This window comes from Bradyrhizobium sp. USDA3516, from assembly GCF_057651995.1.
This window is the reverse complement of sequence record NZ_JBYGYN010000004.1, coordinates 333185-441559: the sequence shown is the minus strand read 5'-3', so window position 1 is coordinate 441559 and position 108375 is coordinate 333185. Positions and strand designations below refer to the sequence as shown.

At 63.3% G+C, this 108375-nt stretch carries 121 protein-coding genes, 5 tRNA genes and 4 pseudogenes (2 of these 130 only partly in view); 40 read left to right on the top strand and 90 right to left on the bottom strand.

Features of this window, described 5'->3' with window-relative positions; genetic code table 11:
* The 5 genes from AC24YW_RS16495 to AC24YW_RS16475 form a co-directional block, all read left to right on the top strand.
* A protein-coding gene (locus tag AC24YW_RS16495; protein ID WP_487483729.1) for a lysylphosphatidylglycerol synthase transmembrane domain-containing protein crosses the window boundary here: on the top strand, positions 1 to 910 show its 3' portion. The gene continues 71 nt to the left of window position 1, outside the view; the window shows 910 of its 981 coding nt (coding positions 72-981); its start codon lies off the left edge, out of view; the stop codon is at positions 908 to 910.
* Between the two features lie 2 nt (positions 911 to 912).
* Complete coding sequence (locus AC24YW_RS16490) at positions 913 to 3189, top strand: hypothetical protein (RefSeq protein ID WP_487483728.1); 2277 nt, start codon at positions 913 to 915, stop codon at positions 3187 to 3189.
* A 180-nt stretch (positions 3190 to 3369) separates the two neighbouring features.
* Positions 3370 to 4575, top strand: a complete 1206-nt coding sequence (locus AC24YW_RS16485) for a class I SAM-dependent methyltransferase (protein WP_487483727.1) — start codon at positions 3370 to 3372, stop codon at positions 4573 to 4575.
* Between the two features lie 9 nt (positions 4576 to 4584).
* Entirely contained in the window at positions 4585 to 5790 is a 1206-nt protein-coding gene (locus AC24YW_RS16480) for a class I SAM-dependent methyltransferase (RefSeq protein WP_487483726.1), read from the top strand.
* Between the two features lie 3 nt (positions 5791 to 5793).
* Positions 5794 to 6834: a Gfo/Idh/MocA family protein gene (locus AC24YW_RS16475; RefSeq protein ID WP_487483725.1), complete on the top strand. Its 1041-nt coding sequence runs from the start codon at positions 5794 to 5796 to the stop codon at positions 6832 to 6834.
* Here AC24YW_RS16475 and AC24YW_RS16470 read toward each other — a convergent pair.
* Positions 6818 to 8479, bottom strand: a complete 1662-nt coding sequence (locus tag AC24YW_RS16470; protein WP_487483724.1) for a hypothetical protein — start codon at positions 8477 to 8479, stop codon at positions 6818 to 6820. The genes AC24YW_RS16475 and AC24YW_RS16470 overlap by 17 nt on opposite strands.
* 164 nt (positions 8480 to 8643) lie before the next feature.
* On the opposite strand from AC24YW_RS16470, the gene AC24YW_RS16465 reads away from it, so the two are divergent.
* From AC24YW_RS16465 to AC24YW_RS16455, 3 genes are all read left to right on the top strand, one after another.
* Positions 8644 to 9150 carry a hypothetical protein gene (locus tag AC24YW_RS16465; RefSeq protein WP_487483723.1) on the top strand — a complete coding sequence of 169 codons (507 nt, stop codon included), beginning with the start codon at positions 8644 to 8646 and terminating at the stop codon, positions 9148 to 9150.
* 8 nt (positions 9151 to 9158) lie between these two features.
* Positions 9159 to 9665, top strand: coding sequence for a hypothetical protein (locus AC24YW_RS16460; RefSeq protein ID WP_487483722.1), 507 nt, complete (start codon positions 9159 to 9161; stop codon positions 9663 to 9665).
* 140 nt (positions 9666 to 9805) lie between these two features.
* Positions 9806 to 10567 (top strand): glycosyltransferase family 2 protein, encoded by a 762-nt coding sequence (locus tag AC24YW_RS16455; protein ID WP_487483721.1) that lies wholly within the window; start codon positions 9806 to 9808, stop codon positions 10565 to 10567.
* A gap of 106 nt (positions 10568 to 10673) precedes the next feature.
* Here the strand turns inward: AC24YW_RS16455 and AC24YW_RS16450 are convergent.
* A tRNA-Trp gene (locus AC24YW_RS16450) sits at positions 10674 to 10749 on the bottom strand.
* A 148-nt stretch (positions 10750 to 10897) separates the two neighbouring features.
* Here AC24YW_RS16450 and AC24YW_RS16445 point away from each other — a divergent pair.
* Entirely contained in the window at positions 10898 to 12130 is a 1233-nt protein-coding gene (locus AC24YW_RS16445; RefSeq protein WP_487483720.1) for a serine hydrolase domain-containing protein, read from the top strand.
* Between the two features lie 7 nt (positions 12131 to 12137).
* Here the strand turns inward: AC24YW_RS16445 and AC24YW_RS16440 are convergent, their stop codons facing one another.
* From AC24YW_RS16440 to AC24YW_RS16430, 3 genes are all read right to left on the bottom strand, one after another.
* Positions 12138 to 14099 (bottom strand): AI-2E family transporter, encoded by a 1962-nt coding sequence (locus AC24YW_RS16440; protein ID WP_487483719.1) that lies wholly within the window; start codon positions 14097 to 14099, stop codon positions 12138 to 12140.
* A gap of 112 nt (positions 14100 to 14211) precedes the next feature.
* Positions 14212 to 14979 (bottom strand): SDR family NAD(P)-dependent oxidoreductase, encoded by a 768-nt coding sequence (locus tag AC24YW_RS16435; protein WP_370140336.1) that lies wholly within the window; start codon positions 14977 to 14979, stop codon positions 14212 to 14214.
* A gap of 34 nt (positions 14980 to 15013) precedes the next feature.
* The gene (locus AC24YW_RS16430; RefSeq protein ID WP_487483718.1) at positions 15014 to 15712 is read right to left on the bottom strand and encodes a histidine phosphatase family protein; all 699 of its coding nucleotides are present in this window, start codon (positions 15710 to 15712) and stop codon (positions 15014 to 15016) included.
* A 133-nt stretch (positions 15713 to 15845) separates the two neighbouring features.
* Here AC24YW_RS16430 and AC24YW_RS16425 point away from each other — a divergent pair, with 133 nt between their 5' ends.
* The 3 genes and pseudogenes from AC24YW_RS16425 to AC24YW_RS16415 all read left to right on the top strand — a co-directional run.
* Positions 15846 to 16631 (top strand): SDR family NAD(P)-dependent oxidoreductase, encoded by a 786-nt coding sequence (locus AC24YW_RS16425; RefSeq protein WP_487483717.1) that lies wholly within the window; start codon positions 15846 to 15848, stop codon positions 16629 to 16631.
* Between the two features lie 344 nt (positions 16632 to 16975).
* On the top strand, positions 16976 to 18148 hold the full coding sequence (gene argE, locus AC24YW_RS16420; protein ID WP_487483716.1) for an acetylornithine deacetylase: 1173 nt from the start codon (positions 16976 to 16978) through the stop codon (positions 18146 to 18148).
* 250 nt (positions 18149 to 18398) lie between these two features.
* Positions 18399 to 18620 (top strand): annotated as a pseudogene (locus tag AC24YW_RS16415) (GIY-YIG nuclease family protein); the annotation flags it as partial.
* Positions 18621 to 18740: 120 nt separating this feature from the next.
* Here the strand turns inward: AC24YW_RS16415 and AC24YW_RS16410 are convergent.
* On the bottom strand, positions 18741 to 19799 hold the full coding sequence (locus AC24YW_RS16410) for a phosphotransferase family protein (RefSeq protein WP_487483715.1): 1059 nt from the start codon (positions 19797 to 19799) through the stop codon (positions 18741 to 18743).
* Positions 19800 to 19938: 139 nt separating this feature from the next.
* Entirely contained in the window at positions 19939 to 21171 is a 1233-nt protein-coding gene (locus AC24YW_RS16405; protein WP_487483714.1) for an acyl-CoA dehydrogenase family protein, read from the bottom strand.
* Between the two features lie 323 nt (positions 21172 to 21494).
* On the opposite strand from AC24YW_RS16405, the gene AC24YW_RS16400 reads away from it, so the two are divergent.
* Positions 21495 to 22157 (top strand): TetR/AcrR family transcriptional regulator, encoded by a 663-nt coding sequence (locus AC24YW_RS16400; protein WP_487483713.1) that lies wholly within the window; start codon positions 21495 to 21497, stop codon positions 22155 to 22157.
* 53 nt (positions 22158 to 22210) lie between these two features.
* Here AC24YW_RS16400 and AC24YW_RS16395 read toward each other — a convergent pair whose 3' ends face one another.
* The 9 genes and pseudogenes from AC24YW_RS16395 to AC24YW_RS16355 all read right to left on the bottom strand — a co-directional run bounded on the left by AC24YW_RS16395 (position 22211) and on the right by AC24YW_RS16355 (position 30330).
* Entirely contained in the window at positions 22211 to 22426 is a 216-nt protein-coding gene (locus AC24YW_RS16395) for a hypothetical protein (RefSeq protein ID WP_036010888.1), read from the bottom strand.
* A gap of 205 nt (positions 22427 to 22631) precedes the next feature.
* The gene (locus tag AC24YW_RS16390) at positions 22632 to 23861 is read right to left on the bottom strand and encodes a CaiB/BaiF CoA transferase family protein (protein ID WP_487483712.1); all 1230 of its coding nucleotides are present in this window, start codon (positions 23859 to 23861) and stop codon (positions 22632 to 22634) included.
* Between the two features lie 149 nt (positions 23862 to 24010).
* A complete protein-coding gene (locus AC24YW_RS16385) occupies positions 24011 to 25231 on the bottom strand; it encodes an MFS transporter (RefSeq protein ID WP_487483711.1) in 1221 nt (406 codons plus the stop codon).
* A gap of 132 nt (positions 25232 to 25363) precedes the next feature.
* Positions 25364 to 26191, bottom strand: coding sequence for a 3-oxoadipate:acetyl-CoA acetyltransferase (locus AC24YW_RS16380; protein ID WP_487483710.1), 828 nt, complete (start codon positions 26189 to 26191; stop codon positions 25364 to 25366).
* Between the two features lie 119 nt (positions 26192 to 26310).
* A pseudogene (locus tag AC24YW_RS16375) lies at positions 26311 to 27710 on the bottom strand (MFS transporter).
* Positions 27711 to 28079: 369 nt separating this feature from the next.
* Positions 28080 to 28250 (bottom strand): hypothetical protein, encoded by a 171-nt coding sequence (locus AC24YW_RS16370; protein WP_487483709.1) that lies wholly within the window; start codon positions 28248 to 28250, stop codon positions 28080 to 28082.
* Between the two features lie 13 nt (positions 28251 to 28263).
* The gene (locus AC24YW_RS16365) at positions 28264 to 28479 is read right to left on the bottom strand and encodes a hypothetical protein (protein WP_487483708.1); all 216 of its coding nucleotides are present in this window, start codon (positions 28477 to 28479) and stop codon (positions 28264 to 28266) included.
* 67 nt (positions 28480 to 28546) lie between these two features.
* Positions 28547 to 29881: a PQQ-dependent sugar dehydrogenase gene (locus AC24YW_RS16360; RefSeq protein WP_487483707.1), complete on the bottom strand. Its 1335-nt coding sequence runs from the start codon at positions 29879 to 29881 to the stop codon at positions 28547 to 28549.
* Positions 29878 to 30330: a DUF2231 domain-containing protein gene (locus AC24YW_RS16355; protein ID WP_487483706.1), complete on the bottom strand. Its 453-nt coding sequence runs from the start codon at positions 30328 to 30330 to the stop codon at positions 29878 to 29880. The genes AC24YW_RS16360 and AC24YW_RS16355 overlap by 4 nt, the downstream gene beginning before the upstream one ends.
* A gap of 160 nt (positions 30331 to 30490) precedes the next feature.
* Here AC24YW_RS16355 and AC24YW_RS16350 point away from each other — a divergent pair, with 160 nt between their 5' ends.
* Positions 30491 to 31450: a formate/nitrite transporter family protein gene (locus AC24YW_RS16350; RefSeq protein ID WP_487483805.1), complete on the top strand. Its 960-nt coding sequence runs from the start codon at positions 30491 to 30493 to the stop codon at positions 31448 to 31450.
* Entirely contained in the window at positions 31447 to 31701 is a 255-nt protein-coding gene (locus AC24YW_RS16345) for a hypothetical protein (protein WP_487483705.1), read from the top strand. The genes AC24YW_RS16350 and AC24YW_RS16345 overlap by 4 nt, the downstream gene beginning before the upstream one ends.
* Positions 31702 to 31823: 122 nt before the next feature.
* On the opposite strand, the gene AC24YW_RS16340 is transcribed toward AC24YW_RS16345, so the two are convergent.
* The 6 genes and pseudogenes from AC24YW_RS16340 to AC24YW_RS16315 form a co-directional block, all read right to left on the bottom strand.
* Positions 31824 to 32615, bottom strand: coding sequence for a crotonase/enoyl-CoA hydratase family protein (locus AC24YW_RS16340; RefSeq protein ID WP_487483704.1), 792 nt, complete (start codon positions 32613 to 32615; stop codon positions 31824 to 31826).
* Between the two features lie 80 nt (positions 32616 to 32695).
* Positions 32696 to 33796 (bottom strand): NADH:flavin oxidoreductase, encoded by a 1101-nt coding sequence (locus AC24YW_RS16335; RefSeq protein WP_487483703.1) that lies wholly within the window; start codon positions 33794 to 33796, stop codon positions 32696 to 32698.
* A 72-nt stretch (positions 33797 to 33868) separates the two neighbouring features.
* Positions 33869 to 35062: an ABC transporter substrate-binding protein gene (locus AC24YW_RS16330; RefSeq protein ID WP_487483702.1), complete on the bottom strand. Its 1194-nt coding sequence runs from the start codon at positions 35060 to 35062 to the stop codon at positions 33869 to 33871.
* Between the two features lie 84 nt (positions 35063 to 35146).
* Positions 35147 to 36742, bottom strand: a complete 1596-nt coding sequence (locus AC24YW_RS16325) for a class I adenylate-forming enzyme family protein (protein ID WP_487483701.1) — start codon at positions 36740 to 36742, stop codon at positions 35147 to 35149.
* Positions 36743 to 36971: 229 nt separating this feature from the next.
* Positions 36972 to 37751, bottom strand: coding sequence for an SDR family oxidoreductase (locus AC24YW_RS16320; RefSeq protein ID WP_487483700.1), 780 nt, complete (start codon positions 37749 to 37751; stop codon positions 36972 to 36974).
* Between the two features lie 119 nt (positions 37752 to 37870).
* Positions 37871 to 38127: pseudogene (locus tag AC24YW_RS16315) on the bottom strand (zinc-binding dehydrogenase); the annotation flags it as partial.
* A gap of 13 nt (positions 38128 to 38140) precedes the next feature.
* Between AC24YW_RS16315 and AC24YW_RS16310 the strand changes: the two are divergent.
* A pseudogene (locus AC24YW_RS16310) lies at positions 38141 to 38311 on the top strand (winged helix-turn-helix transcriptional regulator); the annotation flags it as partial.
* 78 nt (positions 38312 to 38389) lie between these two features.
* On the opposite strand, the gene AC24YW_RS16305 reads toward AC24YW_RS16310, so the two are convergent.
* The 4 genes from AC24YW_RS16305 to AC24YW_RS16290 form a co-directional block, all read right to left on the bottom strand.
* Positions 38390 to 39211, bottom strand: a complete 822-nt coding sequence (locus tag AC24YW_RS16305; RefSeq protein ID WP_487483699.1) for an enoyl-CoA hydratase-related protein — start codon at positions 39209 to 39211, stop codon at positions 38390 to 38392.
* Positions 39212 to 39281: 70 nt separating this feature from the next.
* Positions 39282 to 39986 carry an SDR family NAD(P)-dependent oxidoreductase gene (locus AC24YW_RS16300; RefSeq protein WP_487483698.1) on the bottom strand — a complete coding sequence of 235 codons (705 nt, stop codon included), beginning with the start codon at positions 39984 to 39986 and terminating at the stop codon, positions 39282 to 39284.
* A 17-nt stretch (positions 39987 to 40003) separates the two neighbouring features.
* On the bottom strand, positions 40004 to 42325 hold the full coding sequence (locus tag AC24YW_RS16295; protein ID WP_487483697.1) for a molybdopterin-dependent oxidoreductase: 2322 nt from the start codon (positions 42323 to 42325) through the stop codon (positions 40004 to 40006).
* 14 nt (positions 42326 to 42339) lie between these two features.
* Positions 42340 to 42963, bottom strand: a complete 624-nt coding sequence (locus AC24YW_RS16290) for a TetR/AcrR family transcriptional regulator (RefSeq protein WP_487483696.1) — start codon at positions 42961 to 42963, stop codon at positions 42340 to 42342.
* A gap of 162 nt (positions 42964 to 43125) precedes the next feature.
* Between AC24YW_RS16290 and AC24YW_RS16285 the strand changes: the two genes are divergently transcribed.
* Together AC24YW_RS16285 and AC24YW_RS16280 are read left to right on the top strand one after the other, a co-directional pair.
* Positions 43126 to 44322 (top strand): acetyl-CoA C-acyltransferase, encoded by a 1197-nt coding sequence (locus AC24YW_RS16285; protein ID WP_487483695.1) that lies wholly within the window; start codon positions 43126 to 43128, stop codon positions 44320 to 44322.
* Between the two features lie 94 nt (positions 44323 to 44416).
* Positions 44417 to 45619: a multidrug effflux MFS transporter gene (locus tag AC24YW_RS16280; RefSeq protein WP_487483694.1), complete on the top strand. Its 1203-nt coding sequence runs from the start codon at positions 44417 to 44419 to the stop codon at positions 45617 to 45619.
* A gap of 134 nt (positions 45620 to 45753) precedes the next feature.
* On the opposite strand, the gene AC24YW_RS16275 is transcribed toward AC24YW_RS16280, so the two are convergent.
* From AC24YW_RS16275 to AC24YW_RS16250, 6 genes are read right to left on the bottom strand one after another with little or no spacing between them, the layout of a single operon-like run.
* Entirely contained in the window at positions 45754 to 46767 is a 1014-nt protein-coding gene (locus AC24YW_RS16275; protein WP_487483693.1) for an NAD(P)H-dependent flavin oxidoreductase, read from the bottom strand.
* Between the two features lie 22 nt (positions 46768 to 46789).
* The gene (locus AC24YW_RS16270; RefSeq protein ID WP_487483692.1) at positions 46790 to 47977 is read right to left on the bottom strand and encodes an acetyl-CoA C-acyltransferase; all 1188 of its coding nucleotides are present in this window, start codon (positions 47975 to 47977) and stop codon (positions 46790 to 46792) included.
* Between the two features lie 15 nt (positions 47978 to 47992).
* Positions 47993 to 49123, bottom strand: a complete 1131-nt coding sequence (locus AC24YW_RS16265; RefSeq protein WP_487483691.1) for an acyl-CoA dehydrogenase family protein — start codon at positions 49121 to 49123, stop codon at positions 47993 to 47995.
* A gap of 23 nt (positions 49124 to 49146) precedes the next feature.
* Entirely contained in the window at positions 49147 to 50328 is a 1182-nt protein-coding gene (locus AC24YW_RS16260) for an acyl-CoA dehydrogenase family protein (protein ID WP_487483690.1), read from the bottom strand.
* A gap of 14 nt (positions 50329 to 50342) precedes the next feature.
* Complete coding sequence (locus tag AC24YW_RS16255) at positions 50343 to 51080, bottom strand: SDR family oxidoreductase (protein WP_487483689.1); 738 nt, start codon at positions 51078 to 51080, stop codon at positions 50343 to 50345.
* A gap of 17 nt (positions 51081 to 51097) precedes the next feature.
* A complete protein-coding gene (locus AC24YW_RS16250) occupies positions 51098 to 52702 on the bottom strand; it encodes a class I adenylate-forming enzyme family protein (protein ID WP_487483688.1) in 1605 nt (534 codons plus the stop codon).
* A 235-nt stretch (positions 52703 to 52937) separates the two neighbouring features.
* On the opposite strand from AC24YW_RS16250, the gene AC24YW_RS16245 reads away from it, so the two are divergent.
* Positions 52938 to 53681, top strand: coding sequence for an SDR family NAD(P)-dependent oxidoreductase (locus AC24YW_RS16245; RefSeq protein ID WP_487483687.1), 744 nt, complete (start codon positions 52938 to 52940; stop codon positions 53679 to 53681).
* Positions 53632 to 54360, top strand: coding sequence for a glutathione S-transferase family protein (locus AC24YW_RS16240; protein ID WP_487483686.1), 729 nt, complete (start codon positions 53632 to 53634; stop codon positions 54358 to 54360). The genes AC24YW_RS16245 and AC24YW_RS16240 overlap by 50 nt, the downstream gene beginning before the upstream one ends.
* 24 nt (positions 54361 to 54384) lie before the next feature.
* On the opposite strand, the gene AC24YW_RS16235 is transcribed toward AC24YW_RS16240, so the two are convergent.
* Positions 54385 to 55584 (bottom strand): CaiB/BaiF CoA transferase family protein, encoded by a 1200-nt coding sequence (locus AC24YW_RS16235; protein WP_487483685.1) that lies wholly within the window; start codon positions 55582 to 55584, stop codon positions 54385 to 54387.
* Between the two features lie 99 nt (positions 55585 to 55683).
* The gene (locus AC24YW_RS16230) at positions 55684 to 56316 is read right to left on the bottom strand and encodes a DsbA family protein (protein ID WP_487483684.1); all 633 of its coding nucleotides are present in this window, start codon (positions 56314 to 56316) and stop codon (positions 55684 to 55686) included.
* 239 nt (positions 56317 to 56555) lie between these two features.
* Between AC24YW_RS16230 and AC24YW_RS16225 the strand changes: the two genes are divergently transcribed.
* A complete protein-coding gene (locus AC24YW_RS16225) occupies positions 56556 to 57071 on the top strand; it encodes a winged helix-turn-helix transcriptional regulator (protein ID WP_487483683.1) in 516 nt (171 codons plus the stop codon).
* A 425-nt stretch (positions 57072 to 57496) separates the two neighbouring features.
* Here the strand turns inward: AC24YW_RS16225 and AC24YW_RS16220 are convergent.
* From AC24YW_RS16220 to AC24YW_RS16210, 3 genes are all read right to left on the bottom strand, one after another.
* A tRNA-Gly gene (locus tag AC24YW_RS16220) sits at positions 57497 to 57570 on the bottom strand.
* Positions 57571 to 57926: 356 nt separating this feature from the next.
* Positions 57927 to 58130: a hypothetical protein gene (locus AC24YW_RS16215; RefSeq protein ID WP_487483682.1), complete on the bottom strand. Its 204-nt coding sequence runs from the start codon at positions 58128 to 58130 to the stop codon at positions 57927 to 57929.
* A gap of 27 nt (positions 58131 to 58157) precedes the next feature.
* The gene (locus AC24YW_RS16210) at positions 58158 to 58343 is read right to left on the bottom strand and encodes a hypothetical protein (protein ID WP_487483681.1); all 186 of its coding nucleotides are present in this window, start codon (positions 58341 to 58343) and stop codon (positions 58158 to 58160) included.
* 210 nt (positions 58344 to 58553) lie between these two features.
* Between AC24YW_RS16210 and AC24YW_RS16205 the strand changes: the two genes are divergently transcribed.
* Positions 58554 to 58928, top strand: a complete 375-nt coding sequence (locus AC24YW_RS16205; RefSeq protein ID WP_036027698.1) for a YciI family protein — start codon at positions 58554 to 58556, stop codon at positions 58926 to 58928.
* On the opposite strand, the gene AC24YW_RS16200 is transcribed toward AC24YW_RS16205, so the two are convergent.
* A complete protein-coding gene (locus AC24YW_RS16200) occupies positions 58895 to 59488 on the bottom strand; it encodes a TMEM175 family protein (protein WP_487483804.1) in 594 nt (197 codons plus the stop codon). The genes AC24YW_RS16205 and AC24YW_RS16200 overlap by 34 nt on opposite strands.
* A 121-nt stretch (positions 59489 to 59609) precedes the next feature.
* Between AC24YW_RS16200 and AC24YW_RS16195 the strand changes: the two genes are divergently transcribed.
* The 3 genes from AC24YW_RS16195 (at position 59610) to AC24YW_RS16185 (ending at position 63831) form a co-directional block, all read left to right on the top strand.
* Positions 59610 to 61667 (top strand): ATP-dependent helicase, encoded by a 2058-nt coding sequence (locus AC24YW_RS16195; RefSeq protein WP_487483680.1) that lies wholly within the window; start codon positions 59610 to 59612, stop codon positions 61665 to 61667.
* A gap of 56 nt (positions 61668 to 61723) precedes the next feature.
* A complete protein-coding gene (locus tag AC24YW_RS16190) occupies positions 61724 to 62704 on the top strand; it encodes an NADPH:quinone oxidoreductase family protein (protein ID WP_487483679.1) in 981 nt (326 codons plus the stop codon).
* A 95-nt stretch (positions 62705 to 62799) separates the two neighbouring features.
* Positions 62800 to 63831, top strand: coding sequence for an LLM class flavin-dependent oxidoreductase (locus AC24YW_RS16185; protein ID WP_487483678.1), 1032 nt, complete (start codon positions 62800 to 62802; stop codon positions 63829 to 63831).
* A 144-nt stretch (positions 63832 to 63975) separates the two neighbouring features.
* On the opposite strand, the gene AC24YW_RS16180 is transcribed toward AC24YW_RS16185, so the two are convergent.
* Together AC24YW_RS16180 and AC24YW_RS16175 are read right to left on the bottom strand one after the other, a co-directional pair.
* The gene (locus AC24YW_RS16180; protein ID WP_487483677.1) at positions 63976 to 69246 is read right to left on the bottom strand and encodes an ATP-binding protein; all 5271 of its coding nucleotides are present in this window, start codon (positions 69244 to 69246) and stop codon (positions 63976 to 63978) included.
* Positions 69247 to 69511: 265 nt separating this feature from the next.
* Positions 69512 to 69597 (bottom strand) — tRNA-Tyr (locus tag AC24YW_RS16175).
* Between the two features lie 206 nt (positions 69598 to 69803).
* Between AC24YW_RS16175 and rlmB the strand changes: the two genes are divergently transcribed.
* Positions 69804 to 70634 (top strand): 23S rRNA (guanosine(2251)-2'-O)-methyltransferase RlmB, encoded by an 831-nt coding sequence (gene rlmB, locus AC24YW_RS16170; RefSeq protein ID WP_487483676.1) that lies wholly within the window; start codon positions 69804 to 69806, stop codon positions 70632 to 70634.
* 262 nt (positions 70635 to 70896) lie between these two features.
* Here the strand turns inward: rlmB and AC24YW_RS16165 are convergent, their stop codons facing one another.
* Together AC24YW_RS16165 and AC24YW_RS16160 are read right to left on the bottom strand one after the other, a co-directional pair.
* A complete protein-coding gene (locus tag AC24YW_RS16165; protein WP_487483675.1) occupies positions 70897 to 71415 on the bottom strand; it encodes a hypothetical protein in 519 nt (172 codons plus the stop codon).
* 41 nt (positions 71416 to 71456) lie between these two features.
* Positions 71457 to 71939, bottom strand: a complete 483-nt coding sequence (locus tag AC24YW_RS16160) for a hypothetical protein (RefSeq protein ID WP_487483674.1) — start codon at positions 71937 to 71939, stop codon at positions 71457 to 71459.
* 286 nt (positions 71940 to 72225) lie between these two features.
* Between AC24YW_RS16160 and AC24YW_RS16155 the strand changes: the two genes are divergently transcribed.
* From AC24YW_RS16155 to AC24YW_RS16145, 3 genes are all read left to right on the top strand, one after another.
* Positions 72226 to 72720, top strand: a complete 495-nt coding sequence (locus AC24YW_RS16155) for a hypothetical protein (protein WP_487483673.1) — start codon at positions 72226 to 72228, stop codon at positions 72718 to 72720.
* Between the two features lie 170 nt (positions 72721 to 72890).
* Positions 72891 to 72965, top strand: a tRNA-Thr gene (locus AC24YW_RS16150).
* 139 nt (positions 72966 to 73104) lie between these two features.
* On the top strand, positions 73105 to 73665 hold the full coding sequence (locus tag AC24YW_RS16145) for a hypothetical protein (RefSeq protein WP_487483672.1): 561 nt from the start codon (positions 73105 to 73107) through the stop codon (positions 73663 to 73665).
* On the opposite strand, the gene AC24YW_RS16140 is transcribed toward AC24YW_RS16145, so the two are convergent.
* The 4 genes from AC24YW_RS16140 to AC24YW_RS16125 form a co-directional block, all read right to left on the bottom strand.
* Entirely contained in the window at positions 73604 to 73852 is a 249-nt protein-coding gene (locus AC24YW_RS16140) for a hypothetical protein (RefSeq protein WP_487483671.1), read from the bottom strand. The two genes, AC24YW_RS16145 and AC24YW_RS16140, sit on opposite strands and share 62 nt — an antisense overlap.
* A 66-nt stretch (positions 73853 to 73918) precedes the next feature.
* Positions 73919 to 74338 carry a hypothetical protein gene (locus AC24YW_RS16135; protein WP_487483670.1) on the bottom strand — a complete coding sequence of 140 codons (420 nt, stop codon included), beginning with the start codon at positions 74336 to 74338 and terminating at the stop codon, positions 73919 to 73921.
* A gap of 82 nt (positions 74339 to 74420) precedes the next feature.
* Positions 74421 to 75011, bottom strand: coding sequence for a lysozyme (locus tag AC24YW_RS16130; RefSeq protein WP_487483669.1), 591 nt, complete (start codon positions 75009 to 75011; stop codon positions 74421 to 74423).
* Positions 75008 to 75220: a DUF7940 domain-containing protein gene (locus AC24YW_RS16125; protein WP_487483668.1), complete on the bottom strand. Its 213-nt coding sequence runs from the start codon at positions 75218 to 75220 to the stop codon at positions 75008 to 75010. Before AC24YW_RS16125 ends, AC24YW_RS16130 begins: the two co-directional genes overlap by 4 nt.
* A 187-nt stretch (positions 75221 to 75407) precedes the next feature.
* Here AC24YW_RS16125 and AC24YW_RS16120 point away from each other — a divergent pair, with 187 nt between their 5' ends.
* Complete coding sequence (locus AC24YW_RS16120) at positions 75408 to 75680, top strand: hypothetical protein (RefSeq protein ID WP_487483667.1); 273 nt, start codon at positions 75408 to 75410, stop codon at positions 75678 to 75680.
* A 1-nt stretch (position 75681) separates the two neighbouring features.
* Here AC24YW_RS16120 and AC24YW_RS16115 read toward each other — a convergent pair whose 3' ends face one another.
* Entirely contained in the window at positions 75682 to 76692 is a 1011-nt protein-coding gene (locus tag AC24YW_RS16115) for a phage tail protein (RefSeq protein ID WP_487483666.1), read from the bottom strand.
* 2 nt (positions 76693 to 76694) lie between these two features.
* On the bottom strand, positions 76695 to 77408 hold the full coding sequence (locus tag AC24YW_RS16110) for a phage tail tip lysozyme (protein ID WP_487483665.1): 714 nt from the start codon (positions 77406 to 77408) through the stop codon (positions 76695 to 76697).
* On the opposite strand from AC24YW_RS16110, the gene AC24YW_RS16105 reads away from it, so the two are divergent.
* On the top strand, positions 77401 to 77694 hold the full coding sequence (locus AC24YW_RS16105) for a hypothetical protein (protein ID WP_487483664.1): 294 nt from the start codon (positions 77401 to 77403) through the stop codon (positions 77692 to 77694). The two genes, AC24YW_RS16110 and AC24YW_RS16105, sit on opposite strands and share 8 nt — an antisense overlap.
* Here AC24YW_RS16105 and AC24YW_RS16100 read toward each other — a convergent pair.
* The 41 genes from AC24YW_RS16100 to AC24YW_RS15900 form a co-directional block, all read right to left on the bottom strand.
* Complete coding sequence (locus AC24YW_RS16100) at positions 77691 to 79565, bottom strand: hypothetical protein (protein WP_487483663.1); 1875 nt, start codon at positions 79563 to 79565, stop codon at positions 77691 to 77693. The genes AC24YW_RS16105 and AC24YW_RS16100 overlap by 4 nt on opposite strands.
* 161 nt (positions 79566 to 79726) lie before the next feature.
* On the bottom strand, positions 79727 to 80896 hold the full coding sequence (locus AC24YW_RS16095; RefSeq protein WP_487483662.1) for a hypothetical protein: 1170 nt from the start codon (positions 80894 to 80896) through the stop codon (positions 79727 to 79729).
* 200 nt (positions 80897 to 81096) lie between these two features.
* The gene (locus AC24YW_RS16090; protein ID WP_487483661.1) at positions 81097 to 81933 is read right to left on the bottom strand and encodes a tail fiber domain-containing protein; all 837 of its coding nucleotides are present in this window, start codon (positions 81931 to 81933) and stop codon (positions 81097 to 81099) included.
* A 62-nt stretch (positions 81934 to 81995) separates the two neighbouring features.
* A complete protein-coding gene (locus AC24YW_RS16085; RefSeq protein ID WP_487483660.1) occupies positions 81996 to 82409 on the bottom strand; it encodes a hypothetical protein in 414 nt (137 codons plus the stop codon).
* Positions 82393 to 82707: a hypothetical protein gene (locus AC24YW_RS16080; protein WP_487483659.1), complete on the bottom strand. Its 315-nt coding sequence runs from the start codon at positions 82705 to 82707 to the stop codon at positions 82393 to 82395. The genes AC24YW_RS16085 and AC24YW_RS16080 overlap by 17 nt, the downstream gene beginning before the upstream one ends.
* Positions 82704 to 84182: a hypothetical protein gene (locus AC24YW_RS16075; RefSeq protein ID WP_487483658.1), complete on the bottom strand. Its 1479-nt coding sequence runs from the start codon at positions 84180 to 84182 to the stop codon at positions 82704 to 82706. The genes AC24YW_RS16080 and AC24YW_RS16075 overlap by 4 nt, the downstream gene beginning before the upstream one ends.
* Positions 84182 to 84757 (bottom strand): hypothetical protein, encoded by a 576-nt coding sequence (locus AC24YW_RS16070; protein ID WP_487483657.1) that lies wholly within the window; start codon positions 84755 to 84757, stop codon positions 84182 to 84184. The genes AC24YW_RS16075 and AC24YW_RS16070 overlap by 1 nt, the downstream gene beginning before the upstream one ends.
* Before the next feature lie 3 nt (positions 84758 to 84760).
* Positions 84761 to 85489 (bottom strand): hypothetical protein, encoded by a 729-nt coding sequence (locus AC24YW_RS16065; protein ID WP_487483656.1) that lies wholly within the window; start codon positions 85487 to 85489, stop codon positions 84761 to 84763.
* Between the two features lies 1 nt (position 85490).
* Positions 85491 to 85922 carry a hypothetical protein gene (locus AC24YW_RS16060; RefSeq protein ID WP_487483655.1) on the bottom strand — a complete coding sequence of 144 codons (432 nt, stop codon included), beginning with the start codon at positions 85920 to 85922 and terminating at the stop codon, positions 85491 to 85493.
* Between the two features lie 3 nt (positions 85923 to 85925).
* The gene (locus AC24YW_RS16055) at positions 85926 to 86585 is read right to left on the bottom strand and encodes a phage adaptor protein (RefSeq protein ID WP_487483654.1); all 660 of its coding nucleotides are present in this window, start codon (positions 86583 to 86585) and stop codon (positions 85926 to 85928) included.
* A complete protein-coding gene (locus AC24YW_RS16050) occupies positions 86573 to 86923 on the bottom strand; it encodes a hypothetical protein (RefSeq protein ID WP_487483653.1) in 351 nt (116 codons plus the stop codon). Before AC24YW_RS16050 ends, AC24YW_RS16055 begins: the two co-directional genes overlap by 13 nt.
* Positions 86924 to 87049: 126 nt before the next feature.
* Entirely contained in the window at positions 87050 to 88327 is a 1278-nt protein-coding gene (locus AC24YW_RS16045; RefSeq protein WP_487483652.1) for an SGNH/GDSL hydrolase family protein, read from the bottom strand.
* A 494-nt stretch (positions 88328 to 88821) separates the two neighbouring features.
* On the bottom strand, positions 88822 to 89193 hold the full coding sequence (locus AC24YW_RS16040; protein WP_487483651.1) for a hypothetical protein: 372 nt from the start codon (positions 89191 to 89193) through the stop codon (positions 88822 to 88824).
* A 60-nt stretch (positions 89194 to 89253) separates the two neighbouring features.
* Positions 89254 to 90216: a DUF5309 domain-containing protein gene (locus AC24YW_RS16035; protein WP_487483650.1), complete on the bottom strand. Its 963-nt coding sequence runs from the start codon at positions 90214 to 90216 to the stop codon at positions 89254 to 89256.
* A gap of 24 nt (positions 90217 to 90240) precedes the next feature.
* Positions 90241 to 91401: a hypothetical protein gene (locus tag AC24YW_RS16030; RefSeq protein WP_487483649.1), complete on the bottom strand. Its 1161-nt coding sequence runs from the start codon at positions 91399 to 91401 to the stop codon at positions 90241 to 90243.
* Between the two features lie 42 nt (positions 91402 to 91443).
* A complete protein-coding gene (locus AC24YW_RS16025; protein WP_487483648.1) occupies positions 91444 to 91746 on the bottom strand; it encodes a hypothetical protein in 303 nt (100 codons plus the stop codon).
* Positions 91743 to 93503 (bottom strand): portal protein, encoded by a 1761-nt coding sequence (locus tag AC24YW_RS16020; protein ID WP_487483647.1) that lies wholly within the window; start codon positions 93501 to 93503, stop codon positions 91743 to 91745. Before AC24YW_RS16020 ends, AC24YW_RS16025 begins: the two co-directional genes overlap by 4 nt.
* Positions 93503 to 94078, bottom strand: a complete 576-nt coding sequence (locus AC24YW_RS16015) for a portal protein (RefSeq protein ID WP_487483646.1) — start codon at positions 94076 to 94078, stop codon at positions 93503 to 93505. The genes AC24YW_RS16020 and AC24YW_RS16015 overlap by 1 nt, the downstream gene beginning before the upstream one ends.
* Positions 94078 to 94305, bottom strand: coding sequence for a KTSC domain-containing protein (locus AC24YW_RS16010; protein WP_487483645.1), 228 nt, complete (start codon positions 94303 to 94305; stop codon positions 94078 to 94080). Before AC24YW_RS16010 ends, AC24YW_RS16015 begins: the two co-directional genes overlap by 1 nt.
* A 2-nt stretch (positions 94306 to 94307) precedes the next feature.
* Complete coding sequence (locus AC24YW_RS16005; protein ID WP_487483644.1) at positions 94308 to 94721, bottom strand: hypothetical protein; 414 nt, start codon at positions 94719 to 94721, stop codon at positions 94308 to 94310.
* A gap of 68 nt (positions 94722 to 94789) precedes the next feature.
* A tRNA-Thr gene (locus AC24YW_RS16000) sits at positions 94790 to 94865 on the bottom strand.
* 9 nt (positions 94866 to 94874) lie between these two features.
* Positions 94875 to 95108: a hypothetical protein gene (locus AC24YW_RS15995; protein ID WP_487483643.1), complete on the bottom strand. Its 234-nt coding sequence runs from the start codon at positions 95106 to 95108 to the stop codon at positions 94875 to 94877.
* Positions 95105 to 96421, bottom strand: coding sequence for a phage terminase large subunit (locus tag AC24YW_RS15990; protein ID WP_487483642.1), 1317 nt, complete (start codon positions 96419 to 96421; stop codon positions 95105 to 95107). Before AC24YW_RS15990 ends, AC24YW_RS15995 begins: the two co-directional genes overlap by 4 nt.
* Positions 96422 to 96682, bottom strand: coding sequence for a hypothetical protein (locus tag AC24YW_RS15985; protein WP_487483641.1), 261 nt, complete (start codon positions 96680 to 96682; stop codon positions 96422 to 96424).
* Positions 96682 to 96840, bottom strand: coding sequence for a hypothetical protein (locus AC24YW_RS15980; RefSeq protein WP_487483640.1), 159 nt, complete (start codon positions 96838 to 96840; stop codon positions 96682 to 96684). Before AC24YW_RS15980 ends, AC24YW_RS15985 begins: the two co-directional genes overlap by 1 nt.
* A gap of 193 nt (positions 96841 to 97033) precedes the next feature.
* Positions 97034 to 97555, bottom strand: a complete 522-nt coding sequence (locus AC24YW_RS15975) for a hypothetical protein (protein ID WP_487483639.1) — start codon at positions 97553 to 97555, stop codon at positions 97034 to 97036.
* Positions 97555 to 97767, bottom strand: coding sequence for a hypothetical protein (locus AC24YW_RS15970; RefSeq protein WP_487483638.1), 213 nt, complete (start codon positions 97765 to 97767; stop codon positions 97555 to 97557). The genes AC24YW_RS15975 and AC24YW_RS15970 overlap by 1 nt, the downstream gene beginning before the upstream one ends.
* Positions 97754 to 97888 (bottom strand): hypothetical protein, encoded by a 135-nt coding sequence (locus AC24YW_RS15965; RefSeq protein ID WP_487483637.1) that lies wholly within the window; start codon positions 97886 to 97888, stop codon positions 97754 to 97756. The genes AC24YW_RS15970 and AC24YW_RS15965 overlap by 14 nt, the downstream gene beginning before the upstream one ends.
* 44 nt (positions 97889 to 97932) lie before the next feature.
* Entirely contained in the window at positions 97933 to 98523 is a 591-nt protein-coding gene (locus AC24YW_RS15960) for a putative metallopeptidase (protein ID WP_487483636.1), read from the bottom strand.
* A gap of 22 nt (positions 98524 to 98545) precedes the next feature.
* Entirely contained in the window at positions 98546 to 98872 is a 327-nt protein-coding gene (locus AC24YW_RS15955; RefSeq protein ID WP_487483635.1) for a DUF5681 domain-containing protein, read from the bottom strand.
* A gap of 51 nt (positions 98873 to 98923) precedes the next feature.
* Positions 98924 to 99586 (bottom strand): hypothetical protein, encoded by a 663-nt coding sequence (locus tag AC24YW_RS15950; RefSeq protein WP_487483634.1) that lies wholly within the window; start codon positions 99584 to 99586, stop codon positions 98924 to 98926.
* A gap of 457 nt (positions 99587 to 100043) precedes the next feature.
* Positions 100044 to 100886 carry a hypothetical protein gene (locus AC24YW_RS15945; protein WP_487483633.1) on the bottom strand — a complete coding sequence of 281 codons (843 nt, stop codon included), beginning with the start codon at positions 100884 to 100886 and terminating at the stop codon, positions 100044 to 100046.
* The gene (locus tag AC24YW_RS15940) at positions 100883 to 101467 is read right to left on the bottom strand and encodes a hypothetical protein (RefSeq protein ID WP_487483632.1); all 585 of its coding nucleotides are present in this window, start codon (positions 101465 to 101467) and stop codon (positions 100883 to 100885) included. Before AC24YW_RS15940 ends, AC24YW_RS15945 begins: the two co-directional genes overlap by 4 nt.
* Positions 101464 to 101733 carry a hypothetical protein gene (locus tag AC24YW_RS15935; RefSeq protein WP_487483631.1) on the bottom strand — a complete coding sequence of 90 codons (270 nt, stop codon included), beginning with the start codon at positions 101731 to 101733 and terminating at the stop codon, positions 101464 to 101466. The genes AC24YW_RS15940 and AC24YW_RS15935 overlap by 4 nt, the downstream gene beginning before the upstream one ends.
* Positions 101730 to 101969, bottom strand: coding sequence for a hypothetical protein (locus AC24YW_RS15930; protein ID WP_487483630.1), 240 nt, complete (start codon positions 101967 to 101969; stop codon positions 101730 to 101732). The genes AC24YW_RS15935 and AC24YW_RS15930 overlap by 4 nt, the downstream gene beginning before the upstream one ends.
* A gap of 210 nt (positions 101970 to 102179) precedes the next feature.
* On the bottom strand, positions 102180 to 102512 hold the full coding sequence (locus AC24YW_RS15925; RefSeq protein ID WP_487483629.1) for a hypothetical protein: 333 nt from the start codon (positions 102510 to 102512) through the stop codon (positions 102180 to 102182).
* On the bottom strand, positions 102512 to 102922 hold the full coding sequence (locus AC24YW_RS15920; protein ID WP_487483628.1) for a hypothetical protein: 411 nt from the start codon (positions 102920 to 102922) through the stop codon (positions 102512 to 102514). The genes AC24YW_RS15925 and AC24YW_RS15920 overlap by 1 nt, the downstream gene beginning before the upstream one ends.
* A 17-nt stretch (positions 102923 to 102939) precedes the next feature.
* Positions 102940 to 103464, bottom strand: a complete 525-nt coding sequence (locus AC24YW_RS15915; RefSeq protein ID WP_487483627.1) for a helix-turn-helix domain-containing protein — start codon at positions 103462 to 103464, stop codon at positions 102940 to 102942.
* A gap of 135 nt (positions 103465 to 103599) precedes the next feature.
* Positions 103600 to 103962 carry a hypothetical protein gene (locus AC24YW_RS15910; RefSeq protein WP_487483626.1) on the bottom strand — a complete coding sequence of 121 codons (363 nt, stop codon included), beginning with the start codon at positions 103960 to 103962 and terminating at the stop codon, positions 103600 to 103602.
* Between the two features lie 176 nt (positions 103963 to 104138).
* Positions 104139 to 104561 (bottom strand): hypothetical protein, encoded by a 423-nt coding sequence (locus AC24YW_RS15905; RefSeq protein WP_487483625.1) that lies wholly within the window; start codon positions 104559 to 104561, stop codon positions 104139 to 104141.
* Entirely contained in the window at positions 104558 to 104764 is a 207-nt protein-coding gene (locus AC24YW_RS15900; protein ID WP_487483624.1) for a hypothetical protein, read from the bottom strand. Before AC24YW_RS15900 ends, AC24YW_RS15905 begins: the two co-directional genes overlap by 4 nt.
* Before the next feature lie 89 nt (positions 104765 to 104853).
* On the opposite strand from AC24YW_RS15900, the gene AC24YW_RS15895 reads away from it, so the two are divergent.
* Positions 104854 to 105576, top strand: coding sequence for a S24 family peptidase (locus tag AC24YW_RS15895; protein WP_487483623.1), 723 nt, complete (start codon positions 104854 to 104856; stop codon positions 105574 to 105576).
* On the opposite strand, the gene AC24YW_RS15890 is transcribed toward AC24YW_RS15895, so the two are convergent.
* Positions 105573 to 105830, bottom strand: a complete 258-nt coding sequence (locus AC24YW_RS15890) for a hypothetical protein (RefSeq protein WP_487483622.1) — start codon at positions 105828 to 105830, stop codon at positions 105573 to 105575. The two genes, AC24YW_RS15895 and AC24YW_RS15890, sit on opposite strands and share 4 nt — an antisense overlap.
* 125 nt (positions 105831 to 105955) lie before the next feature.
* Between AC24YW_RS15890 and AC24YW_RS15885 the strand changes: the two genes are divergently transcribed.
* From AC24YW_RS15885 to AC24YW_RS15850, 8 genes are all read left to right on the top strand, one after another.
* The gene (locus AC24YW_RS15885) at positions 105956 to 106132 is read left to right on the top strand and encodes a hypothetical protein (protein ID WP_487483621.1); all 177 of its coding nucleotides are present in this window, start codon (positions 105956 to 105958) and stop codon (positions 106130 to 106132) included.
* Entirely contained in the window at positions 106132 to 106368 is a 237-nt protein-coding gene (locus AC24YW_RS15880; RefSeq protein ID WP_487483620.1) for a hypothetical protein, read from the top strand. The genes AC24YW_RS15885 and AC24YW_RS15880 overlap by 1 nt, the downstream gene beginning before the upstream one ends.
* Positions 106369 to 106441: 73 nt before the next feature.
* On the top strand, positions 106442 to 106597 hold the full coding sequence (locus AC24YW_RS15875; RefSeq protein WP_487483619.1) for a hypothetical protein: 156 nt from the start codon (positions 106442 to 106444) through the stop codon (positions 106595 to 106597).
* A 41-nt stretch (positions 106598 to 106638) separates the two neighbouring features.
* Positions 106639 to 107355 carry a pentapeptide repeat-containing protein gene (locus AC24YW_RS15870; protein WP_487483618.1) on the top strand — a complete coding sequence of 239 codons (717 nt, stop codon included), beginning with the start codon at positions 106639 to 106641 and terminating at the stop codon, positions 107353 to 107355.
* Complete coding sequence (locus AC24YW_RS15865) at positions 107352 to 107609, top strand: DUF6525 family protein (protein ID WP_487483617.1); 258 nt, start codon at positions 107352 to 107354, stop codon at positions 107607 to 107609. The genes AC24YW_RS15870 and AC24YW_RS15865 overlap by 4 nt, the downstream gene beginning before the upstream one ends.
* Positions 107606 to 107842 carry a hypothetical protein gene (locus AC24YW_RS15860; protein WP_487483616.1) on the top strand — a complete coding sequence of 79 codons (237 nt, stop codon included), beginning with the start codon at positions 107606 to 107608 and terminating at the stop codon, positions 107840 to 107842. Before AC24YW_RS15865 ends, AC24YW_RS15860 begins: the two co-directional genes overlap by 4 nt.
* A complete protein-coding gene (locus AC24YW_RS15855) occupies positions 107839 to 108063 on the top strand; it encodes a hypothetical protein (RefSeq protein WP_487483615.1) in 225 nt (74 codons plus the stop codon). The genes AC24YW_RS15860 and AC24YW_RS15855 overlap by 4 nt, the downstream gene beginning before the upstream one ends.
* A gap of 20 nt (positions 108064 to 108083) precedes the next feature.
* On the top strand, positions 108084 to 108375 hold the 5' portion of the coding sequence (locus AC24YW_RS15850) for an ERF family protein (RefSeq protein ID WP_487483614.1). 506 nt of this gene lie beyond the right edge of the window; only the first 292 of its 798 coding nucleotides appear in the window; its start codon is at positions 108084 to 108086; its stop codon lies beyond the right edge, outside the window.

Here is a 108375-nt window from a genome sequence, read left to right as displayed (position 1 = left end):
ATTGCGTGCCCAGGATTTGTCGTCCTTGAAAGCCGATCTGCTCGCCGTCAGATTGGACATGTTGGCACTCGCCGTGCTGCTGCTGTTTGCTCAGACCTTCGTGCTCTGTCACCGCTGGATCCTGATCCTCCGCGCCATGAACGTGTCCCTCGATTGGCTGGCGGGCTGGCGCATTCTCATGGTCAGCACATTTTTCAATCAGGTGCTGCCTGCGGGCGGTGATGCGGTCCGCATCTGGATGCTGCGGCGGCGTGGCATGCAATGGTCGCAGACGATCGGCAGCATCGTCGCGGACCGCTTTATCGCGCTGCTGGCGCTCGGCTTCATCATCGTTGCGGGCACGCCGTTCCTGCTCGCGCGCGTCAGCGACAATGCGTTGCTATGCGCCAGTCTCGCCGTTGTCGCGTCCGCATGCTTGGCTGCAATTGCCTTGGTGATGCTGGAGCGGTCGCCGCAGCGCCTGATGGCCGCGCTGCCGGCCCGTCTCGTCGCGTTCGCGATTCTCATCAGGGCTCCGTTGCTGGCGCCTGAAGGCCGCGGAATGCTGATCGCCTCGGCCGTGCTCATCCATTTGATCACGGTTGCCGCCTGCTATGTGCTTGCGATCGGATTGGACGCGCCACTCGCCGCGCTTGACGCATTCGTGCTGGTGCCTCTGGTCATCTTGTCCTCCGCAATTCCCATCTCGATCGGAGGATGGGGGGTTCGCGAGGGGGCGATGGTCACGGCGCTCGGCCTTGCCGGGATAGCAGCCGACAAGGCCCTCGCCATCTCGGTCCTGGTGGGACTTGGCGGCCTCGTCGTGGGACTGTTCGGTGGCTTGGTATGGCTGGTAGCACCCGAACGCGCGGACTTCAGCGCAGACCAGACGCGGGCCATCGACGATCAAACAGGCGCCGCACCGATCTAGCCATGGCACATGTGGAGTTTACCCGAACCAAGTTACGTCACGTCGCTGAAGCGATCGGGTGGCGCGCCCTCGTTTTTGCGCCGGCTGAGCTCTCCATCTGGTGCCTGAACCGGGGCGGCACGTACCGAGGCCTGATATTTGAAGGCGGAGGAACAACACAGTTATACGTTCTCGCCTGGATTGTCCTTACGCCGTATCTTGGCTGGACGGTGATGGCCACCGGTCGCCTGACGTTCTCCATCATCAAGCACGACTCGGCGCGGCGGATCGATGAGTTCTTCGTTGGCGCATCGACTCTCATATTGTCCGGCCTTGCGCTCGGCGCTTGTTCCATCCTGTACCCGCAAATCGTTCTCGGGTCGATGTGGGCAATCCTGCTCTGGGACACGCGCAGCTTCAGAAGGCCAAAACGAATTGGGACGAACTACGCGCTGTTGCTGGTGTCGCTCGTCGGCTTTGCGGCCTTGGCTATGGTATTCCTCGATCGCGCCGTAATGCCGGACGTCGTCTCGACCGACGTCCAACAACTCTACGCCCCCTATCTGGCGGAAGTGGCGCGAAACCACAGCATCTGGCTGGCTGCCGACAATCCGATCTTCTCCGATTTCGAAATCGGCCATGGAAACGGACTGCATCTGTTGATGGCGACGTTCCTGCCTCCCCAGGTAGCCCAGATTGTTTCGTTTCTGTATTTTGTCGCAATAGGCGGGGTGATCTTTGAACTCGCCCGGATGCTTGTGCCGCTGGAGACCCTTGGACCCCAGTGGGACCGCACGGCAATACCGATCGCACTCGGCATTGCCATCCTTGGCCTCGCGTGGGGGCCCGGGCTCCACATCATGGAGTTTGGGAAATACCACCTCCAGACAACAGCGTTCTTCCTGTATTCGTTGCTCGTTGTCAGCCGATCTTCCAAGGGCCGCGACAACATAGGCGCCGGAATAGCCGGCTCAGCGCTGGCGGTCTCCTACCCGCTCTATGCGGCATACGTACTCATGATTTCCGGATTGGGGACGTTCACCAAACTGCTGCAAAGAGATCGGTCGAGCCTCATCACCAGCATCATGCTCGGGGTCGGAGCAGCCTTTGGATGCATTCTGGCCTTCGCGATCAATTATGCTTATCTCGGAATTCCAGCAACCAATCCCTACTCGATCTTCCGGCACGTCGCTTCGACGGAGCGCTTTTCACAATTCGGCAGCTTCGACATCCTCGATTACTTTGTCTTGTCCCAATCGCTGGGAGTGAGCGACTTCTCCATCAGAACTGGATGGGGTGTCGCAATTGCGCAAGTGAGGGGTATTCTCAAGGCTGGCGCATTGCTCGCGATGATCTCTTTCGTTGTCGCCTTCGCGGACTCGAAGCTGTTTCCCGCCCGTCCCTCCTCATCGAGAGCCGAGCCGTTGGCCATGGCGGCGGGATGCTTCGTCCTTGTTGCTTATCTAGCTTGTGTTCGATTCCTCAATTCAACCCTGCAGATTCCGAGCCTGCAGCGGTTGTCCATTCATGCGGACGCACTCATCCCGCTTGTAACCATCGCCATCGCCTTCTGGGCTGTGACGATTGCGCGGCGATGGGCACCGAATTGGTTCGCCGGACGCATCGCTCCTCATATTGCTGCCGTAGCTCTTATTGTTCTCTGCGCTTCTGTCGTTCGCAACGTTCCCTGGAACAGCTTCAAAGCCGATGGCACGTTGCTCTTTGTGAAAGGGCGTCCGCTTGAGCAGATGCCCCGAGTGAGCCTCGACTGGAAGCGATGCGACGAGCTGCAGCAATCGACGGGCTCGGATCGGATACTTGCCCTCAATGGTTACCGGGCAATGGTACCGTGCTATTTCTCGTCGCTGCTCACGCGAGGCAAGATCATTCACACCTACCAGAGCGACGTCGCACGCAATTTCACGAAGATCGCACTCGGGAGCGCCGACATGGCGGAGGCCACGCTTCGATCACTGGGCGTAAAGTTATTCTATGTCCAGAAGAACAATTGCGACTTCTGGCTCAACGGTTTCTCCGACCTGTTTCAAAAGGACGAATTAGCGCGACGTTTTGCTGTTCGTCGCGAGACCCCGGAATACTGGATCTTGACGTGGACGCAGGGCAATCAATCACTAAGTCCGGAAGATGCGACCGCAATCTCGGCGCTGAGGACGAGATCAAAAGAGATCTACCGGGAGGCATACGGCGTCGACCCATTCGAGGTGGTCAAGCACCGCCTACCGCCGAATGGCAGGCGTGGAGATCTCAACGTCCTCGACCAGCTGTCCCGATGCTACTGAGCCTCCCCCCGGGAGCCGTCTCTGCCCAGAGGCGCCATGTTCGAGGATCACGAATCGGCGCCACCACCAGCAACTTAAGAATTGTAGCACGGGCCTATTGCGCTATATAGGCTTCCACTGCGCCGCCGACCGCTTCGGGGCGCCGATGTTCCCTCGCTTTCCCTGCAAAGAGCTAGAGCCGTGACCGATCATTGCCGCCTCTGCCATTCGACCGACCTGCGACCGGTCATCGACCTCGGTCTGATGCCGATTGCGCATCGGCTTCGGCACAGCCGAAACGAGCAGGAGGAACGCTATCCGTTCGAGGTGCTGGCGTGCGGCGCGTGCGGCCTGCCGCAGATCGTCAAGCCGATCGATCCAGAGATCTTGTATCGGCAGTTCAACTACAATTTCAGCAGCTGGAAGCCGGAACCGCACCAGGTCGACGAGCTCGACACCATCGCAAAGTTTTCGAAGCATCATTCGGTATTCGAGATCGGATGCAACGACGGACTGTTCATGGACAAGCTGCGCGAGCGTGGCGCGAAGGTCCTGGTGGGCGTGGAGCCCAACCCTGTGTCCGGCAAGATCGCCCGCGAGCGTGGCATCAAGGTCTATGCCGACATGCTCAGCCCGGCGATGGCCCACGACGCGGTCGCCCAGACCGGCAAGTTCGACCTCGTCGTCTCGCGTCAGGTGCTGGAGCACATCGTCGATTTCGAGAACTTCTTCGACTGCGTGAAGATCGCGCTCAGCGATGATGGGCTGCTGTTCATCGACGTGCCCGACTTTGATCCCGGTTCGACGGCGGGCGATCTCTCCGTGCTCTGGGAGGAGCACGTCAGCTACTTCACCGAGCCGACCCTGCTGGCGCTCTTGGCCCGCCACGGCTTCGAGGCGGTCTCCGTGAAGAAGTATAATTTCAGCGGCGGCAGCCTCGCGATCGCAGCCCGTCTCGCCACGGGCCGCGTGACGCCGCCGCCTGCGCCCTCCGGCGTCGGTGAGAAATTCGGCCAGCGCGCAAGGGAGTACGGCGCGCGGCTGCGGCCGATCCTCGCCAAGGCCCGTGCGAGCGGCGCCGAGATCGCCATCTACGGCGCGGGCTGCCGAGCCTGCACCTTCACCAACGCGCATGAACTGGCGGATCTCGTCGACCTCTCGGTCGACGACCAGAAGGAGCGCCAGGGACTGTTCCTGCCCGGCACCGGCATACCGATCCGTTCGCCGGACGAGCTCGCCGGCAAGTCGGAGCCGCTCGTCTGCCTTCTCGCCGTGAACCAGGAAAACGAAGCCAAGGTCAGCAGCCGGCTGCGCGAGAACGTGAAGCGGCCGCTGCACATCGTTTCGATCTTCGCGCCCTCCGACATCTGGAGCGAGCTCGAGCGGCTCGAGGCGGCCTTGGGTTAGGGACGCGGCATGGCTGACGAGAAGCTCTTCAATTACTACGAACGTCAGGACGTCCTGCCGACGTTCGGGAATTTCAAATCGGCAGCCGAACTCGATGCCTATGCCAGCCAGCGGCGCGAGTTGTTTTCAGACAAGCTCGTGCTGCCGCCGCGGCTGTTCCGCGATGCGGAGGTGCTCGAGTTCGGTCCTGATTCCGGTGAGAACGCGCTGGTGTTTGCCGGCTGGGGCGCGAACATGACGCTCGCCGAACCGAACCGGCATGCACATCCGAAGATCGAGGCCTATTTCGCGCATTTTGGCCTGACCGAGCGCCTGCGCGAGCTCGCATTGGCGGACGTCGAAGGATTTCGCAGCGAGCGCCGCTACGACATCATCGATGCCGAAGGTTTCATCTACACCGTGCAGCCGACCGAAAATTGGCTCGACATCTTCCACCGGCTGCTCAATCCCGACGGTTTCGCCGTCGTGTCCTATTACGAGCGCTATGGCGGCTTCTTCGAGCTCGCGCTCAAGGCAATCCATGCAGCCGGCAAGGCGTTGACGGGCCATCCTGCACTCGAAACCGCCAAGACGCTTTTCGGCGCGAAATGGAACAGCATTCCGCATACCCGCAGCTTCGAATCCTGGCTGATGGATGTGCTCGAAAATCCGTTCGTCCGGCATCGGTACTTCCTCGACGCAGCCGACTTGTGCACGGCGGCGCATGAACAGGGATTCGACATCCATTCGGCGTGGCCAGCCTATCGCGACAGCCTGGACGTCTACTGGCATAAGAAGGTTCTCTCCGCCGACGAGAAGCTGCGGCGAGCGGCGCGCCATCTCGACCGCAGCCGCCTCAGCTTCCTCGGCGGACGCAAGCTCTACCTGGTCGGCAAGGCCGATGCCGTGGCGGCGATTTCGGCATCGATCGAGACGCTGGTCCTCGACGTCGACGCGATGATCGACGCCCCCTTCGGCGAGAGCCTGCCGCGCGTGATCGCGAGCCTTGCGTCCTTACGCGAGGCGATCCGGACGACGGACATTCTCGCGGACGATGCTTCCGACACCGAAACCATCATTGCGACACTCGACAGTTTCCACCGCATCTTCGCCGCGATCGGGCGACGGGATGCGTCTGCGGTCGCTGCGCTCACCCAGACCGATCCGGCGTTCATCAATACCTGGGGACAGCCGGCGCATGTCCTCGTCATCCGGAAGCGTTTCAAGGGGTCATAGTCAGTGAGGCCAGGCATTGGCATCATCGGAACGGGGATGGTCGGCCAGATGTGTCACCTCGCCAATTTCGTCGCCAATCCCGCCTGCCGCGTCGTCGCCATCGCCGATCTCCGGCCGGATCTCGCTGCCGCCGCAGCGCAGAAGTTCGGCATATCGCAGATTTACGGCACGCATCGGGAGCTGCTCGCGGACGCCGCGGTGTCCGCTGTCGTGGTCGTGACGAAGCGGCGAGCCACCGGTCCGATCGTGCTGGACGCGTTAAATAGCGGCCGCCACGTGCTGTCGGAGAAACCGATGGCCTATACGACGGCTCAGGCAAATTTGCTGGTCGAAGCGGCGCGGCAGCGAAACCTCGTCTACAGCATCGGCTACATGAAGCGTCACGATGCCGGTGTGGCGCGCGCCCTCGGGGTGCTGACGCGCTTGCGCAATGACCGGTCGCTCGGAGGCCTGGTCCGCGCCAAGGGCTGGTGCCTCGGCGGCGACACCGGCCGGTCGCGCGACAATTTCGTCATGACCGGCGAAACGCGGCCGGACGGGATCGAGCTCTGGCAGGATGGACCCGACTGGATGCCGGGCGCGGTGCGGCCCGGCTACGACAACTTCCTGAATGTCTTCAGCCATATCATCAATCTGGCGCGCTATCTGCTCGGACCATCGCCAACGATCGCCGACAGCTCCGTCGAACCTTCGGGAGCCGCGCGCATTACCCTCGACTTCGGCGGCATCGCTTGTACGCTGGATCTCGTGAACGGGTCCGAGGGATCCTGGCGCGAGGGACTGACGATCGATTTCGAGCGCGGCGCGGTCACCTTGAAATTGCCCCCGCCCTTTGCCGAGCAAGAGGCGGAGGTCATCGTCGAGCACGATGGTCAAAGCACGCATCTGACGGGTGAAGCGAGCTGGGCATTTCGGCGCCAGGCCGACGCCTTCGTTTCCGATATCGCCGAGGGGCGCACACCCCTGGCTTCCGGCGAGGACTCGATGACCGACATCGCGCTTGCGGAGGCGGTCTGGAAGCGCCGGGCTAGCGGCGAGGCGTGACGTTCTCGCTTGCGCCGTCGAGCGGCAGGAGCCCGGCGATCGGGCCAAGCTTGATCGTGACATCTGCAAGTTGAGTCAGAAATTCCGCAACATCGCAGCGCGCCAGCAACCGACACGCATAGTACTTCCGCACCAAAATGTGGTTCGACGCGGCGCCCGGTCCCGGCTGCAGCGAGATCGTTGCCTGCGGCCCCGTCGGATCGAAATGATGGAACGCACTTCCCGGGGCCTTCCGCGCCTCGTCCATCCCTCGGAGGATGTCGGGCCGTTCGGCACGCAGCGCGAATCCGAAGAACGGCTGATTGCCCCAGGCAAGGCGGAGCATGCCGGTGACCTCAGCGAGACCGAACGGTACATGCCGTGACGGGTAATCGAAGAAGCCGTCATCGAGCGCATAAACCGTCGCCGCCGGCTGGACCCGACTGGCAAGGTCGCGTGCCAGAGCCTGCTGCTTCAAGGTTCTCGCCTGCATGAACACGTAGTCGCTCCACAGCATGCCGATCGACACGATCAGGCCCACCCCGAATATCGCCGCAAAGGCGGTGCCGGGTTGGGTCCAACGCTCGGCTCGTCGCTTGAACGCCAGCAGTGTCAGCGCGAGCGGCAGGCCGAACATCAGCAGGTGACGGCTCTCATAGAAATGCACGGAAGACGGCCGCAGGCCGGCGATCAGATAGGGCGACGACAAGGCAAGGAACAAGACCACGGCGAGTGCGAGCGGCACCGTGATCGCGCTTCTGGACGCTCTCGTCTTCGCGTCCGGACGCAGCAGCAGCAACAGAATTCCGACCAGGACCGCAGCCGCGATGAACAGCGCTGGGACCTGGATCGCGGAGCGGATCGCGTGGGCGAGGACATCCCTGTAGCCGGTGATGAAGAACGCTGACCACCCCCGCACCAACTCGCCCAGCGTCGGGAAATGGGCGTCATAGTGTTGTGCATACACACCGATCCGCTTGAACCAGATATTGAGCGTGCCCCAATAGACCAGCGGAAGCACGACCAGTTCCGGATAGCGCAGGATGCAGCGCCAGCCGGCGAGCCATGTCCGGCGAACGAAGCCATGCGCCGCGTCTCCGCTCCGCCATATCGCAACGAACAGGCCGAACATCACGATCGCATACAACACGATGGTCGAGTTGAGCGCGAAGCTCAGCAGGAACACCAGCGACGCGAGCACACGAAGCAGCACGCGCCGCAGGCCGAGGGCGCTGAAGGCGAGCGTCAACAGCCATGCACCGACGAATAACAGTCCGAAGCTGAAGACGTAAACTGCGTTGGCCTTGCCTGCCCAAAGCTGGTAGCCGGGATAGGTCCAGACGATCAGGGTGAAGCCGACCGCCTCGGCGCGGTCGAGCAGATCGAGCCGTGTCGCCATCAGCATCAGACACACCGCGCCGAAGACGATTCCGGCGAGCGCCAGCGATACCATCACGACGACCGGGGCGCCGGTCCAGTTCGCGAACTTGTCGTAGCTGTAGAAGATCGGATGGCCGGCGCCATTCAGCAGGAAATCGATGTCGATGAAGTAGTCCGGACGCGGCTTGAGCACCAGCCAGTCGTCCATGAACAGGCCGTCGTTGAGCAGCATCGGCGCATGCGCAATCAGCAACACGACGATCAGGATGGCAGTCGCTCGCAGCAACGGGAGCAAGCTCGGAGGGGAAGAGGACATCGTCGGCGAGGATTCGCACGCCCACGTGGCGACCGCAAGGCCACATCGCCGGGCTCCCTTGACCGGAAAAAAGCCACCTCCTATAGACTCTCGCTCTGGCTGGGCCTGACAGGCGTCCGGGACGATTTTCCACAATGAATATGTTACCAGGCCCGGCGCAAGCCGCTGCGATCGGTCTTAGCATCGCCTTTCCATTGCTGTTGCTGTTCTATGCGCGCATCGCCGCCACTGGCGGATCCGGCCGCCGCTTCCGGCTGGGCTGCATCAGCATCGTCGTGCTCTACGCGATCGCCTGTATCGCGCTTCCCGGGCAACGCCGGTTCGACGACGTGCTTGGCGGTCTTCTACTGTTGGGAACAGCGATGATGTTTTGGTACATCCTGTTCAGCCTGCTGGCCTGGGGCTTTACGCTGACACTGCTCACGGCCCTCGTCCAGGCCGAACGCCCCCTCACCCTGGAGCAATGGGCCGAGGCGTACATGCAGGGCGGCGATCTCGGCACATTTACGCACAACCGCCTCAAGCTCCTGGTCGGCGCGAGAATGGTGACCACGGCAGACGGCAGGCTGGCCCCGACGGCCAAGGGGGTAGCGATCGCGCATCTCGCCAAGCTGGTTCGCCTGGCGACGGGCCTTGGGTGAGCGACACGATGTCCTTCGCCGTCGGGCTCATCGCCGTCATCGTCTTCGCCCTGCTTGCGCCCGCCTTGCAGATCCTGGCCCGCGCTCGCGCATGGTCGCCCGGACCCGTCACCCTGCTCGCGATCGCCGCACTCGTCTCGCATGGTCTCGGCACGATGATCGGAATTTTCGCGATACCGCAATTTCGGTATTGGGACGCCGCATCGATTTTCGCGTTTTGCGTGATGGCCTACGTGTTCGCCTTCGGCGCAGTCTATAAGTCGGTGTCCTTGGAGATCCTGCTCGGCCTCGTCGGCCGTCCGGGCCGGACGGCGCCGCTCTCAGAGATCATCGAGAGGCAGGTTCCAGATTTGTTCCAGGGACGAGTTGGGAACCTGGTTGAGGACGGCTTGGTCGAACGGGTCAATTCAGGCTTCGTGGCGACACCGGCGGGGCAAAATACCGCACGCCACGTCAGCCGGGTGCGCCGCGCCTTCGGCATCGGCGACACCAGCCTCTATGAATTTTCCGACTAGTTGCGCGGAACACACACATGGTCGGTTTCGTGCCGGTTGTGTCGACCATATCGGCGAGCCGCATTGTTCGCCCCGCGCAGATGACCTAAAGTCGCCCTGAGGGCTCACCAGTAAAGAGTGGCCGGCAACGGCGGCATCAAATGACACCTTCCAGGGCGGCAAAAAGGCTTACGATCGTCATTCCTGCTCTGAACGAGCAGGACAAGATCGCCGACACGATCGGCGGCGTGCTGCCGCTCGCCCGCGAGCTGCTCGACGATTTCGAGATCTTCCTGATCGACGACGGCAGCACCGACGCTACCGGCGTGATCATGGACGAGTTCGCAGCCGACGAGCCGCGCATCATCGTGCATCACAATGCCGAACCGCGGGGTGTCGGTGCCGGCTTCGAATATGCGCTGTCGCGCGCGAAATTCGATGCCATCACGCTCATCCCCGGCGATCACGCCTTCCAGAACGAAGGCATTGCCCGGATGTTCAAGGCGGCGGGCGCCGCCGATCTCGTCATTACCTATCGCGACAACCAGTCGGACCGCTCGATCAACCGCTCGTTGCAGTCGCATTCGCTGCGGTTCATCCTGAACTGCCTGTTCGGTTTCTGGCTGTCCGACTATCACAGCATGATCGTCTATCCCGTGAAATGGCTGCGCCAGATCGCCGTCAAGGCCGACGGCTACGGCTACCAGATCTGTGCGCTGATCTCACTGCTCCAGCTCGGCCTCACCTACGTCCAGGTTCCGGTGAGCCTGAACGCGGAGCTGAAGGGCTCGTCGCGCGCGCTGCGGCTGCGAACCTATCTCGAGCTCGGCGGGACCGTCCTTTCCCTGCTGCGCCGCGTTCCCATCCGGAACGTCAACCTCAGGCAGATTCCCGCCGACGCGGAACGGACCCCGGCGCGCTAGGCCGCGCCGGTCCCCGCCGCGGGACGTCCAGCACAGCGGTTGCAGGACCCCGGAGCGCACGCGGGACGCCTTCCCGCCGACACCTAATCTAAGTGATTGATTTAACTGGCAGGAGTGGCAGGGCTCGAACCTGCGACCCCCGGTTTTGGAGACCGGTGCTCTACCAATTGAGCTACACTCCTACGAACCCGCGTCGCCGCGGATCAGGGGCGCTTTCAAGCACAGAGAGCGGCCGGTTTGCAAGGGTGAACCGCGCCGGCTTCGCTTGTTTGTGCCGGGGTTTCTGGGCCACAGTCCCTCGGCCATAACGAAAAACAATCGGGAGTGCCCATGACCGCTACAGCGACCGCCACCGCCCCAGAGGCCGCGAACGCGCCCCACACCCCGGCTTTGCCGGAAGCCCGCCCCGAGACGCTAGGGCTGTCGCGGCCGCGTCTCCAGGCCATGTCGGACGCCTTCAAGCGCGAGATCGACAAGGGAACCGTTCCCGGGGTGACCGTGCTGGTGGCGAGGCATGGCCAGGTCGGCTGGTTCGAGGCGCTCGGCAAACAAAGCCCGGCAGGCGCGGCGCCGATGGCGCGCGATTCGATCTTCCGGATCTTCTCGATGACCAAGCCGATCGTCTCGGTCGGCATCATGGCGCTGGTCGAGGACGGTCAGCTCCTGCTCAGCGATGCCGTCCCAAAGTTCATCCCGGAGTTCGCGAGCCAGCAGGTCGGCGTCGTCAAGGACGGTAAGCTGGAGCTGGTGCCGCCGGCGCGGCCCATGACCGTGCAGGACCTGCTGCGCCACACCTCCGGCCTCACCTACGAGCATCAGGGCGACGGCCCCGTGCACAAGCTCTACCAGGAGTCCCGCGTCCGCAGCCGCAAGATCACCAACGCCGAACATGCCGCGCTGGTGGCGAGCTTTCCGCTGGTCTGCCAGCCCGGCGCGGAGTTCAACTACAGCCGCTCCACCGACATCCTTGGCCGCATCATCGAGGTCGTCAGCGGCAAATCGCTCGGCATGTTCCTCACCGAGCGCGTGCTCGCGCCGCTGCAGATGGCCGAGACCGGATTCTCGACGAGCGAGGCCAATGCCGGCCGGCTTGCCGAGCCGTTCGCGGCCGACCCCTGGACCGGCGACAAGGTCGCCCTGTTCAACATGCTCGAGCAGCCCGTGATGGAGTCCGGCGGCGGCGGCCTGGTCTCGACCACGGTGGACTATGCCCGCTTCTGCCTGATGCTGCGCAATGGCGGCACGCTCGACGGCAACAGGATCATCGGCCGCAAGACCCTGGAGCTGATGGCCTCAGATCACCTCGGGCCAGGCGTGCCGACCAACGGCACGCTGCTATCGCAGGGCCATGGCTTCGGTCTCGGCTTTGCCGTGCGCCGCGAGGCCGGCATCGCCCCCTTCCCCGGCAGCGCCGGCCAGTATTTCTGGAGCGGCATCGCCGGCACCTTCTTCTGGATCGATCCGAAGGAGGATCTGTTCGCAGTGTTCATGAGCCAAGGGCCGGGACAGCGCGATTACACGCGGACATTGGTAAGGGATCTGGTGTACGCGGCGGTGGAGTAGCGCGCGTTCAGGCGCTGGCCTGTCGCACGGATGCCTCCGGTGAGACGATGCGATCGTCGCCCTGGGCCATCGCGACGATGGTCTGCGTCGCTTCGCGCAACGAGGTGACGAACAGATCCGCTTTTGCGGTCTCGCGCAGCTCGTCAATATTGGTGACCGCTTCGGCCCAGCATCCGATCATGATGGCGGCGCCGGGCAGCTTCCGCCGGAGCCGCCGCACGGCATAGCGCAGGTGCGCGGGGCTGGTGATACCGATGTAGCTCAGGCAAACCAGCGCCACACCCGACGTCTCGAGGCGGAAGATGTTGGCGGTCGACAGCGCTTCGGGACCTTCGACGCGGCTGCCGACGCCGTGCGCGCGGCAGAGCTGCGCGAGCATGATGGCGGCAGCCTCATCGAGCATGGTCCGGCCGCCGATGCAAAGCACGGCATGTTCGCCTCGATATCGCTCCGTGACCGCCTCCGGACCGAGCACGGGGATGTCCGGCTGATCGCTCGAAGGCGAGACGGCCTCGATCGCATCGACCACCTCGGCATCCGCTGCCTGCCCGTTGCCAGGCTGGCCGTCATCCTGGTCCGAGAGGTCCTCAACGAATTCGATCACGGTGTCACGGATGCGGGCGAGCCGCGTCTGGTCTAGCGCGGCGCGGTCGAGGTCCGATTGGGCAAGCTGCATGCCCTTGATCGCCACCTCGTCGTAATAGGCCGCAAGCGACCGTTCCTTCAGAAACTGTTCGGCCTTTTCGGCCGCTTCTGTCGGATCGCCCGCCAGCATACGCTGATAGAAGATCTCGGAAGGCGCGAGCGCGGGACGATCGCCGAACATGACGTCGAGGAAGGAGAGCCGCTCGACGTGGCGACCCAGCACGACCAGACAGACTGTGAGAGGCGTCGCGAGCACCAGCCCGATCGGTCCCCATAGCGCGGTCCAGAACGTCGCGGAGACGACGACGGCCACCGGCGACAGGCCCGTGGTGCGGCCATACAGCAGCGGTTCGACCACGTGTCCGACCAGGGGCTCGATGACGAAAAACAGCGCTGCGGTCCACGCCAGCATCCACCAACCCGGATCGACCGCCACGGCAAGTGCGAGCGGGAACGCGGCCGCGATGATCGAGCCGATATAGGGCACGAAGCGCAGCACGGCGGCGAGAATGCCCCACAGCGCCGCGCTGGGAATGCCGATCAGCCACAGGCCGCTGCCGATCAACACGCCAAATCCGGTATTGAGCATAAGCTGGTTGAGGAACAACCGGCTTAGCCGCGCCGCTGCATCGTCAAGCGCGGCCGTGGTGCGCTGCAGGTCGTGAGACCCGGCGAGCCTGATCAGGCGATTACGCAGATCCTCGCGCTGGATCAGGATGAAGATTACGAAGATCACAATGATCCCCGTCGTGGCCAGCGGCGAGACCAGTGGAGCGATCAGCGAGCGCAGACTTTCGAGCGCGCCGGGATCGGGCTGCAACACCTCGACCGGCACCGGCTTCACGCCGGTCTTGGCAGCGGGGGCTGCGGTCAGCGGATTGGCCGGCGCCACGGATTTGGGCTTATCCAGCTCCTTGCCGAGGTCCTGCAGCATCTCCGCAGCGCGCTCCAGCGTGGAACTGCCGCCGGCGACGCCGCGCACCGACTGAATCTTGGAAAGGATGGTTGTCTGGTACTTCGGGAGATCGGCGGCCAGCCCGTTGAGTTGCGTTGCAATGACGCTGCCGAGCCCGAAGATCACCGCGAAGGCGAACAGCACGACCCCGACTACCGCGGCTGCGCGCGGAACATGAAGGCGCTGGACAAGCCGCACGGGCGCCGCAAGGACGAAGCTCAGCAGAATCGCAAGCGCGACGGGGACGAAGATCTCCCGCCCCAGATAGAGCGTGGCGATGATGATGATGCTCAGGATCGCCACGCCGACCGTGACGATGATCGCCGAGACATCGTCGGTCAGTTGCGGCTTGATCGCCGTGGGGATCATCGGTCTCGCTTCCGGCCCCAGCCCTGGCATTGCGCTGCAGGACTGCGCGGGCTAACCGCCCGGCATGGGGTTGGTTCCTTTCCCCATGCCCCCGCAACCTTGCGGCCGGACTTCAGCTGATCGTCGCGCCGCCGTCGATCACCATGGTCTGGCCGGTCATGAAGTCGCCGGCCTTCGAGCCCAGGAACACCGCCGCGCCCGCGATCTCGTCGGGGATGCCGATGCGCAAGAGCGGCGAGCGCGAGGTCGAGGCTTTCAGGTTCTCCGGATTGTCCCACAGCGCCTTGGCGAAATCGGTCTTGATCAGGCCGGGCGCGATGCAGTTCACGCGGATGTTGTGCGGGCCGTATTCGCAGGCGAGATTGCGCGCGAGCTGCATGTCGGCGGCCTTCGAGATGGCGTAGGCGCCGAGGATGGTCGAGCCCTTGAGGCCGCCGATCGACGAGACGATGATGATCGAGCCGTCCTTGCGCTCGATCATCTGCGGCACCACCATCGAGATCAGCCAATTGTTGGCGACGATGTTGTTGTCGAGGATTTTCCTGAACTGATCGTCGGAGATGCCGGCGAGCGGGCCGTAATACGGATTCGAGGCCGCGTTGCAGACCAGCACGTCGATCTTGCCGAAGGCACGGTTGCTCTCGTCGACGAGGTTTTGCAGATTCTCTTTCGAGGAAATATTCGCGGCGATGGCGACCGCGGTGCCCTTGCCGAATCTGTCGTTGATGCCCTTCGCCACCTGCTCGCAAACATCGGCCTTGCGCGAGGAGATCACCACCTTGGCGCCGTGCTCGGCCATGCGCTCGGCGATCGCGAGCCCGATGCCGCGCGTCGATCCCGTGATGACGGCGACTTTCCCCTTCATGTCGAACAAGGTCATGGTTTCTCTCCCAGATTGATTTTCGTATTCAGTATCAGGCCAGCTTCTTGACTTCCGGTCCCGCCGGCTGATGCATCGCCGCGTGCGCGGGATCGGCGATCCACGGCTGCTGATTGACCATCGGCAGTCGCCAGACCGTGCGATCGGGACTCGCAAAATAATCCAGCCGCGTCACCGAGCAATTGTCGATGTCGAACGACAGCCCACGCTCCGGCTGCCCGCCGAGCGCGAGGCCCACCGCCGCCCTGATGGTGCCGCCATGCGCCACTGCGATGATGTCCTGCCCGGCCGCCTCGGCGTTGATCCGCTCGATGGTGCGGCGCGTGCGGTTGTAGAGGTCCATGAAGCTTTCGCCGCCGGGCGCGGGCTCGTTGATGTCGGCGAACCAGCTCGCACCGACGGGGCGGCTGGCAATGAACTGGGCCCGGTTCATGCCTTGCCAGCGGCCGAGGTTCTGCTCGGCGAGATCCGCCTCCCACTTCATCGCTGCCGGCCTTGGAAAACCCGCGGCCCAGATCGCCTCGGCGGTCTGATGGGTGCGCATCAGATTGCTCGAATACCAGACCGCCTGGCGTGGCAGCACCTTGGCAACTGCATTGAACACATAAGTATCGCTGGTGTCACAGGCGATGTCGCTCTGCCCGTAGATGTTGCCGCCGTCGTTGCGCACCGGCGCGTGACGGACCCACCACCACCGCGTGATGACCACGTTCGGCTTGTCTGCACCTGCCATCGAAACCCTTCCATCCCGTCTATTGTCGCTGTACGTGAGTACTGAACGTGTCTCAAGACACTTTGCCGTTTGAAATCTTGTTTGAAATTCCGTCGCACGGCAAGCGTCGGACGCGAGCAAAAGGGAGAAACGCATGGGCCGCCTGCAAGGCAAATCCGTCATCATCACCGGCGCCGGCAGCGGCATCGGTCGCGCGGCTGCGCTGCTGTTCACCAAGGAGGGCGGCAAGCTGATCGCGGTCGATCGCACCGAGGCGGTGAAGGAGACGGTCGAGGAGATCAAGAAGGCCGGCGGCGTCGCGGAAGCGATGGTCGCGGATGCCGGCTCCGAAAAGGACGTCATCGCTGTGATCGACAAGGCGGTGAAGACGCACGGCCGGCTCGACGTGATCTGGGCCAATGCCGGCGTCTCCGGCGGACTCGTTCCGCTGGCCGAGCAGACCGTCGAGCATTGGCAGGAAATCCTGCGCATCAACCTGATCGGGCCGTTCCTCGCGGTGAAATACGCCATGCCGCATATGGTCAAGCAGCAGTCCGGCGCGATCGTGCTGACCGCCTCTGTCGCCGGCCTCAAGGCCGGCGCGAGCGGGCATCCCTATGCCGCGAGCAAGGCCGGCGTGATCAGCCTGGTGCAGACCACGGCCTACTCGCTCACCGGCACCGGCGTGCGCATCAATGCGGTCTGCCCCGGCCTGATCGAAACAGGCATGACCAAGCCGATCTTCGACCGCGCCAAGGAGCGCGGCACCCAAGACAAGATCGGCCAGCTCAACCCGCTCAAGCGGGCGGGACAGCCGCACGAGCTCGCGGCGATGGGACTGTTCCTGGCGAGCGACGAGGCCTCGTATGTCAACGGGCAGGCGTTCCCGGTCGACGGCGGCTTGACGGCATCGATGCCTTATACCGGCAAGCCGATTTGATCCACTCGTGTCCCGGACGCGACGCAGCGCGCAAGCGCTGCGTCGCAGAGCCGGGACCCAGGACGTCGCACGGCTCGCTGTGACATGGGCCCCGGCTCTGCAGCGCATCGCCGAAGAGCGCTGCGCTGCGTCCGGGACACGCAGCCGGAGCTTTGGCGCAACTGCGTCAACACCGTCATTGTGTGGTTGGCACCAGCGCTCCTTTGCGCGCATCTTCGATCGCAGACGCCATCCCGCATCCTCACAGGCGCATCTCGCTGCGGTGTTGATTTGCCCGAGCGGGGACCACGTTGGTATGGTTCCTGCAGGCACCTCAGCCTCCATTCCCTGACAAGACCGAGACAATGCCAAGCCCAAGATCCGACCGCATCCGAAAACTCCTCGCCGACCTCGTCGCGTTCGACACCGTCAGCGACCGCACCAACCTGCCCCTGATTGCCCATATCGAGAGCTATCTCGCCGGATGCGGCCTCAAGGGCGAGCGCATCGTCGACGAGACCGGCGAGAAGGCTTCGCTCTGGGTCACGATCGGGCCGGAGGACCGGCCGGGCTTCGTGCTGTCGGGCCATACCGACGTGGTGCCTGTCGTGGGCCAGGACTGGAGCCACGATCCGTTCAAGCTGGTGGAACGTGACGGCAAGCTCTACGGCCGCGGCACCACCGACATGAAGGGCTATGTGGCGGTGTGCCTCGCCATGGTGCCGGAGATGGTGGAGGCGAGACTCAAGACGCCGATTCATCTGGCGATCTCCTATGACGAGGAGATCGGCTGCGTCGGCGTGCGGCCGATGCTGCGCGAGGTCGCGAAGAAGAGGGTCCGACCGCTCGGCGCCTTCATCGGCGAGCCGACCCAGATGCAGGTCATCATCGGACACAAGGGCAAGCACGGCGTGCGCGCCACCTTCCGCGGGCTCGCGCGCCATTCCTCGATCGCGCCCGACGGCGTCAATGCGATCGAATATGCCGCCGAGCTGATCGTCGAGATCCGCCGCCGCGCCGTGGCGCTCGCGGCCGTGCGGTCGACCGACAGCCTCTACGACGTCCCGCATTCGACGCTGCTCACCAGCATCGTGCACGGCGGCGCGGCGCTGAACATCGTGCCCGACACCTGCACCGTGGATTTCGAATGCCGCGGCATCGGCATCACCGAGTCCAAGGAGGTGACCGATGCGATCGTCGCCTGGGCCAAGGCCGAGATCGAGCCGGCGATGAAGGCAAGACATCCGGACTGCGGCATCGATTTCGAGGAGATCCTCGACTATCCCGCACTCGACACTGCCGCCGACGCCGCCATCGTCACGCTGGCCAAGAGCCTCGCAGGGCGCAACGACCACGCCAAGGTCGCCTTCGGCACCGAAGCGAGCCTGTTCGCCGACATCGCCGACATTCCCTCCGTCGTGATCGGCCCGGGCTCGATCGCACAAGCGCATACGCCTGATGAGTTCGTGGAGATGGCGGAGCTGGAGAAATGCGCGGGGTTCGTCGAGCGGCTGATCGCGCATTGCGCGAACGGGTAGGTGCTGCCCGTAATTTGTGGGTCCCGGCTCTGCGCAGCAACGCTACGCGTTGCAGCGCGTCCGGGACACGAGAGTGCGGCCGGCAGTCCGGCCTGAGAGGACGTCATGGACGCCGCGAAACCCGGTCTCGTGTCCCGGACGCGGTGCGGCACGAAGTGACGCTCCGCAGTGCCGGACCCAGAACGCTTGGCGACAGCGTCGAAACATGCAACCTTAGAGCGCGCCACTCATCAGCACCGGTTGCACGGCTATGCCGTTCTTTGTCTACATCCTTGCGAGCAAGCGAAACGGGACTCTCTACATCGGCGTCACGAACGATCTTGTTCGCCGGTTGAGCGAGCCCAAGGCCAAGCTGATACCCGGCTTCACGCGGCAGTACGACATCACGCTGCTGGTCTATTTCGAAACCTTCGGGTCGATTCTCGAGGCACGCGCACGCGAACATACGCTGAAGCGGTGGCGACGTGACTGGGTCCCGGCTCTGCGGAGCAGCACTACGTGCTGCACCGCGTCCGGGACACGAGAGACGCGAGGATGCGCGACAATTATCAAACAAAAAGGCGCGGCCACATCGGCCGCGCCTTCGTTGTCGCTATACCGCCCCTGCCTTCTGCGCATATTCCCACGACGCCTTCGACAGCGGCACGGTGCGCTTGGCTGACTCCAGCGCCTTGGCGTTGGCGGCGGTACCGTCGCGGACGCGGCCGGCGATGCCCTGGGTGATGCCGGCGAGACGGAACAAATTGTAGGCGAAGTACCAGTTGAGATCGGGCACCGTCATCTCGGTGACGTTGCAATAGATCTGCGCCGCCTCCTCCACGCTCGGGATGTTGAGCGCCTTGAGGTCGGCCCCATCGAGGCCCGGCATGATCCATTGCATCAAGAGATAGGTGAAGTCGGCCATGGGATCGCCGAGCGTCGACAGCTCCCAGTCCAGCACGGCCTGCACGCGTGGTTCCGTCGCGTGGAAAATCATGTTGTCGAGGCGGTAGTCGCCATGGACGATCGAGACGCGCGCCTGCTCCGGCACCGTCTTCGGCAGCCATTCGGCGACCTTCTCGAATTCCGGGATGTGCTGGGTCTCGGACGCCCGATATTGCTTGGTCCAGCGGTCGATCTGGCGGGCAAAGTAGTTGCCGGGCTTGCCGAAATCGCCGAGCCCGATCGCAACAGGGTCGAACATGTGGAGCTTGGCCAGCGTCTCGATCTTGCTGGTGAAGATCTTGCGACGCGCATCCGGCTCTTGGCTCGGCAGCGTCGGATCCCAGAACACGCGCCCCTCCTCCATCGACATGATGTAAAAGGCCGCGCCGATGACGCCGTCGTCCTGGCACAGCGCATAGGCGCGCGCGACCGGGAAACCTTGTTTCCCGAGGGCTGCGATGACGCGATATTCGCGGTCGACCGCATGCGCCGACGGCAGCAGCTTGCCGAACGGCTTGCGGCGCATCACGTAGGAACGGTTCGGCGTGTCGAGGCGATAGGTCGGGTTGGACTGGCCGCCCTTGAACTGCAGCACGACCAGCGGGCCTTCAAAGCCTTCGACGTGCTCGCGCATCCAGGCCTCGAGCCGCAGCTCGTCGAAGCGATGCCGCTCCTCGACCGGCTTGGTGCCCGAGAATTCTTCGTCCTTTCTGACGCCGTCAGCCACGATGACGCTCCCTCTTTTCATTTTCCGTCATTCCGGGGCGCGCAAAGCGCGGACCCGGAATCTCGAGATTCCGGGTTCGCCTCTGCGAGACGCCCCGGAATGACGGTGAGGAGAGCACTGTTAGCGCTCTCCGCCGTTCTTAATGACTAGAGTTTGCATACTTCCGAAGTTCGAGCCTGGCAATGGCGCGGTTGTGCACCTCGTCCGGACCGTCGGCGAGACGGAGCGTGCGGATGTGGGCGTAGTCCTTGGCAAGGCCCGCTTCGTCCGAGACGCCGCCGCCACCGAAGGCCTGGATCGCCTCGTCGATGATCTTCAGCGCCATGTTGGGCGCGGCGACCTTGATCATGGCGATCTCGGCCTGCGCGGTCTTGTTGCCGACCTTGTCCATCATGTCGGCCGCCTTGAGGCACAGCAGACGCGTCATCTCGATGTTGGTGCGGGCCTCGCCGATGCGCTGCTCCCACACGCTGTGCTCGACGATCTTCTTGCCGAATGCGGTGCGCGAGGCGAGCCGCTTCACCATCTTCTCCAGCGCCTCCTCGGCCTTGCCGATGGTGCGCATGCAGTGGTGGATACGGCCCGGACCGAGGCGGCCCTGCGCGATCTCGAAGCCGCGGCCTTCGCCGAGCAGGATGTTCTCCTTCGGCACCCGCACGTTCTCCAGCAACACCTGCGCGTGGCCGTGCGGCGCGTCATCGAAGCCGAACACCGGCAGCATCTTCTCGACCTTGATGCCGGGCGTGTCGAGCGGAACCAGGATCTGCGACTGCTGCTGGTGCTTGGCCGCCTTGAAATCGGTCTTGCCCATCAGGATGGCGATCTTGCATCGGGGATCGCCGACGCCGGACGACCACCATTTGCGGCCGTTGATGACGTAATGGTCGCCGTCGCGCTCGATGCGGGTCTCGATATTGGTGGCGTCGGACGAGGCGACCGCAGGTTCCGTCATCAGGAAGGCGGAGCGGATCTCGCCGTCCATCAGCGGGCGCAGCCATTTCCGCTTCTGCTCCCTGGTACCGTAGCGGATGAACACTTCCATGTTGCCGGTGTCGGGCGCGGAACAGTTGAACACTTCCGAGGCCCAGGTGATGCGGCCCATCTCTTCCGACAGCAGCGCGTATTCGAGATTGGTCAGTCCCGCGCCGCGGAATTCGTCGTCCTCATGCTCGCTCGGCGGCATGAACATGTTCCAGAGGCCTTCGGCCTTGGCCTTCTTCTTGAGGTCCTCGAGAACCGGGATCACCTTCCAGCGGTCGCCGCTCTTGTCCTGCTGATCGTAGATCGGCACCGCCGGGCGCACGTGCTTGGCCATGAAGGACCGCACGCGGTCGAGCCATTCCTTCTGCTTGGGCGACATATCGAAGTCCATGGGACGCTCCTCTCTCTCGCTAACGCTTTTGCGCCGGACTGTCCTCCCGCATTGCGCGGTCCGCAAGCGCGAATGCGCACGCTCTCGGACTTGTCGAAACCCGGCCACAGTTGCGAACGAGTCCCGAATGCGGATTGACTTTTCCGGGCCTTCAAACGATAGTTTCATACAAGTGTTTGAATTGCAACTCCCTCGACACTTCGCGGGGCCCTCTCACGTCATTCCGGGCCGACGCGGAGCGTCGAACCCGGAATCTAGAAATTGCGGCGCGAGATTCCGGGTTCGGCACTTTCGTGCCGCCCCGGAATGACGAGGTCCCAACCATGGCCAGCGATCATACGAGGTCTGCCATTCTCGCCGCCGCCGAACGGCTCTATGCCGACCGCGGCTTCGGCGACGTGACGCTGCGCGACATCGTCGCGGAGGCGGGCGTCAACCTCGCCGCGGTGAACTATCATTTCGGCTCGAAGGACGAGCTGATCGCGGAACTGTTCGTCTCGCGGTCGATCGCCACCAACCGCGAGCGTCTGCGCGAGTTGAAGGCGGCGGAGGAGCAAGGCGGCGGCCGCGCGCCGATCGAGGTGATCCTGCACGCGCTGGTCGGCCCGACCCTGCGCGGCTGCCTGGGTCCGGAGAACCAGCGCTCGACCGCCGCACGCTTCATGATCCGCGCCTCGATCGAATCCGTGCCGCCGATCCGCCGCATCAAGAACCGCGAGATCGACCATTTGCGCAAATTCGTCGGCGCGATGCGGCGGTCCCTGCCCGACCGCAGCGACGTCGACATCTATTGGGGGCTCAACTTCGCGCTCGCCATGGCGCATCACACCATCCGCGAGAGCGAGCGGCTGACCAAGCTGTCGGAGGGCAAATGCGACCTCGACGACGTCGAGGACGTGGTCGCGCGCGTCGTCAGCGTGGCGACGATGGCGCTGACGGCGGGGCGGACGGAGACGAAGGCGCCATCAAAAGTGGCGGCGCGTTAGCGCCTCACATCATCGCGATGCAATCGATCTGATCGGAAGATTGCTGGGCGCGGTTACGCCCGCTGCGGCATCTCCTCGGCCTCTTCCTTGGCGAGCAGCAGCAGCATCTCGATGCCCATCTCGCCTTCCTGCGGCGAGCGGATGAACTTGATCTCGTCGGCGCTCTGCCGCAGCGCGGCAATGATGGCGACGGCCTGATTGGCGGTGGCCGCCTCGGTCGCCAGGATGGCCTTCTGGTCCTTGGCCTGGAATCCGATCGTGTAGGACAATTCACTTCCCTCCCCGACTTCAAGTGGAGAGATCGAATCAGAGTCGGAGGCGAAGCGGAAGCCTGTGCGACTACGGACCGGGATTATCTGGGGATTGCGGGCAAGCTTCACGCAAGCCCCGGCATGGCGCGCGCGTCCATGGCCGTCGCAATAGTCGCGCTGCGCTTGAATCCCAGCCTCTCGGCCCCAGGCGCGGAGGAGAGCGTCAGATGATGCCCTGCTGCTTCAGCTGCTCGATCTTGCCGGCATCGTAGCCGAGCTTGCCGCCGAGCACCTCCTGGGTGTGCTCGCCCAGAAGCGGCGGCGCGCGGTAGTCCTTGATCGGCGTCTCCGACAAGGTGAGCGCGTTGCGGACCAGCGACAGATCGGGCTCGAAGGGATGGTTGACCTTCACCCGCATGCCGCGCGACTGGACGTGCGGGTCGGAGAACACCTGCTCGAAATCGTTGATCGGCCCCGAGGGCACGCCGGCCTCCTCCAGCTTCTCCAGCCAATAGCCCACCTTTTGCTTGAGGAACAGGCCGGCGAAGATCGCCATGATCTCCTTGCCGTGCACGACGCGGTCGTTGTTCTTGATGAAGCGTGGATCGCTCGCGAGCTCGGGCGCGCCGAGCACGGCACAGGTGCGCTGAAACTGGCCGTCATTGCCGACCACGACCATCAGCTCGCCGTCGGTGCAGCGGAACACGCCGGCCGGCATGCCGCCATTGCCCCAGGTGCCGCGGCGCGGCGGGATCTTGCCGTTGACGAGGTAGATCTGCAGCCAGTGCGACAGCGATGCGATCACGGTATCGAACAGGCAGACGTCGATGTGCTGTCCCTGCCCGCCATTGGCATCGCGATGGTAGAGCGCCGAGAGAATGCCGATCGAGGCGTTCATGCCGGTCATGTAGTCGACGATCGACGGGCCGACCTTCATCGGGCCCTCCCCAGGCTCGCCGTCGATATGGCCGGTGACGCTCATCAGGCCGCCCATCGCCTGCAGGATGGCGTCGTAGCCGGCGCGCGGCGCATAGGGGCCGGTCTGGCCGAAGCCGGTCACCGAGCAATAGATAATGCGGGGATTGATCGCCTTGATGGTCTCGTAGTCGAGGCCGTAGCGCTTGAGATCGCCGACCTTGTAATTCTCCATGAAGACGTCGGCGTCCTTGGCGAGCTCGCGGACGATCGCCTGCCCTTCGGGCTTGGCGATGTTGACGGTGACCGACTTCTTGTTGCGGTTGGCGCAGAGATAGAACGAATTGTTGTTGTTGGCCTTGCCCTCGGGGTCGGCGAGGTAAGGCGGGCCGAAAGCGCGCGCGTCGTCGCCGGTGCCCGGCCGCTCGATCTTGATCACCTCCGCGCCGAGATCGCCCAGCATCTGAGCCGACAGCGGCCCGGCCAGGACGCGGGTGAGGTCAAGGATCTTGATGCCTGAGAGCGGCAGGGCCGACATGTCGATTTCCTCCGGGGAACTGGATCTTGGCGCGGCGGCGGGATCGCAGGCCGCGCTCCCTGCCGATACCACCATTTTCGTTCCCCGAGCACTGCGCTCCGGGCATACGGCCATCCCTGCCGGGGCAACGAATTTCCGCGCTGCGAAGATTACCTTGCCGAGCTCAACTTTGCAGCGGCTGTCGCCACGCTCGGCCGCCGCCTGCCGAGCAGGACCAGGATCAGCACCGTCGCGCAGGAGCAGACGAAGGTGAGACCGAGCGCGGTGCGGCTGCCGAACTGGGTGAGCAGTCCAGCCAGCAGGGGCGGAGACAGCGCGGAGGCGAGATTGAGAGGCAGCGCGATCATCGACATCGCCTTGGTGAATTCGGCCTGGTCGTAGAACACCAGCGGGATGGTCGCGCGCGCGACAGCCATTGCGCCGCTGCCAGCGCCGTAGAGCAGGATGAAGACCGCGACCGCCCAGGTCGCGCCCTCGCTCAGCATCAGCAGCAGCATGGCTACGGGCAGCGCCGTGCCGGCCACGAGCCCCGTCGTGATGCCGTCCCACCGTGCGCCGCCGAGAAAGTCGAGCGCGCGGGCGCTGACCTGGATGACGCCGAGCATCGAGCCGAAGGCGACCGCCTGGGCCGGCGCCAGCCCCTCCGCCCGCAGCAGCTCGATGAACACGGCGCCAAGGCCGAAATTGACGAAGGCATTGAGGGTGATCGCGGAGACGACGAGGCCGAACGTGCTGCGTCCAACTGGCGGCTGATCCGCGTGCTTTGCCGGCGCGGGGCCCTCGTCCCTGGCGACGCTGCGGCGCGGCGCGGCCAACACATAGAGCGGAAGCGAAACCAGGATCAGCATGGCGGCATAGACGAGGCACGTCCAGCGCCAGCCTACGAGACCGTTCAGAAACGAGGTGGCAGGCCAGAAGATGCTGCTCGAAAGTCCCGTCACCAGCATGAGCGCGCCGATCGCGCTCTTGGCCTGCTTTCCTGCGACCTCGTTCAGCATGATATAGGCCCCGGTCGAGAGTGTGGCGCTGCCGGCAAGGCCGAAGACGATCCAGGCGGCGAAATAGAGCACTGGGTCGCGGGCGAAGAAGAGCAGGACGAATCCAGGAACGCTCACGACCGTGCCGATCATCATGACCTTGCGTGCCCCATGCCGTGCAAACGCCTTGGCGAGCCAGGGCGCGCACAGCCCCATGGTGACATAAAGCGTCGAGGTGCCCGCAAACACCATGGGCAGGCTCATGCCGAGATCGGCCGCAAGCTCACGGCCGATGATGGGCGGAAGCCCGATCGTGCCCCACCCGATGAGCTGCGTGATCGCGAGCACCAGCAGGACCCCGATCAGCCTACCGTCAGATTTCAAGAACTGCATTCCAAACGTCGCCTGCCCGGCAGGCGCCGAGTACGCCTGTAACACCTGTCTACTCGGAGAAACCGCGCACGGGAACGCCAGCCGCCGAATGGCAGGCGGCAGCCGGGAGCATGTCAGGATGAGGAAATCGCCCTACCCCGCGATGCCGAGCAGCGATCGCGCCTCGGTCGCGGTCGCAACGCGCCGGCCGTGGCGCGCGACCGCCTCGCAGGCCAGGGTCACGAGCTCGGCGTTGCTGGCCGCAAGGCGCGTCTTGTCGATACGGATATTGTCCTCGAGGCCGGTGCGGACCGCGTCCGCGCCGCGGGCGAGCGCCCAGCCCATGACTTCGGCTTGATGGCGGCCGATTCCGGCAGCGGTCCAAGTTGCCTTCGGGATCAGCCGCCTGAGCTCGCCCAGGAGAATGTCGAGCACGTGCTCGTCGGCCGGCATCGCGTTCTTGACGCCCATGACGAACTGCACGTGCGGACGCGCGTCGAGGAGGCCCGCCTCGATCAGGCGGCGGGCGCCATGCAGATGCGACAAATCGAAGATCTCGATTTCCGGCCGGATGCCGTTTGCCTTCATGCCGGTGGCGAGCGTCTCGACCAGCGCGGCGCTGTTCTCGTAGACGATGGTCGGGAAGTTCACCGACCCCGTGGAGAGCGAGGCCATGTCCGGCTTGAGGTAGAGCGCCGATCCGCGCGCCGAGGGATCGCGGCCCCGCCCGCCGGTCGAGAACTGGACGATCATTCCCGGACAGTGCTTCCTGATTCCCTCCTGCACCTGGGCAAAACGCTCGGGGTCGGAGGACGGCGTCTCGTCGTCGTTGCGGACGTGAATATGGGCAAGCGTCGCGCCCGCCTCGAAGGCCTGGTGCGTCGATTCGATCTGCTCGGAGGGCAGAATGGGGACCGCCGGATTGTCCTTCTTGCGCGGAACGGAGCCGGTGATGGCGACGGCAATGACAGCGGGGTTCATCCAGCGACCTCATGATCTCAGCGCTCGCGCGCGCACAACGTTCGGCCAGTCTTGCTACGCTTGAAACCCTGCCGCCGCAACATTGGTTAGTCGCGGCGACAGGGCCGTGTTCGTCCGGATCAGGTCGGAAGTGCGGTCGCCCGGCTCGCAGCTGCCACCGTACGCTGCCGCTCATAATCGGCCCGGGCCATCGGAACGGCCTCGGGATTGCCGAGATCGTCGATCTTGATCCGATAAGTTTCGCGGGCCGTGACAGCCGCCAGCGCTGCGATGACCGTGATGCCGAAGGCGATCGCCCCGACCGTCAAGGGAATGTTGGCCGAGCCGGGAGGCGCTACGGTCGCGAACAACGCAGGGAGCAGTGCGGTGATCGTGGTGCCGATGTTCTGCGAGATCGCCATCGCCGACACCCTCGTGCGGGTCGGAAACAGCTCCGGATAGAAGCTCGGGAAGATCGCGTTGTAGCCCTGATAGACCACGCCCCACATCAGCAGCGACAGCAGGATGGCGAGCGGCACGTTCCGGATGCTGATGGCATAGAGATAGCCGAAGGCGAGCAGTCCGGAGAGCAGCGCGCCCACGATGATCGGAGGCTTGCGGCCGACCTTGTCGGAGAGATGGCCGACGAAGGGAATGACGATCACGGCCAGCATGTTGCCGAGCACCGGGATCCAGAGATAGACGTCCTTCGCGAAGCCGATGCCATAGGCCGGCTGCACCGCGTAGGCTGCGCCGAAGATGGTCGCAACGACCGGGATCACGTTCATCAGCGCCATGCAGATGACCCGGAGCATGTCGGGCCAGCTCAAGCGGATGGCCTGGATGATCGGAGCCCGCGGCGTTTCTCCCCGTTTCTCCTCTCGGGCAAAGGCCGGCGTTTCGTCGACCTCGCGGCGAATGACGTAGCCGGCGACGATGACGAAGAAGCTGAGCAGGAACGGGATCCGCCAGCCCCAGCTGTTGAAGGCCTCGGTCGGCATGTAGGCCGCCAGCGGCAGGAAGACGGCTGCCGCGAGAATTTGTCCGGCCTGCACGCCCTGAAGGGCGAAGCTCGCATAGAACCCGCGCCGGCCGAACGGCGCGTGCTCCAGGATCATCGAGCTCGCCCCGGAGATTTCGCCGGCCACCGCAAATCCCTGCACGAGGCGCAACATCACGAGCAGGATCGGCGCCAGGATACCGGCTTGCTGATAGGTCGGCAGCAACCCGACGGCCATCGTCGAAACGCCCATCAGGAACATGCAGACGATGAGCACGGTCTTGCGGCCGTGCGTGTCGCCCCAATGACCGAGCACGAACGCCCCGATCGGCCGCGCGACGTAGCCGACGCCATAGGTCGCAAGCGATGCGACGATCGCAACCTGGGATTGTCGGAGGGGAAGAAGATCTGCGGGAAGATCAGCGACGCCGCCGTCGCGTAGATGAAGAAGTCATAATATTCGAGGGCCGAGCCGATCCAGCCGCTTGCAGCAGCCTTTCTGGACTGGCTCATCCCATGGGTCGCACGCGTGGTAGCCATCAGAGAATGTCCTCCCGATCTGTCTTGTTCGTTGACGTCCCGTTGGCGGGCTTCGTTGGAATTCGGCAGCAATCCCCATGCGCTTCCCGCGGAGCTCCGCGAGCGCTTGGCACTGCCGATCGGTGTCTTGAGTGAGGAGGAGAATAGGCTTTCGCAGGGATAACACAATTACCCAGTTATGCGATAAACCTAACATGATGTTATGGCAGCCCCGGACGCCCCCGGCGGAGGCTATGCTCGGAGGTCGGCGGCGGCAGCACGTGCGATGACCTCGAAGCCGACTGCCTCGATTTCAGATGCCCAAATCCGGGTATTGCCGCGCGCCGAGTGTGGTCGATCGTCTGATTGGTTGGCCGCGGCGGAGCCGCCTCACGCGGTGTGGCCGGGATCGACGTGCTTCGGCGTCTTCTTCTCGCGCTGCGGTGTCATCTTGGCCGGATCGGGCGCGCCCGGTACGCCGCGCGGACCGAGCTGTTCGCGCTGGATATCGTCTTCGGAGCGGGGTGGCTCGACGCCGTTGGGCTCACGGGGCTTGGTCATCGCGTGATCCTTCTCACGCGTTGTCCTTGACGCCGAGCGCGTTGCCTCCCGCCTCGCGGCCGGGCACGCTGACCTGGACTTCATGTCCCTCGCGAAGGGCCAGGGAGGCCGCGGCGACTGCGGACTCGAACGCAGCTTCCTTGGTGGCGTACGTGTTCTTGACGTCGCCGTCATGAAGCACACCCCACTCGTCTCGCACCGGCACGATGGCATATTGCGCAAGGCCCATTGTCCACTCCTGGCTTGAGTCAGAATCCGCTTTCAGCACCTGTCTGTCCGATAACGCACCGGCGGGCTTAACGTTGCGTCAGCTGCGGATGGGTCGCGCTCACCCGCCACACCGTGTTGCCGCTGTCGTCCGCGACCAGAAGCGCGCCGGTCTTGTCGATGGCGACACCGACCGGGCGGCCGCGCGCCTGGTTGTCGCTGTTGAGGAACCCGGTGACGACGTCCTGAGGCGGGCCGCTCGGCTTGCCGTCCGTGAACGGCACGAACACGACCTTGTAGCCGTTCAGCACGTGCCTGTTCCAGCTGCCGTGCTCCCCGACGAAGGCGCCGCCGCGATAGGCGGCCGGCAGGCTGGTGCCGGTGTTGAAGGCGAGCCCGAGCGGGGCGACATGCGAGCTGAGCGCGTAGTCCGGCACGATCGCCCTGGCGACGAGATCCGGCCGCTCCGGCTTGACGCGGGGATCGACGTGCTGGCCGAAATAGCTGTAAGGCCAGCCGTAGAAGCCGCCGTCCTTCACCGAGGTCATGTAATCGGGCACGAGATCGGGACCGAGCTCGTCGCGCTCGTTGACCACCGTCCAGAGTGCACCGGTCTGCGGCTCGAAGCTGAGTCCGTTGGGATTGCGCAGGCCGCTTGCGAACACGCGCCAGCGGCCGCTGGCACGATCTATCTCGAGGATGGCGGCGCGATTGTGCTCGGCCTCCATGCCTCTCTCGGCGGCGTTGCTGTTGGAGCCGACGCCGACGTAGAGTTTCGAGCCGTCGGGGCTGGCGACCAGGCTCTTGGTCCAGTGTTGGTTGATCGGACCGCCCGGCAGCTGCGTCAGCACCGTGCCCGGGGCGGTGATCTTCGTATCACCTTCCGTGTAGGGATATCTGACGATGGCATCGGTGTTGGCGACGTATAAATCGTTGCCGACCAGCGCGACGCCAAAGGGTGAGTTGAGCTGGTCGAGGAAGACGCTTTGCGTCTCGGGCACGCCGTCGCCGTTGCTGTCCCGCAAGAGCGTGATGCGGTTGCTCTCGCCGCTGTCGCCGCCGGAGGTCGCCAAGGACATGACGAAGCCCACCAGGACGTCCTTGGGCCGTTTGACCGGCGCGCGCTTCGGCGGCCTGGATTCCACCACCAGCACGTCGCCATTCGGGAGCACGTAGAGCGAGCGCGGGTGCTGCAAGCCCGTGGCAAAGGCCTTGGCCTGCAAGCCCTGCGCAACCGTCGGCGTCTCGTCCTTCTTCCACCCGACGATGCGGGCGATCTTGATCGGCGGCAGCAGATATTGCTGGACCTCGGGAAGTGCGGGGTTGGCGCCGACTTGCGCATTGGGATCGCCGCTGCCGTCATTGCAGCCGGCCAAACCCAGCAGCGACGCGCACAACAGCGCGCGGACAATTGCAAACGTCATCGCGCAACTCCCACGCCGTGGCGATAGACCATGGCCCAACCCAGCCAGCCGGTGGCGAACAGGATCAGCGCGGTGACCCCCGACAGAACGAGCCCCGTCGGCCACACCGAGGTCCAGCCATCGCGCATGTGGATCATCAGATTGACGACTGCCAGGATCAGAACCACGGCATTGCCGATCAGATGCGGCCAGGCGGGCGCCTGCGCCCGCACCAGCCGATTGCCCAGAAAATCGGTCAGGCCCGCGATCGCCGCCAGCACGCCGAAGATGACGCCGGCGAGCAGCAGCCAGGCCGAAAAATCCGCCCACATGATCGCGGCGCTGGCGACATAGGCGATGTCGGTCAGCAGCGCCCCGACAAAGCACGTGATCGGGATCGGCACCAGCATCGGATGAATCGGATGACCCGCGATCTGCGCGGTGGAGCGCACGCGCACGTCGTCTTGCACGGTTGGCCTCGTGACTTTCACCCTGCCCGACCGGCCAACTCGTGCGCATGGCGGAAGGTTCCTCCGCGCCCTGCATCGCACACCGAAGTGGACGACATCGGGGGAACTGAATGGGACACCCGAAAGTCTTGACTGGGATCATACTTCCGGAGACCGCAGCGTGGATCAGTCTGACGACAGCGCCTCATTCAACCCAGCATCCAAGCTCGACGGCGTGTCGCGGCGCCAGACCAGGCAGATCGAATCCCAGAGCAGGCCAAGCGCCGCGCTGATCCATGAGACGATCCGCGCCGAAGGCGAGCAGGAGCTGGAGCGGCGATGGTGGGCCATCGTGCTGTCCGGTTTTGCCGCCGGCCTTTCGATAAGCCTGTCGCTCATCGTCCAGGGCGAGTTGCATGCGCTGATCTCGGATGAGGCGACGCGCCGCCTGGTTGCTCCGCTCGGCTACACCGTCGGCTTCCTGGTCGTCGTGCTGGGACGACAACAGCTCTTCACCGAGAATACGCTGACACCGATCCTGCCGCTGTTGCACAACAGGGATCTCGGCACCTTGGCAAGCGTGCTTAAGCTCTGGATCCTGGTTCTCGCCTCGAACATCGCAGGGACTTGGGCAGCCGCCTCCGTGCTCGCTCGTACCAGCATCTTTGAACCTCGCATCGTGGACGCCTTCATCGATCTCAGCCGGCCGACGATCGAAGGGACATTCTCAACTACCTTCGTCAAGGCCATCTTCGCCGGCTGGCTGATCGCGTCGATGGCCTGGCTACTTCCGGCCGCCAAAGGCTCGCGCGCACACATTATCGTGGTGATGACCTATGTGGTCGCACTCGGCCAGTTCTTGCACATCGTCGCCGGCTCGATCGAGTGCGCCTTTCTGGTGCAGAGCGGCCTGGCCTCGTTCAGCCAATATGCCTCCGACTTCTTCATGCCGACACTGCTCGGCAATATCCTGGGCGGAACGACTCTGGTCGCCCTGCTGAACTACGGACAGGTCGCCGCCGAAATCGACAACCACAGGGAACAGAGCCTGCACGAAACGGCTGCTTTGGACGGGAACGACAGCGCCGAACCGGACTTGCCCCAGCAATCAGCGCTGGGCCAGAAGCAGGATCGTTCATGAGCATCGAGACCAAGAGTCCATTCGACAAGGAACCGGCCGAAGGCTCACGCGACATCATCGATCGCGAATTTCAGCGCGTCGATGCGGCCGACAAGAACAAGGTCGATCATCTCCCCGGCGTGACGGTCAGCGGACAGCCTCAAGGCGGCGCGGTCGACCGCGCGCGGAAGGAACGGGAACGCGAGCTCGAAATACGAATAGGGGCTCCAATTCGCCGCGATCAGGTCGCGATACAGCGCGAGACAACATAATTTCACCGTAACCCGTTGGCGAATGGCATGGAGGCGTGGCCCGCAATTGGCGGGCGACCGCAGCCACTGCTCGAGCGATCTTGGAGTGAGCGCCTCGCCGGTCGACTGTGTCCGCCCGAACCCTATTTCCCGCGGAACACGGCCGAGCGACGTTCCACGAAAGACTGGATGCCTTCTTTCATGTCTTCGCTGCCGAAGACGCGATCCTTGATCTTGGGAATGTAATCGATCGCGGCTCTCTCGCCGGCCTCGATGTATTTCAACGCGGCCTCCTTCGTCACCTGAATGCCGATCGGCGCATTCCTGGCGATCAGATTCGCAATCTCCATCGCGCGCGCAATTTGCTGCCCGGGTGCAACGACTTCCTGAACGAAGCCGATCTTGTGAGCCCGGGCTGCGCCGAACTCATCGCACAGGAACAGGTGATACATCGCGTCTCCCCAGCCCGCCCGCGTCAAATAGCGGAAATGGGCACCACCAAGAGGCGCGATCCCGCGCTTGGATTCCATCTGACAGAACCGTGCGTCGTCGGCCGCCACGACGATGTCGCCAGCCAGCATCATTTCGATGCCAATCGTGAAGCAGATCCCCTGCACTGCCGTCACAATCGGCTTGCGACACCGGCTCTTCAACGCGAACGCATCGATGTTGCCGGGCTTGATCTCGGTATTCTCGGCCTTGGGTCCGAAGAATTTCGGCATGTCCAGCCCGGCCGTGAAATCCGGACCCTCGGCGCAGAGTACCCCGACCCAATAGTCGTCGGTGCGATCGAGAAGCGTCATCGCATCCGACAGCTGCGCCATCATCTGCGGACTGAAGGAGTTTTTCTTCGCCACGTTGTCGATGATGATCTTGAACACATGCCCATGCACCTCAGTGCGGATCTGGCCGACCTGGGTCTTGGTGTCGCTCATTGTTCGTCTCCAAATTGCGTCCAGGCGACTGCGTATTCAGTGGCGACGCACCTGGCCTTGCAACCCCTCATCGCTCAGCTTTAGCTCAGCGCAGCGAACGCAGTCCGTTCGAAGGCCATCAATTCCTCCGTCCGGCCGTCGCGTATCTTCAGGAGCCATTGCGGATCCTGAAGCAGCGCCCGCCCCACCGCGACCAGATCGAACTCCTCGCGATCGAGGCGGCGGATCAGTTCGTCGAGGGACGCCGGACGGGAGCTCTCCCCGCCATATGCGGCGATGAATTCGCCGGTCAGGCCGACCGACCCGACCGAGATCGTCGGCACCCCCGTCACCTTCTTGGCCCATCCGGCGAAGTTCAAATCGGAGCCCTCGAACTCCGGCTCCCAGAAGCGCCGTTGCGAGCAATGCAGAATGTCGACCCCCGCATCGACCAGCGGTTTGAGCCAGGCTTCCAACGCGCGAGGCGTCTCGGCCAGCTTCACTTCGTAGTCCTGCTGCTTCCACTGGCTGATGCGGAGCAATATCGGGAAGTCCGGGCCGACCGAGTTGCGCACAGCGTGGACGATATCAGCGGCAAACCGGGCCCGATCCGGCAGGTCCTTGCCACCATAAGCGTCCTCCCGGCGATTGGTGCCTTCCCAGAAGAATTGATCGATCAGATAGCCGTGCGCGCCGTGCAATTCGACCGCGTCGAACCCCAGGCGCTTCGCAGCAAGCGCCGCGTCGGCGAAAGCGCGGATGGCGTCTGCGATGTCCGCTTCGCTCATCGGCTCGCCGAATTTCTTCTCCGGTCGCGACAGACCGGACGGACTGTCGTAGGCGCCCGGAGGAGACCAATCCTTGGCGCGGGTGCGAACGGCTCCGACGTGCCATAGCTGCGGTGCCATCAGGCCACCCGCCGCATGCACCTCGTCAACCACACGCCGCCACCCCGCCAGCTCCTTTTCTCCGTGAAAACGGGGAACATTCGGATCGTTCAGGGATGCCGGACGATCCACGCCCGTACCCTCCGATATGATGAATCCGACCGCTCCTTCGGCACGCCGACGGTAATACCGCGCGACGTCTTCGGTCGGAATTCCACCGGGAGAGAATGAGCGCGTCATCGGCGCCATCACGACCCGGTTCGGCAAGCTGAGCCCTTTCAGCTTGAAGGGCCGGAAAAGAACGTCGCTGGACATCCGTGCTCCATGATCTGGGGGTCGTGTTTGCGGGCTCAAATCATCCGCGCCGCATGTTCCGAAGGTGCATATTCACTTTCGATCGGCGCTGAGTACATCGCCAAATTGCTCCCACGTGGTCCCATTCCAGCGCTGCAGCTGCAGCTGCGTGTAGGCCATGCTGCTTTCCGGGCCCGTGTTGATGACGACACCGGGTATGACAGTGGGAAGCGACAGCCCGCTTATGCTCCGCGATTGCTTGACGATGTTCTCGCGCGAGAGATCGTTGCCGCACTGCTTGAGCACCTGCTCCAGGATCTGTCCCTGCTGGGTCCCGAACAGATAATTGTTGTCTCCGATATCGGCGCCCGGCAGGTATTTGGCAAAGAAGTCGCGGTACCACTTGATGCCCGAATCGTCCGCCCACTTCTTGTCGTTCGGATCCTTGGTGATGGTCGCGGCGACGATGCCCACGGCCTTCTCCGGTCCCGCCGGGATGATGGTCGACGACACGGAGCTCGAAACGAAGTTAATCAGGAACAGCGGCTTCCAACCGATCTCATCGGCTTTCTTGATGGCCTGCGCTGCGAATTTAGGCGTGCCGGCCACCAAAAACGCAGACGCGCCGGACGATTTCAGCGAAACGACGTGGGAATCAATGGTCGGCTCGGTCACTTCGTAGGACGACGCGACGACTTTCTTGTCGAAATCCGCCTTCAGGTAGCCCTTGAATGCATTGACGAAGTCCTTACCCAGATCGTCGTTCTGATACAGGATGGCAATCTTCGCGTCCGGACGGGTCTGGGTGATGTATTTCGCGTAGATTCGTCCCTCGGTGTCGTAGCTCGGCAATCCCGTTGTGGTCATGGGGAATTCAGCGAAGTTCGTGAATTTGGTGACTCCGCTCACGACGAACAGATGCGGCACTTTCTTCGCGTTGACGTACTTGATGGTGGCGCTGATGCCGGGCGTACCCAGCGGGCCGAACAGGAACGCCACCTCGTCACTTTCCACGAGTTTCCTGGTCTGCTCCACCGTCTTGGGAGGACTGTAGGCGTCATCGTAAGTGACGAGGTTTATCTTCCGCCCGTTGATGCCGCCGCGATCGTTGATTGAATTGACGTAGGCGATCATGCCCTTACCGGTATTACTGAGCGGCGAAGCGGGGCCGCTGAAAGGGAACGTCGCTCCTATCTTTATCTCGGATTCAGTGACGCCCGGCGTCTGCGCATGCGCGCCGGCTATGGATGCCGCGAGCGCGGCTACAATCATGGCGCTTCTCAACATTGTCATCTCCCTTTGGCGACAAGTCCGTCGCTAACGTTCTTTCTCAAACCGGCATATTGCCGTTCAAATCACTCCTGACGCCCGTCAGCCAGCGGCTGCCGCACGCGACGCCTTCGGGGCGGCCTGTTCGTTCGCCATCTCCCGCAGCTTGTGTTTCAGGATCTTGCCGGTGGAGGCCGAGGGCAGAGCGTCGAGCACGATCAATTCGGTCGGACGCTTGTAGGACGTGAGCAATTGGGCCGTGTACGCCTTGAGGTCTTCCGCGCCGATGCTCGCACCGGGGAGAAGCTGAACGAACGCGACGACCTCCTCGTTGCCCTCGACCTTTCGTCCGACGACGGCCGACTGAACGACCTGGTCGTGCGCGTTCAGGACCGCCTCCACCTCGGCGGGATAAACGTTGAAGCCGGAGCGGATGATCAGCTCCTTGGTGCGGCCGGCGATATAGAGATGCCCCTTGCCGTTCACCCGCGCGAGATCTCCCGTGTTGAACCATCCCTGCTCATCGATCGCCGCCGCCGTCAGGTCGGGCGCACGATAGTAGCCGAGCATGATGTTCGGACCCCGGACGTGTAATTCGCCCACTTCTCCGGTCGCCACCTGCTTTCCCTGCCCGTCCACGATCCGGTGCTCGATGCCGGGAAGAAACGGGCCGACGGACTCGTCCGGGACAGGCTGTTCCGAACGGACCCCCGTGAGTCCCGGGGAGCATTCCGTTATGCCGTAATTGTTCAGCAGCGGGATTCCAAACTCGTCCTCGATCCGCCTCTTGAGATCGAGGTCGAGCGGAGCGCCGGCGACGGCCATGATCCGCAGGCTGCCCCGTTCGAGCTGTTGGATACCCTTGACCGCCTTGTGTTCAAGCAGACGCTGATATGTGGCAGGCACGCCGAACAGGCTCGTAATCCCTTCCTCCGCGATAGCATGAGCCAGCGCGGCGGGATCGGCCTTGGCTACGACATGCAACGTGCCGCCGTGCATCAGCGTCGAAATCAGCAGGATCGCATACCCGACGATGTGCGACATCGGCAGCACACCGTAGATGCGGTCGCCTGGATTGCTTCGGCGAAGGATTCCCGACGTCCTTGCGGTGAAGAGGAGATTGCGGTGACTCAACATGACGCCCTTCGGGGCACCGGTCGTGCCTGAGGTGTATAAGAGGCCTGCGACCTGTCGGGCGCCATCCTTCTCGACGGGCTCCGCTTCCGCATCCGCATTGAGAGGACCGACAGCGATTCCACCAAATGGCCCGACGGCGCCGACTTTCGCACCGACGCGGGTGGCATGATCGGCCGCTTCCTTCGACAGGGCCGAGTTGAACAGCACGCGTCTGGCGCCACTGTGCGTCCCGATCAGATCGATTTCTCTGGGCGAAAGGCGGGGATTGACCGGAATACCCCAGGCATCGAGCTTGCTCGCTGCGAAGAGCATCACGCCGAGGGCCACGCTGTTCTCGCTGGCAATCATCACGCGATCACCGGGCCTGATGCCCAATCCGGCGAGATCCTTTGCCGCAGCGTCGACAGCATCCGCGAACTGCCGGTAGCTCCAGGAACGCCCGCCTTCCACGAAAGCCGGATGATCCGGAAGGTCCCGCACGAACGGCGCGTAAACCTCGTGCACCCTGGACGGCAGGCCGTCCAGCAATTCGGCTGCGGTGAGCTCGTCCACGCTCCTCATGCCATCCTCCCCTCGCGCCTTGTTTTCGGCGACGTGCGCGGCCCCCTTCAACCTGGAGGTCCGTCCTTCATTCTTATCGGCCAGAGGAGTAAACCGTTCTAAAATAGAACTGTCAAGGCAAGCGAAGGAGAATGAGGGCGAAATTCAGATATTCCTTGCGCCAAACTCGCATTCCAATTTAGAATTAGCTACTCCCGTGCAATTGTTCGGAGAGATCGACTGAGCGCGATTACCATTTCTCGACCCACGGCCGCAGCACAACTTCAAAGGCCCAGGTCGAGCGATGTTGGCGGTGCAGTTGCAGATAGGTCTCGGCGATATGAGCGGGGTCGGCCATGTTGTCGTCGACAGTCGTTCCCGCCAGCCGGTGCGCCCGGGTGCCGTCCTCCTGAGCCCAGCCGATCGCGGCGTCGATCGGTACATTCGCCACGTGGATTCCCCGCGGCATCAATTCTCTCGCCATGCTCTGCGCGAGCCCGGACTTGGCATGGCACGCCATCGCAAATGCACCACTCGATGGAAAGCCCTTGAGTGCCGCGCTGGCGTTCGTGAAGATGATCGTTCCTCGCGCCCCATTGGCATCAGGCTCGTTTCCAAGCATGAGCCGAGCGGCCTGTTGACCCACCAGAAACGCAGAGAACGCCGCGTTGCGAAGCGTCTCGAACGCCATGACCGGGTCGGCCTCGACCACCGTCTTGCGGAAAATGCCGGGAACGCGTCCGTCGATGTTATGCACGACAAGCCTTGGCGCTCCGATCTCGTGAACGACGTCTTCGAACAGCTGCGCCACGGCCGCCGGTTCGCTTGCATCGCAGGCGTAGCGACGCACGCCGTGCATCTTTTCGAGAGTCTCAAGGACGGCTTTTTCCGGATTTCTGGCTGCGACGGCGACACGCATGCCGTTCTCCGCAAACAGCCTGGCGCAACTCGAGCTGATGCCCGGACCACCGCCGACGATGAGTGCAACGTCCTGTGTGGAAGTCTGGGTGTCGCGGCTGGATTGAGTCATGTTGCTTCCTCCGGTGCGTTTGATGGCCGGCCTCGGTGGGCCCGACCTATGTCGATCTATCCTCGGTGTCTTCGTTGGTTATCAGCCCAAGTCATGGCACCGCAGCGTCATCGCGGGACCTATGGCCTCACTGCAACTACGACCTTGCCCTTTGCACGCCCGATCTCGACATAGGCGAGCGCATCGCCGGTTTTTCGAACGGAAAAACCTTGTCCACGACCGGACGGATCACGCCGGCTTCGATCAGGGACGTGATTTCGCGGAGCTGCTGTCCTTGCGCGCGCATGAACAGAAATGAGAAGCGCACACCGAGTTTTCTGGCTTTCTTCCGCACACCATGGCTCAGCAAGTGCAGCACCAGTTTCATCAAGATATTCATCCCCTGCTCCCTGGCGGTGCTCTTTGCGATCGGCGCGTGGGGACGCAAGCATCGCAGCGGAGGCAAGGTCACCCGGTTCTTCGATGCCGAAAACGGATCGGAGATCGATCCCCTCACCATCGACCGCGCCACTGGCGCTCCGATCGGAACGCGTCCCATTCGTATCGTCGCAGTCGAATGAGCATTTGCTTGGCAGTTCCAGCTTGCGCGGATGCGCGTGCGGCCAGCTAGGCCTTCGAAGTAGTGACCTGAAAGAGTTTCACCTGTAAGTCGGCAGACGCTTCTCAATAAATGCCCGGACCGCTTCGGCGTGCTGCGCAGTGCCCGCTGCAACGACCATCCTCTCGGCCTCTTGGTCTAGTGACGTCAGGAAGTCGGCCGACAGCGCAAGGTCGAGATTATCCTTCATGGAGGCATAGGCGCTCGCCGGGCCATTCGCCAATGCTCTCGCCATTTCGAATGCTTCGCTTTGCAGTCTGGAATCAGGCACCACGCGATTGATAAGGCCCAGTGCTTCGCAGCGGCGTGCATCGATACGTTCGGACAAGAACATCAGTTCGCGGGCACGCGCCGTCCCGGCCAGCCGGGTCAACAGCCACGAAATGCCGTAATCGCCGGTGAGCGCAATCCTGGCGTAGCCCGTCGTCATGATGGCGGATTCGGCTGCAATACGCAGGTCGCAGGCGAGCGCGATCGCAAGCCCGGCGCCAGCCGCCGGTCCCGGCAAGGCCGCGATGGTGGGCTTCCGCACCGAAACAAGTACGCCGGTCAGGGTTCGCTGACGTTCCCGCAATCGCTCAATCTTGTCGCTGACCGACACGGCCGGCGCGGCAGCGTTGCCGCCCATCCCCTTGACATCGCCACCCGAACAAAAGGCCGTGCCTGCACCCGTTATCAGGAGGGCTCCGACCTCAGGATCATCTCCATTCTGTTTGATCATGCGGCGCAACGCCGGCGTAAGATGATCGGACAACGAATTTCGGGCTTCGGGCCGGTTCAAGGTAATCACCGCGACGCGATCCCGGATCGTGCACAGCAGTTCGTCCGTCCCCGTATCAACCGAGATGGATCCATCAGTCATGATTCTGACCTTTCAAGTCTCGGGGAGAGCTTCGCAAAGTGACCCAGCGCGCCGTGTCCGTGTTCGAGCATCACCAATTTTCGTTGAACGGCCGCAGCTCCGTGAGGAACGACCAGGCCGAGCGATCCTGACCGTAGAGATGAAACAATTCGTCGGCGATCGCGGTAGGCTTGATGAAGAATTCATCCGGTTTGTCGCTCATCCGCGCGCGCATCCGGGGTGTATCGATAACGGCGTCGATGAGAACGTAGGAGACGTGGACGCCGAGAGGTCCCACGTCACGTGCGATCGACTCGGCCAGAATACGCTGCGCCGCCTTCGTCGGCGCGAAGCCGGCGAAATTGGCTTTGCCTCGGATCGAAGACGTGTTGCCGGTCACCAGGATCGATCCCTTGCCCCGATCGATCATGTCAGGAGCCACTTCGCGCGCCAGATACAACAAGCCCATCACGTTGACTTCGAAGTTGCCCTTCAGCATCTTCGGATCGATCTCGCGAAAGCTACCCCACCCCCCACCGACCGCATTGTGGATGAGAACTTCGGTCGCTCCAAAACGGCGCTTGACGTCAGCGACCATAGTTCGGACCTGACTCTCGTCCGAGACGTCGCAGATCACCGCATGAACGTCGGGAAGCTCTTGCGCAAGGCGATTGATGAGCTCCGCAGAGCGAGCAAGCGCGATGATGCGAAAACCACCGGCGGAGAAGCGCTTGACGATGGCAGCTCCCGTGCCCGGGCCCACCCCGGTCACGATCGCGATCGGTTTTTCGGTCATTCGACGCTCCCTTCGGGCTATTGTCCGGCCGCCCTCTTGTGAATTCGCTCGGACTGCGACTGATAAGTGGCAGCCTCGTGTGCGGACACCAGGGCCAGTCGAACCGCGACGTTCTTGTGGTAGGGCGTGCCCGCAATGGGATCGCGGTTGCCGCTCTCGGTGAGCAGATTGATGCGCGGGCCGTTGATCAGGCGCTCTCCGTCCGACGTCGGGTAGCCCTGACCGTAGCCGTGCGGCAGCGCCAATTGGCCGTTCCGCATGGCGTCATCGACCTTGCAGCGGACGACGAGCCGCCCGGCCGCCGATTCCACCGCGATCCAGTCACCATCCTTCGCGCCCAACTCGCTCAGATCGCGCGAACTGATCAACAGGGCGCCGTCCGGGTCGTCGCGACGCCACGCGGGATCGCGAAAGATCTGGTTGGCATTGAACATGCGGCGGCCACCAGCCGCCAGCACGAACGGGAATTCCTTTGGCGCGCCAGCGGCCTGCGGATCGAGACGCGCCAGCCATTCCAGCATCTGCGGGACGATCAGCCGAACCTTGCGATCCGAATGGCCGATCAGTGACCAGACCTCGTCATACTCGTGCCGGGTAACCGCCGTTCCTTGCCGGGAGGACACGATGGTGTCGAACAGGAGATCTCCGAGCTGATGGTCCGGCACCTCCTCGGATGCGCCGATCGCCCGCCGCACCGCTTGCGGCGATCGCTTCGCGCAAGCAAGTGCCGCGCTCCACATCGGCGCCGCTGCCGCGGTACCGTCCGGAAGCGTCTGCCCCAGCGTATGGTAGAGCACCAGGGCAGGCACCGCCGCAGGGTTCTCCGCGATGAAAGCCCGAAAGGCAGCGGCGAATTCAGGTCGCGAGCGCCGTGCTATTTCGCGTAGCGGCGCGAGCACATTGTCACCCGGCAGCAGTCCCAGGGCGACGGCAAGCCGCGTGTAGATCTCGGGCTCCGGCAAGGTGCCGGCAAGTGGCGGCAGAACACCGGCGCGAACGTGAAAATAGTTCGTCGGAAATTCGAAGTTGAACAGGGTAAATTCGGTCTTTTCGTATTGTGTGGAGGCCGGGAGTACGTAGTGCGCGAGCTGTGCGGTTTCGGTCATCGCAACGTCGACCACAACGCATAGCTCGAGCGATTGCAACGCGCGTTCCACCGCCGCGGTATTTGCGGCGGTGTTGGCGGGATTGGAGCTGTCGATCCAGACGCAGCGCAACCGCTCTGGATGGTCCTTGAGAACCGCTTCGGGGAAGATGTTGGGCGGCAACAAGCCCCCAATGATCGCGTCGCCGGTCGGCGCGAATGTCTGGTTCGGCGAATTTCCCCAGAGCGGTTGGAGCCAGCTATGCAATTGGTTGGTGCCTTCACGGCCGAAATTGCCGGAAAGCATGATCAAGAGCTTCTCGAGATAGGAGTTGAGTGTCGAGTTGACGCCTTGCTGGATGCCGAGTTCAACCCGAACCACCATGGCCTTCGCGGCCGCGATCATCGCGGCGCAGCGCTCCAGCTCCGCGATCGAGATATCGGCGGCGGCCGCCCATTCCTCAACGGGGATGTTCAACAGTGCTTGCCTCACTTCCGCGAAGCCGACCGTGTGCGCCTCGATGAACGCGTGGTCGATCCGGTCGGAACGGACAAGCGTTGCCAGCAGCGCGCCAAGGAGGAACGCATCGGCGCCGGGGCGAACCGCGAGATGCAGATCCGCCATCTCCGCGGTTTCGGTTCGACGGGGGTCGATGACGATCAGCTTGCGTGCCGGATCCTTGCGGATCTGATTGAGATGGTCGCGCGCATTGGGGAAGCCGTGCGCGATCCAGGGATTTGCCCCGATGACGAGCAAGAGATCGCAATGATGGACGTCCTCTGAGGTGTGGCAGGTTTGGCTGCCGAACATGTGCCCATTGACCCAGAAGTCTCCGGTTTTTTCCTGCGAAAGGGCGTTGAAGACGCTGCGCGAGCCCAGCGCACGCAACACGCCACTGGCGTAGGCGCCGCCGGCGTGGTTGCCCTGCCCGCCGCCGCCATAAAGGGCAATAGTCTTGCCACCATACCTGTCAACGATGTGCCGCAGCCGCTGTGCGATTTCTGCGATCGCGACGTCCCACTCGATTTCGTCAAAGCCGCCATCGGCGCGGCGACGCAGCGGCGTCGTGAGCCGATCCCTGTGATGGGCATAGTAGGGAATGCGCGCCGCCTTGTTGCACAGATAGCCTTGCGACTTCGGGTTTGAACGGTCGCCTCGTACCTTCTCGAGGCGCCCCTCATTCACCCAGACCTCGATGCCGCAGTTTACGTAACACAGGTTGCAGGCTGTCTTGAGCCACTTGCCGGCCGTCATGGGCGCCTCCCAGATTATGCATTATCGCAGCTCATCGCCTTTGCCGTTCCGCGCTGCCGCTTGTGAGTCCGGCCGTCGGCAGTCATCCGTCCGGCGTCGAGAATATTGTCGGAAAGCTTCCCGGCGCCGACAGCACGCGACAGCACGATCGATCCAACCATGGTCGCAATGGCGCCCGTCGCGATTTGGCGTGCGTGGTGGGGACTATCGGCGGGAAGCATTTCGGCCAGGATGTCGATCATCGTCTCCAGCTTGGAAGCAAGCGCCCGTTGCTCGCTCGGGCTCGATCGGGCGACATCAGCGGCCAGGGCTGGAAGCGCACAACCTTGTCTGGGATTGTCGCGGTGACGGGAACTTAGGTAATCGGCGATCAGCGTCTCGAAGCGATCACCGCTGGCCTTCCGGTTCGCCAGCTTTTTCCATCGCTCGACCATTTGGTCCATTGCAAACGCGATTGCCTCGCCGACGAGTGCGGCACGCGACTCGAAATGGTTATAGAACCCGCCGTGCGTCAGACCCGCGAGCTTCATCAACGCGACAACGCTAAGTCCTTCGGCTCCGTTCTGACGCAAGCCGTAGGAGGCATTTTCGACGATCCGGCTGTGGGTCCGGCGCCTATGGTCTCCTACGTAACGCATCTCCCCTCCGTGCAAGCTGCTCGGTGACCGGCTGTTCGACCGATCCCATCCACCAGCGCTTCTGGACCGCGCTTTTGAAGTGACGGCAATATTTCATTGCAACGCCGGCCATGTTATATGATTATCGTCATATAACAACAGCGATCAACAGGAGAATTCGCCATGGCCGCCGCTTCCGATCCCGTCGTCATCCTCTCCGCGGCCCGTACGCCGCTCGGCCGCTTCATGGGCGAGCTCTCGCCACTTAGTGCTCACAAGCTCGGTTCCCATGTGATCGGATCTGCTCTGGAGCGGGCCAAACTGGCGCCCGAACGGATCGACGAGGTGTTCATGGGCAACGTGCTGCCGGCCGGACAGGGCCAGGCGCCGGCACGCCAGGCCGCGCGCGGCGCCAGATTGCCGGATGCCACCGGCGCCACCACCATCAACAAGGTCTGCGGCTCCGGCATGAAGGCGACCATGCTGGCTCACGATATCATCAATGCGGGCTCCGCCGAGATCGTTCTGTCTGGCGGCATGGAGAGCATGAGCAATGCGCCCTATTTGCTGGCCAAGGCGCGTGGCGGCTATCGCGCCGGCCACGACCGCATCATCGACCACATGCTGATGGACGGGTTGGAAGATGCCTACGAGACCGGACGCTCGATGGGGGACTTTGGCGAGGCCACGGCGGAGGCCTATCAATTCACCCGCAAGGACCAGGACGACTATGCAATCGAGACCTTGACCCGCGCCCGCAAGGCGGTTGAAGGCGGCGCCTTCAAGGCTGAGATTGCTCCGATCACGTTGACCGAGAAGGCCGGGCCCCGGATCATCTCCAATGACGAGCATCCGCTCAAAGTCGATCCCGCCAAAATCCCGGGACTTAAGCCGGCGTTCCGCGCCAACGGCACCATCACGCCCGCCGCCTCATCCGCCAATGCTGACGGCGCAGCAGCGCTCATCTTGGCGAAACGCTCGCTCGCCGATCGCGACGGCCTTCCGGTGCTCGCCGAGATCAAGGGCCATGCCACCCACAGTCAGGAGCCACAATGGTTCACGACGGCCCCGATCCCCGCTATTCGCAAGCTGTTGGACAAGGTCGGCTGGAGCGTTGGCGACGTGGATCTGTTCGAGATCAATGAGGCATTTGCCGTCGTCGCGATGGCGGCACAGAAGGATCTCGGCATCCCCAGAGCAAAGCTGAACGTCAACGGCGGGGCCTGCGCGCTGGGTCATCCCATTGGCGCCACCGGCGCGCGGCTGATCGTGACGCTTCTGCACGCGCTCGAAGCGCAAAACCTCAAGCGCGGCGTCGCGTCGCTCTGCATCGGCGGCGGCGAAGCTACCGCCATCGCGATCGAGCGCGTCGTCCGCTGATATCACGGCTGAAGGACGAGACGGACTCGGCGAGCGGCGCGAACCGCGTCACTCGCCACTTGATCTGCCCATCCCCCCGCGGCGAGGAATATCCATGGCTGATATGACGAACACCGCGTCGCGGGACATTGCTAGCTCCAGCGTCCTGCCGATCGCGATCCTTTCCGTGCTGGCCGCGATGGGAACGCTTGCGACCAACATCTTGCTGCCGTCTCTGCCGCAGATTGCGATCTCGTTGAATGTCACGACTGCGGAGGTCACGTCCGCCATCACCGTGTTTCTCGCGGTGTTCGGGTTGGGCCAACTCCTGGTCGGACCGCTTTCGGATCGCTACGGAAGACGTTGGCCGGTCCTGATCGGATTTGCCGTGTTCTTCGCCGGCAGCGTATGGTGCGGTCTGGCAACCGACCTGCCCAATCTCCTCATCGGCCGCGTCGTGCAGGCAACAGGTGCCTGCGCGACGTCGGTGCTGTCTCGCGCCATCGCCCGCGACATGTTCAGTGGCGCGGCACTGGCACGCGCGATGGCGCTCATCATGATCGTGATGTCCGCAGCTCCCGGGTTCTCGCCGCTGCTTGGCGGCGCCCTCGACCATAGCCTGGGCTGGCGCGCCGAATTCGCGCTGGTCGCGGCCTTTGCCGCCGTCGGCGCCGTTGCCTACGCCATCGTTCTTGGCGAAACCCACAATTCGATCCGCACGCCGTTCAATCCAGTTGTCGTCGGCAGGACCTATGCCGGTCTGATCGGAGACCGTCGCTTCGCTACCCCCGCGGCCGCATCGAGCCTCACTATGGGCGGCTTGTTCTCGATGTTTTCCGCTGCGCCGCGCCTATTCATCGAAGCGTTGCACTTCACGCCGATCCAGCTCGGGCTCTTCTTTGCCGGCACCGTCTTCATCGTCTTCGCCGCGGGTATGCTTGCTACAAGATTGGCACCGCGCTACGGGCTCGATGGTCCGATCCGGGCAGGTTTGTGCGCGACGGCCGCCAGCAGCCTTGCGATCCTGCTCATCTCGCTGATCAACCCGACTTTCTTGCCCTTTTTGGGCGCGATGAGCGTATATCTCCTCGGCATGGGCATTGTCAGTCCGTTGGCCACGGCGCGCGCGTTGTCTCCATTCGGCGAGAAAGCGGGCGCGGCCTCAGCGCTGCTCGGTTTCTTGCAGATGATGATCGCGGCAATCGGCGTATGGCTTGCTGCCACAGTGTCACATGAAGCAATGTTTGCGCTGGGCGTCGTGATGAGCGCGTTCTCCCTGCTGGCTCTTGGCCTGTACGCGCGGGGGCCGGGGTCTTGATGGGCGTAGTCGAGGAAACCCGATGACCGGAGGATCATACAGCTTCGGCGGCATTTATGGACCAGGCCGACTTCCAGCAAAGAGCGACGCACGCATGACCATGCGTGCGCATAACCCTCGTTAGAACGAAGGGTTCAAGCCATCGCCCGAACCGCAGCCGGCCGCTGCCCGGCGCCGTCGAGGAAACCAGTCAGGCGCTGCCGGATGAGTTTTTCCGCATCCGCCATGATGCGGTCGATCAGTTCCTTCACGGTCGGAATGTCGTGAATGAGCCCGACGACCATGCCGCAGCTCCAGGCGCCCGCATCCATGTCGCCGTCGATCATCACCTTGGGATAGACGCCCGCCACCTGGTCATGGATGTCCTCGATCTTGAGGCTCTTGCCCTTCTCGCGCTCGATCTCGAGCAGTTGCTCGACGCCCTTGTTGTTCAGGACCCGCTCTGTATTCCGGAGCGCGCGCATCACGAGCCTGGTGTCGAGTTCCGTCGCCGCGACCAGCGCCTTCTTGACGTTCTCGTGCACCGGCGCTTCCTTGGTGGCGATGAAGCGCGTGCCCATGTTCATGCCCGCAGCGCCCATCGCCAGGGCGGCAACCAGGCTGCGCGCATCCGCCATGCCGCCCGAGGCAACGAACGGAATCTTCAGTTCCTCCGCCGCGCGCGGCAACAGGATCATGTTCGGCATGTCATCCTCGCCGGGATGGCCGCCGCACTCGAAGCCATCGACGCTGACGGCATCGCAGCCGATCTGCTCGGCCTTCAGTGAGTGCCGGACCGAGGTGCATTTGTGGATCACCTTGATGCCGCCCGCCTTCAGGGCCGGCATGTACTGTTCGGGGCTGCGCCCGGCGGTTTCGACGATCTTGACGCCGCCCTCCCTGATGGCCGCGATGTACTCCGGATAGGGCGGCGCGCTGAAGGTCGGCAGAAATGTCAGGTTCACGCCGAACGGCTTGTCCGTCATGTCGCGGCAACGAGCGATCTCCTTGGCCAGCAGCTCCGGCGTTCTCTGCGTCAGGCCCGTGATCAAGCCGAGCCCGCCCGCGCTGGAGACGGCCGCCGCCATTTCGGCGAAGCCGACATAGTGCATTCCGCCCTGGATGATCGGGTGCTCGATGCCGAACAGTTCGGTAATTGCTGTCTTCACGAATGATCTCCCGCGTTGCCGCTCAGTGGATGATTTCGAACAGGCCGGCCGCGCCCATGCCGCCGCCGATGCACATGGTCACCACGCCGTACTTCGCCTTGCGCCGCCGACCCTCGATCAGGAGATGGCCGGTGAGCCGCGACCCGGTCATGCCGTAGGGATGACCGATCGCGATCGAGCCGCCGTTGACGTTGAGCTTGTCCGGATCGATGCCGAGCTTGTCGCGACAGTAGATCACCTGCACCGCATAGGCCTCGTTGAGCTCCCAGAGATCGATGTCGTCGATCTTGAGGTTATGGCGCTTGAGCAGCCGCGGGATCGCGGCGACCGGGCCGACGCCCATCTCGTCGGGCTCGACGCCGGCGGCGACGAAGCCGCGAAAGATGCCGAGCGGCTTCAGCCCCTTCCTCGCGGCAATCTTGTCGCTCATGATGACGCAGGCCGAGGCGCCGTCCGAAAGCTGGCTGGCATTTCCCGCGCTGATGGTCTTGCCCTCGAACACCGGCTTGATCTTGGCGAGGCCTTCCGCGGTCGTCTCGGGGCGTGGGCCTTCATCTTTGGTAAGCGTCACCTGCTCGAAGCTGACCTCCTTGGTGTCCTTGTTGAACAGCGCCATCCTGGTCGTGAACGGCACGATCTCGTCGTTGAAGCGGCCGGCCTGCAACGCAGCGCCGACGCGGCGTTGGCACTCGAGGCTGTATTCGTCCTGCTTGTCGCGGCCGATCTTGTAGCGCGCGGCGACGACCTCGGCGGTGTCCAGCATCGACATGTACATTTCGGGCTTCATCGCCATCAGCTCGTCGTCGACGGCGTGGAACTTGTTCATGTGCTCGTTCTGCACCAGGCTGATCGACTCGATGCCGCCGCCGATCGCGACCTCGACGCCGTCGAGCATGATCGAACGGGCGGCCACCGCGATGGCTTGCAGGCCTGAGGCGCATTGCCGGTCGATGGTGGTGCCGGCGACTGTCACCGGCAGGCCGGCGCGGATCGCGCCCTTGCGCGCCACGTTCATCACCATGGTGCCTTGCTGCATCGCGCAACCCATCACCACGTCTTCGACTTCGCCCGGCTCGATGCCGGCGCGCTTCACGGCCTCGGCCATCACGTGCCCGGCCATGGTCGGGCCTTCCGTATTGTTCAGCGCGCCGCGGTAGGCTTTGCCGACGGCCGTCCGGGCGGTGGAAACGATGACTGCTTCAGTGGTCATGCTGGCCTCTTCTCTTTACGCGGCCGCGTCCAGCTGCGCGTAACGCAGCACATGGAACGCGGGATCGCCGAACTGGATGTTAATGGACGAGATTCGCTTGAAATAGTGCCCGACGTTGAGCTCGTCGGTCATTCCCATGCCGCCGTGAAGCTGCACAGCCTGGTCAGCGACGAACTTCCCGGCATAGCCGATCTTCGATTTGGCACCCGAGGCGAGCCGCGACAGGCCGGCGTCGTCAGCGCTGAGGCTGAGACTCAGGTGCTGCATCAGGGAGAGCGCTTCCTGATGGGCAATGAACATATCGACCATTCGATGCTGCAGCACCTGGAAGGAACCGATGGTGGTGCCGAACTGCTTGCGCGTCTTCGAATAGTCCAGCGTCGCCGCGTTCAGCTCGCCGATGGCGCCGACGGCTTCCGCGCAGAGCGCGCCGATGGCGCGGTCGCGGCAGGCTTCCAGCGCGGCAACACCCTCGCCCTCTGCGCCCAGCAATTGCCCGCGGACCTCGCGCAGGCCGAGCTCGGCGGCCCGGCGGCCGTCGATGGTCTTGAAGCTCTGGAGGTTGACGCCGGTCGCGCGGCGATCGACCACGAACAGGCTGACCCCGCCGCGGTCACGGTCATCGCCGGAGGTCCGCGCCGAGACGATCAGATAGTCGGCCCAGGGTGCGGCGATCACCATGGTCTTCGCGCCGGTCAGGACGTAGTCGCTCCCCTCGCGCCGCGCCCTCGTCGCGACATTGGCAAGATCGAAACGCGATGCCTTCTCCGTCCAGGCCAGGGTCCAGATTTTCGACCCGTCGATGATGTCAGGGATGTAGCTTTGCTGCTGCTCCAGCGTGCCCAAATGCTCGATCAATCCGCCGGCCAGCACCACCGTCTCAACGAACGGCTCGACCACGAGGTGGCGGCCGAACTCATGCATCACGATCATGGTCGAGAGCGGACCGCCGCCGAGACCACCGGCGCCCTCGGAGAACGGTGCAGCGAGAAGGCCGAGCTCGGCGAAGCCGTCCCATTGCTTTCGGCTGAAGCCCTCCTCGCTGGCCACGATCTTGCGCCGCGCCTCGAAGTCGTACTCGTCGCGCAACAGGCGCTGGACGCTGGATCGCAGCAACTCCTGCTCTTCCGTGAACTGGATATCCATCCGATCCTCCCGATCCGCCCAGGCTAGAGCCCGAGCACGGCCTTGGCGATGATGTTGCGCTGGATCTCGTTGGATCCGCCGTAAATGCTGAGCTTGCGCGCGTTCAGATATTTCTCCGACGCGGTATGGCCGTAATCGGGACCGGGCATGAAGCGGTTGGCGCTGACCGGATGCTCGCGGATGGCGAGGCCATAATTGCCGATCGCGCGATGGGTGAGCTCGGTGATGGCCTGGAAGATTTCAGTGCCGCGGATCTTGAACAGCGAGGCCGCAGGTCCCGGATCTATGCCGCGGGCCATCTGGGCGACGACGCGCAGCTCGGTCGCTTCCAGCGCCAGCACGTCGAGCTCGATGCGGGCAATGTCCCGCAGAAACTCGAGATGCGCGGGATCCTCAGTCGGGATCTCGGCCCTCACGATCTGCTTCAGCTTGTTGATGTAGCGGGTGGACCGGCCGATGCCGGCCATGCTGGTACGCTCGTTGCCGAGCAGGAACTTGGCGTAGGTCCAGCCCTTGTTCTCCTCGCCGATGAGGTTCTCGGCGGGCACGCGGACGTTCTCGAGGAAGACGTCGTTGACCTCGTGGCTGCCATCGATCGTGATGATCGGCCGCACGGTGACACCGGGCGACTTCATGTCGATCAGCAGGAAGGAGATACCGGATTGCGGCTTCGCGCTCGGATCGGTGCGCACGAGGCAGAAGATCCAGTCGGCATGCTGCGCAAGCGTGGTCCAGGTCTTGTGACCGTTGACGATGTAGTGGTCGCCGTCGCGCACGGCCTTGGTTCTGACGGTTGCGAGATCCGAGCCCGAGCCCGGCTCCGAATAGCCTTGGCACCACCAATCCTCGCCGGACAGGATCCGCGGCAGAAATTTCTTCTTCTGCGCCTCGTTGCCGAACGTGTAGATCACCGGCCCGACCATAGTGACGCTGAAGGCGAGCGGCGGCAGCGTGCCGGCGCGCGAGGTCTCCTGCTCGAAGATGAAGCGCTGCGTGACCGACCAGCCCGGGCCGCCGTACTCCTTGGGCCAGAGCGGGGCGATCCAACCCTTCTTGTGAAGGATCCGGTGCCACAGCAGCGATTGCTCCTTGGTCAGGTCGGTCTCCGGATTTGGAACGCGCATTTCCGGCGGATAGTTCTCCGCAATGAAACTGCGCACCTCGTCACGAAACGCTGCATCTTCGGGGGAAAGCTTGAGCTCCATCGTGGCAGTGTCCGCTACCACTTCTCGCCGAAGGGACGGATCTCCAGCTCGAACGTCCATGCGCTTCTCGGCTGCTGGTAGAGCTGCCAATACGACGTTGCGACGGAGGACGGAGGCATCAAGGCATCCGGATCATCCAGCGCGGTGGGCCCGAGCGCCTCCAGCCGGCGTTGCCGAACCCATTCGGTGTCCACGCCGGAATCGATGATGAGATGCGCGACGTGGATATTCTTCGGGCCAAGCTCGCGGGCCATGGCTTGCGCAACCGCACGAAGGCCAAACTTCGCGCTTGCGAAAGCTGCATAACCGCTGCCGCCGCGAAGCGAGGCAGTCGCCCCCGTGAAGAAGATGTTGCCACTCCCGCGCGGCAGCATCAGGCGGGCCGCCTCGCGACCGGCCAGAAAGCCGGAATAGCAGGCCATTTCCCAGACTTTACGGAAAACGCGTTCCGTCGTTTCCAGAATCGGAAAATTGACGTTCGCCCCGATGTTGAAGATGCAGACTTCCAGCGGCGCGTGCTTGTCCGCATCGTTGAGGAAGGAGATGATTTCGTCTTCCTTGCGAGCGTCGAGCGAGCGTGCGTGAATCTCTCCGCCGGCAGCCTCGATATCCCTGACGAGCGGAGCCAGCTTATCGCCGTTACGGCGGCCGGCGAAGACCGTGAAGCCTTCTGCGGCGAATTTCTTGGCGATCTCGCCGCCGATGAAGTCTCCGGCGCCGATGACGGCCACGGTTGCGTTTCTCTTCTGCAAGATGTCCTCCCGGTAAGTTAGATATGTTGCCTGCGGAATTCGGCCGTCTGCACCGCAGGGGCTGCGCCGCCTTCGCGCAAGCTCTCCGCGAGCTTGTGCTTGAGTATCTTGCCGGTCGATGTCGCCGGCAAGGCATCGAGGATGACAATTTCGGACGGCCGCTTGTAGGAAGTAAGCTGAGACCTGACAAAATGCATCAGCGTCTCTGGTGTCGTGCGGGATCCCGGCAGCAACTGCACAAAGGCCACGATCTCCTCATTGCCGTCCGCGGCACGCCCAACCACGGCGGATTGCACGACGTCCTTGTGTGAACTGAGGACTGCTTCGACCTCCGCGGGATAGACGTTGAAACCGGACCGAATGATCATTTCCTTGGTGCGGCCGACGATGTACAGACAATCGCCGTCGAAACGTGCGAGATCGCCGGTATTGAACCAGCCCTCGCTGTCAATCACCTTCTCGGTGAGCTCGGGGGCACGATAGTAGCCCAGCATCACGTTGCGCCCGCGGACATGCAGCTCGCCGACTTCACCTGCTGCCGTCGGAAATCCCTCGAGGGTTCGCACCCGCGCCTCCACACCGGGCAGCAGCGTGCCAACGGCCTGATCCGAGCGCGGCCTATCGAAACGTACGCCTGATATTCCCGGCGAGCATTCGGTGATTCCGTAGCCGTTGAGCAAGGGAAGCCCGAACTCCTTCTCCACGCGCACCTTCAGGTTCAAGTCCAGCGGCGCGCCGGCGACGGCGATCAAGCGCAACGAGCCTCGGGGGAGTTGCTCCACGCCTGATACGCTCTTGTACTCCAGCAGGCGCTGATAGGTGGCAGGCACGCCATTGAGGATGGTGACGCCCTCCTCCGCGATGGCCTTTGCGGTCGCGGCCGGATCGTATTTGCTGACCATCCGCACCGTGCCGCCGACCATCAGCGTCATGATAAGGAGCGAGATGCCGACGATATGCGAGATCGGCAACACAAGATAGATCTTGTCGTTCTCGTTCATCCTGCGGAAGTACGCGGTGGTCTTTGCGCTGATCAGAAGATTGTCATGCGAGAGCATCACGCCCTTGGGAGTTCCCGTCGTCCCTGACGTGTAGATCAAGACCGCGACTTGCCTTGCTGGATCGGCCTCCACCGGCTGGACCACCGCGCTTTCGTTGCACGGGCCAACACCAATTTCCGGCAGCGGGCCAATTCGCCTGCTCTCGGCGCCGTAGCGAGAGGCGTGAGCAGCGGCCTCCTTCGAAATACCGGACGTGAAGAACATCCGTCGGGCGCCGCTGTGATCGCGGATCTGGTCCAGTTCGCGCGCCGACAAACGCGGGTTGGCGACAATCGCCCAGGCGTCGAGGCGGCTCGCCGCTAGCAACAAGGCGGCGAGCGCAATACAGTTCTCGCTGACAATGATCATCCGATCGCCGGCCCTGATCCCCAGCGATGAGAGCATGGTGGCGATCTCGCCAACGCGCTGCTCCAGTTCTCGATAGCTCCAGGAAGCTCCGTCCTCGACCAGCGCAATCCGGTCGGGCGCTCCGGCAACCGGTCCTGCCGTGACTTCATGGATTCGGCTCGGCAAGCCGACAGCAATCTGGTCGACACTGATCGTCTCTGAAAGCTCCGCCACGACTGACCTCCCGACCGACCATGCCGACGTTGCAATGCGGCAGACTTGCTTTCGACTTATAGTTCTTTTTTAGAACTCGTCAATCAATAAATCGTCGTCAGCCTTTTCCGGAGTCGAAATGGACAATCCATCGCAAGTAGCATTTTCCTCGTGCCTCTTACGAACCTCCGTTTACAACCCATCATCCGGCAGCTAGTCTATAGTATCAAATAAGAACTTAAAGGGAGGATCGAGGATGGCAGCGAGCCGCGGTGTAGCGATACTTGTCGGCGCAGGCGATGCCATTGGCGCGGCGGTCGCCCGGCGTTTTGCCCAAGGCGGCTATACGGTTTGCATCTGCAGGCGCGATGCGTCCAAATCGCAGGGACTCGTGGCCGAGCTGAGGGCCGCGGGGCACGACGTTCACGCATTCAGCATAGATGCGCGTCAGGAAGCGGAAGTCCAAGGCATTTTCGCGCGAGTCGAGAAAGAGCACGGGCCCGTCGAGGTTTGTCTCTACAATGCCGGCTCGAACGTCAACAAGCCTCTGCTCGACACGACGGAGAAGTTGTTCTTCAAAGCCTGGGAACTCGCCTGCTATGGTGGCTTCCTGGTTGGACGCGAGGCTGCCCGCGTGATGCTGTCGCGCGGACGCGGCACCATCTTCTTTACGGGTGCGACGGCAAGCGTGCGTGGCGGCCCGGGATTTGCAGCATTTTCATCAGCGAAGTTCGGCCTTCGTGCGGTGGCCCAGGCGATGGCGCGCGAGCTTGGACCGAAGAACATTCACGTCGTGCATCTCCTGATCGACGCCGGCGTGGATAGCGAGGCGATTCACCAACGCATGAAGGCAGCGAAGGGCATCGAAGCAAGCGACATTCCGCCCGATAGCCTGACCAAGACGTCTTCCATTGCCGAAGCCTATTGGTTCACCCACCAGCAAAGCAAAGATGGCTGGACCCACGAGCTCGATCTCCGTCCGTCCGTGGAGAAATGGTAATATGAATGCGACACCAGACCTGACCCTGTGGGGCGTTGGAACGAGTCGCACCATTCGTCCGCATTGGGCCCTGCACGAACTGGGCTTAGCCTACAAGACAAGGCCCATTGGCCCGCGAACCGGCGAAACGAAGACCGCAGAATACACGAAGCTCAATCCGCGCCAGAAGATCCCGCTGCTTCAGGATGGCGACTTCTGCATCGGCGAGAGCGCAGCGATCGTTGCCTACCTGTCGCGCATGTATTCCACGCCGGAGCGATCGCTCATTCCGGACGCCCCGCGGGAGTATGCCGCGTGGCTGGAATGGTGCTTCTTTATCGTCGCGGAGCTGGATTCCACCAGCCTTTACGTGATGCGCCGCCATCGGGCCGACGCGCTCGGACCGATCTACGGCATTGCGCCCGAGGTCGTTGCCCAGGCCGGCGAGTATTTCCGCCAGCAGTTGCGCCATGTCGAAGTCGCGCTCGCAGATGGCCGGCAATTCCTGATGGGCGACCGGTTTACGAGCGCAGACATCCTGCTCACGACGTGCCTCGAGTGGGCCATAGCCTATGGCGTCGGCATTTGCGACAACGCTCAGCCCTATCTCGAACGCATCAGGACACGGGAAGCCTTTCAGCGAGCCGTTGCGGCGAATGTTCCAATGGCACCGATCACGCCGGCGCCGGCGAAGGTCTAGAAGACGTCGCCGACGGCGTCGCGGTTAGACTGCGACGCGCACGCTGCGCTCGGCGACCATCTTGTCGATGGCGCCGTCGTCGTAGCCCAGCTCGTGCAACACGTCGCGGGAGTGCTCGCCCACCCTGGGAGCAGGCCCACCGATTGTGGCTTCGTTGATCGCAAATCGCGCTGCCGGCTTAGGTTGCCGCACCCGCCCCACTTTCGGTTGATCGAACTCCGCGATGATATCGCGCGCGACAACCTGTTCATTGTGAATGATCTCGCCCCGCCGCAGGATCGGCGAACAGGGGACGTCGGCGGCGTCCAGACGCTCCAGCCATTCCGCGGTGGTGTGCTGGCTGATATATTCCGCCATCTTGTTGATGCGTGCCGTGGCGTTGACGGAACGCGCCGCCGGCGTCGCGAAACGGGGATCCTTGGCCAGCTCCGGATCGCCGGACGCCCGGCAAAATCCCTGCCATTCGGAATCGGAAATGGTACCGGCGGTGATGTAGCCGTCGCTGGTCTTGAAAACGAGATCGGGCCGGTCGTTGGGATCGGCAGTAGCGGCTTCGGCACCCACCACCGTGTATTGCATCATGCCTTCGGGCCACAAATACGAGATCATCGCGTCCAGCATGGCGACCTGGATGTGATCACCCTGCCCTGTCTTCTCGCGGGCATAGAGGGCAGCCGCTACCGCCTGGGCGGTGAATACGGCGGTGGTCTTGTCGCAGACGATGGTCCGGATCATCTGCGGACGGTTCGTGACCGGCTGCGACTGGATATCGGCAAAGCCCGAGAGGCCCTGAATGATCGGATCGTAAACACGCTTCTTCACATAGGGTCCGGTGTCACCAACACCGCTGATCGAAACATAGATCAGGCGCGGATGGCGCTGGCGCAACGCTTCGACGCCGAGACCGAGGCGCTCCATGGTGCCGGGCCGGAAATTCTGCACCAGCACGTCCGCCTTCGCGACCAATTTGGCCAGAACCTCACGGCCGGCCGCGCTTTTGACGTCAATCGACAGCGAGCGCTTGCCGCGGTTTGAAGAAATGAATAGCGCGGAGAATTCGCCATCCTTATCAATGGTGGCGCGGCTGCGCCGGGTAATGTCGCCGCCGATCGGCTCGATTTTCAGGACGTCCGCGCCCTGATCCGCCAGGAACATGGTCGCGAAAGGACCCGACACCACGCCTGTCAAATCGAGGACACGAACGCCGTTGAGGGGGCCGGGCATGACATTCTCCCTGAATTGGTTTTGTTGTAGGGCCGACTGAGCTTTCGTCATGCAGGCGCGCGGACGTCTGCCCGGCTCTGCAAGGCTCCAGTTCTGGCCTTAGGCCGTCTTCGAAACGGGCTGGCCGATCTGCTCGACGATCGACTCCTCCACATCGCGGAGCTGGTCCTTGCCGAAGAACATCTCATTTCCAACGAAGAAGGTCGGCGAGCCGAATGCGCCGCGGTTGACGGCGTCGGTGGTCCGATCGATCAGCCCCTTCTTGACGTCATCCTGCTGCGCGCGCGCAAGCAACCGATCGATATCGAGGCCTGAGGAGATGAACGCTGCTCGGAAGGTCTCGAGGTCATCCATCTTCTTTGGCTCCTCCCACATGTGGTGGTAGGCCGCGCGGAAATAGGGTTCGAACACGCCTTCGAACTGCGCCGCGACGGCGCCGCGCATCAACATCAGTGTGTTGACCGGAAAGAATGGATTGGGACGAAACTTCGTCACGTTATGCCGGCGAATGAAGCGCCGCGTCTCCAGCGCCTGGTATTCGGGTTTGTTCTTGATGCCATGAAGCGACTCGAACGGAGACATGTTGCCTGTCGCCTTGAAGATGCCGCCGAGCAGGATCGGCACATATTCGAATTTCACGCCGGTGCGTCGTTCGATTCCGGGAAGGGCAAGCTCCGCGAGGTAAGCGTTCGGGCTGCCGAAATCGAACAGGAACTCAACTTTCAGGGACATGTCAGCTCCTCCCGCAGAGCGCAATGTTGGTCAGGTTGGGTGATCTTCTGGGCCGAACGAAAGCCGTCGTTCGTTTCTATAGTTCTAAAATTGAACTGTCAAATCCGCGCTGAATGCCAGAGTTTCGAACAAGTGCCAGGGGTATTGTATCCACTTTAGTACCTATCTAGAATGGTGTGAGCGGCGCCTGCCGCTTCCCCTGATTCGAACGGAACAGGCCCGGTCGACCGGAGAGCGGAATGAAATGGGATGAACTTGAGGAAGAGCCTTGTTCGATGGCTCGCACCATCGGTGTGATTGGTGACCGCTGGACTCTTCTGATTCTCCGCGAATGCTTCCTACGCACGCGCCGCTTCGAGGGCTTTCAGTCCGCGCTGGGGATCACACGCCACCTGCTCGCCGAACGGCTGAAAAAGCTGGTTCGGCAGGGCGTCCTGCGCCGCATTCCCTACCAGGAGTCGCCTAAACGCCACGAGTATATCCTGACGCAAAAGGGCCTCGACCTCTACCCGATCATGATGGCGCTCGTGCATTGGGGCGACACCCACATGGTGGACGAACGCGGACGTCCCCTGCTGCATGAGCACCGCAAGTGCGGAAAGATGTTCGACCCCGTGATGGTGTGCTCGGAATGCGGCGAGCCGCTTTCAGCCAAGGAAGTTCATGTCCATCCGGGTCCAGGTGCGCGCCCGGCTCCGGAGAGAGCCTTGCTCGACAAGAAAGCAAAGCCGAAGCCCCGCAAGAAAGCGGCGTGAGGATCCCAAGCCGCGTTTCCCGCAACGGCCGCGGGGCGACTCGCGCCCCGAACGCAGTATTCAGTCTGCTGGCAAATTCGACGGTCATAGCCTCGACATCCAGTCAGGATGGAAAGGTGAGTTCTGGTTGATCAGATGCCCGCCCTCATAGCCGGACGGGCCTATGGCTGCGACGCCCGCCGACAAGCTCAAGCTTTCGCACCCCCGGCGCGCCCAAGGGCTCAAAAATGCCGGTCACTTCTCAGCTGTCGAAAATCCGTCGGACTTGGCCCGCGTGATAATGAAGACGGATTGACCGCAGAACCGCTCCAAGGCTGAACCTTCGCCATTTCGCCTGCAACCGCTCAAGGTGCGGCGATCCAGCGAACGCGATCGCACAGGATCGCAAGTCATCGCTCAAAATCGCGCCGTGGCGTAGAAAATCGTGGAGCGGGTGAAGGGAATCGAACCCTCGTATTCAGCTTGGAAGGCTGCTGCTCTACCATTGAGCTACACCCGCGTTACCGGCTCCCTAACACGGCCGGGCGGCGGTCTCAACTGCCCAGGAGGCCGCTTTCCGGCGTCTGCGGCGGCCTTGCGAACCACCCGGGTTCCTGCGGACCCGCCGCCCCTTAACAGCGACGGGATCGCCGCCTATATTGGAGACTTCCGCAACCAACGAAAGGAGGTGATCCAGTGTCTTATCTCAAGCGCTGTCACCTCGCTGGGATCGCCCGCTAGGCTTTGAGTTGGGCTTGGCATCGGGGCGCTCTCAGCCCTAGACCAGCGAGCAAGAAATCGGGCGCGACGGGGCTTCCCCGCCGCGCCTTTCATTTGGATGTCTCTCTCAGGCTTCCTGGAAACGGATCGGCCGGATCATCCGGCGCGAAGCCGCTGGCGCAGCGCGACGGCGGCGATCAGCATGCCGACGCACCAGGCCATAACGGCGCGGTGCGGCGCCTCGCCGAGCAGCACCGTGAACAGGCTCGTCAGAAAGCAGGGGACGATGGCCTTTGAGGTCCGGCTCATCAGCGCGAGCAGGAACGGAATCGCCGCGATCGATATCTGCAGGACGTCCATTTCGAACGCCGGTCTCGGCGAAAGGCTTCAGAAGCCGAAGATGCCGAGCACGCGCCGCCGTTTGCCGCGCCGGCTCTCGACGATCCGCTCGCCGCCGTTCTCGGCCGAGCTGCCGTAATAGCGGTGATGGCCGGCCTGGTCGTGCAGATCGGCCGGCTCCGACTGTCCCGCCCGCCACGCGTCGCAGATGATCTTGATGGTGTGACCCGACATTGCCGCCTCCAGCAAAGAACTTGTTGTTTGTGGTTCATCAGTCGCGACCCGTTCCGGCGGCGTTCACAGGGCAAGCGCGCAATCGGGTTTCAGGACGGTTTCGCCGCTTGCCGGCCACGCAATATTTTGCTTCCGAAGTGTCGGCCCGGGCCGCCGTGCCACGTCCTCAGGACTTGCGCAGAAACAAAAGCAGAAAAGAACGAGGTGACGATGCTGTACGCCATCCTGGCCTATCACGTGGAAGACGAAGTCCTGTCCTGGACGCCGGAGCAGGACGCCGCGGTCGTCGCCAAAGTCATCGAGGTTCAGGCGCCGCTGCGGGCCAGCGGGCAGTTTGGACCGGCGGCCCGGCTGGATGAGACCCGCAAGGCCCGGACCTTGCGCGGCCCCGGCGCGGGAATGGTGCTGGACGGGCCGTTTGCCGAGACCAAGGAGCAGCTTCTCGGCTTCCATTTGATGCAATGCGCCACCGAGGAGGAGGCGATCGAAGCGGCGCGGAAGCTGCGCGCGGTCAATCCGACCGCGGTGTACGAGATCCGTCCGGTCAAGCTTTACGTGCCGGCCGATGGGTTCGGCGCGACGTAGAAGCGCTGGATCAGGAGCCCGCCGAAGGCAAAACACCAGACGTAGGGCGCAAGATGCGGCGCAAACGCCGCAACGATGGTGCCCGGGATGAACACGGCGACCGGAAACAGCGAAGCCACGATCTCCCGGCTCCAGCCGCGCAGGATCGTCCACCACAGCAAGGCATTGAGGCTCGCGATCATGGTCAGGTGCAGGCCGTAGAGCACCGCCACCGCGCTGCTCAGGGTGTAGTTGGTGTAGAGCCCGTTGGTGACCGGCAGCAGCACGATCGAGAGCAGGAAGAACAGGTTGAGGACCACCAGGCCGCGGCTACCGACGGGCTGACGTGCCAGCCGGCGGTGATGGCTGATCCAGAACACGCCGGCGATGATGAAGCTGAGCGCGAAGCCGGCGAGCTTGCCGGAATACACCCGGGCGAGATCGCTCCACTCGGGCGCGCCACTGAACACCGCCGCCTTCGGCAGATCGTAGGCCAGCAGCGTCATGGCGACGCCGAAAATGGTGTTGCTGAGCGACTCCAGCCGCCGCATCTCGAATTGTTCGGGCTTGAGCTCGGTCATCTCGCCATGGGGTGCTGGAACCAAAGGGGCCCTTCCCCCTAAATCCTAATTCCAGTTCCGTCCAGCCGCATTGCGATTCGCGCCGGGATCGCCGAGTCTGGTCCTTTCACCGGGGCGATTCGTGGCGACATATCTGGACACGCTCAATGCGGAGCAGCGCCGCGCCGTCGAGCATGGCGTGGCCGAAGGCGCAACCGTGGGCGGCCCCCTGCTCGTCATCGCCGGTGCCGGCTCCGGCAAGACCAACACGCTGGCCCACCGCGTCGCGCATCTGATCGTCGCGGGCGCCGATCCTCGCCGCATCCTGCTGATGACCTTCTCCCGCCGCGCGGCCGCCGAAATGGCGGGCCGGGTCGAGCGCATCGCGCGCAAGGTGCTGGGCGAGAACAACGCCGCGATCATGCGCGATGCGCTGACCTGGGCCGGCACCTTCCACGGCATCGGCGCGCGGCTCTTGCGCGAATATGCCGAGCGGATCGGCGTCGACCCCGCTTTCACCATCCATGACCGCGAGGATTCGGCCGACCTGATGAACCTGGTGCGGCACGAGCGCGGGCTGTCGAAGACCGAGAGCCGCTTTCCCGCCAAGGGCACCTGCCTGTCGATCTACTCCCGCTGCGTCAATGCGGAGATGGAGATCGAGAAGGTGTTAGGGGTGCATTATCCCTGGTGCGCGGGCTGGGCCGCCGAGCTGAAGGGCCTGTTCGCGGCTTACGTCGAGGCCAAGCAGGCCCAGCACGTGCTCGATTACGACGATCTCTTGCTGTACTGGTCGCAGATGATGAGCGATGCGCTGATCGCTGAAGAGATCGGCGGCCGCTTCGACCACGTGCTGGTCGACGAATATCAGGACACCAACCGCCTGCAATCCTCGATCCTCCTGGCGCTCAAGCCCGACGGGCGCGGTCTCACCGTGGTCGGCGACGACGCGCAATCGATCTATTCGTTTCGCGCCGCCACCGTCCGCAACATCCTGGACTTTCCGCAGAGCTTCTCGCCGCGTGCGGAGATGATCACGCTCGACCGCAATTACCGCTCGACGCAGGCGGTGCTGTCGGCGGCGAACGGCGTCATCGGCCTCGCCCGCGAGCGTTTCACCAAGAACCTCTGGACCGACCGCACCTCTGGCAGCAAGCCGCAGCTCGTCACCGTGCACGACGAGGCTGATCAAGCACGCTACATCGTCGAGGCGGTGCTGGCGAACCGCGAGCAAGGCGCGCTGCTCAAGCACCAGGCGGTGCTGTTCCGGACGTCCTCGCATTCGGGTCCGTTGGAGATCGAGCTGACCCGCCGCAACATTCCCTTCGTCAAGTTCGGCGGGCTGAAATTCCTCGATGCCGCGCATGTCAAGGACGTGCTGGCGCTGCTGCGCTTTGCCGAGAACCCGCGCGATCGCGTCGCCGGCTTCCGCATCCTGCATCTGTTGCCGGGCATTGGACCTGCGACCGCACAGCGCGTGCTCGACCAGATGGCGGAAAGCGCCGACCCGCTGGGCACGCTCGGCCAGCTTCCGGGGCCGGCGCGCACCGGCGCGGACTGGGCCGATTTCGTCCGCACCGTCGAAAACTTGCGCTATTCGGAATGGCCCGTCGATCTCGAACGGGTGCGGCTCTGGTACGAGCCGCATCTCGATCGCATGCACGAGGATGCCGAGACGCGCCGCGCCGATCTGATGCAGCTCGAGCAGATCGCGAGCGGCTATTCCTCCCGCGAGAAATTCCTGACCGAGCTCACGCTCGATCCGCCGGATGCGACCAGCGACAAATCGGGTCCACCCTTGCGCGACGAGGACTATTTGATCCTCTCCACCATCCACTCCGCCAAGGGCCAGGAGTGGAAGTCGGTGTATGTGCTCAACGTCGTCGACGGCTGCATGCCGTCCGATCTCGGCGCCGGCACCAGCGCCGAGCTCGAGGAGGAGCGCCGCCTGCTCTATGTCGCCATGACCCGCGCCAAGGACGATCTGCACCTCGTCGTTCCCCAGCGCTTCTTCGTGCACGGCCAGGCCGCCAGGGGCGACCGCCACGTCTACGCCTCGCGCACCCGTTTCATCCCGGAGCAATTGGTCTATCTGTTCGAGCGCACGGCCTGGCCGAAGGCAGCGGCGGGCGCCGCTCGCAACCCGGCGCAGGGGCCGAAGATCGACATCGGGGCGAGGATGCGCGGGATGTGGCGGTAAACGCAAGAGATTGCGGTCGGCACCCGTCAGGATCACGCGAACAACAGAGGTCCGATATGAAAGCCGTCGTCGTCGAGCAATATGCCCCCATCGATCAGATCGAGCTGAAAAATGTCCCGCCGCCGCCCATCGAGCCGGGACAGTTGCGCATCCGCGTGGAGGCCGCCGGGATCGGCTTCGTCGACGGCTTGAAGATCGAGGGCCGCTACCAGACCAAGGATCCCCTCCCCTTCATTCCCGGGACGGAGTTTGCAGGCGTCGTGACCGACGCGCCCGGCACGCCCGGGGGCTTTCAATCCGGCATGCGCGTGATGGGCATGACGCGATCCGGCGCGCTGGCCGAGGAGATCGTCGTCAGGCCCGAAGCACTCCATCCGCTGCCGGACGGCGTCGCGGCCGAGGTCGCCGCCTCGTTTCGCGCCAACTACCTGACGGCGCTCTATGCGCTGAGCGCGCGCGCCATGCTGGGCGCAGGCGAGCAGCTGCTCGTGCTGGGAGCGGCCGGCGGCACCGGAATTGCGGCGGTGCAGATCGGCAAGCTGCTCGGCGCGCGCGTCATCGCGGCGGCATCGACGGCGGAGAAGCGCGAATTCGCGCAAGCGCACGGCGCCGACGCGGCGATCGACTACACGCAGCCCGGCTGGCGCGACACGCTCAAGGAGTTGACCGGCGGGCATGGCGCCGACGTCATCTTCGATCCCGTCGGGGGCGAGATCTCGGTGCAGGCGTTCCGCTCGATCGCCTGGCGCGGACGCCATCTCGTGGTCGGCTTTGCCGCCGGTGCGATCCCCGCGCTGCCGTTCAACCTGCCGCTGCTGAAGGGAGGCGCCCTGCTCGGCGTCGACCTCGCGCAGATCCCGATGCGCGAGCCCGACGTGCAGAAGCGCCTGATGTCACAATTGACGGGCTGGCTTGCCGACGGCCAGCTGAAGCCCGTGGTCGGCCGCGTCTTCGCGCTGAACGATTTCCGCGAGGCATTCAGGACCATGCAGACGCGCGGAGCGCTCGGCAAGATGGTGGTGCGCGTCTCGACATAGGACGCAGAACCGAAACCGAGCATTTCCGAAAGCCGCCTTGTCGCCTGGCCGCGGTCCATTAAGTCTGACCGATCCTCCCCGCAGAGATCAGATCAATGACCGCACCGCTGGAATTCGGACTGGACACATTTGGCGACGTCACCAGGGACGCCTCCGGCGCGATGATTTCGCATGCGCAGGTGATCCGCAACGTCGTCGACGAAGCGGTTCTGGCCGACGAGCTCGGCCTCGACTTCATCGGCCTTGGCGAGCACCACCGCGCCGATTTCGCAATCTCCTCGCCTGAAACCGTGCTCGCGGCGATCGCGTCGCGCACCAGGCGCATCCATCTCGGCTCCGCCGTGACGGTGCTGTCTTCGGACGATCCCATCCGCGTGTTCCAGCGCTTTGCCACGCTGGATGCGGTCTCGAACGGACGCGCCGAGGTCATCCTCGGCCGCGGCTCGTTCACCGAATCCTTCCCGCTGTTCGGCTTCGACCTGCGCAAATATGAGGAGCTGTTCGAGGAGAAGCTCGACCTCTTCGCTGCGCTGCTGTCGCAGCAGCCGGTGAGCTGGCAAGGCAAGCTGCGTCCGCCGCTGCGGGATCAGCTGGTCTATCCGGCGGTCGAGAACGGCACGCTCAAAACCTGGATCGGCGTCGGCGGCAGTCCGCAATCGGTGGTGCGCGCCGCGCATTACGATCTGCCCCTGATGCTGGCGATCATCGGCGGCGATCCCGCCCGCTTTGCGCCTTACGTGGAGCTCTATCACCGCGCCTTCAAGGAATTCGGCCGCCCGACCCAGCCGATCGGCGTGCATTCGCCGGGCTACGTCGCCGAAACGGATGCGCAGGCGCGCGAGGAGCTATGGCCCGATTACAAGGCGATGCGCGACCGCATCGGCAAGGAGCGCGGCTGGCCACCGATGGGACGCGACGAGTTCGTCCATGAGGCCGAGCACGGCTCGCTCTATGTCGGCGCGCCGGAAACGGTCGCGCGCAAGATCGCGAAGACGGCGAAGGCACTCGGCATCTCGCGCTTCCAGCTGAAATATTCGGCGGGGCCGCTGCCGCACGAGAAGCTGATGCGCAGCATCGAGCTCTACGGGCGGAAGGTGGTGCCGATGGTGCGGGAGATGATGGGGTGAACTGCGTCTAGAGCCTACGCTCTGCGGGCCACGGCACGGCAGCCTTCTTGGACAAGTATCGAACTCATTGTCTTGGCACCCAGCTCCGAAGCTCGTGAGGCATTCGAGCAAGTTAGACACGGTGTCATTGCGCTTGGCTAATCGTTACCTGCCTCCCAAGCGATCCGCTCGCATCGCGGTGATCCGGTTTTCAATTTCATTCGCCTGCGAAACACCAGACCGAATCAGAATGTCGAGGCATTTGAAGAGCGGATCGCGCACTTCGTTAATCTTCGCTGCGCTTGCTGCATCTTCACTTATCGTGCGACCAAGCCACGAGCATAGGCGAGGGCCGATGTCGCGCTCTGACCAAAAATGCGTATCGGCACCGTAGGCGCCTGTCCACGCGGACGCGGCCTGCACAGCGAAGGGGATCAGTGCAGCCCGCGGTGAGGTATCGAGCAGATTCAGGAACAACACTGCCATGCAGCCGGACGTCGGTGCACCGGTGACCAAGTCCGTCAGAATTCTGATCGTCTTATTGAGTGCGGCCCAGTTCGCTGGGAGAATGGTCTCTCCCCTGCTCATGAAAAGCGGCGGTTGGTAGAAGATTGCAGTCCACATGTCGCCAGCGTGCGACTCGCAAGTAAAGGTCTTCTCGCGCCGAAAGCGCTGATAGTTCCAGGTTTGCTTCAATCGTTCGGCAAGCAACGCCCGAACCTCGTCCGGCTTCTCGGGGTCTTTGGTGTTATTTGCCAACGTGGCTCGATCAAATCCGCGCAAAAAGGACGCAGCCGTCTCATGGAAGGCATCCTCGCCGAACTTGACTATGGGGTCGATAAACATCTTCGCTGCGTCGACGTGCGGCAAAGCAACTGAAAGAACGCCCGCGAAGTCAAAGAAGTCGCGATTCCAGTGCAAGGGCCGGCTATCGTTGTCGTCATCATGCTCGTCGGCCGGGCCGTTCGCGTCAATCGTCCATAACAGGAGATGATCCGTAAGTGAGACGAGCCATGGCGGTATCTTATGCGCGGTGAAAAGCACAAGATGACCCATCAATGCTCCCAGTCTCTGATCGTCCACGTAAGCGTCAGGCGGCGGCGCCGGGATTTTCTCCTCAAGGGACGGGCCACCCGGCAACCTGAGGCGGGGCCGCGACCGCCGTCCCCATAATGGCAACGTCGGCCATGGCGGTTCGTCGGCTTCATCCGCGAGGGCGCGCTTCTCGGCTTGAATAAGTTCGTTGATTTCGGCCTGATGGGCCGTTTTGAGTGGGCTTATTTCCTCGTTAAATGCGGTTCGCCGATGATAGATACAGCTCTTCATTATGATGCGGATCAGCGTGCGGACCAGACGCTCATCCTTTTGAGCGAGACTTACCAATTGTCTGCCGAGTGCGTGCAGCACCGCCTGGTGGCCATGCATGGCAAGCTTGAGGAGCAGATCACGAACAGCGATGTCGCCGTTCTTGAGATAGAGCGCAATCAGCCCAACGGTGGCGAGGGCCGTTACATTGTATTCGATCTGCTCGTTGCCTACATATTCCTTGTCGCGCTGAGCCGTGGCGGATCGCAATAGTCCGAGTGCCCAATCGATGATGCTCTCGCGATCGGCCCCCTCGTAATCGCGCGCCGCTAATGCGGCACTCATAACAACGGCCCTGCGATCCCATTCTTTGTTGAAATCATCATCATCGCCGGCCACCTCGCCGACCACCACAGTTTGTCGTTTCGCCCATTCAATTCCTTCAAGCACAATCGCGGGTGTCGATTTGCCCGGTTCGAGCAGTGCCATCTGCACCCGAATGCGCACATTCATGTGCTGCATGTCCGCATCCGAGCGCGCGCGGAGCCCATCGATAAGCTGCTGCTCGGCGGGATCAGCCTGGTACTGATGGACGTCGGCCTCCGAGCCGTCTTCGAGGCGGACTTTGACGAGCGGCCAATTTTTCGCGTCAGTCATGCGTAAGGCGCGTGCAGCGGTTGCCCGCAGGCCATTGATCGGATCTTCCTCGGAGTCGGCTGAACCCTTCCTTATTTCAAGGCAAGCCTGTTTGAGCGCTGCTTGCAGCGGCGCAAGGCGTTCCGCAGGGCCGAAGGCGTACTCGCCGAACGTATCGATCAAACGTACCCGTCGCGACAGCCGGGCATCGAGATCGCTGCGCTTAACTCGTCCGGTCTCCATCGCCCCATCGAGAGCGCCGAGGCGATCGACCCCCGTTATGTCGCGGGTGTGCCGCAGGCCGTCGAAGACCAGCAGCTCCGGTGTTGCTACAAACGGCCACGCATGGTCACGCGCGAGCGACCAGTGAGACAGGATCAAGTCGACGGCGACAAGGACGAATGCGACGCTTGAGCCATCCGGGCCGAGCACATCGCGCAACACCTCAGCAAAGGGCCATCCTTGTTCGATTTGTTGGTGTCCCCACGCTTCCAACGCCATAAGGGCGGAAGCTGTGACGGTGGAGGGGGCGACGCTGCGACCCCAATGGTAGACGCCCCAATCGCCCTCAAACGATTTAGGACCGTCCGGGAACGGAATTGTTAGCTTCGGAAATAATCGCCGATCGTCCCGGTAGTGCCCGCGTCGCCACTCCGTCGCCTGTTCGACGAGGCCTCGGATAAGACGGAGCCCTTCTGCCGGAGCATGCTCCAGCAGGTCAAGAAAAGGGCCTTGGCTCGGCGATGGCCGCGTAAAGAGATGATCGTGCGCTCCAAACGGGCCATACCGGCGGCGGCGATAACGCCGATCGTCAGGATCGCCCCTCTCGATGATCGAAGCTAACGCAAAGTCGACATACTCCTTAGGAGCGGCGCCGGCCAGCGCGCCCGGTGACGTAAGGATGGCTCGCTGGTCGTGATAGCCGACCCGCCCGGATGCGAGACCGGACAAGTATTTCGCCGCAGCCGCGGGGTTGTGACGGGCATTGGTAAATACTGTCAGCTGAATTCGATCCCGCACTTCGCGCATATGAGGAATGTTGAGGGGCGGCGGCGCGTCCTCGATGCGGCGGTAGGTGCGCGGCTCCAGGCGCCCCTCGATCAGGGCAAGCCACTCAAATAAGAGGCGAACAATCTCTGCATTGACGTTGAAGCTCCCATTTTGGGCATAGATCAGCCAGGCTTGAAAGACTTTCACGACGTCCGGGATTAGTTGCATAGGTAACGATCCGGCTTCCGCCACAAGCCATAAAACGAGCCATATCCAGCCGACGCCCTTTGGTATAACGAGATCATCGATACCCTTTGGAATGGGTGTCGTGGGCTGAAGCCGAGCCACGAGCATTGTGAGCGGCACGGAATCGATTGCGATCATCAGACGGATCAGATCGCTCATCCTTCGTCCGCCGTTTTCCAGGAGCGCCCTCTTGAGGCGGATCATGTGGCTGACTGCGTGTTCGGATCGGGTCAGCGCCAACAGGATGGGCCGCTTCCAGCTTCCGAGCGATCCTTCACGCTCAACGGCTGCCAGGAGTTCGAGCCAAGCTCTTCCATCATTATCGGCAGAAAGAGCGAGCCGGGCCGTTATTTCCAACCCCCGACCTAAGCCAGCAGGAAGCGGTGCGTTCATCGGCAGCGAATTCAGAAGCCCTTTGTCGTCGTGCAGCATAAATCCGACAGTCCAGTCGCGCAGGACGTCGTGGCGAAATGAAATCGTGGCGCCCTTGATGACTTCGTGGAGGCTATGAACGTTCAGAAGCTCGACCAAAGTCGGCGAGTCCAACTCATCAACTTTGAATGTCGAGCGCCCCGGATCGGCAATGACTTGCGATCCGAGCTGCCGCAATAATTTAAGACGCGCAAAGCGGCCGTTGTCTTCACCTCGCCCGCCGGCATAGCGCCACCACAAGCGGGCAAGGTCGAGCTCCGACACGACTCCGGCATCGGCCTCCGCATCGCCAACGCCAAATTCGACTAGTCGAGAGAGATAGAAGAGATTCCGCGCAATTCCCTTCGCGGGATGATCGGGACCCAGGATAACACCGAGGGTCTTGTTCTCGGCAGATAGTACCTTGACCTCGTCATCCGAGATAGGTTCGACTGCCAGCGTAGCAATGTCTGAGCGCCGCAAGGCTGCGGGCAATTTCGTCTTCCACTCCTCATTGCCAGCGCCGCCGGTCACGACCGCGCGCCACCCGGGACTTTTAACGACACCGGTTAGAAGATCGGAGATGGTGGCCCACTCCGCCATTCCATCGATCTGATCGATGTTGTCGATGAACAAGACCGCGCCCCCACCGCAACCGAGCTCATTGAAGAAGGCACTTTGGGATATTTGGCATCCGATGAGGTGAGCCAGCGGTTGCCATCCACCCGGCGTAACCCGACCATTGCGCAACGCAATGATGCGGCCCTCATGCTGAAGCCTGCGCGCGAGATGTTTCATGACAGCGGACTTGCCGCAGCCAGATGCTCCGACGATGTGCAAAATGCGGTGATTTTCGAGGTGCTGATGCGCTTGGTCGACGAGACCGGTTCGTGCCAAGCGAACGCCTCCGACTTCATCGTTGATCTCGGCCAACACGCGCTCAGCTTCGTCCGCGAGCCGATCGTTTATGACCCGCAAATCGTCGGGCAGGTTGATGAGGAGTTTATGCTGCTGTTGCAGCACCGTCGAAAACGTCGCGCCCTCAAGAGCACCGCTGGCGCGGGCACTTGCACCAACGTAATCTAGCAGCACCGCCCAGAGATCGGCGGATCGATGGCGATCAGCGGGTGCCAGCACAGATCGCGCACGTTCGCGAGCCCGGTATTCATAGTCGGAACCGGGCGACTCGAAGTCGAACACCAGAATTTGGAAATGGCGCAACAGCTGCCAGAGCGCTTCGTCGTCAGTCGGGGCCCCAACCTGGGCTAGATTTGCACGGAATACCGCGACGAAGTTGCGCATATCGTCGGACGCGAAATTTGGGCGCTCTATGTGCGCGGCAAAAGTCATCGCGTCTGGTAATTGACGCGCCCAATGAAGAACTTCCTGGCAAACAAATTCGATGCGCGTCGTCGTCCGCGCGACCGCGACCGCAAGTTCGTAACGTTGTGCCTTGAATTCCGGCTTCTTCGCGGCGTCGGCGATCTGCCCGACGACATCCCTGAACTCAAGATCCGAAGCGGTGAATGTCAGAGCACGCTTGACTTGGATTTCGAGCGTTGCCGGCGAACCGTCGGCATTGACAGCTTGGACAATGACATCGTCGAGAGGGTGCTCATCGATCCGACGCTGCAACTCGACCGCGCGAACTGATGCGCCAGGCAAGCCACGTGGCTCGCTCCTTCCGAGAAGCGACAACAGATAGAACGCGCCAACCTTAGCTTCAAACGAAGGACCGGCGTTGCCGGTGCTTGCGGGTGGAGCGATTGCAGGCGGTTTGTAGGGGCTTTTAGCTTTCCTTGGTGGCATCAGGCCACTCTGTTCTGTATCTGTTCGTTTAGCAATCATCTGCTCTCGAATGAGAGGCTCTTTCCACTCCTGCTTGCGGAAAATTGTTCGCGGTAATTTCCTCTCAACTCCTGCCCAGATGCAGAGTCCGATGCCAACTACTGCGACCGCGGCAAGTAGCGTGAGATGAGAAGCAGCAACGTGTCAGAGTTTTTGCTATCCTACGCAAGGACGAGCCCGGCCCTGGGCGCGGCAGCCTTCGCTCGCATCTCTTTGATGTATGGCATTGGCTTGCCGAGCCGTAGCTCGCGAAGCGAGCGAAGGATGGTGGGGGAGGCAGGACTCGAACCTGCGAAGCCATGAGGCGGCTGATTTACAGTCAGCTCCCTTTGCCACTCGGGACACTCCCCCGCTCGACGGCAGCACAATCGGGCCGGACCTTGCCGGCGGACCGAAGACGGCCATGGAACGTGAAGGCCGCGACAACCCGGATCGGGGCGCGACCGGGCGCGTTTATGGGCGAAGCGGTGGGGCAAAGTCAACCGAGGCAGGCAGCTAAAATCCCCTCGCAGGCATCGAAATTGCCATATTCCGGAACCCATGACAGAAGCGAGCCCATGAAGGATCGAAAATTCGGCCCCAAGGGGGCTCGCGGCGGGGCTAAGCCCTTCAACAGGCCCGGAAAATCGGCCGGCCGGCCGGCCTGGCGCGACCGTGATTCGCAAGGCGACGGGCCCGTCATCCTCTATGGCTGGCACACCGTCACCATGGCCCTCGCCAACCCGCAGCGGCGGATCCGCAAGCTGACGCTGACCGAGAACGCCGCGCGGCGGCTGGCGGACGAAAACATCGCGACCCGCATCGCGCCCGAGATCGTCCGTCCCCAGGAGATCGACCGCCTGCTCTCGCCCGACGCCGTGCATCAGGGCCTGCTCGCCGAGGCCGATCCCCTGCCCTCGCCGGACATCGAGACGCTAAAGCAGGAAGGCATGGTGCTGGTGCTGGATCAGATCACCGATCCGCACAATGTCGGCGCCATTCTGCGCTCTGCAGCGGCCTTCGCGGTGAAGGCGATCGTGACCACCGCGCGTCACAGCCCCGAGGCGACGGGCGTGCTCGCCAAGGCCGCCTCCGGCGCGCTGGAGCTTGTGCCAATTGTTACCGTGCAAAATCTCGCCCGTGCGCTGACAGCGCTGAATGAGCGCGGCTTCCAGACCGTCGGCCTCGACAGCGAAGGCAGTGAAGATATCAGCGATGTCGAGCTGCGCGAGCCGCTCGCGCTGGTGCTCGGCGCCGAAGGCAAAGGCTTGCGGCAATTGACGCGCGAGACCTGCAGCGTCGTGGCGCGGCTTGACATGCCCGGCGAGATCAAGAGCCTCAACGTCTCGAATGCGGCCGTGCTCGCGCTCTATGTCGGCGCGAGCCGGCTGGGGCTGATGAAGCGCTAGCGCTTTGGGCACCCCGCATATCCGGACGATCCCATACTAGGCCTGTTTTGCCCGACGGATCAATTCGAGATCTCTGTTTTTCCGAAATATGGAGCTCGAACAACGAGCTAGTGAGCGATGCTCGCTCATCTCGGGCACATTGCGCTTCAAGTCCTTGATTTCACTGTTTGCGGCTACTGTGCATGGGGTTGTTTTGAAGAAAAACAAAACGCCCGTCCGCATCACGCGAACGGGCGCTTCGCAAGTCTCGGCCGATCAGAGATCAGTAATAGCGGCGCAGCACGCGGTGACCGCCATAATAGTGCGGCGCGTGGCGGTGGGCGTAGCCGTGCCGGTGGGCGTAGCCGTAGCGGTGAGCATGGCCGTATTGCACGCGCGGCAGATAGCCGTAGCGGGGACCATAGCCATAGCGGTAGGGACGGAAATACGGGCGGCGATAGGGATAAGCGGCCGGCGGTGCGACCGCGGCGGCACGATAGCCGTAGCCGTAGCCGTAATTGGCGGGCGCGACGACCGCGTCCTCGCGGTAGGTCGGGTACGGCGCGAAGGCGCCCGGACCGGTATAGGTCGGACCCTGGTTGACGTAGTAATACTGCGTGGTCGGCTCGGCGAGACGCTCATAGGCGCCGTAGCCGTAACCATATCCGCCACAGCCGGTGTTGCAGCCGGAATAGACCGGCGCCACCGGCGCGCATGTGGTGAAGCCGCAGGCCGCGGCCGGCGCGGTGGCGGCGAACATCACGGCAGTTGCCGCGACCAGTCCCGAAATCATCTGACGCATTACTCTCTCCTGTTGATTTCCGTTTTTGGTTTTCACGTTTCTCAACCCGGCGGCCTGCCGGGTATCTCTGTGCGCGGCCGCGGCCGAGGCGGCCGAGGACGTTCGTTGATCTCGGGCGCGTAGATCACCGGCGGCGGATCGACGGGCGGGTCCATCTGCGCCGGCAGCGGCGCGGACGAGGCGCCCCAGCTCTGGTGGTAGCTCTCGGCGGGCTTCGGCAATTTACGGTTCGCCGGCGGCTCGACCTCGAGCCGGCCGTAGCCAGGCCGCAGCCCCAGCGTCGGATAATAATGGCCGACGTCGTCGGGCTGCCGCTCGGCGATATAGCGGCCGCCATAGATCGTGGGCTGCACCTGCTGGCCCTTGCCGAGGCCCCAGGTGCCCTCGACGACGGCGTAGGACGCGTCGATGTTGTTGATGATGATCGGCACGCCGGGACGGCCGGGAACGACGATCTCGAAGCCGCCGGCCAACGCCGTCGCAGGCAGTCCGATCAGAAAGGCGGCGAGCGCCACGGCGCGCATGAGGAGACCCCGGTTATCCGGGCGGCAACCTAACCGATCGCGGCGCAGAGAGGGTTAAGGCCTGCTCACCAAATTCCGGTAAGCCTAACGTGCAAGGATTGCGCGCCGCTCAAATGCTGCACGGCGAGCTAGCGAAGCATTAACGGGCGCCGGAACCGCGCGACTGGAACAGCGCACGCTGCTCACATCTGTTTGACGGCTCGCAGCCGAAAAATCCCAAGGTTGCATCGGAACGTCCTGCGCCGTGAGCGTTTAGCTCCTGTCAACAAAATGGGAGCGAACAACCATGACCATCAAGCTTCTCGGGGCCACGGCGATCGCAGCGACCATGCTGGCAGGCTCTGCCATGGCGCAGACCGTCGTCAACAATCAGGGCCGCTGCTCGGCGCAATTCCCGAATGCCAATTGCCAGACCTTCGGACCGGGACAGGCCACCACCGATAGCGGCTATCGCCATCGTCGCGCAGCCTATCGCCAGACCAATCGCGACTGGAACAACGACTGGAACAGGAGCCCCACCGGCTTCTGGCCGACCGACGTCGCGGCCGGCGCAGCGGGCGCAGCGGCCGGCGTCGCAGGCGCCGCAATCGGCACCGCCGGCGCGATTGCCACCGCACCATTCCGCGGCTGGGACAATTCCTACGCCTATGACAATTCGTGGGACCGCGGCTGGGACAATCGTAGCTGGGACAGGCGCAGCTACGCCGAGCGGAACGGCTTCGTCTGCACGCCCGGCACTTATTTCAAGGGCGCAGACGGCCGCCGGCACCTCTGCCAGTAAAGCGACTTGAACCGACCGAGACACACCGGGCGGCCCGCGCGGCCGCCCGGTTTCACGTCTTGCGCGGCGAGCTGCCGCTTCTGGCACTTTCCGATCAAGTCTGGTATTGCGGCGCGCACGGGTGGAGGGCCCCGGCGCGAGCCGAGCTCTGCCCTGCCTCTTGAGGCATCGCCGGCTTAGCTCAGCGGTAGAGCAGCGGTTTTGTAAACCGAAGGTCGGGGGTTCAATCCCCTCAGCCGGCACCATGAAAATGCTGGATTTGCAGGGTTTCCCGCGATTTTGAGGCCCCGGCAACGGCGGCCAAAACGGAAACAAACAGCGGTTGCGCCAGTCGCAAAAACAGGCACAGTTGTTCTTGTCCTGTTCACCCTGTAAATTCCCAGCATGCAAGACGACCCTGTCCGCATCATCCCTCACGCGCCAGCGGGTATTCCCGACTGTGGCAGTTTCGAAGTGCGCTTCGCCGACGGCCGCCGGAGCCGTTATTTCTATTGGGACGATCACGCCGGCCGGCGATCTGTCACCGGCAAGCCCACCCAAACTGACGCCCTTGACCAAGCCAAAGAGCTGGCCCGAATCGAGCGCGACAAAGCTGGCGGGCGGCCGATGATCGAAATCCCACCCGAGGCCGCCAAAGCGTTCATGAAGGATCTGCGCGCCTACCACGCCACAAAGAACGGCGACAAGCGGACGGTGCTCGCGGCGCGCCAAGCCGAAGCCCTTTCCAAGGAGACGGAAAGCCGCGTGACCCTTGCCGAGGTGAGAGAGCTATTCCGGCGCATACCGTTGATAGGTCCCATCACCCTCTCCGAGGGTGATATAGCGCTCGTCCGGCGTGTCGCCCGTGATGACGACGACGCGCGCAACGCGATCAGCGGGCGGCTCAGTGACGGGCGATGTAATAGGCAACCGCGCCAAGGACGCCGGTCACGGCGCTGCCCGTGAGAACCGAAATCACCTTGCTCCCCACCTCGTTGCGGATGGCGCGAGCGGTGAGGCGCATCTGCCGTTGGTGATGAAAATCCTTCTGAAGCTCGATGATCGCGGCCGGCGAGCTGGCATCAACGCCGATCAGGAGCAGGAATTCCCTCACGCCTTCCCGAGCTGCGTTCTTGATGTCGGTTTCCGTCACTTCCAGCACCGTTTCTTGAGCCCTACCCGGTTGTGAATGCGGATCTGGTTGATGGTGTCGACCGTGTCATTCCACGCGTCGAAACGGATTGACCGCCAGCCAGCGCACCGGGCCTTTGTGGCCATCATCGCGTTCCCGGCGGTTACGGTTGAAGGGATCATCGTTGAGCAACCAGCGGTCAGAAGTGCCAGGCACAGCACGCTCAGAATCGCTGCGGATCGCGTCGCCGCCGGCAGCTTCCCGCGCCAACGCGGCATCCCATTGAGCTCGGGTGAAGTCGATTCCGTTCTTGTGCCCATAGGCGATGCATCCCATGCAGGTGAAGGCGACCACGGCCGCGGCGATGGCCCATTTGCGAAGGTCGGGAATGAAGGCGGCGACGGCCGGCGGCGTCAGCACCGCGACCGCGACGCAGGCGAAGCCGGCCAGCATGTTGATGCCGGCCCAGCCGAACAGGTAATTCCACGCGGCCTCGATCCAAAACATCAGCGCTCCTCCGGCTCAAAGGCGCACCACAGCCCGAGCAGACTGAACCCGACGGCATAGGCGTAGAGCGGCCACCACATCATCATGCCTTGAAGATCCACGGCCGGATGCGCTGCCACAGCGTCGGCGCGGCCGGCGGCGGCGGCATCGCGACGGTGCGCTTGCCCTCGGCGAGGCCTTCGAGGCAGAGCTGTTTTTCGCCCTTGCGGCCGTCGCCGCCACGGCGCGCGACCAGGCCGCGGCGCACTTGCCCGTCGGATCGAACGTACCAGCCGGCGAAGGCGTTGCAGGCGCCGCGCAGATCGCCGGCATTGGCGAGCTTGACCATCGGCGAGCGGCAGACGGCCGCAGAGCCGGCGTTGTAGGCGGCGTCAAGGAATGCCGCCATCGTCTTGTCGGGCAACGGGACCTTGATGCAGCGCTCGATTTCGGCGAGGTACTTCGGCAGCGAAGCGGCCAACTTCGCGTCACACTCTTCCTTGGTGAAGCGCTGCCCGACCTTCACCTTGCCGAATTCGTCGGTCTGGCCGTAGCAATACGTCACCGGGTGACCGGTGCCGATCATGTCGCGCTTGGCGACTGCGTCCATGCCTTCCCATCCCGGGGTAAAGGCAATGGCCGCAGCGATCACGCCCGCCGAGCTCGCGGCGGCAACTGACTTTTTGACGCTCATAGATCGGCCTTCGGAACTTGCTTGACCAGGCGCAGGAAACCGATGAGGCCGTATCCGCCGCAGCAGAGCGCGAGGAAAAACTTGGGGTTGAGCTTGTCGGCGAAGGCAGGGAGCGCAACCAGAGCGCCCGTGAGCACGAACATGAACAGGCTCAGCCGCACCGTCCAAAGCCGGTGAAATTCACTCTTCCAGTCGTCGATGAGTTTCATGGCCCGGATGGTCGGGCCGTTGCCTTGGGGAAAAGTGTCGCGTGGGCGGGCTCGCGACGCCGGCCGATTATTCCTGTGTATTACGCGCGTCAGAGACTGGTGATGTTCCGAGGCTTCCCGCGAAGATTGATCTATCGTGGGTTGAGTGATACAGTCACCACCCCAATTACAGGAAACCGAATATTATATGAAAGCTCTTGGTGTTTTTGCGCTGAAGACGATGATTGTTGCCGTCGTCTTCAGCCTTTCGACCGCTTTTACGGTTCTGGCGTGCCGCGATGTCCTTTTGGACAGTTTTTCAGGAGGGCGCAACTTCTGGTCTCGCCTTGAGAAGGGGCTGATCAAGTTCGCCGATGCTCCAGACTTGCCGCCGGAGAGGAAGGCCAGGATCATTGCAGCGCTGCGAAAAATTCACGACAAAAACCAACCCTATCTGGATGCGCTGTTCGCCAAGGAATAGATCAGATGATGCGGAGCAGCTTGTTCGTGATGATCGTTGGTTGAACGATTCCGAACGCATTGCTCGTGCCGCCTTGCGGGTTCATCGTGATGGAGGCGGTGCCGGTCGATGTGATGGGACTATTGCTCATATGAGCGTAGTCCGACGCGCCGCCGCCGAGATTTGCAGAGTTCGAACCATTGTTGTTGCGTTGGATATCCGAGACAGTAGAGGTCACGCTCACAGTCGCCGATGCGACCGTTGGCGTGTACGGAGGTAGGTTTTCAGTCGCAAGAGCCCGGCTTTGCGAGCCGCCCGTTGCGCCCAGCGTGGTCGGGTTGGTGAGGAAGCTATTCGTCAACCTGCCTGACGCACTTCCACCCATGTCATCCTTGCCGGCGACGACGCGCCCGCGGAGGTCCGGTACGTTGAACGTGGTGCTGCCATCACCAGGGCCGTAGGTAGTGCCAACCAAGGCGAAGAGCGCTGCATAGGTGGTCCGCGAAATCGCCTGCCCGAATGGCAAAACGAGAGAGCTATGCGGCGACGTGCCGCCGATGAAGTCAATCATTCCCCCGATGGGGATGTTGTACGGATTGCCGTAGAAGTTGCGCAGATAGAAAACCCCGTTCGCCGCGTTGTAGAGCGCGACATAGGGCGTTCCCTGGATCAGCACGCCGGCCGGCACGTCAACACCCGGGCTGCTCTGAATCGTCTTGGCGCCGAGCCCATCCACGTTGAGCGTAATGTTCGGGGATCCCGCGGTGTTCGTGGTATGCGGCGTGAACGCAATCATCTGGCCGTCGAGCAGAGCGAGTGTGGTGAACTGGCTGTGCGACGTCACTGCATAGGCGGTTGAGGTACCGGTGGTGACGATAGCCCCGGAAATATCCGTCACGAATTTTTTAGTTTCCGCCATCATGGCGCGCGCGGAATTGTTGACCGTGCTCGGCGCCTGTCCTTCGGCCCAATTGATGTTGGGATCGCCGCCCTGGTTGTCGGTGCCGTTTTCGGACCATTTGTAGATCGGCATTCTTACCCTTGTGAGCTGGAAAAGATGGGAGCTCGAGCCGCGAGCGCGGCGCGAAGCCCTGACAGGTCGATCCGCTTTTGAGGCGGGGCGAAGATCGGCGCCGGCACGCCCGCGGGCGCGGCGGGCGGGACGAACGCAGCGGGGGTCGCAGCTATGACCGGCCCGCTGTCCACAGGTTTTGCGAAGATCGGCGGCGCGGCGGGCTGCGGCGGCGCGAGAGATAGCGGCGGGCCCGCGGGCGCGGCCGGCGTTGGCACCGTCGGCTGTGCTCCGGGTTGGACGCCATAGGCCGAATAGACCGCGGAGGCATATTTCTCCCGCTTCGTGTGCGCGCCGGGCACATTCCAGTCTTTCGGACGCTCAAAGCCGAGGAAGGCCCGGCCGGCCTCCTCGGGCGTGGTGGCGGCTTTCAGCGCTGCATAGGCCCGCTTTTCAGGGCCCTGCAGCTCGGAATGCAGGAACTCGAGCTGGGCATTGAGATCGGTCCAGGGCACGCCTTTGGAGGCCGCATAGGCCTTGAGCGCTTCCGCTCGCGGCCCATTCCATTGCGCGATCCCGATGGAATCGCTACCATCGCGCCCGTCGCCGCGGTTGACCGCCGAAGGGTTGATGTCCCGTCCGGATTCGCCCTGCAAATTGCCGACGATACCGGCCGCTTGGGCCGGCGTCAGCCCCTGGTTGACGTAGAAATCAAACGCGGTTTTGCCGTTGCTCATCAAGAGTCCTGAAAATCGTCCAGAAATCGACCTTCCCCCGAAGGACTGGAAGTCCGATCGGGAGAAGCCCCGCGAACCGATCTTCGGCCGCGGTGCTCCTTACTTCCTCGCCGAGCTCGCAATCGCAGCCGGAGCGCTCGGGCTCCTCCTTGTCGTTTTGCTCGCCGCTGGCAGCGTAAGAGAAAGGGCCTACGGAGTGATGTTCGGCACGCCGCAGCATTCACAGCCTTTAAAGCCGGGCGAATCGACGGTGATTGACGGTTACAAGATCAAGCGCATCGATTAGCTCCGCGTCCGCACGCCTTCGGCGAGCGCAACAGTCGCGCCCCCGCGAACGGCCTGCCCGCCAGCTCGAGCAAGGTTCTGCACGAAGCGGATACGCTCAATGGTACGGTCGACCATCGCCCGCAACTGGGCCGGCGAAACGTTCGCCCCGTTCTGCAACAGGATGCGCCCGACCTCCCGACGCACCTCCGGTGTGTTGCCGGTCATGGCGTTCTGTCCCGCTGCAACCACCGTCCGCACAGCGCCGTGCCAGTTACCGCTCAGGATCTGGCCGATCAATGTAGGATCGACCGACATGGCGGCGTCATCGGCCATGTTCTCGGTCGTCTTGGAGTTGCCCATCGCTTGGTTGCGGGTTTCGAACATGGTGTTTTCGCGGCCGATCCGACGCTGCATCAGGTCATTGCCCGGCGCCATCACTGCCGCCTCGTCGCGGAACGCATCGCTGGTGAGCGGACGCGCCTTGTTCGCTCCGAAGGCCGCGCCCTGTGCCTCGGCAATCAGCGGATCGGAATAGCCCGCTCGAAACGCGCGTTGGCCGGCCGGCGTCTGCGCCTGGAATGCCGGAATGGTGTCTTCCGAGCGCCCACGCTGGGCCGCGGCGCGGCCGTCGTCGATCGCCTCGATATCGCGAGACCTTTGTGCGAAATTCCGGTTGGCCTGCCGGAAGCCGGTCGACGCATTCTCAAGCGATGCGTCGAGCTCGCGCAGCACGCCGCCGAGCAGCCGTGCGCGGTTGCTCTCACCCGCCCGCGTCGCCCGCTGAACTTCGTCAGACAGTTCTTGGCGGACCATCTGTGCCGCGGCAAAATCATTTACGCCCCCGGCCGCGCTGCCGTCGAGGTTGGTTTCGCCGCTCGCCAGCATGCGGCGGTACGCGATCATCCGCCCCGTGATGCCGTCCGGCGCGATTCGGTCATGGGCCACGCCGAACGGGGAAACGTGCTGGTCGATGTGGTTGACCACGTTGGAGACGTCGACGGGCTCGGCAACGTTGCGCACGGCGCCATATTCGGCATCTGCCGCGGCATCACGCGCCGCCGTCATCGACTGCCTGGTTTGCTCTGCCGTGCGCGGGCTCTCAAAGCCTTCGGCGAGCGCGCTCGCGACGCGCCGCCCCTGCCCGGCCTGCCGGTTCTCCAGCGCCTCCACCGCGGCCGTTCGGCCCTCGCCGGGCGCACGCGTCACAGTGGAAAGCAGCCGCTGGCCCGGCCTACCCATGGCATCGGCCAGCATGAATTCGGGCTGGCCTTCGTTGGCGGCCTGCACCATCCGCAGCGACAATTCATCCGGCGCGACGCCGCTTTCGTGGATGCCGCGCGCGATCTGCGATTCGGCGTAGGCGGTCGGGTTCTGGCGCGCCTTCCAGTTCGCGAAGATCGGCGCCGTAACGCCCTTGAGCAGCGACGTCGCAACCGTTCCGGCGGGCCCGAGCACGCCGCCCACGATCGCGCCTTTGACGGCGTTCTCGGCCCGCTCGGCAAGGCCGTTGCCTTCCATCGCGCCGGAGAAGCCACCGAGGCCCACACCGTCCGCCGCCGCGGCGAGCGCGCGCGGAATGATACCCGCTTCGGGCGCGATGAAGCGCGCAGCCGTGACACCGGCATTGGCGAGGCCGCCGCCGGCAACGCCGCCGCCGAGCACCTCGGTGGCCGTGCCGAGCGCGCCCGTGTTGTTGCGAGCGTCTTCCATGATCTTGTCTTCGCGCGCCTTGGCGTAGCTGTAGCCTTCGGCCGGGCTGAACGTGCCGCGCTTGATCATTTCCAGCGGCGTTTCCAGTGCGGCCAGAATGGTGCTGTCGGCTCCGAGGGTCGCGCCATGGGCCAGCCGGCGCGTGAAGCCAGCGCCGCGCGGAACGCCGGCCGCGTCCATCTTCGCGGCCTCCTCATTCGCCGCCTGCTGATACTTGTCCGGCGCTGGCGCCGCGTCGGCCTGCCCGAGATGCTTCCTGAGCGCGGCCAACGCACCTTCGGCGTTGTCGCCCTCGATCGTGTAGCTCTTGCCGTCCGGGGCATTGATCGTGAACGAAGGCATCAGTGCTCCGTGATGGTGTAGCCGTCGATTTTCACTGGAGCGGCAGGCTTGGCAGCGGCCGGCGATCCCGGCGCGTCAACCGCTCCGCCCTGTCCAGGCTTGTAATAGGTACCACCGCGCAAGTCGTTGATGCGCGAGCTGTTGATTTTCTGCTGACGCTCCGCAAGCTGGATCATGCGGTTGATGGTGCGCTCCCGGATGTCCGGAGGCGTTGACGGGTCGGCGAGCATTTCCAAGAAGCGACCCATTTCGCGATCCGTGGTCGCGCCCTTCAGCGTCTCCGACATCGACTTGATGGCCTCGCCGGACATGAGCTGGTTGAACTCGCGCGTCGCTTTGGCTGCGCCTTCGTCCAGGATCGCACCGGCGCCCGGAATGGCCGTGCCGATCCAGCCTCGCGCGCCCGCGGTCGCGCCAGTGAACGTCTTGTCATTGAGCTCTTTCGCCCGTCTGAGGGTGTCGAGCGTGCCGGTCAAGAGAGCATTGTCATCCTCCGCCGTCATGATCGCCTTTTTGTCGGCAGCGGAGAGTGGTTGCGCGTCCTCCCTCGGATATTTTCCGGTGAGAACATACTGTTGATGCTTCGGGTCCTTCGGGTCGATGCCGCGCGCACGCAAAGCGTTCTCGCGCGCGGCAACCTCGTCTTCAAGCTTCACGGCCTTTGTATCCGGGGTATAGACGCGCTCGGCTTTCCCCTTTTCGGGGTTCCAGATATAGCCATCTCCGAGATTGGTCGGCGGACGCGCCTCCGGCTCATAGGCACGGTTGATCTTGCCCTCCTGCCAGACATACCCGTTGCCGAGCACAGTCGGCGCGCGAGGCGGCCCGAAATGTTGCGCGATGAGCGTCTTGAGCAGATCGCCATTGCCCGGCTGCACCGCGGCCATTGCCTCTTCGGGCGCAACGCCCTTCGCGATCAGCGCTCGCGCCGTCACGTTCTGCACCTGGGTTTGCTGCTGTTGCGCCTGCGCGACGGGGTCATTGCGCTGGCCGGTGGCGCCGGCAATGATGCTGCCGATCAACCCGCCGCCGTTGCGAAAGTTCTGGTAGCCGGTCATGAAGCCGGATTCGCCGCCGGGCGCCGCCTGGGCGGGCTGCGCCTGGACCGGCACCGGCATGGCTGCGGCTGGCCGCGTCATCGACGCGTTCGCGGACATCGGCGCGCCCACCGGACCTTGCGGCCAGGCCGCCGAATCGATCACGTTGGGCTGATTGGCCGGCATGATCTGCGGCGCGCTGCCATATTGCGCGACGTCGGACGCCATCGCGCCGGGATTGTTCGCGATCGCCGCGTCGGCGTTCCGCCTCAGGAAGTCGAGCAGCCCGCCGCCGGGCGTGAACGGCACGAGAGCGTCAAGCAATCCCACCATCAGAGCATCCCCAACAGACCGAGCAGCCCGCTACCGCCGCCACCGGCAGATTTGCCGCTGCCGAGCAGCGAGCCCATGCCGCCTGCGATCGTCGCGAATTGCTGCGCGCCGCTCATCTGGTTTTCCGTGTTCGACGTGCTGTTGCTGTTGGTGCCGAGCTGGGCCAACGGAATGCCGATCTGTGCGAGAAGCCCGAGATTGGACGCGGGAATGCTCTTACGCAGTTCCTCCGCGGTGATGACTTGCTGATCGCCCCAATTGTTGGCTTTGAGCGCATCGTTCGACGTCGCCACGCCCTGCACCTGGTTGTTGACGCCCTGCTGGTTGTTCGCGGTGATCGCGCTCGCGGTCGTATTGCCGGCGTTGTAGACAGAGCCGAGCGCGCCGGTGCGGGTCGCAATGTCCCGGTTGGCCTGGTCGAGGATCAGCGGCGCCGCGGCCTGTGTGTAACCGCGTGCCAGCGTCTGGCCGTTCATGCCGGAAAAGCTGCGGCCACCGGCGGCGAACTGGCTGTTCACCGAATTCGTGGTGTCACTCAGGATCTGATCCAGCGCGGCGCGAACCTCGGGCGAGTTGACCGTTGAATAGCCCGGATCGGTGTACTTCGCCATGCCCGTTCGGTAGGCATCGAGATTGCCTTGCAGCGCGGGGTTTTGATCGGTTGCGCCGCCGCCGTCGAGCAGGCGCGTGGCAACGTGACCCACGGCCGGCGCATATGGATTGCCCGCTTGCCCGCGCGCGGTGAGGTTGTTGATCGCGGCGTTCTCGGCCGAAGAAATCCCGCTGTTCGGGATGAGGCTGTTCACGCCGCTCAACAGCCCCTGGACAGTCGGCATCGCCGCTTCCCAAGGTCTCGTCTCACTCTGCTGCGTGGTGGTCGACGTCGATTTGCCACCCATCAGGCCAAGTCCTTCCCCAAAATGACATGCTGCGCTCGGTAGCCGGCGAGAACGCGTTCCCAGCCCTTACGGCCGCAAATTCGCATTTCGGCGCAGCCCTCGTTCCGTGCGTAGTCCTCGATGCCGTCGAGTAGCGGAAGCCAGCGCGCGCGGTCATCTCCGCCGCACGCGACCAATTCGCAGATTTTACGCTCCGATGCCCTTATAAGACGTGTCGTGGCGGCGGCTTCGAGACTCGGCCCGGCGCACGCAAGCCAGAGCAGTTGATCGCCCGCAAGAACCTCCGATTCGACGGCCGCAAAGTCGCTCAAGCCAGCCTTATCAACGGCCCGCTTGATCAGATGTCGCGCCAGCGGCCAGACGTCGCGGACGCGCGCGGGATCTACGCACGCCAGCTCAACCGACGATCGCATAGCGGAACGTCCTTCCCGTCGTTGCAGAATTCGCGTGGGTGATGGTGAAAGAGCCGTTCGAAACAGCGCTCACATACATGGTGCCGTTGCCGAGCTCGGCCGCGGCGTTCGCCGTCGTCGGCATGAACTGGATGGTGGCGCCGACGGCGCAATTCCGGTCAATCACCGTCGTGGTGGCCACGCCTGTTGCCAGCGTGATGGTGCCGGTCGCGTTCGATCGGCCCGAGGCAAGCCCCGTCAGCGACCGGATGATTTCGGCAAAGCTGGTCGAGCCGCCGGAGGGAACATAGGCGGTCACACCGCACCCCCGATCGACATGTCAGGCACAACGCCCGATGCGGATGCCCACACCGTGCCGGCCGGAATGCGTACCTGAAACCGAACAAAGGCGGCTTCACGTCTCATGTCGCAACGCCCCACACGGGAAAGCCCGGTCTCGGCTCCCTGGATCGTCGTCCCCTGTTGCGTATCACGGTAGAACAGCGAGCCGTACAGCGTTGGTGCATCCGTGACGGGCGCAAAGCCTTGGACCGAGACGCGCCGGCCATCGCCGCCTTGCTCTGCGCTCTGAATGGTTGCTTCCAGCGCCGGCCCCGAGAAAAACCCGAGCGTGCCGCTGGAATCGAACTGTCCAAGCTGTGGCTGGGCCGCGGTCGGATAATCGTCAAACGACAGCGTCATGGCGTCGACCGAGCCGCCCGGCGCGATGGCGTCGAGCGCCTCGAGCGTGAGGCCTGATTGCGAGACGCCGAGCAGATATTGCCCTGACATCTGGACGGGAAAGAACTGGTCGAGCAGATAGTCATAGCCGAGCAGCTTGTCATAGGCGCCGGTCGCGCCTGACACCGACTTATAGGCCCAATAGACCCGCGTCGATCGCGGATCGGCGGCACCGATGCACAGTTGCATGCTGCCGATGTCGAGAGCGGCCCTGAAGGTGCGGTCGACCTTCTCGCGGCCGATCGGCTGGGGCACACCGCCGGCCGGGATCTTGTGGAAGCCCTGCCCCGCGTAGAAGAAGATGACGCCGCCGGCCCGGATGACCGAGTACGGCGCGAACAAGCCGAATCCGTCCGCGATCTTGTCGATTTGGAAGACCAGGGGCGATCCCGGAATGTAGGCCATGGACCGAATGATTTGGTCCTGGAAAATGACGCCTGATTGCGTGCCGCCGGCAATGCCGCGTGTCAGGCCGCCATCCGGGAAGTCCTGGTAATCGGAGAAGCTGACGCCCGCGGTCCAGCTCGTTGCCGAATTGAAGTTGTTGAGGCCGCTCCAAACGATGCGGTAAGGCTGCGCGAGCAGCCCCGAGAGCACGAGGAACGCACCCACGACACTGATATAGGCCGCTTGCGGCGGCGAGCCGAGCGCGGCGCTGAATGCCGATGAGGATGACAGGTCAAAAACCTGCAGCACCACATTGGCTTGCGTCGCGAACACCAGGTTTCCGGTCTGCGCGAACTGCCATTGCGCCGTCGGATTGAGTGGATTGTACGCCGCGCCGCCCGCGGATACATCGGCCCACGAATAGTCGGTGCTGTTGAGCTGGTAGAGCCGGGTTGATGTGCCGGCGAAGGTCACCACCGAACCATCCGATTTCAGGGCGTAGAACGCGCCGCGGCACGCCGCCGGCAGCGCCTGCGTGTAGGCGACGAAGCTCGGATGCGGCCCGTAGCCGTCGCCTTGCGGAACGACGTTGAGCACGTTGCGGCTCGCCGTGCCCATGTAGTCGGAGACATCGGGTCGATAGTCGGAATAGCGGAGCAGCGACATTATTCCGACACCGGAGGCGGTATCGCTTGGTCTGGATCAACAGTCCAAGCGGTTGAAGCTGATGCGAGCGGCGTCCAAATCGATGCCGGCGCGGCGCGACTATCCCACGCAGATCCTTGCGGAACGGCTGCGGGAAGCCAGTTGATGTAGTCGCGCGTCAGCGGCGCGGCGTTTCCGGTGACGACATAAGCAGCCGGCGAGGCCGAGAAAACGAGCGGCAACGCCGCTCCGTTGCCAGTAACGGCATAGCTGCCCAGCGAACTTTGAAACGAGACTTTGAACGCCGCTGCCACGCCTGGCACAGCATAATTCGCCGCAGATGCAGGCACCCTGACAAAGAACAGCGCCGCATTTGCGGTTTCGAGGACCGATCCCGGAGATGCAAGGAATGTCGCTTTGAAGGTTCCCGCGTTTCCCGTCGCAGCATAGTTCGATCCGGCGGCAAGCTCCGCAACCCGGAATAGCGCGGCGTTGCCGCCCTCGGCGTAGGAGCCAGCCAGCGCCGCGAGCGTGATATAGCTACTCTGCGGAATTTGCCCCAGCGCGAGAGCGCCGACTGTGCCGAATCCGAGCATGGCCTAAGCGCTCTCATAAACGCCAGAGGCAACGAACCGAGATGTTGCGATCAGCGATGAGCCACAGCGCGCGCTCATTTGCCCCAAGCTGGCGGGATTGATGTAGAAGAAGATGCCAGCGCCGACCGCAACGAATTCCCAACCGGAAGCGCTACCAGGCGAACTTGCCGTTACCGGAAGGTTGAAGTTGAGCACCGTGCCTGTGGCCCATGTCCCGGTGGCGACGATGAAATCGATCTCCCAGAAAACGACCTTGCCGAATTGCTTGTAGCGCGCGGAATTCACAGTCCATGACGACACGCCGGCGACGCCCGGAGACGGAGTGAATGTGCTCCACGCGCTTTCGTCGAACGTTCCAATTCCGATATTGGTCCGCGCCTGGGCCTTCTGCGCCGCCGAAAAGCTATTGGCTTCTTCAACCGAAATCAGGTCTTCCTTGAGCGCGACCACGGCGACTTGCGGCGCTGCGGAGAAGTTGATTTTTGCGGTGGTGCCGAGCGAATTAGACAGGACCGTGGTTCGCGCCAGAACACCCGTGGCGGTATTATAGGCGCCCTCGCCCACTTCCCATTGTGAAAGGTCCGCGCTCTCGGCGCGATACTTGTATAGGCGGCCATTGACGACGCCGGCTGCGGCCGGGCTCTGGTAACCCGTCACGGCCGACGAATAGGTCCAATCGGTTGTCCCGCCGAGTGTCGGGTTGAACCGGCAGACGTTGAGGAAAGCGGCCATATCAGGCGATCGTCAGGATGCCGTTCACCTGGTCAAGGTCGACCGTGAAGGTGTTGCCGTTGGTGAGTGTGATCGCGGTGCCGTAGTCCCACCACCCGATGAGCGGCTGTCCGGACGCGCTCGAATCGTAGAGCACTGCATAGCGGAACGGCCCGATTGAGCCGCCGGATGCCGTCCAGGCCGGATCGGTCCCGCCGATGAATTTGAAGGTGCCCGAGGTTTGCGATCCGGTGATGGTGCCCACCGAGGCGCCGCCAGCCGTGTAGCCGTTGCCAGTCGAGAGGTCGGCAGGCGTGCCATAGACCGCGTTCGCCGCGCTCGGTGCGGCGTTGGTCAAATACACCTTGAACACGCTGGTTGTGCCCGTCTGCATCGCGTGCTTTGCGCTCGCGAGATTGAGCACGAAAACGTCGAACTTATTGAAGGATGCCACGCGTCACCAGATGTTGTTGCCGGCCGGGCGCACGGTCATGGGACCGGCATTGAAGGCAGACACCTTCCCCAGCTCGTTCAGATCTGTGAGCGCGGAGATCAGCAGCGCGCCCCAGGTTTGGATTCGGTCGTCGGCCTTGATGTAGGGCGAAGCCTCGAGCAACGATCCGTAGAGGTACAGATCGGGCGCCATGGTGAGCAGCCAGTTGGTCGAGTTCGTCGCAAGCGGCGGAACGACCTTCCGATAGACCATTTCGACCGTGTAGGCCGCATCCGGCGTTGGCCCGAGCTCGATTTCGTTTCCGAAGATGGTGAAATAGCGTGGCCGGCCCGATACATTGGCGGTCTGAGCCCGGAATTCATCGAGCTGCGTCCCGGACTTGAATTCGAGATAGGGCTTGCCGGTTACGCTGGACAGTCGGATCCGGCGCATGGACTGGAAGTCCTCCGGCAGCGCGATGAACTCGGGCTCACCCGTGTTCGGGTCGGTGAGCGCCGTCGCGCGCGTCTCCATCTGCCGGACGAACAGCGATCGGTTCATCTTCGATTCGAAGAGCTGAATGAGCGTCGGCGCGCGAGCGACCAGCGTGACATCCTGGTCGCGCGCGAGATATTCGACGATCGCCGCTTGCAGCGAGGTATAGTCGGTGATCAGTGCGACCATGACCAGCCCACCTGCAAAGCCGGCTTGTCGACCCGGAGATAGGCCCACTCAGGATCTTCAAGCTTCCGCTGTACGATCCGATCGAATTCCTCGGTGAACAGGCGCAGCGACGTGTTGCCCTTGGCATGCTCTTCGTCGAGCCACTTCACGTAGATCACGTTCGGGATCCGCGCGACATGGCGCCCCCAATCGGACTTCTGTTCGTCGCGCCGGGCCTCCTTGTTCCAATCAAGGATGGGCTCGACGTCCTGGACGTGCTCGATGGCAATCTTGCCGTCGTCGAAGTGCGGGCGGAATTCGATGCTGCTCAGATGCGGCCGAGAATGGATTTCGCTCATAGCCGGGGAGTGTCCCGGCTATTACCTGCCGAAGTGTTTCGGCTCCCTTGAAGGGAGTGGACTACGGCGGCGGAGGTGGCGGCGGCTTAGGCCGAGCACCCATGCGGCCGAACGATCCAAGGCGCATCACTGCGCGATCACCTTACGCAACGCAGCTCCCCCGACTTGCACGGTCGCACCGCCGCCAGCGTCGAACCCCGCCTCCACGCGGAACGCGATATCGGTATTCCCGGTGCCGATCACAAAGGGATCGGTGATAAGGCGCACCTGATAGGAACTCGGCATGTACATGCCGGCGATGCCTGGGTTTTTAAAGGCGACAGCGCCCGCGCCTGTCGAGCCGCCCTGGATGTCGAAGCAGTTAAGCTGGCAATAAAGCATGTTTGACGCACCTGAAATATTCAGGTCGACTTCACCCCAAACGATATCGCCAACGTTCTGCCCCGAAATGGTAACGCCAGGGGAAAAACGAGTCGTCGCCGCAGTTGTGGCGCTTATAACAAGCTGATCCCACCATCCCGTCGCGCCAGCATCGCTGCGGGCGACAAGCGAAGAAACTGACGTGCACGTTCCGGTGAGAACACGATTGTTCCAATTGTCCGCTACGTTCCCAGACGCACCGGTGCCCGTGTTGCTGCCGCCGCTGCCAGAAAACAACCCCCCGTTCGGAAGCAGATTACCCCTGGGGTTGTTTGTGGCGTTATACACATCACCGCGCGAATTCGGACGCAGATGGTATGGAATAGCGATCTGGTTGAAGTAGGAAATGGCTGCAAGGCCGACCTTATTGCCAAGCAACGAGGTGCCATGGATCAAATCTGCCTGCGAATATCCCGACAACGGGTCGCCGTTCGCGTTGGCAGGGTCGGCAAGGGAAGCGTTCGGATCGATCAGGGCGGCGCCGTTTCGACCCGCATAGTCTCGGAGCCATTGATTGAACTCCATGGACGACTGCAAGTTCGCGCTAGTCCACGACGAGAGCCCGCGAGGCAAATCGCAAAGTTGTACCGGCTGAATTCCGGCGCGCTTCAACGTTGACCAAACGGTCGCGTTTTGCGTCTTAATAGTTGCCTGCGCGACTCCACCCGCAATGTCGTTTGTACCGCAGAGTATTATGGCATGCGTGGGCCTTTGACTAAGAGCCAGCATGGCCGGCAGTTGCGTTGCGATGATGTCAGAAAATTTCGCCCCTGATACGGCAAAATTATTACTGGATGGGAGCCTGACTCGGCCCGCCATAAGAGGTTCAATCCAAGATGCCGCGGCATGTGGCAGCTTATTGAGCGTGGGGCCACTTGTTGACGTGAAGCCCTGCGCAATGCGGCTGTCGCCGAGTGTGCCGATGATTGGCATTTGGTTGAGATTGGAGCCGTAACCGGCGACGCTGCTGATTTCAATTCCCATAGATCACCTCAGTTCGGCGCTAGCGCGACGACAGCCTGTTCGTTGAAGGTCACTTGCTGTCCGTTAAACGTGACAAAATCCCAATGATAGCCGGTAGGCGGCGCAGGCATGCCTGCGGAGGCACTCGGTGTCCCAAGGGGAGCGCCCTCGCGGCCGAATCCGCGTCCCATCCCTCCAGGTCGACCGAACGACGCCACTTAGACGGCCTCAGTGAGATAGGCAGTCCCTGTGCTCGTGCCGTCGCGAGCGATGATCGCAACGCTCTCGCCGGGCGAGCAGGTGAAGTACTCGCTTTGGCCAGCTCCTAGTGGGGGATCGGTGGCGACTGCTGCCAAGCCCGTTGCCGGCCCTTGCCGAAAGCAAATATCGATCGTTGCCCAAAGCCGGTAGCGCTGCACGCCCCCACCGATCGGGTTCGCGAAGACGGCGCTGGCGCCGCTTACGGCCCTGCTCTGCCCGTTCTGGAGCCGGGCTGTCCCGTAATACGCCATCGCTTACGCCGGCCGAATGGTGGCTGCGCAGTGCAGCGGAATATTCGCGCCGCTCGCGCCGGACGGGGTGAACGCCAGCACGTCGCCTTCGTCGACATAGGCCGGCGAGGCCGGCGTGCCGGTGAAGGCGAGGCCCGCGGCCGAACCGGCCTGGGTGATGGTGAAAGTGCCCACAGGCGCGCCGGACTTGGTGACGTTGGTCACGGTCACGGTGCCGTCCGCGGTGGTGATCGCGCCGCCGAGCACACCGGAAAGCGAGGTCACGCGGCCACGGAAGGGAGACCGAATATAGGTGACGACAGGCGAAGCGCCACAGGACGGCGTGTAGGCCGTCAGCGTGCGGCTATTGAACGGATGGTTGGTCGGAAGCGGCATGGTCCCTCAAGGTGTGAGGCGGACGGCCCGTAGGCCGCCCGCGTTGCATCAGATCGTGGCTTAGGCCGTGGTGTTGTCGAACACGCCGCCCGAGGCCTTTTCGTTACGCGCGACCAGCGCGTATTCGGCGAGGATCTGGCGCCGATCGGAATCGCCCGTCTTGGCGAGCGGGATGGAGATCATGTTGCGGCCGTTGAGATAGGCCACTGCCCACTTGTCCATTTCGAGCACGAGGACGTCGCGCGGGCGCTGGAAGCGGTTGGCGACCACCTTGAGCTTGCCGAAATCGGATTCGTACGCATCGACAGACGCCACGATCTTCTTGGACTTGGTGTCCTCCACCGCAGTGCCGCGACCAGTGAAGGTCGAAAACGTCTGTTTGTTGAACGCGCCGGCCATGATGGTGCCCGGACGGCCGCCGTTGGTCCAGATCGAGGACAGAACGGTTTTCAGGCGCACCTCGGTGAAGGCGAGCTGAGTACCATCGGTGCGGGTGGCCGCGCCGTCCGCGGTCGCCGGGTCAGCCGCGCCGCCCGCCGTGCCCTTGCTGGTGTTGGACACGATCCAGGACAGCACCGACGCCGTCTTGCGCGGCGTGGTGGTATTGCCGGTCACCTTGGCCTGGTTGGTACCGCACAGGATGGTTTCCAGGTCGCGCTTCAGCTCGAGGCCCTTCAGCATCTCCTGGTAGGCCAACTCATCGTCGCGGCCGGCGCTCTCGACGGCCTGCTGAGTGCCGGTGACGCGCGCGACCTTATAGGAGATTTGGCACTGGTTATCCAGGCGAACGGTCGGGGTCACCGCGTTGGTGCCCGGGTCGTCACCTTCCAGTTGGGCGTTGTTGCCGTCGGGCGCGGCGAGCGCCTGCGTCTGCCATTCGTGCTTGACGGCAGTCGCCTTCTCCTTGTCGACGCCGGACATGAACGGCGTATCGACGGGGTCGATACGGTAGATCATGTCCGACAGATCTTCGCGGTTGCCGATGGTAACGTAAGTGGACTGCGTGTTGGTCGGGAGAGCCATGAGCCCTATTTCCTCTGGTTGGCCTTACCGATTCGCGCGACGGGCGCGGAGAAGCTCCGCGGCGTCCTTGAGCGAACCGGAATTGGTGAGTTTCGCGTTGAGGGACTGGATACGATCCGTGTTGCCGTTGCCGGCGGGCTTCGTACCCGGACGCTGTACGGGCGGAACGGGCTTGGTCATGGCTTTCGCCGCCGCCTTCTGCATGTCCTGGAAGCGCACCGCATCGAAGATCAGGCGTTGCACACGATGGTCGAACAGCGAAAGCTTCTCGCCCTTGTCGTATGAGCCCAATTCCTCGGGGGTGAATTTCAGTTCCTGCAGATAGTCGACCGCCTTTTTCATGAGAGCCGGCGCTTTCTCGGCGTCGCCGAGGTCCGGGATGTGCTCGGCCGCAAGCTTGTCCTGCTCGGAGCGAAACGCGGTCCACTCCTCGGACTTCTTCGCTGCGGCGCGCTCATCCGCCGTCTTCACCGCTTCGGCCTGCACCTGCAGCTCCTGCTGATGCGCCTGCCATTCGATGAAACGGAGCGGATCCGTCTTCGACAGCTTCACGACGTCTTCCATGGACTTGATGTCCGCGAAAGCTGCCTGCTGATGCCTCAGAAGGACGTCGAGCGCCTGACGCGCTTGGTTCTCATAGGTCTGGCGTGCCTGTTCCGCCGCCTGCTCTTTGGCCGTGAGGCCCTTGAGCTGCTGCGCGGCGTCGTTCTGGCGTCGGAGAAAGTCGCTTTCGCGTGACCGCTCGCGCTCCGCAATACGCTCTTGCGTTTCGCGAGGGAGGCCGTTGAACAGCTCCTTGTCTTCCTTCGACCAAGACCGCGGCGGTTCGATGGGAGGAAGGTTGCCTTCCTGATCGGTCGCGTTGGTCTCGCTGGGGGGCGTTTCCGCGCCAGCGTTGCCCTCATCGGACAATTCGGGGGCTGCCGGCGCTGCTTTCGCTGCGGCCGGGGCAGAGGGATCGGGTTCATTGCCGCCGCCGTCGGCGGGCTCGCGCTTCTCGCGCTGGGACACCATGTGTCGGAACGCCTCGCCGACGTCGGAGAAGCTCTCCGGCATCGAGGCCGCCGCTTCGCCGCCACCGCCGGCGGGCGCGCCGCCCGCCGCGTTCTCATCCATATGCACGCGGGGCCCGAACGGCCGGTGCATCATGGAAATGTGGCTGGCGGACGCGTTGAAATCGGTCATGTGGCGAACTTCCGTGGTTTGAGTTGTGAAAATGTTTCGGCCCTATCGCACTTCGTGCCAGGCCTTCGGCCGCTCGGCAGCTTGCGCGATGGTGCGCAGCTCGGCGGCGGCCAACTTGCCGTCGGCTACCACCTTGGCGAGGTGCTCGCGGACCTTGCCGACGATGTTGATGGCGAGGAACAGCTTTTCCCGGCCCGCAACGTCGTCAATCGTCGTCGATCGCCAAGCCAGCGTGTAGGCGTCTTCGAGGCCCTTGAAGGATTCGGCCAAAAGCTCGTCTTCGATGAGCCCTTGTGCGCGCCGGCCGCGCATCGCGTCCAGCTCGAGCTTCGCCTGATCGGTCATTCTGCGCTTTCGGACTGGCGTTGAGCGTCATGGTCCGCCTGCCGGCGCTCCATCTCGGCGTCGTGGCTGTGCGCGGTCGCGATCATGCCCACGGCGGCCTCTTGCAAGCCGGCGCGGTGCTGCTCGCGCTGCAGCTCGAGCTTCTGCTGATGCTCGCGATCCTTGCGGGCTTCCTCGCGGTTGAACTTCTCGCGCTCCAAGTCGGCCTGGATCAGCGCGAGCTTTTCCTTGAGCTGGAATTCGCGCTCGGTCTGCGTCATCTCCGCCTTGGTCTTTTCAGCCTGGGCCGCGATGTCCGCTTCCATCTGGACGGTCTCGATTTGCGCCTTGCGCTCATCGGACGCCTTGTCGAGCTCGGCTTGCTTCTCGATTTGCAGCACCTTCGGGTCGACCGGCGGAGGCGGCGGCGGATTAGCGAGCTGGCCGGTGCGCTGGTCGATCTCCTCAGGATCCTTGAAAAACTGATCGGGGTTCTTGTGACCCATGATGCGGGTGAGTTCGGCGGCGGTGTTGTAGAGCTGTCGATCGCCAACCAGGTTCGTCTTGCCGCCGGCAATCATCTCCTTTTGCACGTTGGCGATCGCCATGGTCTGCGCGAATTGCTGCGCCTTGCCGCCGGTGCCGAGGCCGACGTTAATTGTCATGTCGTCGCGCGTGCGCCACTCGCGCGGATTGACGTCAACCCATTTTTTCCGGAGGCGAACGGTCTGCGCTTGCTGGCCGTGCTTGCGAATGGTGCCGTGCAGCAGCGAGAAGATGTCCCGCACGCCTTCGGCCATGATGCGGGCAATCAACTTGACGCGCATCTGCGAGGCGGAAAACACCTGTGCGACGGCCGTTGCGGACTGATTTTGCAGCGCGTTGGCGTCGACACCCTGGGATTGCTTGCTGAGACCCGTCCTGGTCTCAAGCTCCGCGTCCAGCAACTGCAGCATGGGGTAAATGGAGCTGGTGACGTCCGGAACCGTCTGCCAGTTGAGACCGCCCGACGTCTTGGTGCGCACTACTCCGCCCGGCCGCGACACCAAGAGATCGTCCAGAGTGTTCGGTCCGGCGTTCTGCTCGGCGACTTCCACCCGCGGGTTGTTGTGCAGATAGAGGTTATCCAGCGCACCGCGCTTCATCGCGGTTTTCTCGCGCTGGAGCGGCATCGCAAGATCGGCGATCGAACGGCCGAAAAACCTGTGGGTAATTGGAACGGGCGTCGTCGCCGCAAACGGCATTGCGTCGAACGGAATGATGGCCGGCTGTTTGTCGCGGGTCATCACCTCGCCGTCGTCGCCGGTCACCACCTGGTAGAGGCACGGCCTGCCGCGGCCCTCATAGTCGAGCCGGATATAGTGCTCTGTGATCTTGACCAGGCGGCCGGCGGTGTTGGCCTCGCCCTGCCCGGTGTTCTGATCCTGCAGAAGGTTGCGGGCCTGCGCTTCCGCGTTGGTGAGGCCACTGTTGTACGTCGGCAGTTTCTTGACCTGCTCGGCGTCGTAACCCTCGGCGATCAGGTCCGCCTCGGTTTTGGTTGTGACGTCGTGGAAGCAGTAATTGGCGCTGCGAATGTCGCGGGCGCCGCGTTCGATGCCGAATTCCTCCGGCGGAACGCCCATCACGCGCGCCTGGGCAAACTTCTTCGTTGTGGCGATCGTCACGTCATAGAAGACGGGCGCGACGGGCACAGGAAGGCCCGGCGCCGGGCTTGCGGCGGCCATCGGCGCGATTTGCGGGAGAGCGGGCGCCATCGGCGCGGGCGCGACGGCCATCAGCTCGTTGCCTCTTGCTTGACCGGGTTACCCTTGCCGTCGTGGCGGGTGAGCTCGACGATTTCCAACTCGCCGTCCGACGCCTCGACCTCGGCGGCAAGGATCGCGAATTGATCCTCTGTCAGATCATAGAAGGTGTCCCGCTGCTCTTCCTCGCGCTCTTCCCACCAAACCTTGACGATTCCGACCTTGGAGAGCAGCGCATCCTTGATGAAGCCGTACAGCACCATGAAGCCGGAATTTTTCTGCATGAACACATGGTTCACGTAGTCGGTTTCCTGTTGAGCGGCCTTCTCGTCCTCGGGCCCGACCGGTTCGAAGCGCACCACCTCATCGGAGCCGGCGAAGATGTCCATGAGGGACGGCATCAGGCCCTCAACGGTGTCTGACACGTCGGTGGAGACCGCGTGCGAGCGCCCCGGCTCCGCCGGCATATCCTTGTCCATGTTCCCCAGGTAGTAATCCATCGCGTTGGCGCGATCTTCGGACAGCTTCGCCGCGGACATCGCCGCGAGCGAATCGGCCCGCGCCGATGCCACGAAGGTTTTGACGTCGCTGAGGGACATTTTCGCCATTACAGCTTCGTGGACTTGAAGCCGTTGCGGATGTGTTTCGCGAAGTGCTTTCCGATGCTCTCCGCGCCCAAAAGCTGTTGATGCTGCTCCGTCTTGACGTCGTGATAGAGGTGGACCGCGCCGCCCTTGAAGCGCACCGCCAGCGTGCGGCGGCCGGGATCATACCCGACCGCCTCAACGCTGGACGATTTCACGGCCGTCATGTCGCCGTCGAACTTCGTCCCCATGGCTACTTGCCCTTCGCCTTGGCCGCTTCTTCGGCGGCCAACTCGGCTTCAATGGCCGCATCGATCTCCTCGGGAGAGCTCTTCGGATTGAAGCCGGCCGGTGGATAGGCGCTGGCCTTGTAGCCGGCAGCAACCCACTCGGCGATCGTGGGGCCGTCGTCAGGGCCCGGTGCCTTCGGCCACTCGGCGCGCGGCGCGACGTCATCGCCGGCGCCGAAGGGAATGCCGACGCGCGGCCAAGCGGTGCCGACATGATCGAAAACCACCACATTGACGGTTTCGACCTTGCCGGCTTCCGGCGATGCCACGTAGGTCACCAGCGCGATGAACGGCTGTTCGCCGAGCTTCGTCATACCGCCGTTGCGGAGATCCCAAGGGCCCGGGATGTAGCGGACCAACGGGCTTTCGTTCTGCATTCTGCTTTCCTATTTGGAGATATTGCCGGGAGGCCGCCCGGCGCGGGTTCTTTGCAAAAAATGCAAATTGGTGCTGGCGGCATGGATTCGAACCTGCGACCCGGGCGCTACAAGTGCCCTGCTCTACCTCTGAGCTACGCCAGCAAGTTGCTATCAGGCCGCTAGCGGCGCGCTTTCACGCGGTCGCGGCGGCAGCGTCACCTTGCGATGCCCCGCGAGCACGCGAAGGCCCATACGCTTGGAAATCAGCGTCTTGGCCAACTCGATATCCGCGGTGCCGAAGTTCGGATCATCGAGCGGTCGAGAGAGACCCCACAGCGCAGCCACGATCTCGATGCCCAGTGCTTCGATTCGATTGTTGGTCACGGCCAATTCGGCCCGGCTCATCGCCATCCCCTGTCCCCATAGTTGAGTGTGCGGTTGAAGTTCGCGGACTGAGCCGGCGGCGTGTAGTCGACGGCCATCAATCCGAGTGCGTCCGCGCTGTGACTTGACCAGTCGTGTTCCGGTCCAAGGCCCACATTGCGGGTTTCGTCGCGCCGCTCATGATAGAAGCCAACGGCCTGCCGGCCGGCCTCCGTGGTGGCGGCGTTCCATTTCATCTTCGGCCCGAGGCGGCGCACGGCCTCGATGCGCTGCGCGGCTGCGCCCTTGCCCTGGTTGGGCACCACGCGGGTTTTGAAGCCGGCGTCGCGGAAATGATCCTCGTAGCGCTTGCCGGTAACGTTGTTCTCGTTGATGCCGTCATGCGGCAGGATGATTTCGGCGTCCTGGTAGCCGTTGTCCCGCAACCATTTGACGTGATACGCGAGCGTTTGCCCCTGCGTCTCGTAGTGGTCCAAAATCAGAATGTCGCCGTCGACAAACTGGACAATCCAGATCACGAAGGCATCGGCGTTCGCTCCCGATCCGCCGATGTCGACATAGGCCCGGAGCGGCAATAGCGGATCCGCGCTGAAAGAGCCGATGCGGCCCGACAGCTTCGCCGCGGTCAGCAGCTTGGCGTAATAGGCGCCCTCGAAAGCGGAAGCGTATTCGCCTTCATAGGTGTGCGGATAGCGCTCGGGGTAGCGCTCGAGCTCGGTCCGGCGCTCTTCCTCCGCGCTGGCGTTCCAAAACGGATTGTCCCGCCAGTTAGCCTGCACGCACACGGCGCCGCGCGGCAGCCCGGCCGGGCCGCGAAAGAAGTCGTCGACCGTGTCGGCCTTGCGGGTTGGGTTCCAACTCGCCCAAATCTCGGAATTATCCCACCGGTGGATGGTCGGGCGGAGAAGCGAGAACGATCGCGCGGAAAACCGCTGCGCTTCGTCGATCCAAGCGCGCTTGAAGCCTTCCAGCGACTTCACCGATTCGGCGGTGTAATCGCGCATGCCCTTGAAGATGATAATTCCGTCGCCGGGCGTCTGGATGACTTCGCGGAACACCTTGAAGCCGTCCGCCTCGCCCAGGCCGAACCGCTTTAGCTTATCCTCGATGAGCTGCTTTGACGATTGCGTAAGATCCTTCTGGACCTCGCGTAGGCAGACCATGCGCAGGCCCTCGCCGCTGTAGTCGCCCGGCCAGCGCACCGCCTCATCAACGGAGAGCTCCCCGAAGAAATGCGACTTGCCTGAGCCACGGCCGCCATAGACACCCTTGTAGCGGGCGGGCGGGAGCAGCGGCACGAACACTTCGGGCGTCGGGATGCGCAGCGTCGACACTTAGGCCGCAGCCTTCTCCGGGAGAGGCATCGCGCCGCCGCGCGGGCTGTCGGGATTGGGCTGCTCGGCCGTCGAGAGCGTCCGCATGGCCTTCGCAACAGCACCGTTGAGCGCGGTGAGGTTCGCGAGCGTCGGACGCACCGGCAGAACGGTCATGCGCTCCATGAGTTCGTCGGCACTGTCCCGCAGCATCTTCGCAGTGAGCACGTTCGGGCAGTTCTTCGCCGCTTCGCGGAGCTGCAACAGGATCGATTCGCCCATCACCACTCCCTGTGATCGTTGAGGTTGACGACGATGTGAAACGGCGACCACTTCGCCCATCGGCATGCGAGGACCACGCCTGCAGTGAATGATGCGCCGACGCATGCGGCCACCGTGCAGAGCCCGATGATCCACAGGAACGTTTCAACCAGGCTCACGCCAGTTCCTCGATTTGGTCCCACAGCCTCGCCGAGCGACGGCCGGACGGATTTTGGTCATGCAGATCAAGCCCGGTGCCGTCACACGTCGGACAATCGTCAAGCCCGGCCTCGCCGAGCTTTGGAGCGATGGAAGCGCCGTTGAAACCGCGGATCACGGAGCAAGAGCCTTCGCAGGTGGGGCAGACCCGCATTATGGGCCGTCCAGGAACGCGAGCCGGCGTTCCTTGAGCGTCTTCGGCGAAGCGCGGCGATAGTCGTTCTCCTGCCCACATGACGGGACATCGTCGACACCTACGGCGCCAGGCGCCAGCGGCGGCACGTCCGACGGCGGAAGCGCCGGCAGGGCGTCCGGCTCACCGTCGAGCCGTGCGCGCATCAGCGCCTTGTCGGCCTTTCCGATAAACCAGCCCTCGCCCCACTTCGTTTCGATCTTGAAGCCGTGGCCGTTGCGCTCGAGCTGACGCCGCAGCTTGCAAATCTGGACGTCGAGAACCTTTTCCTCGGGCCACTCGACCTCCGGCCGCCCCTCGTAAAGGACGGTATAGAGCCCGTCCCGGGTGACGAAGTCGCGGGTGTAGAGCATGCCAAGGATGACGGCATGCTGCGGCTCGACGCCAAAGGCCTCGCGCATGCGGCCCGCCGTGCTGCGATCGGTGCCAAGCAGCGCCTCGAGCTGCTCGATGCGGTCCCGGAGCTGTTGGATGATGCTCATCAGTGCACCGTCGCGCTGAGAAAGTCGTCGGCGTGCTGATCGACCTTGAACTGAGCCACGACGCGGTAAGCCGGCGGCGCTTGCTCCTCGCTCAGCAAGACATGCCGATAGGTTGCCTCTGCCGTAGCCCGGTCGCATCCGCTGACGCCCCACGGCATGCCGCCGCGCAACGGCGGACAGAGGATGAGGGTTGGAGCGTTACTCCGCATCATCAACCTCCTCCGCGAGCTCGCGCAGCCGACGCGCTTCGCGGGCGACGATGCCCGCGGCGTCAGCCAGATCGCGGATGCCAGAGCCGGCGCGCCAAAGCGCAATCACGGCCACCGCTGCCAATACCCCACTCCCGTCCCCGTTGCTTGCACCATGCTAGCGATGCGCTAGCGTCCCATACACGTCCCGCACGCAAACCCGATTTCGGCCGCTCCGATCGACGGCCCGGCCGCCGCCGCATCAATGAGCGCGCGCACGCCAGCAGCATCAGCGCCATAGCGTGCGACCACACCCACGAATTCCTCAACGTCATGGCCGCGCATCGCGAAGGCTGGATCTCCGCTGCTCTTGAACTTGCGCATGCCGTAGGCGTCGCGTTCCTGCCCGCAATGGGACAGTTCATGTTCGATCAGCGCGCAAAACGTCGCGTCGCTGCATTGCGCCGCATAGGGCGCGAACACGGTAATGATGAAGTCCGGAACGGCGCCGAACCATTCCTCAAGCTGCTGTTCGGCCCGCGCCTTGGCCCATTTGCCAAATCCGCCGACGTTCTGGCAGAGCTCGGCCTGCCCGACGACGGAGCGGCCTTGTCTGGCGTTCGCTACGGCGGCCCACAGGAAGCCAATCGAGGCGTCCCGCAGGTGCACATGCTCCTCGTTTTCGAGCGTCGAGCCCTCATCAATGAACGTCGCGCGGGCCCACGCCTCGAGCTCGGGCGCCGGCTTGATGGCCGGATAGCCGCCGATCACGTCGCACATACTCTCCGGAGGCCGCGGGCGCTCAAGCTGCATCGGGGTCGCCCTCGCCTTCGGTCACTTGGGCGCCGCCGGCCACCACGATGCGCTCGATCCGCGTCACGGTGCGGAAAGCATCATCCTCCCCGTCATTCGTGATAGCCTGGGCCGGCTTGCCATCGAGCCGGTCAGCGATGACGTTGATGGCTGCCAGATCGCCAGCGGTCGCGCGCTTGAGCAGCTTGGCCGCAATGTCTCGCAATGCCTTGTTGTCGGGACCGGCCGCGGCGATCTCCATGCGCAGAGCATCGAGGAACGGCTTCTCTCTGCGCCGTCCGCCTGGATTGCCTGATTTACCCTTCTCGAATGGCATTGAGTTGAATTAGTACCGCTTTGAGGTGCTTTGGCTTTTGCTAGCGGAGTGCTAGCCGCCGCCGTTGGTGAATTCGGCCATGTCAGCCTTGAGAGAAGCCGCCTCGCTGGCGATGGTCTCGGCAAGCTGGTCGTGCTGGTTGGCGGCGTCCTGCATCTCGCCGAGCGCCTCGGCCATCTTGGCTTGGCTCGCCTCCATGGCGCTGCGGACGGCGCCGAGCTGGGCTTTCAGGTTGAGGCCGGCATACTTCGCTCCGGTCACGGACATGTCGCTTCCTTGGCTGGGTTGCGCCTCGGCGGGCGCGGTGATGTCGATCGCGGGGATGAGCGCAGCAGATGGCGAGGGAGCGGCCATCAATGCCGCCGCCCCCTCCGTCCCTTCCTTGCTCTCCGCGGTTATCGATGCGGGTGAGGTTCCGCTAATAGGGCTGGCCTCACCCGCCTGCGAAGGGACCATTCCGGGGCCCTCCGACATTGCCGGATCGGGCGAAGCGGAAACCGCTTGCACCGGAGAGCCGGCCAGGAATTGCACAATCGCATCGGACGCCATCGCGTCGCGGATCGCCTTCTCAACTTCAATGTCCGATGCAGCGGCGTCGAGCGCCACCACCTTGCCGCTGATGTTGTAGTTCTGGCGGCCGGCGATCATGATCATGGTCAACGTCTCGATGCCCGGGACATCCGCCATGCGCTGCTTAAGATCGTGAATGCTCATGCGCTACAATGAGCGCTGATTTGCCTTGCGAAGAGAATGTGGTGATCACGGTATCTGTGGATGAAATCAGGACCAATGCACAGGTATCAGCGCCGACGAGCCAACCAAGGCTGATAGCGCTTGGAGCGCGCGATAGGAGGTCTAGGCAATTTCTTTTGCTCTTCAAACGCGATCTCGATTTGGGCGAGTCGAATGCATTCCAGTAGCGAAGGCTTCCAATCGTCAGGCGCGTTCTCCGGGCGCGTGATCCCCGGGATCGGCTTTGTCATGCCGTCAACGTAGATTTGATAACAACGCTCGCACATGAATTTGAAGTTGCCGGGCTTCCCATCGTAGCCGTCAAAGCCCCGCTCGCGATCCTCTGCGCTCGGCCATCTCGGTTGCCAGACAGACCAGCGTGCAGCTTCGCGGCAGTGATGGAATTCGCAGCGCGGATGAAGTGCGCAACAGGGCTTTGTCACACCGGCTCCGATTGCGCCGATTCCATCCGCCGTCCATCCGGCGCGATCCCGTATTGTGCAAGCAACTCGGCCGACGCACGGCAGCCGGTGAGACCGGGCGCGGGCCCGGCGTGCCGAGACCAAACCTTGGTCCGCGCGTACAGCTTTACGGCCGCTTCCAGCTCGAGCTCAGACCGATCGGCGCCGTCGAGCGCCTGCAACGCCGCGACCGCAGCGTGATCGCTCCAACGCTGCTGATTGAGCCACGTCACTGACTGAGGAATGAACCGCGTGCCGATGTTGCCGCGCGCGCCTTCGTCGGTGGCGAGCTTCTTCGCGGCGTCGATCAGCATTTGCGGATCCAGCCCGGTCTTGACCAGCGAATCGAATTTGGTCTCTGCGGGCTTGCGGGGGTTAGGCCCGTCTCGGCGTGGATAGGCCTGCCAGAATTCATCGAAACGAGATGGCGCGCGCGGTCGGTCCTTCACCGACCGAGAATCTGTCTCTGTCTCTCCCTCTGTCTCTGTCTTTGGTGCAGGAGCACCTCTACTTTTTGCTAGCTGCGCGCTAGCATCCTGCTCGCAGGTGAAAAAACCCTTGTCGATCAGAGGTTTCAGCGCGGCGCGAAGATCATCGATCGAAACGCGAAGGCGAAACGCGATGTCGTCGAGCGTCTCGGTGATCGCGCCGTTTTCGTACTCGGCCGCGAGCAGCCAAAGCATCGGCGCTAGCGCTTTGCTAGCAAGCGGCAAGCGCTGGAAATCGATGTTGTCGAGCAACGTCCGGTGAAGCTTGATCCACGGCGGACGGCGCTGGCTATAGTGCTGGAACGTCTTCCAGTCTTTCGGTATCAGCGTCATTGTCCCCGTCCCGCGTAGCAAAGCCTGGGCCTGCCGGTGGCGCCGATGGCGGGGCCCCACACGAACCAAGCGTGATCTTCGGTGCCCTCATGAAGGCCATCGAACCATTTGATGCGATCGGTCAGAGCGATCTTGCAAAGGAAGCGCGGATTGTCCGCGAACAGGTCGCGTCGCGTGCTCCCGAAATCGAATTTTGCGGTCAGCAGTAGCGCCACGATGCCGGGGCACCGTTGCAGCGCCAGGCGCGCGAAAGCCGCTGCAAGCCTATTCCCTGCCCCGTAGGGCGGGTTCGTAATGATGACGTCGCAGAAGCGCGGCGGCACGATCGCCGAGGTGCTCAAGAAGTCGAACAGGAACGAATGCGGCCGGCTGCGCCGATAGGTGACGATGTCGCTGGTGATGACGTCGAAGCCGGCGGCGCGCAGCACGTCGGCCATGCAATGGCCGCCGGCTGCAGGCTCCCACACCACCGCGCCCGGAGGGATGTAGACCGCGCGCAACAGCGCCTCCGTAGGCCACGCCTCCCGTGTCTGGTAGGCATCGTTCGCAACCGGCGCGAAATTGGATCGGACAACGGTCAAGCGCGCCGCGCCTCTGCGTCCCGGATCTGCGCCAACCGATTCGCAACCTCGCTCTCGGGCTTGTGCAGCACGCGCGCAATCTCGACCGTATCGAACCGGCTCTTGAACATCCGCCGAATCGTGTCGTCGATCCGCATTTGCTCGAGATTTTGGGTAACCTGTTCGGCTTCGCGCGCAGCGTCCATCGCGGACTGCGCCGCAGTTGCGGCCGCGATTTCATCCCCGTGCCGGACCGCCTGCAGCCGCTCCAACAGAGCGTCCGTCATGCCCGCCCCCTGATCTCGTAATGACCAGGCGCGCACTTGATGCGGTCGATCCGCCAGCCCTGCCGGTAGAGCGGATGCTTTCCCATCCAGTCGGCAACGCCGATCTGCCCGTGAACCATGCAGCTTTGGAACGTCACGGTTTCATCCATGTTCGAGTCGGTCACGATCTCCTCGACACAGGCGCCAGCGGCGGGGCCGCCGACATGGCACAACACAGCAACGACAGTCACGAACATGGATGGTCCCCCGGGAAGTTGAGCCGGGCGCGAGCGCCCGGTGCTGGATCGCCAGCGCATCGAAAGCGCGAGCGGCTTCGATCTTGGTTGGAAGTGGCTTGCTTTCGAGGGTGAGCTCGCCGTTGAGCCGGATCCGCGCCCGCCAGCGCCTGTTGCCCCGGCCATCGCCGCGGGCCTCATAGACGCCGATGAAGCCGTGCTTGTTCTTCCTCATCGGGGCACCGCCTTGCAGACCAGCGAGCCCCAGCGCGGGCAGATCGACTGATGGCGCCGGCGCGAGCGCCCGGCCCCGACCTGGATAATCACATCCTCACGGAGAGCGCGCCGGTAGACCGCGCCCCAGGCGCGATCGGTGGGCGGCTGTGGAAAGTCGGTCCCCTTCGTCGCGTCGCTGACGTCCTCGGAGATGAACTCGGAATGGCGCCGCGCATAGTCGACCAAAAAGTCATAGGCCGTATCTGTCCAGCCCTTGCGGGCTTCATCGGCGTGATCCGCGGCACGCTGCATGCCGGCGTCGCGCGCGGAAATCGCGTCGAGCGTCATCATCTCTTCCTGTTTCTGCGGTTCATCGAGACGGTGGCCCACTCAAGGTTGCCGTCCTGGTTGTTCAGGCTGTCACCGTCCTGGTGATCGCCGATCGTGTGCGCCTCGGTGGGCTGCGGCTTGCCGGTCTCGGCAAGGATTTCCTTATGCATGTACTTCGTGACCCGCCGCGCCCCGTCCCATGTGTTGCGGACGGCATAGCGCTTCGTCTTGGTGCGATCCCACCGCCACGACCAGCGCCACTGCGTCACCCAGGCGTATCGCTCGGGCGAGACCAGGCAGAACACCTCACAGGCCGCGTCGAGATAGACGCGGCGCGGCTCGGGTGCGGCGGCGGCCGCGCACTCCGTCGGCAAGCCCGCGAAGGCCGCAGGTGTCCGGTCGCCGGAGTGGTGCGCTCCGTCGCTCAACTCCATATCCGCCTCTGTCACTGTTGAGTGCCGGTGATTTCCTGGAAAAGCATCGCGACGTCGAACGCGATCCGATCGTCGGTGAGCAGTAGTTTCTTGATGCGACGAACCGCAGCGAGCACCGTCGTGTGGTCCTTGCCATTGAAGCGCCGACCGATCTCCGGCAGCGACTTCATGGTCAATTCCTTCGCCAGATACATCGCGATTTGCCGCGGCCGGACCACGTCATGCGTGCGGCGGCTCGAAAGGAACTCGGTGCGTGTCAGCCGGAAATATTTCGCAACCGTCTTCTGAATGTGCGCGATGCTCGGGCACTGGCTCGGAACTTCGCCCGTCGCCTCAATCTTCACGTCGATCTGATCGATGGCGGCACAGAGTTCGGCCCTGGCCGCGAGAAGCGATTCGATCGTTCCGGCCGGCTCAGGTGCTGGCGGGAGAACCGGAAACACCGGGATCGCGCCGGGATCGGTGATCACGGCCGGGTCGTTGGCAGCCGGGAAACGGAGAATGCGTTGCGGCCATGATGTGGCCGCCGGCTGCATTGCCGACATCCGCGCCGCGGCGGCATCGGCAATCTTCTGGTGAAAGGCGCGGTGCCGCGCCTGGGCAGCCGCTGCGGTCGGTGACGCTGCTATGATGGTGATGCCGTTCATTGCAGCTCCGCCGGCTGGAAGATTTCAGCCGGCCCGATCGCCCGCGCCAAGCATGCGAGCGACGCGCTCCAAGCGAGCAATGTCCTCGCGCAATAAGTTCGGATCGTAAGCACTCAACTCCCCCGCGATTTTGGAATACTGATCAGCCAGCGCCCGCGCCTGCCTCTGCGCTTTCGCCAACTCCGCCGCCCTACGGAGGTCACGCGCCGCGTGATGCTCCGGATCTGTGATTTCGCCGTACCAGAGCGCCTTGACCGTGCGAAAGCTGACCGTCTCTTTCTCCGTTCCGAGCAACCTTTTCATTGCCCTCGGCAGCCGAGACAGCCAGCTTTCGCGCGTGTCGCCCCATTCCCGGGGCCCTATGACGCACTCGATCTCTTCACGCATAACGCCTCACTCCTCGTTGCCCTTCGGAAGAACTTTCCGTTTTTTGGAAACCCACTCCCGTACCTTCACGGGGCATGAAGAACTCACCCGACAACGACCACCACGCACACCCGGCAAACGACAATTTGCCGATACTGATCCGGCATCCGCGGCTTGCAGGCCGCGAACGCCGGTACTCAACTCAACGCAACGAACAACAGGATGAAGAGCGATCCGAGCACCGTGAGTGCAGTGATGACCAGAAACGCCGCAAGCGCGAGCACCGCGAGTACGTCTATCGCCGCCTGCTTGAGATCGAACGATTTGAGCGCCGAGCAAACGGCGGCGAAAAGCCGAATCGCCGGCCTGCTCGATGAATTCTGGAAAAGACCGGCCGCCGGTTCTGATGGGAGCTTGCCCCCGGCGGCCGGTAGTTGCCCGCGCAACGCCGTCAGGCATTGAGCGGGTGTCATCCGAGCAGGGAGAATGCTGCCGGATTGAGAATGCGTGCCGGCCGCTGCATCTTGGCAACCCCCACCAAAGATCGCAGCGGCCGGGTGAACCGCCGGCAGAGCATTGCCAGCGGGAATGCGAGAGATCGTCTCGAATGAGATGTTCATGCGGCCACCCCTTCCTGTCCGCTCATGAAGGCCTTGGCCCGCTCCATCGTCAGCACCGAAGGGTTCCGGCCTCGCGTCAGGTCGTGAACAAACCGCTCATCATTGAAAGCCAGTTTGCCAAACTTGGTGCGAGAAACCCCCTTCTGCGTGCAGAACGCGTCGATCTCCTCGACCAGGGATTGTACGGGCGGAAGCAATTTCATAATGGTGACTGTAATGGGACCATTCCCATTCTGTCAAGTGGCACATTCCCATTTCTCCCATCGGGCGTTACCGTTGTAGGTAACGAGGCATGGATATGGTGCGGAAGCTGATTCTGGAGCGGCTGACAGAGCTCAAGCTCAATATGGCTGAGGTCTCGAAGGCTATTGGCCGCAACGAGACATACCTGCATCAGTTCATGAAACGGGGCGTGCCAGTCGAGTTACGGGAGCGCGAGCGCATCAAGCTTGCCGAGATCCTCGCCGTTCCCGAAGAGAAACTTCGCGGACCATCCACACCTTTACCCGCCCGGCCCTACGTAAAAACACCGTCTCGCGAAAGTTTCGTTGACGGCAATCTGCGTACGCATCAAAACGAGATGGGCGCACAAAAAATAATCCCAGGCGCCGACCTTTTCGGGAACGTGGACTTGCCCGTGTTCGGAACAGCTCAAGGCGGCGAAGGAGCGCTGATCGTCACAGATCGCGCGGTGGATTGGGTGGCGCGTCCATCAGTGCTTCTGCGTGTCTCAGACGGCTACGCCATGATTGTCAGCGGGGATTCGATGGACCCCGCCCTTAAGTCCGGATCGACCGCGCTCATCCACCCGCACCTTCCGCCGCGCGTCGGTGACCTTTGCCTTTTCCGCAGCCACGCCGAGGACGGCACCAACCTTGCGGCCGTCAAGGAGTTCCGGGGCGAGACCGAGACCGCATGGAAGGTCCGCCAGTACAATCCAGCTCGAGATTTTCTGCTCAAGAAGAGCGAGTGGCAGGATAGGCCGCAGCGGATCGTCGGCAGCTATTTCGCCTAGCGATTCAGAACCGTCACGGTGGCCGTGCTCTGGCTGCCTGGATTGATGCCGGCCGACAGGTTGTTGAACTTGCGTTCGTCTGCCTCCATGGCGAGACGTAGTCCCTCGCAATTTTGTGGTGCGCTCGGGTTGGCAGTCAGGCAGGCCTTATAGTTCGCCGCCGACGCCTGGTATTCCGATCGCGCGTCGATGCGGGCCGCCACCCCACAGGCGCCGAGACCGCAGCACACCACCAAAATTGCCAACTGGCGCATTTCCCACCCCTGATTGCTGAGTTACACCCTATCAGGAACAAATATTTTCAGGAAATGGGAATTTACCCATTGACTGGGAATGGGAATGGTCCCATTGTCTCCCCATCGCAACGGGGGAACGGGCCATGGCCGCAAAGCTCCACTTCTCGAAAATCCGCCAAATCGGCAAGGCGACCATCACCGGGACGCTCTGCAACCGGATGGCGTGCGACGGCGATATCAACGTTGCAGACGATGCTTCCGGCGTCACCTGCAAGCTCTGCCTGCGCGAGCTGGCCGCTCAGATCGGGAGGGCTGCGTAATGCCCTCCCCCATCACCCACAGCTATTTCGTCGTGATGATCGACTACGGCCGCAAGGGCCGTGAGGCGATCGTCGACCCCGAGATGACCCGCCGCGGCGCAATCGAGGCCGTCCGCGAGGTGCTTGGCGACGGTCGCAACGATGTCGCCTTCATCCACCACGTCGAGGGCGGCGCCGTCCATGACGTCACTCGCGAGCTGATGGCGGAAGCCGTCTGCGCCCAGGCCGCGGAGTAGCGGTCATGACTCGCATCATCGCCGCAACCTTCTTCTTCGCGCTGGCTGCTGCAGTCCTTTTCGAGGCGCTGCGATGACCAGCCAGCAGGAAGCCGACAACCTGCTTTCGTTCTGGCAGGCGCAGCGCGCCGCCGGCATCAGGCCGGAACAGCGCCGCACCCCTCCCACCCGAGACGAGACATTCGAGCGGACCCTTGAGGCCATCCGCCGGGTGATCGAACGCGCGTAACCATCCACAGCTTTTCATCACCAGCAAAGGGCAGAACGACCATGATCAAGTTCAACGTCACCAATCGTTTCACCGGCAACGTGCAGTTCACCGCAGAGATTGATTGCGACGAAGGCGCGTCGACCAGCGTCAAGCTCGGGCTCGCAATCCGATGGGCGCTGAAAAGCGGCGCGTACCTGAGCGGCGCGGACCTGAGCGGCGCGTACCTGAGCGGCGCGGACCTGAGCCGCGCGGACCTGAGCGGCGCGGACCTGAGCGGCGCGTACCTGAGCGGCGCGGACCTGAGCCGCGCGTACCTGAGCCGCGCGGACCTGAGCGGCGCGGACCTGAGCGGCGCGTACCTGAGCGGCGCGGACCTGAGCCGCGCGTACCTGAGCGGCGCGGACCTGAGCCGCGCGTACCTGAGCGGCGCGTACCTGAGCGGCGCGTACCTGAGCGGCGCGGACCTGAGCCGCGCGTACCTGAGCGGCGCGGACCTGAGCCGCGCGGACCTGAGCCGCCAGTGGATCATTCAGGGTGCCACGCGTAGCGACGGCTACGCGTTCTTCCTTCAAAAGCTCACGGCAGACAAAGAGCCTATGGTGAAAGCGGGCTGCCGCTACTTCACCCTGAGCGAAGCTCAGGCCCACTGGGAAAAAACCCGTGCCGGAACGGCACTCCTTACCGAGACCCGCGAAATCATCCGCTGCATGGTCAACCTTGCCCATGCCCGCGGGCTGATGGAGGCCGGAAAGGCTGTCACGCAAGAGGCGGCGTGAACAGCAATGCCTCCGGCGGGAAGCGCGAGCGCAACACCATGCGCTATTTCGACCGCTTCCCGCGCCCCGTCCGCGCCGCCGTTCAGAACGCCTCTTTTGATTGGGCGCTCCGCTTCTGGTTTCGGGACTTCCGCGCCGGCCGCATCTGCGCCCGTCGTCTGGTCAAGACAATTCAACTCGCAGACCGCACGCGAGCGGCGATCACCCGTCGGAAGGTGTGGGGACCTGACTACCCGAGGAGACACGCACGATGAGCAAGATGGTCCGCGCAACGCGCGAAGCCGACCTATCCACCTATTTCGAGTATCTCGACATGCGCGGTCCATCGACGCCGGGCCAGATTGAGGCTGCCGCCGGCTGCCTCCGGAATTGCTGGCAGGGCATGTTGTGGTCTGAGGCGCGCGCCGTCGCCCGCGCTTGGGACCGCACCTGGTCTCACGACAAGGCCGCCGAGCGCCGTGCCCGCGACGTGTTGGAGGCAGCGTGAGCACCGCCGCAGAAGCCGCGCGAGCCACCCGCGCCGAGATCTATGCGGCATGGATCGCCGATGATTGCGACGGCCTTGCCGCCGCCCTCACCGTCCCGACCGCTTTCCCCACGTCGACCGCCGAACTCGCCGCCGCCCGCGCAATGGTCGCGCTCGCCCTCTCTCGAATCGACATCGCAATTGAGCGGGACAAGGCCGCTCACGAAAAGGAGCATTCCTGATGCCGTCCGAAACCACCGTATTGCCGCCGGAGAACGTCAAGCCGCTCGCAGTGCGCAGCCCGCGCGCGAAACCCGCGCCCGCTGTCCGCTCGCCGATGGACATCGTTGCCGCGGCCCTCGCCACCGGCAACGTCGAGATGTACCGCGAAGCCGTGGCGCTCGCGAAGGAGATGGACGCCATCGGCGCCCGCAAAGCCTTCGACGTCGCAATGGCTGAGGCCAAGGCGCAAATCCCGGTGATCCGGAAAAACCGCCGCGTCGGCTTCGACCACAAGTCCGGCGGAGACCGCACCGAGTACAGCCACGAAGATA

What these genes read in the sequence shown, in the direction of transcription:
- AC24YW_RS16490 (WP_487483728.1), top strand. Translation starts at nt 913, where the DNA reads ATGGCACATGTGGAGTTTACCCGAACCAAGTTACGTCACGTCGCTGAA.
- AC24YW_RS16480 (WP_487483726.1), top strand. Translation starts at nt 4,585, where the DNA reads ATGGCTGACGAGAAGCTCTTCAATTACTACGAACGTCAGGACGTCCTG.
- AC24YW_RS16465 (WP_487483723.1), top strand. Translation starts at nt 8,644, where the DNA reads ATGAATATGTTACCAGGCCCGGCGCAAGCCGCTGCGATCGGTCTTAGC.
- AC24YW_RS16460 (WP_487483722.1), top strand. Translation starts at nt 9,159, where the DNA reads ATGTCCTTCGCCGTCGGGCTCATCGCCGTCATCGTCTTCGCCCTGCTT.
- AC24YW_RS16455 (WP_487483721.1), top strand. Translation starts at nt 9,806, where the DNA reads ATGACACCTTCCAGGGCGGCAAAAAGGCTTACGATCGTCATTCCTGCT.
- AC24YW_RS16445 (WP_487483720.1), top strand. Translation starts at nt 10,898, where the DNA reads ATGACCGCTACAGCGACCGCCACCGCCCCAGAGGCCGCGAACGCGCCC.
- AC24YW_RS16440 (WP_487483719.1), bottom strand. Translation starts at nt 14,099, where the DNA reads ATGATCCCCACGGCGATCAAGCCGCAACTGACCGACGATGTCTCGGCG.
- AC24YW_RS16435 (WP_370140336.1), bottom strand. Translation starts at nt 14,979, where the DNA reads ATGACCTTGTTCGACATGAAGGGGAAAGTCGCCGTCATCACGGGATCG.
- AC24YW_RS16430 (WP_487483718.1), bottom strand. Translation starts at nt 15,712, where the DNA reads ATGGCAGGTGCAGACAAGCCGAACGTGGTCATCACGCGGTGGTGGTGG.
- AC24YW_RS16425 (WP_487483717.1), top strand. Translation starts at nt 15,846, where the DNA reads ATGGGCCGCCTGCAAGGCAAATCCGTCATCATCACCGGCGCCGGCAGC.
- argE (WP_487483716.1), top strand. Translation starts at nt 16,976, where the DNA reads ATGCCAAGCCCAAGATCCGACCGCATCCGAAAACTCCTCGCCGACCTC.
- AC24YW_RS16405 (WP_487483714.1), bottom strand. Translation starts at nt 21,171, where the DNA reads ATGGACTTCGATATGTCGCCCAAGCAGAAGGAATGGCTCGACCGCGTG.
- AC24YW_RS16400 (WP_487483713.1), top strand. Translation starts at nt 21,495, where the DNA reads ATGGCCAGCGATCATACGAGGTCTGCCATTCTCGCCGCCGCCGAACGG.
- AC24YW_RS16390 (WP_487483712.1), bottom strand. Translation starts at nt 23,861, where the DNA reads ATGTCGGCCCTGCCGCTCTCAGGCATCAAGATCCTTGACCTCACCCGC.
- AC24YW_RS16385 (WP_487483711.1), bottom strand. Translation starts at nt 25,231, where the DNA reads ATGCAGTTCTTGAAATCTGACGGTAGGCTGATCGGGGTCCTGCTGGTG.
- AC24YW_RS16380 (WP_487483710.1), bottom strand. Translation starts at nt 26,191, where the DNA reads ATGAACCCCGCTGTCATTGCCGTCGCCATCACCGGCTCCGTTCCGCGC.
- AC24YW_RS16370 (WP_487483709.1), bottom strand. Translation starts at nt 28,250, where the DNA reads ATGACCAAGCCCCGTGAGCCCAACGGCGTCGAGCCACCCCGCTCCGAA.
- AC24YW_RS16365 (WP_487483708.1), bottom strand. Translation starts at nt 28,479, where the DNA reads ATGGGCCTTGCGCAATATGCCATCGTGCCGGTGCGAGACGAGTGGGGT.
- AC24YW_RS16360 (WP_487483707.1), bottom strand. Translation starts at nt 29,881, where the DNA reads ATGACGTTTGCAATTGTCCGCGCGCTGTTGTGCGCGTCGCTGCTGGGT.
- AC24YW_RS16345 (WP_487483705.1), top strand. Translation starts at nt 31,447, where the DNA reads ATGAGCATCGAGACCAAGAGTCCATTCGACAAGGAACCGGCCGAAGGC.
- AC24YW_RS16340 (WP_487483704.1), bottom strand. Translation starts at nt 32,615, where the DNA reads ATGAGCGACACCAAGACCCAGGTCGGCCAGATCCGCACTGAGGTGCAT.
- AC24YW_RS16335 (WP_487483703.1), bottom strand. Translation starts at nt 33,796, where the DNA reads ATGTCCAGCGACGTTCTTTTCCGGCCCTTCAAGCTGAAAGGGCTCAGC.
- AC24YW_RS16330 (WP_487483702.1), bottom strand. Translation starts at nt 35,062, where the DNA reads ATGTTGAGAAGCGCCATGATTGTAGCCGCGCTCGCGGCATCCATAGCC.
- AC24YW_RS16325 (WP_487483701.1), bottom strand. Translation starts at nt 36,742, where the DNA reads ATGAGGAGCGTGGACGAGCTCACCGCAGCCGAATTGCTGGACGGCCTG.
- AC24YW_RS16320 (WP_487483700.1), bottom strand. Translation starts at nt 37,751, where the DNA reads ATGACTCAATCCAGCCGCGACACCCAGACTTCCACACAGGACGTTGCA.
- AC24YW_RS16305 (WP_487483699.1), bottom strand. Translation starts at nt 39,211, where the DNA reads ATGACTGATGGATCCATCTCGGTTGATACGGGGACGGACGAACTGCTG.
- AC24YW_RS16300 (WP_487483698.1), bottom strand. Translation starts at nt 39,986, where the DNA reads ATGACCGAAAAACCGATCGCGATCGTGACCGGGGTGGGCCCGGGCACG.
- AC24YW_RS16295 (WP_487483697.1), bottom strand. Translation starts at nt 42,325, where the DNA reads ATGACGGCCGGCAAGTGGCTCAAGACAGCCTGCAACCTGTGTTACGTA.
- AC24YW_RS16290 (WP_487483696.1), bottom strand. Translation starts at nt 42,963, where the DNA reads ATGCGTTACGTAGGAGACCATAGGCGCCGGACCCACAGCCGGATCGTC.
- AC24YW_RS16285 (WP_487483695.1), top strand. Translation starts at nt 43,126, where the DNA reads ATGGCCGCCGCTTCCGATCCCGTCGTCATCCTCTCCGCGGCCCGTACG.
- AC24YW_RS16280 (WP_487483694.1), top strand. Translation starts at nt 44,417, where the DNA reads ATGGCTGATATGACGAACACCGCGTCGCGGGACATTGCTAGCTCCAGC.
- AC24YW_RS16270 (WP_487483692.1), bottom strand. Translation starts at nt 47,977, where the DNA reads ATGACCACTGAAGCAGTCATCGTTTCCACCGCCCGGACGGCCGTCGGC.
- AC24YW_RS16265 (WP_487483691.1), bottom strand. Translation starts at nt 49,123, where the DNA reads ATGGATATCCAGTTCACGGAAGAGCAGGAGTTGCTGCGATCCAGCGTC.
- AC24YW_RS16260 (WP_487483690.1), bottom strand. Translation starts at nt 50,328, where the DNA reads ATGGAGCTCAAGCTTTCCCCCGAAGATGCAGCGTTTCGTGACGAGGTG.
- AC24YW_RS16245 (WP_487483687.1), top strand. Translation starts at nt 52,938, where the DNA reads ATGGCAGCGAGCCGCGGTGTAGCGATACTTGTCGGCGCAGGCGATGCC.
- AC24YW_RS16240 (WP_487483686.1), top strand. Translation starts at nt 53,632, where the DNA reads ATGGCTGGACCCACGAGCTCGATCTCCGTCCGTCCGTGGAGAAATGGT.
- AC24YW_RS16235 (WP_487483685.1), bottom strand. Translation starts at nt 55,584, where the DNA reads ATGCCCGGCCCCCTCAACGGCGTTCGTGTCCTCGATTTGACAGGCGTG.
- AC24YW_RS16230 (WP_487483684.1), bottom strand. Translation starts at nt 56,316, where the DNA reads ATGTCCCTGAAAGTTGAGTTCCTGTTCGATTTCGGCAGCCCGAACGCT.
- AC24YW_RS16225 (WP_487483683.1), top strand. Translation starts at nt 56,556, where the DNA reads ATGAAATGGGATGAACTTGAGGAAGAGCCTTGTTCGATGGCTCGCACC.
- AC24YW_RS16215 (WP_487483682.1), bottom strand. Translation starts at nt 58,130, where the DNA reads ATGGACGTCCTGCAGATATCGATCGCGGCGATTCCGTTCCTGCTCGCG.
- AC24YW_RS16210 (WP_487483681.1), bottom strand. Translation starts at nt 58,343, where the DNA reads ATGTCGGGTCACACCATCAAGATCATCTGCGACGCGTGGCGGGCGGGA.
- AC24YW_RS16205 (WP_036027698.1), top strand. Translation starts at nt 58,554, where the DNA reads ATGCTGTACGCCATCCTGGCCTATCACGTGGAAGACGAAGTCCTGTCC.
- AC24YW_RS16200 (WP_487483804.1), bottom strand. Translation starts at nt 59,488, where the DNA reads ATGACCGAGCTCAAGCCCGAACAATTCGAGATGCGGCGGCTGGAGTCG.
- AC24YW_RS16190 (WP_487483679.1), top strand. Translation starts at nt 61,724, where the DNA reads ATGAAAGCCGTCGTCGTCGAGCAATATGCCCCCATCGATCAGATCGAG.
- AC24YW_RS16185 (WP_487483678.1), top strand. Translation starts at nt 62,800, where the DNA reads ATGACCGCACCGCTGGAATTCGGACTGGACACATTTGGCGACGTCACC.
- AC24YW_RS16180 (WP_487483677.1), bottom strand. Translation starts at nt 69,246, where the DNA reads ATGATTGCTAAACGAACAGATACAGAACAGAGTGGCCTGATGCCACCA.
- rlmB (WP_487483676.1), top strand. Translation starts at nt 69,804, where the DNA reads ATGAAGGATCGAAAATTCGGCCCCAAGGGGGCTCGCGGCGGGGCTAAG.
- AC24YW_RS16165 (WP_487483675.1), bottom strand. Translation starts at nt 71,415, where the DNA reads ATGCGTCAGATGATTTCGGGACTGGTCGCGGCAACTGCCGTGATGTTC.
- AC24YW_RS16160 (WP_487483674.1), bottom strand. Translation starts at nt 71,939, where the DNA reads ATGCGCGCCGTGGCGCTCGCCGCCTTTCTGATCGGACTGCCTGCGACG.
- AC24YW_RS16155 (WP_487483673.1), top strand. Translation starts at nt 72,226, where the DNA reads ATGACCATCAAGCTTCTCGGGGCCACGGCGATCGCAGCGACCATGCTG.
- AC24YW_RS16145 (WP_487483672.1), top strand. Translation starts at nt 73,105, where the DNA reads ATGCAAGACGACCCTGTCCGCATCATCCCTCACGCGCCAGCGGGTATT.
- AC24YW_RS16135 (WP_487483670.1), bottom strand. Translation starts at nt 74,338, where the DNA reads ATGTTTTGGATCGAGGCCGCGTGGAATTACCTGTTCGGCTGGGCCGGC.
- AC24YW_RS16130 (WP_487483669.1), bottom strand. Translation starts at nt 75,011, where the DNA reads ATGAGCGTCAAAAAGTCAGTTGCCGCCGCGAGCTCGGCGGGCGTGATC.
- AC24YW_RS16125 (WP_487483668.1), bottom strand. Translation starts at nt 75,220, where the DNA reads ATGAAACTCATCGACGACTGGAAGAGTGAATTTCACCGGCTTTGGACG.
- AC24YW_RS16120 (WP_487483667.1), top strand. Translation starts at nt 75,408, where the DNA reads ATGAAAGCTCTTGGTGTTTTTGCGCTGAAGACGATGATTGTTGCCGTC.
- AC24YW_RS16115 (WP_487483666.1), bottom strand. Translation starts at nt 76,692, where the DNA reads ATGCCGATCTACAAATGGTCCGAAAACGGCACCGACAACCAGGGCGGC.
- AC24YW_RS16110 (WP_487483665.1), bottom strand. Translation starts at nt 77,408, where the DNA reads ATGAGCAACGGCAAAACCGCGTTTGATTTCTACGTCAACCAGGGGCTG.
- AC24YW_RS16100 (WP_487483663.1), bottom strand. Translation starts at nt 79,565, where the DNA reads ATGGACGCGGCCGGCGTTCCGCGCGGCGCTGGCTTCACGCGCCGGCTG.
- AC24YW_RS16090 (WP_487483661.1), bottom strand. Translation starts at nt 81,933, where the DNA reads ATGCCGACTGTCCAGGGGCTGTTGAGCGGCGTGAACAGCCTCATCCCG.
- AC24YW_RS16085 (WP_487483660.1), bottom strand. Translation starts at nt 82,409, where the DNA reads ATGCGATCGTCGGTTGAGCTGGCGTGCGTAGATCCCGCGCGCGTCCGC.
- AC24YW_RS16075 (WP_487483658.1), bottom strand. Translation starts at nt 84,182, where the DNA reads ATGTCGCTGCTCCGCTATTCCGACTATCGACCCGATGTCTCCGACTAC.
- AC24YW_RS16070 (WP_487483657.1), bottom strand. Translation starts at nt 84,757, where the DNA reads ATGCTCGGATTCGGCACAGTCGGCGCTCTCGCGCTGGGGCAAATTCCG.
- AC24YW_RS16065 (WP_487483656.1), bottom strand. Translation starts at nt 85,489, where the DNA reads ATGGCCGCTTTCCTCAACGTCTGCCGGTTCAACCCGACACTCGGCGGG.
- AC24YW_RS16055 (WP_487483654.1), bottom strand. Translation starts at nt 86,585, where the DNA reads ATGGTCGCACTGATCACCGACTATACCTCGCTGCAAGCGGCGATCGTC.
- AC24YW_RS16050 (WP_487483653.1), bottom strand. Translation starts at nt 86,923, where the DNA reads ATGAGCGAAATCCATTCTCGGCCGCATCTGAGCAGCATCGAATTCCGC.
- AC24YW_RS16045 (WP_487483652.1), bottom strand. Translation starts at nt 88,327, where the DNA reads ATGGGAATTGAAATCAGCAGCGTCGCCGGTTACGGCTCCAATCTCAAC.
- AC24YW_RS16040 (WP_487483651.1), bottom strand. Translation starts at nt 89,193, where the DNA reads ATGCCGCTTCCGACCAACCATCCGTTCAATAGCCGCACGCTGACGGCC.
- AC24YW_RS16035 (WP_487483650.1), bottom strand. Translation starts at nt 90,216, where the DNA reads ATGGCTCTCCCGACCAACACGCAGTCCACTTACGTTACCATCGGCAAC.
- AC24YW_RS16030 (WP_487483649.1), bottom strand. Translation starts at nt 91,401, where the DNA reads ATGACCGATTTCAACGCGTCCGCCAGCCACATTTCCATGATGCACCGG.
- AC24YW_RS16025 (WP_487483648.1), bottom strand. Translation starts at nt 91,746, where the DNA reads ATGACCGATCAGGCGAAGCTCGAGCTGGACGCGATGCGCGGCCGGCGC.
- AC24YW_RS16020 (WP_487483647.1), bottom strand. Translation starts at nt 93,503, where the DNA reads ATGGCCGTCGCGCCCGCGCCGATGGCGCCCGCTCTCCCGCAAATCGCG.
- AC24YW_RS16015 (WP_487483646.1), bottom strand. Translation starts at nt 94,078, where the DNA reads ATGGCGAAAATGTCCCTCAGCGACGTCAAAACCTTCGTGGCATCGGCG.
- AC24YW_RS16010 (WP_487483645.1), bottom strand. Translation starts at nt 94,305, where the DNA reads ATGGGGACGAAGTTCGACGGCGACATGACGGCCGTGAAATCGTCCAGC.
- AC24YW_RS16005 (WP_487483644.1), bottom strand. Translation starts at nt 94,721, where the DNA reads ATGCAGAACGAAAGCCCGTTGGTCCGCTACATCCCGGGCCCTTGGGAT.
- AC24YW_RS15995 (WP_487483643.1), bottom strand. Translation starts at nt 95,108, where the DNA reads ATGAGCCGGGCCGAATTGGCCGTGACCAACAATCGAATCGAAGCACTG.
- AC24YW_RS15985 (WP_487483641.1), bottom strand. Translation starts at nt 96,682, where the DNA reads ATGGGCGAATCGATCCTGTTGCAGCTCCGCGAAGCGGCGAAGAACTGC.
- AC24YW_RS15975 (WP_487483639.1), bottom strand. Translation starts at nt 97,555, where the DNA reads ATGAGCATCATCCAACAGCTCCGGGACCGCATCGAGCAGCTCGAGGCG.
- AC24YW_RS15970 (WP_487483638.1), bottom strand. Translation starts at nt 97,767, where the DNA reads ATGATGCGGAGTAACGCTCCAACCCTCATCCTCTGTCCGCCGTTGCGC.
- AC24YW_RS15960 (WP_487483636.1), bottom strand. Translation starts at nt 98,523, where the DNA reads ATGTGCGACGTGATCGGCGGCTATCCGGCCATCAAGCCGGCGCCCGAG.
- AC24YW_RS15955 (WP_487483635.1), bottom strand. Translation starts at nt 98,872, where the DNA reads ATGCCATTCGAGAAGGGTAAATCAGGCAATCCAGGCGGACGGCGCAGA.
- AC24YW_RS15950 (WP_487483634.1), bottom strand. Translation starts at nt 99,586, where the DNA reads ATGAGCATTCACGATCTTAAGCAGCGCATGGCGGATGTCCCGGGCATC.
- AC24YW_RS15945 (WP_487483633.1), bottom strand. Translation starts at nt 100,886, where the DNA reads ATGACGCTGATACCGAAAGACTGGAAGACGTTCCAGCACTATAGCCAG.
- AC24YW_RS15935 (WP_487483631.1), bottom strand. Translation starts at nt 101,733, where the DNA reads ATGACGGACGCTCTGTTGGAGCGGCTGCAGGCGGTCCGGCACGGGGAT.
- AC24YW_RS15930 (WP_487483630.1), bottom strand. Translation starts at nt 101,969, where the DNA reads ATGTTCGTGACTGTCGTTGCTGTGTTGTGCCATGTCGGCGGCCCCGCC.
- AC24YW_RS15925 (WP_487483629.1), bottom strand. Translation starts at nt 102,512, where the DNA reads ATGACGCTCGACGCGATTTCCGCGCGCGACGCCGGCATGCAGCGTGCC.
- AC24YW_RS15915 (WP_487483627.1), bottom strand. Translation starts at nt 103,464, where the DNA reads ATGCAGCCGGCGGCCACATCATGGCCGCAACGCATTCTCCGTTTCCCG.
- AC24YW_RS15910 (WP_487483626.1), bottom strand. Translation starts at nt 103,962, where the DNA reads ATGCGTGAAGAGATCGAGTGCGTCATAGGGCCCCGGGAATGGGGCGAC.
- AC24YW_RS15905 (WP_487483625.1), bottom strand. Translation starts at nt 104,561, where the DNA reads ATGAACATCTCATTCGAGACGATCTCTCGCATTCCCGCTGGCAATGCT.
- AC24YW_RS15900 (WP_487483624.1), bottom strand. Translation starts at nt 104,764, where the DNA reads ATGAAATTGCTTCCGCCCGTACAATCCCTGGTCGAGGAGATCGACGCG.
- AC24YW_RS15895 (WP_487483623.1), top strand. Translation starts at nt 104,854, where the DNA reads ATGGATATGGTGCGGAAGCTGATTCTGGAGCGGCTGACAGAGCTCAAG.
- AC24YW_RS15890 (WP_487483622.1), bottom strand. Translation starts at nt 105,830, where the DNA reads ATGCGCCAGTTGGCAATTTTGGTGGTGTGCTGCGGTCTCGGCGCCTGT.
- AC24YW_RS15885 (WP_487483621.1), top strand. Translation starts at nt 105,956, where the DNA reads ATGGCCGCAAAGCTCCACTTCTCGAAAATCCGCCAAATCGGCAAGGCG.
- AC24YW_RS15880 (WP_487483620.1), top strand. Translation starts at nt 106,132, where the DNA reads ATGCCCTCCCCCATCACCCACAGCTATTTCGTCGTGATGATCGACTAC.
- AC24YW_RS15875 (WP_487483619.1), top strand. Translation starts at nt 106,442, where the DNA reads ATGACCAGCCAGCAGGAAGCCGACAACCTGCTTTCGTTCTGGCAGGCG.
- AC24YW_RS15870 (WP_487483618.1), top strand. Translation starts at nt 106,639, where the DNA reads ATGATCAAGTTCAACGTCACCAATCGTTTCACCGGCAACGTGCAGTTC.
- AC24YW_RS15860 (WP_487483616.1), top strand. Translation starts at nt 107,606, where the DNA reads ATGAGCAAGATGGTCCGCGCAACGCGCGAAGCCGACCTATCCACCTAT.